Here is a 115,343-nt window from a genome sequence, read left to right as displayed (position 1 = left end):
CGGTGACGGGGCGTGGGGGACGACCGTCTCCCGACGGGATGCCGCCTGCCCCTCCGGACGCGCTGCGGCCCGGACGAACGCGAGTTCCGCCGGACGGGTGACATCCTGCCCGACGCCGGCCGGGTCGGCAGGGACGGGCGCGAGCCGGACGTCCGTCGTCTAAGCCGACCGGGGGCCCTCCCCGTCGGCCGCCCGTCTCGACGACCTCGACCGTCCGTGTCGACGCCCCCGAGAACCAGAACGCCTGAGCGGCTCCTCGCGGTGGCGGGATTTGGCCCGCCACCACGTCAGGGACACCTCACGGACGTGTCCGCCTGTGACGGTCGGAGAAGTTGGCTATACAACTTTGCCCCGAGGAGTGACCATGCCCGCCCTGTCCAGCCACCCGATCGCCGATCTGCCGGTGACCTGGCTCCGCGACAACTGCCCGTGCGCGCAGTGCCGTGATCCGCGCTCCGGGCAGAAGCTGTTCCAGATCGACTCCCTGCCCGACGGGCTGCGGGTCGCGACGGTGGCCGTCGCCGAGACCGACGGGCAGCCCACCGTCGAGGTGGTCTGAGCCCCCGACGGGCACCGCTCGAGCGTCCCCTCGGGAGGCAGCTTCGCACCGGTGGCGTACTCGCCTGCGATGATCGCCTCGCGGAGCTCGGCCGCGACCTTGCGGTAGCGCAGTTCGCCGTCCGGGCTGCCGTGCTCCTGCCGCACCGTCTCTCCTGGGCCGCTCATGATCGTGCAGACCGGGTGCCCAGCCTGCGTCAGACCCTACCCGCCGGGTGGGACGGCCGCGGGCGGCGGCCGACGACCGCCCCACCCCCGCGAAGGCAGCCGACCGCGGGACCGGCTGGACGGGTACGGAATTGTTCTGGCCCCTCACGCGCTGATGGAAGTGCGAGAGCATGCGATGCCGGCGGTGTGCGAGCCGGGCGGCGACAGTGGCCGAGGCCACAGAGATCGGAGGGACCGAAATGGCAGGGCAGACGCAGAGGGCCGTGCTGGCGGGCGGATGCTTCTGGGGGATGCAGGACTTGATCCGCCGGCTCCCGGGCGTGACGGCGACCCGCGTGGGATACACCGGGGGTGATGTACCGCACGCGACGTACCGTGACCACGGGACCCACGCGGAGGCCATCGAGATCCTTTTCGATCCCGAGAAGACCGACTTCCGCACGCTCCTGGAGTTCTTCTTCCAGATCCACGACCCGAGCACCAGGAACCGCCAGGGCAACGACATCGGCCTCAGCTACCGCTCGGCGATCTACTACGTGGATGACGAGCAGAAGCGGATCGCCGAGGACACCATCGCTGATGTGGACGCCTCCGGACTGTGGCCGGGCAAGGTCGTCACCGAGGTCGAGCCGGTCGGCCCCTTCTGGGAGGCCGAGCCCGAGCACCAGGACTACCTGGAGCGTTACCCCGACGGATACACCTGCCACTTCCCGCGCCCGGGATGGCGGCTGCCCGCTCGCACGGAGGGCTGACCGCTCGGCCACAGATCCCCGGAGTCCGGTTGCGGGGTGGACGGCGAAAGGTAGCCTGAAAAGCACCAGTACCGCCTGAGTCTTGGAGGTATGCGATGTTTCTCCGACTGCTGCGACGTCGTGTGCCGCGCGGACTTGTCCTTCTGGGCAACGGCCGTCTGATCCGGGGCTTCAGCGGCGGCCACTACGACGGTCACGGATACATGTCCTGACACCGTCCACAAGGGAGGGCGTGCGGTGGCGGAGGACGTCGATGCGCTGGTGGCCATGACGCGGATCCTGTCACCGCACTGCCGTGTCACGAGGATGTCCGGCGGAGCGCTGATCGCGGACTGGAAGCGGACGCGTTTTCTTGGAATGGCGACGGCGGACCTCCGGAAATTCGCTGACGGCAGCTCTGAGGAACGCGCCGACCTCGTCACCGGTCTTGTTCGGGCCGGGTGCGCGACGGCCCGCCAAAAGGGGTACTCGGACGCCGAGGTCGGGCTCTGGCTGCGCGCGGTGCATCTGCTCATCCGGACCATGGGATTCGGACGCGTCCTTCGGCTGCTGTCCGTGGCAGCCCCGGACTACGTACGTGCGGACACTCCTTCCGAGCGGGATGTCGCACGACTCAAGCGAGCAGTCGAATCACACGGCCGGAGAAGCTGGTTCGTCAACGACGACTGCAAGGCCGAGGCCGTGACGGCTTTCGTCCTGCTGCGGCGGCGTGGCCTTAAGGCCGTGCTTCACGTCGGTGTACGCGAGCATCCGTTCGCCCTGCACGCCTGGACGTCTTCGGCAGACCGGTGCATCCCCGACGCCGATCCGCGCGGACACGCGTTCACGCCCGTCCTCTCGATCGACGGGGGAGGACGGTGACGTGGAAGCACTGCGCCTCGAGTGGGCCGGGGGCTCGGCGAAACTCTCGGTGGCGGGGCCCATGGCGCGACAGGGGCTCGTGACGACGGTCTCCTCACGGGCCGGCACGGCGGCGGTCGTCGGCTGGGTCGGCTCGGTCGAAGGCCGCGTTGCCGGCGCGCGGGGCCTCCTCGACGACTTCAGCCGACCGGGAGCCGCACCGTGCCTGCCGACCGGCGATTACGCGGCTGTCCTGGTGTGCCGCGACCGCATCCTGCTGATGCGGGACGAGCAGGCGCGCATCCCTCTGTTCTTCAGGGAGTCCGGCGGCCGGGTGAGCGCGGTGAGCACCTCGGCGCGCCGCCTGGGCGTCGGAGCAGAGCCGGAACCTCGCTACTTCTGCCGGTATCTGACCGGGAACATGGTTCAACAGCACACGGGACTCACCCCTTTCACCGGAGTGCATCGGGTTCTCGGCGGCGAGGTGGTGGAGCTTTCGATCACCGGGCAGATGCTCGGCCGGGTAGCGCTCCCCGTCCGCCGGGCCCACGCCCAGTGGGTGCCGGTGGCGGAAGACCTACGCCTCGGCGACGCCGCCAAGGACCTGCGCCTCGCGCTCGAGAACGCCGTCGGACGCCGTATGGGCAGGATGACGGCGTGTCATGTCTCCGGCGGCACCGACTCCACCAGCATCGCGTTGCTTGCGGCGCGTCTGGTGGCCGCGGGACTGGGCCGCTCCGGGGACCTTGTCCTGATCGCCGGGCGCTTCGGCAGGGGGGAACTGGCCGGAGAGCAGCCCTACCTGGACGAGGCGATGAAGGAGATCCGCCGTCATGCGGCCGCAGCCCGCCCGGTGATCGTCGATGTCGAGGACGTGGCCGACTTCGACGACTTCCAGGACCACGCGGGAGACGCGGACGAGCCTTATGCGCACGCCTTCCGCGCCCCGTTCTGGAGCAGGCTTCATGCCGCCGCGGCGGAACTGGGCTGCGACACTCTCCTGACCGGCTGCGGGGCGGACCCGATCGTGGACGCCAACCCGTTTCACCTGCACAGGCTGGCCCGCACAGGACAGCTGCGGCAGATGACGAAGCAGGCACGCGCCTGGGCCGCGGGCGGCGGGCAAGGCGTGTGGGACGTCGTCTGCGCCCATGTCGTGCGGCCGGCTCTTCCCCTGGCGACCGAACGGATCGCAGCGCTCGTCCGCCACCGCGGAACGGTGCTCGGCGGCCTCGGGAACTTCACCCGTCCCCGATGGCTGCGACCCGCATTCGCGCGCGTCCACGGCTACCGGGAGGCCAGCATCGCGGAGAGCCGCTTCATGTTCGGGCGCAAACCGGAACGCTCCCTCTACGACGCGGCCAACTACCTCGCCGCTCCCGACCCGCTGTCCTGGCGCCGGGCGGGCCGGGACGGATTCTTCCTCTCGCATCCCTTCCTCGACCCGGAGGTCGTCGCCACGATGCGCCGCCTCCCCGCCGAAGCCACGTTCCTTCCGGGCCGGCCGAAGGCCGTTCTGCGCAAGGCCATGGCAGATCTGCTCCCGCCCCGGATCCGCAGCCGGAACGTCAAGATCCCCTTCAACCAGCTCTACGCCCGCGGCCTGCGGACACACGGCGACGAACTCATCGACCTCTGCCGCTCCGCGAGACACCCGCTGATTGCGGAGATGTTCGACGTCGACACGCTGTGCCGGGCGGTGAGGGAGGCACAGCTCGGCATGGGGGACCCCTACTCATGGGATCGCCTGAACGGCTCTCTCGCCCTCGTGGCGTGGCTGGAGCGAGGGGACCGGCGGTCCCGCGCGCTCGACGCGGCCATGCCGGTCATCACCGGGACTTCTTGATGTCCCACAGCGTCCGTTCGATCGGGCCCGTGCCGACGTCGACAACACCGTACCGGCTCGCCAACTCCGGCCGGACGTCTTCCTTTTCTTCCTCGCCCTTTCGAGCGATGACTGTCGTCACGCTTGCGCCATGCGTGCCGAAACTCCAATAGACGGTTACGTAACGGGGTTCCCTCGTATACTTGTCGATCGCATTGTTTTCGTGCACCCTGCCGCGGTAGACGACAGCGTCGACGTTCTGGCTCTTCAGCCACTTGGGAACACGGCCACCACCCCAGGAGTACCCTTCGAATCGAAGCGTCGCCAGGCCGAGCCGATCCTTGCGCGCGAAGCTGGCCGAGGCGTAGAACGCGACCCGGTCGTACGGCGTGTCGATGGGCAGTTGCACAACCATTCGGGTGGAAAAGGCGTCGTTCGCCTCGACCCACCCCCCGGAGGGCATCCAGGGTTGCGCGGCCACCAACTCGCCCGGCTGGTGCACCTCCCTGCGGGAGAGCGGGTTTTTCTCCTGAAAGTTGTTCCACTGCTGGGCATCGGCTCGCCACTGCTCACGGAGCCGATCCTTGACGCTCAACGGCACCCGTTCCCCCATGGCATGGATTTCTGTGCCGAGGACGTAGAAACCCACATCACTGTGGTTCTCGAGACTGATGTCGACCGGCACGGCGAATGCCTTACGGTCCTGATTCAGCACAGGCGTCCCCATGGTCAGCTTGATGAGAGGCTTGCCCCCGCGCTGGGACGGCTGATAGAGGCTCTGGTAGCCGAAATTCGCCACCGCGATGGCCGAGGAGACGATCAGCGCCGCGGCCACCCGCTTCGGAGCCGGGATCACGACCGATGTCCGCCACACCACGTAGACGGCCCATGCCGACCCCGCCGTGAGCATGGCCAACACCGCCGTGAAGAGCGCGGATTCCCCGTTGTGCAATACGTCGATGAGGAGCATGGCGTTGGTCAGCAGTGCCGCGATCGCGCCGATCAGAGCGACCAGGCCGGAGTAGGCGAAGGTGGTCCAGAACCAGTGGTCCACGACCGCGGCAGCGCCCAACAACGTGGTGATCGAGACCACGACGAGGACGGCACCGGTGATGCGACCCGGGAACGTCAGGGCCTCACTGAGATCTTGGATGCCGAACCAACCCAGCAGGAGCGTCGTCAGGAGGAAGACCGGCAGGATCACCACCACGGCCACCCGTGACCGCCTGGTTCTCATCGTCGGTACCCGTCGCACCCGCGGATGCGAGCCGCCGCCGGACCGGGGTGGAGGCTTCACCTGATCACCTTCCGACGCCGCGAGCCGCGCGCGATGCACCGGCCGCGCCGACGATCACCGCGACCCAAGAGGACCTGACCCACCGGGTGTCTCCTTCGACCGTCGCCGGGGCGCTGCACGGGTGAAGCGCCGTCTGACGAGCCCCTGCCGGCTTCCTGCGGTACGTGTCCCGCGCTGATGTCGCGGACCATCCGATCCCCGCAGCGGCTGCAGGAGACCTGGCGCTGTGCCGAGGGCTCGAGCACCATCGTCGACGGTGATCCGTCGGATCACCATCCGGATACCTCCGTACCGCCTACACCAATGCGTTCCCTGACCGGCTCACTCCGGGGATACGCCGACCGCGTCCCATGCCTCGAGCACCGCCTTACGCTCCTGCGGCCCGTAGGCGGCGGCGGCGTCCGCCGTCAGTGCGGCGAAGGACGCGAAGTCGACGTCGCGAGGGAGTGCGCCACTGGTCAGCACGTCGTACCAGATACGGCCGGCCAGCTCCCAAGCACTGCCGCCGAGCTGCATCGCGGCGAGGTAGAAAGCGTGGTTGGGGATGCCCGAGTTGATGTGCACGCCGCCGTTGTCGGCGAAGGTCTGCACAAAGTCGTCCATATGGGCCGGCTGCGGGTCCTTGCCGAGTTCATCGTCGTCGTACGCGGTGCCGGGCGCCTTCATCGAGCGCAGAGCGACGCCCTGTACACCGGGACGCAGCAGTTCCTCTCCGATCAGCCAGTTCGCCTCCTCGGCGGTCTGACCCTTGGCGTACTGCTCGACGAGGGATCCGAATACGTCCGACAGGTGCTCGTTCAGGGCTCCGGACTGGCCGACGTATTCCAGGTTGGCGGTGTATTGGGTGACGCCGTGCGTGAGCTCGTGGCCGATGACGTCGGGCGACTGGGTGAAGTCGCCGAAGATGCGCCCGTCCCCGTCGCCGAAGACCATCTGCTCACCGTCCCAGAAGGCGTTGTCGTAGCCCCGCCGGAAGTGGACGCTGGCGTCCAGCGGGAGACCGGCCCCGTCGATGGACAAGCGGGACAGGCTCTGGAGATAGAAGTCGAAGGTGACTCCGAGGCCGTCGTAGGCATGGTTGACGGAGGTGTCCGGTACGTCGGGCTCACCCTCTCCCCGTATGCGTCTGCCGGGCAGCTCCTGCCGGTGCTGGACGTCGCAGACGGTGCGCTCGGGGTGATCGGGGAAGCGCACCGACGGCACGGCGGTCGGGCCGAGCTCGGCCGTCAGCCTCCGTTGAACGCGTTGTGCCGCGTCCAGCGCAAGGGTGCGGCGGGCAGGCTCTTGCACGGCCGGGTCCTCGGCCCGGGCCAGCCGGTTGAGCAGATGCGGTGGCACGATCGCACACGGCGTCGTGGCAACGGACCTGAGCGAGAAGCCGCGGATGTCGTCGGTCATGGGATGTGCTCCGATCGGTGGCGGGTAGCGGTAGCGCACCTCATCCGCCTGACGCTCGCGCTTTTCATCCGCCCGACGCTCGCGCTTTCCGCGGATGGCGGCACGCGTGCCGATCATGGACTTGAAGTGGTCGACGAACTGCGTGATCGTCATCTGGTCCGCGCCGCCCGCCCGGGGGGTGACCCGTAAGGACAGGAAATCCCGAGGGGAAATCCGGGAGAGAAATCCGGCTTGACCGCGCGATCCACGCGCACGCGTGCCATGTCATCAGTTTCCGCCCGCCACCAGGGGCCTGCAACTCCGCGCCCCGTGGCCGCGCGTCGTCCTCGACCGGCGCCGCGGATCGTCTCGGCTCAGCGGGAGCCCCGGCCGTTCCGGCGTGTCCGGCCTGTGGCCGGTGTACCGGCCGCGGTGCGTCGTCCGGGGGCGATCTGCTCGGCGAAGGCCTGGAGCGCGGCGGAGCTGTTCGGCGGCAGGACCGCCATCAGCCCCTGGTCCTGCGCCTCGGCCAGGGTGTCCGCCGCTTCGCTGCCCTCGGGGACATGCACCAGGCGGACGTGTCCGTCTCCGGAACCCCGCCGGTCCACCGGGGCCACGGCGCCGTGGGTGCCGTCGGGCAGGGTCACCCACAGCTGGAAGTCGTCGTACCGGACGAAGTCCGCGCCCTTGACGGGCCAGGGATAGTGGTGCTCGCCGGGCACCTTGGGAAGGATGCCCTGGTGGTTGCCGTGGCTCATGGGCACGCACGCGTTGAACAGGGAATCGGTCCACGCCTCCACGCCGTCCGCGTTCCTGATCGGGGTGCGCAGCAGGTCCTCGGCCTCCTCGTACTCCAGCTCGGCGAGGGCAGGCAGAGTCAGCGGAAAGGCATCGACGAGTTCGGCCGCCTCCTGCCGGAGCCGATCGACCTTCGCCGGTTCGGCGCAGAATTGCATGCTCCACTCGATGCCCACCCGGGCGCGGTACATCCGCCAGCCGCCCTCTCCTTTGGCCCAGAGGCTGCCTCCGTGATGCATCTCCCAGTGCTCGGAGCCGGCGGGCCGGGGCCCGTAGGGCAGTTCCGCGTCACTCATCTCGTCGAGAATCTTCCGCGCCGTCTTCTTGGCGGCGCGGAAGAACGACGACTCGAAGCGCTTGGGATGCTCGACCAGCCGTATCCTCCAAGGATGGCTCTCCGATTCGATCCCGCCGGGCTTGAGCGTGTCGGGAGTCCGGGACGATGCAAGGGAACCGACGTCGGCCATGACCGACCTCCAGAATGCCGACCGCGGTCCGCGTCCGGCCCGCGGTGCCGGGTGCCCCTGTCTTCATCGTGCGCTCGGGGGGAGGAGACTCGCACGCCCAGCCCGCCTCCGGGGTGAGAGGGCGAGTTCGCGATGTCGGCCTTCCCGGCCTTGGTCTCCGCCGCGATCACGTGGGTCAACTCGGGGTCCCGGTCCCGGCGAAGGGCACCTGGGCCGAGGGGGCCGCCTGCTGCCCGTACGGGTGCTGCCACAGACCCTGCGCCTGAAGCTTCGGCAGCACGCCCTCGCCGAACCAGTAGGCCTCCTCCAGGTGCGGATAGCCGGAGAAGACGAACTCCTCGATCCCCAACGCGGCGTACTCCTTGATCCGCTCGGCAACCTCGGTGTGACTGCCGACCAGGGCGGTCCCCGCCCCACCCCGCACCAACCCGATGCCCGCCCACAGGTTGGGGTGGATCTCCAGCCCGTCCCGGCTCCCACCCCCGTGCAGGGCCAGCATCCGCTGTTGCCCCTCCGACTCACTGCGGGCGAGGCCGGCCTGGACGGCCCGCACGGTCTCCGGGTCGAAGCCCGCCAAAAGGCGGTCGGCCTCCGCCCAGGCCTGCTCGGAGGTGTCGCGGGTGATGACGTGCAGACGGATGCCGAAGCGCAGCGTGCGCCCCTCCTGCACGGCGAGCTTCCTGATCCGGGCGATCTTCTCGGCGACCTGCGCGGGTGGCTCTCCCCAGGTGAGGTAGACGTCGACATGCCGTGCCGCGACCTCGCCCGCGATCGGCGAGGATCCGCCGAAATACACCTCGGGGATCGGATCGGGCAGGCGCGCCAGCCTCGCGTCCTCGACCCGCAGGTGCTCGCCGTGCAGATCGACGGTCTTGCCCTCCCACAGTCCCCGGACGATTTCCAGGAATTCGCCGGTACGGCGGTACCGCGCGTCCTTGTCGAGGAAGTCGCCGTAGGCCCGCTGCTCATGACTTTCGCCGCCGGTGACGACGTTGAGCAGAAGCCGGCCGCCGCTCTGCCGCTGGAAGGTGGAGGCCATCTGCGCCGCGAGCGTGGGCGCGACGAAGCCGGGGCGGAAGGCGACGAGGAACTTCAGGCGCTCGCTGTTCTCGCTGACCATCGCGGTGGTCAGCCACGCGTCCTCGCACCACGCCCCGGTCGGGGTGAGCGCTCCGACGAAGCCGAGGTCTTCGGCGGCACGGGCGATCTGGCTCAGGTAGGCGACCGTGGGCGGCCGGTCCCGGCCGGAGGCGGTGGCCGGGGTGCCGTGGCCGCCGCCGACGACGTGGCGGCTGTCTCCGTTGGTGGGCAGGAACCAGTGGAAGATGAGGGACACGCGGCGTCTCCGATCAGGAGTGCGATCAGGTTGGTTGTCAGAGGAGGCCGTGGCGGGGCGGCCTGGTGCCGTTGAGCACATGGCGGCCGATGTGCTGGACCTTCCAGCGGGCCGGGTCGTGCAGGGTGTGGGTGCGCGCGTCGCGCCAGTGGCGGTGCAGGTTCAGGGAGTCGAGCGCGGAGCGGGTGCCGGATACCTCGAAGAGGGCGTCGGCGACCTCGACGGCGGCCTGGGCGGCGGTCACTTTGGCCGTGGCCACCGCGATCGAGGCCTCAGCGGCCGAGTCGTCGGTCAGGTCGGCGCGGGCGTCGTCGACCGCGCGGGCGGCCTCGCGCAGCAGCGCTTCGGCGGCCCGTACTCGGATCGCCAGTTCGCCGAACCGCTGGATCAGCAACGGATCCTCCGCGGCACTCTCGTGCCCTTCGGCGGCGCTCTCGAACCAGGGGCGGCTCTTCGTACGGACGAACCCCACCGCCTCGGCCAGCGCCCCGGAGGCGATCCCGGCATCGATGGCCGCGTGCAGCAACTGGGCTACGGAGCCGTGGAGTTGTGGCCCCCGGAAGGTGAGGTGGTGCGGCACGACACGGTCGGCCGGGACGGGCACCGACTCCAGGCGGACGGTTCCGCTGGCGGTGGTGCGCTGGCCCATGCCGTCCCAGTCGTCCACGACCGTGAGGCCGGGCGCGTCGCGCGGGACGTACGCCACGTGCAGGGTGTCGTCCTCGGTACGGGCGAGGACCGGGATCCAGTGGGCGAACAGCGCGCCGGTGGAGTAGTGCTTGACGCCGTCGAGGACGTACGACCCGTCCGGGAGCCGGGCGAGACGGGTGCGGATGTCCTGGACGTGCTGGGTGCCCGCCTCGGACTGGGCGTTGCCGAACCGCTTGCCGGCCAGTACCTCAGCGAAGAAGAACTTCTGCTGCTCGTCGGTCCCCTGCCTGCGCAGCACGTTGATGTACACGAAGTGACTCTGCGGGATCTGGGCGAGGCTTGCGTCGGCTGCGGCCAGCAGCCGGAAGATCTCGGCGAGCGTGTCCGCACGCACGTCCGCGCCGCCGAACCGGGCGGGCACGGTCACGGCCGGCAGTCCGGAGGCGGACAGCCGCTCCAGCTCCGCGTGCGGGAGCCTGCGCCGTGCGTCCCGCTCGGCGGCGCCCTCGCGGAAGTCCGCGGCCAGCTCCGCGGCCACGGCAAGGGCCTCGGCGTCATCCGCGATGACGTGCGCGACGCTCATCCTGCGGCCGCCAGCAGCGTCGTACGGCCGCCCAGCGCGGCCGAGAACTGGTCCGTGACCTGCGCCAGGGCCTCGGCCGAGCCGGGCGCGACGGTCAGCGTGCCGTCGTCGCCCACCGTGATGTCCTTGTCGAGCGTGAACCAGCCCGGTGTGATGTGCGCAGGACCCATGGAGGCCAGCACCGGGCGCAGGGCGTAGTCGATGGCCAGGACGTGGGCGGTGGTGCCGCCGGTGGCCAGCGGGAGGACCGTCTTGCCCGCCAGGGCGTACTGCGGGAGCAGGTCGAGCAGGGACTTCAGCAGTCCGGAGTAGGCGGCCTTGTAGACAGGGGTGCCGATCACCACCCCGTCCGCCTGCTCGAACAGGGCGGTGGTGCGGATGATCGCCGGGTGAGCGAAGTCGGCCCCGAGCAGCGCCTCGGCAGGCAGGGTGCGTACGTCCAGCGCGATCACCTCGTGCCCCTGCGCGATGAGCCGCTCGTCCAGATGGCGCAGCAGCCGAGCGGTGCGGGAGGTGGCCGAGGGGCTTCCGGAGACGGACAGGACAGTGGCCATGGGAGGACCTTTCGGTTCGTCGTTTCGTGTGCGGGCCGGGGTCAGGCGTGGGCGGCGGCGGGCTCGGACGCGGCTTCCCGTGCCTCCAGTTCGCGCACCAGGGGCAGCACCCGCTTGCCGAAGTACTCGACCTCCTCCAGGTAGTGCAGGAAGCCGAGGAGGAAGAGGTCGACGCCGAGCCGCTTGTAGGCGACGATCCGCTCGGCGATCTGCTCAGGGGTGCCGATCAGACCCGTACGGAAGCCGTCGTTGTACTGGACGAGATCCTCGAAGCTCGAGTCCTGCCACATGCCCTTGCCGTCGGCGGTGGACGGACCGGCCTGCTGTACGGCGTCGCGGAAGCCGTGCACGGCCTGCGTGTCGGCCTTGGCGACGATCTCGCGGAGCGTCTCGCGGGCTTCGGCTTCGGTGTCGCGGGCGATGAGGAAGCCGTTGAGGCCGAACTTCGGCGGCGTACCTCCCGCTTGGGCGGCGGAGGCACGGACGTCGGCGATCTGCTCGGTGACGCCGTCGAAGTCCTTGCCGTTGGAGAAGTACCAGTCGGAGACGCGGCCGGCCATGGCACGGGCGGCGGTGGAGTTGCCGCCCTGGAAGATCTCCGGGTGCGGGCGCTCGGGGGTGTTCAGCGGTTTGGGCTTGAGGGAGAAGTCGCGCAACCGGTAGAAGTCCCCGGCGAGTTCGGCGTGGTCCTCGGTCCAGATCTTCCGCAGGGCGCGGATGAACTCCTCCGAGCGCCGGTAGCGTTCGTCGTGCTCCAGCCAGGGCTCGCCCAGCGCGGTGAACTCGCCCTTGAACCAGCCGCTGACGACGTTGACGGCGAAGCGGCCGTTCGACAGGTGGTCGGCGGTGGCGCCGAGCTTGGCGAGGACGCCCGGGTGCCACAGGCCGGGGTGGACGGCGGCGATGACCTTCAGCCGCTGCGTGGCGAGCAGCAGGGCCAGGCTGAAACTGGTCGACTCGTGCTGGTACTCGGCGCCGTAGCCGGCCATGTAGCGGACCTGGCTGAGCGCGTAGTCGAAGCCGTTGTTCTCGGCGAGGACGGCGAGTTCGCGGTTGTAGTCGTAGCCCCAGTCGGTGCGCTGCTCGATGGTGCTGGTGACCAGGCCGCCGCTGACGTTCGGGACCCAGTAGGCGAAGCGGACGGGGTCGGATCCGGGGTGTGCGGAGGATGCGGGCATGGGAACTCCTGGCAGGAGAATGCTGCGCGGGCAGGACGAATGAGCTCCGTGGAATTCAGGCACGCTGGAGCGGCGTATCCGGGCAGTCCGTCGTCACGACGGAAACAAGCCGGGACCGGAATTCACGGAGGGAAGTCACAGAGGGAGCGGGTGGGAGGGTTTCCCTCGGGTGCGCTCAGGCTCGACAGCGACAGAAGGCGCTGGAGACACGCGCAAGGTCGACGTGGCGTCGCCGCGTGAGGTCCTGTCGCTTCATGCACCGATCGAACCAGGAGGGAGTCCGGCCGGTCAAGAATGCCCGGTGGTGATTCCACATGGTGAGAGTCGGTATTCACGAGGTTGTGACAGGGATTCCCTTGAACCCGGTCCGGGGAAGGCGCAGTCTCCTTTTCGTGCGTATAGAACAGCTCGAATACATCGCTGCCGTCACGCGGCTCGGTTCGCTGCGGCGCGCCGCCGAGGAACTGCACCTGTCCCAGCCCGCGCTCAGCGAAACCGTACGCAATCTGGAGCGCGAGCTCGGCGTGGACCTGCTGGAGCGCAAGCGGTCCGGGGCGAAGATCAGCTACGAGGGACGCGAGCTGCTGCCGCACATCATGAGCGTGCTGGACGCGGTCGACCGGCTGCGCGGCGCGGCCGGCGACCAGCACCGCATCAGCCGCATGGTCCGGCTCGGCACGGTGAACACGGCTACCGTGCCGCTGGTCATCCCGACCGTGCGCGAGTTCCGGGCCTCGCACCCGGTCACCCAGGTGGAGTTGGTCGGCGCACAGCATGCCGACATCCACCGCGGGCTGTTGGAGGGCGCCTTCGACCTGGGACTGGTGAACTACCTGCGGGGCGACGACCTGCCGCCCGGCTTCGAGACGACGGAGTTGCTCTGCGGGCGGCCGGTGGTCTGCGTGCGTCCGGACAGCCCGCTGGCGGCCCTGGATGCGGTGGACGCGGACAGTCTCCTGGCCGAGCCGTTGATCGTGATGCGGTCCGGGTATGTGATGCACCGTTTCGTGCACCGGCTGCTGCGCGGCCGGACGCCGTCTTTCTCGTACTCCACCGACGGCGCGGAGATGGGCAAGCTGATGGTGGCCGAGGGGCTGGGGGCCACGGTGCTGCCGGACTTCAGCGTCGTCGGCGACCCGCTGGAGCGACGGGGCGCGATCACTGTGCGGCCGCTCGCGCGGGATGCGACCGACGTGCTGCTGGTGCTGCAGCGCCGCCATTCCGGCGCCGTGCCGCGGGCGGTCCGCGACCTGCACGAGCTCTTCGTGCGCAATGCCCAGGCGTACGGCGGTTCGTCGCGACGGCTGACGGAGGGATGATCCGGTGCTCATCGTCATGGGCGGCCTGCCCGGCACCGGCAAGACCACGCTCGCGCGTCTCCTGGCGGCCCGGGTCGGTGCGGTGCATCTGCGGGTCGACACGATCGAGCAGGCGATCGTCCGTTCCGGGGTGGCCCGGCACGCCGTGGGTCCCGTGGGCTACGTCGTCGGATATGCCCTGGCCGGGGAACATCTGCGGCAGGGACTGACCGTGATCACGGAATCGGTCAATCCGCTGAGTGTGACGCGTGACGCCTGGCGGGACACGGCCGCCGGGACGGGCGCGCGTGTCGTCGAGGTGGAGGTGGTGTGCTCGGATCCGGCGGAGCACCGGCGCCGTGTGACCTCGCGGTCGGCCGGCATTCCGGGTCTGCCGCTGCCAGCCTGGCAGCAGGTCGTCGACCGGGAGTACGAGCCGTGGGACCGCGAGCGCGTCGTCGTCGACACCGCGGGACGGAGCCCGCAACAGTCACTGGCTGTGCTCCTTCGCGGCCTGGCATCGGGCTGAGACAGAGGGCTTCCGCTGTCGGCGCGGAGACGAGACGGGCCGCGCCGAAGCGGTCGCGTGCAGTCGGCCGGTGAGGTCACCCCAACGTCAGCTCGGCTGCAAGGAGTGCCCCCGTCCGCGCCATTCCTCCGCGAGCAGTTCGTACGAGCGGACCCGGTCGGCATGGTCGTGGGTGATCGTCGTGATGAGCAACTCGTCCGCGCCCGTGGCCTCCTGGAGCTGTTCCAGCTGGTCGGCCACCCGGCCCGGTGAGCCGACGAACTGGGTGTCGAGGCGGTCCTGGACGAGGGACCGGTCCTCGTCGGTCCAGGTGTGGGCACGCGCTTCGTCCGGCGTCGGGAACTCGATGGCGCCCTCGGCGGTGCGGATGCTGCGCACCCACAGGCCGTAGCCGGTGGCGAGCGTGCGGGCGGTGGCGTCGTTCTCGGCGACGACGACGTCCGCCGAGACGCTGACGTACGGCTTGTCGAGGAACTGGGATGGCTGGAAGAAGGCGCGGTAACCCTCCACCGCCTCCAGGACCGTGGCCGGGCTGACGTGGTAGTTCGCCGCGAACCGCAGACCGTTGCGGCCCGCGACAGCGGCGCTCTGACCACCGCTGCTGCCCAGGATCCACACCTCCACGTCGGCGCCCTCCCCCGGCACGACGTGCGCCTCGACGCCCTCCGGGGAGCGGTAGGTGCCGGCGAGCAGGGCGAGGATGTCGTCGATCTGATCGGCGTAGTCCTGTGACTCGGCGCCCGGCAGCAGAAGCAGCCTGCGCTGCAGCGCGATGCGGGGTGAGCCGAGCAGATGCTCGAAGGAGAAGCGGGGCGGGATCAGCAGGCCGTTCGGGGTGCGGCCGTCGACGACCGGGGTCGCCGTCGGCAACGGTGCGGCCGGCTCTTTCGGCGGGCGGCCGCCCGAGCGGCCCAGGCCCAGATCGAAGCGGCCCGGGTGCAGCGCGTCGAGCAGGCCGAACTCCTCCACGGTGGACAGCGCCGTGCGGTGCCCGAGCTGCACGGCCCCGGAGCCGAGCCGGATGGTGGAGGTGGCGGATGCGGTCAGGGCCAGGACGACCGCCGGGGAGGTACCTGCCACACCCGGATTGAGGTGGTGCTCGGCGAACCAGTAGCGGGCGTATCCGAAGCGCTCGGCCTGCTGTGCGAGGTCGATGGAGTTGCGCAGGGCGTCGGCTGCCGTCGAGCCCGACGGGATCGGGACCAGGTCGAGGATGCCGAGGGGGATGTCAGACATGGGCGGACTCCTGGGTGAGCGGTGGTGCCGGAAGCACGGGTCCCCATGCGAACGGCGGGTCCGGGATCTCGTGGCGCAGCACGGGGGCGACCTTGGACTGGAACAGCTCGAGGGAGGCACGGTGCCGGGATTCCGTCAGCCCGCTCGCGTCGGCGTGCAGGTGGAGCACGGTGTGCCCGAACTGTTCGTGGTAGCGGTGCACCTTGTCGATGACCTGTTGCGGGCTGCCGATCAGGGCGGAGCTGCGTTCGGCGAAGTCCTCCAGGGTCTCGAAGACGACCGGCAGGCCGGCCTTCTTGAAGAACGCCAGGTTGGCCTCGAAGACCGGCCGGTACGCGGCCAGTGCCTCCTGCGAGGTGGACGCGACGCAGATGCCCGCGGTGCCGGCGCCGACGGCGATCCGTGCCGGGTCGTGACCGTAGTGGTCCCACTGCTGCCGGTAGTAGCGGACCAACTCGGCGTACGGCTCGATGGGGTGGGTGACGTTCGCCGAGAACAGCGGATCGCCGTAGCGGGCGGCCAGGTCGACCGACTCCTTGCTGGTGGCGCTGCCGTGCCAGACCCGGATCGGCCGCTGGTACGGCCGTGGCCACACCTCGGCTTCGGTCAGCGGGGGACGGAAGCGGGTGGCGGCGGTGACCTTGTCCTGACGCCACAGCTTGCGAAAGACCTCGTAGCTCTCGGCGTTGCGGTCCCACTGGTCCTCCGGCGTGACGTGGAACAGGTCACGCTGGGCGGCGCCGTTGCCCTTGCCGATGATCAGGTCCAGGCGCCCGTCGGACAGGTGATCCAGCGTGGCGTAGTCCTCGTATGCCCGGACCGGGTCCAGCAGGCTGAGCGTCGTGACGGCCGTGAACAGGCGGATCCGCTTCGTCAGGGCGGCCACATGGCTGAGTACGACGGTCGGGGACGAGGAGAGGAACGGCCGCTCGTGCCGCTCCCCCACACCGAAGCCGTCAAAGCCCAACTCCTCGGCCAGCAGGGCGCTGTCGAGGACCTCGCGGAAGCGGTCATGGGTCGGCTTCTGTATCCCGGTGACGGGGTCCGGGCGGTGCACGATGAGTGTGATGGCCAGGAATTTCACGAAGCCACCCGCTGGTCGCCCCGCAGGCCGTCCATGGGGGTCCCCCCGCTCGAGCGAAGCCGAGAGTGGGGGAGGGCGAGGCCGAGGTGGTGGCGCAGGGTCGTGCCCTCGTAGTCGGTGCGGAAGACGCCCCGTTCCTGCAGGAGCGGGACGACCTTGTCGGCGAAGGGGTCGAGGCCGCCGGGGGTGATGTGCGGGACGAGGATGAAGCCGTCGGAGACGTCGGCCTGCACGAAGTCGTTGATGGTGTGCGCGACGGTGGCCGCGGAGCCGACGAAGGTCTGCCGGTTGCCGGTGTTGATGACCAGGTCGCGGATGGACCACTTGTTGGCCTCGGCGAGCTGCCGCCACTCGCGGGCGACGGCGATCGGGTCCCGGTACATCCGCACCTGGGCGCGGCCCCGCGATATGTGCTCCTCACTCACCACGGGGTCGACGTCGGGCAGCGGCCCCTCCGGGTCGTACGCCGACAGGTCCCGGTTCCAGACGAACTCCAGGTGCTTGATGGCAGTGGCGCCGCTGACCTGCTGCCGGCGCACCTCGCGGGCGAGTTCGGCGGCCTCCTGGTCGGTGTCGCCGAGCACGAAGGTCGCGGCGGGGAGGATGAGGAGCTGGTCGGTGCGGCGGCCGTACCTGGCAAGCCGCGACTTGACGTCCGTGTAGAACGCCTGGCCCTCCTTCAAAGTCGCGTACCGGCTGAAGATGGCGTCGGCGCTGGCCGCGGCGAACTCACGGCCCTCCTCGGAGTCGCCGGCCTGGAAGATCACCGGGCGGCCCTGCGGGGAGCGCGGAACGTTGAACTGACCACGGATGTCGAAGTGTTTCCCCGTGTGGACGAACGAGCCCGCCTTGGCATCGCGCAGGAAGATTCCGGTCTCCTGGTCGGCGACGATCTCGTCACCGTGCCAGGAGTCGAAGAGCTCGTTCGCCGTGGCCAGGAACTCCTTGGCACGGGAGTAGCGCTCCTCCTGCGGCAGGAAGCCGCCGCGGCGGAAGTTCTCGCCGGTGAAGGCGTCCCAGGAGGTGACCACGTTCCACGCGGAACGACCGCCGGAGAGATGGTCGAGGCTGGCGAACTGGCGGGCCACCTCGTACGGCTCGTTGAACGTGGAGTTGATGGTGCCGGTCAGGCCCAGATGCTCGGTGACGGCGGCGAGCGCGGCGAGCACGGTGAAGGTGTCGGGCCGGCCGACGACGTCCAGGTCGTATATCTGACCGCCCTGTTCGCGCAGGCGCAGGCCCTCGGCCAGGAAGAGGAAGTCGAACTTGGCGCGTTCGGCGGTCTGCGCGAAGTGGACGAAGGAGCTGAACTCGATATGGCTGCCGGCGCGCGGATCGCTCCACACGGTGGTGTTGTTGACGCCGGGGAAGTGCGCGGCCAGGTGGATCTGCTTCAGCGGCTTGCTCATGGTGGGTGCGGTCCTTCCGGCTCAGGCGATCGGGGTCCCCCCGGGCTCGAGCGAAGCCGAGAGCCTGGGGGCGTAGCGGTTGGCGGGGCGGGACAGGCCCAGCAGGCCGCGCAGGGTGTCGGCCTCGTAGGCGGTGCGGAAGGCGCGCCGACGCTGGAGCTCGGGGACCAGGCCGCGGGTGATGGCCGGCAGGTCTTGCCCGGCGACGGCGGGGCGCAAGCGGAAGCCGGTCAGCCCGGCGCTGTGGAGTTCCAGGAGCAGATCGGCGAGTTGGGCGGGGGTACCGGCGAAGATGCGGGCGTCGCTGGTGTACGGCTCCCCCGCGAGGGCGTCGAGGCGTGCGCGCCGGTCCTCCGCGGCGGCCTGCTCGGCGTCCAGGAAGACCACCAGGTCACCGAAGACGTGCAGGAGTTCACCGGCCCGCCCGGCCGCCTCCTGCTCGGCGCGGATCTCGGCGACGATCGCGCGGGCCTGCTCGGCGTCGTGCGGGGTGACGTAGCCGACGTCGGCTTGGCGGGCCACCAGCCGGTACGGGACGGTCTGGTGGGCGAGAGCGGTGACCGGCGGCTGGCCCTGGGGCGGGCGTGGAGTGATGGAGGGTCCCTTGACGCTGAAGTACTTGCCCTCGAAGTCGATGTAGTGCAGTTTGTCCCGGTCGATGAAGCGGCCGGTGGCCACGTCCCGGATCTCGGCGTCGTCCTCCCAGCTGTCCCAGAGCCGGCGCACGACCTCGACGTAGTCGGCGGCCTCGTCGAACAGGTCGGTCAGCCGCTGCTGTCCGGCCGGGGTGCGCAACTCCTCCGGGCTCAGCGGCGGGAAGGTGCGGCGGCCGAAGTGGTCGGCCTCGTGCGGGCGAGCGGTGATCTGCACCCGCAGGCCGGCCCGGCCGGTGCTGACGTAGTCGAGGGTGGCGATCGCCTTGGAGATGTGGAACGGCTCCGTGTGAGTGGTGATCACGGTCGGCACCAGACCGATGTGCCGGGTGAGGGGTGCGATGCGGGACGCGATCAGTACGGCGTCCAGGCGGCCGCGGACCTGGTCGGTGCGGCCGTCCAACGCGCCGATGGGGGTCCCCCCGGTCGAGCGAAGCCGAGACTGGGGGAGCGAGGACTGCAGGCCGAGTCCGTCCTCGAAGGTGACGAAGTCGAGCAGGCCGCGCTCGGCCTCGGCGACCAGGTCGGCCCAGTATCCGGCGGTGAACAGGTCCCGGGGACGGGCGACCTGCTCACGCCAGGAGGCGGGGTGCCAGCCGGTGCCGTCGAGGGCGACGGCAAGGTGCAGCGAAGGAGAAGTGGACACGGATGGATGCCTTCCTGAAGGTCCGTACGAGATCGCCGGCCCACGGGAATCGGGGCGCACGGCGCTGGGCGACCGCAGGGAGATGGGGGTCCCCCGGCCGAAGGCTGGGGGAGGGTCAGGAGCTACAGAGGGAGCCGGCCACGCGCTGCAGGTCGATGTGGGGCCGGGAGTGGAGGCGGACGGCGCGGCGTACACGCGTCACGTGTCGCACCTCCGTCCGAACGGTCCGGGCAGTCGCCTTCTGCAAGCACAACGGCACAGCTATGCCGTTTCTTCCAGAACGGCGGCGCCGGTGTGCCGTACGAGCGAGAAGACCGTACGTCGGCGCAGGGTGAAGCCGATCGACTCGTACAGCCGGATCGCGTTCGCGTTGGTGGCCACGGCGTGCAGAAAGGGGCGTTCACCGCGTTCCTTGATGCCGGCGGCGACCGCGCGGACGAGGCGGGTGGCCAGGCCCCGGCCGCGGTGGTCCGGATCGGTGCACACGGCGCTGATCTCCGTCCAGCCGGGCGGGTGCAGCCGCTCGCCGGCCAGGGCGATCAGCCGGCCCTGGTGGCGGATGCCGAGGTAGGTGCCCATTTCGACGGTGCGGGGCAGATAGGGCCCCGGCTGGGTGCGGGCGACCAGGTCGAGGATTTCGGGCACGTCGTCGGGGCCGAGCCGTACGGCCTCCCTGTCGGGCTCCGCGCGCACACCGGTGTCCAGGAGCTGGACGCCGTGTCCGGTGCGCACGATCTCCCAGCCCTCCGGAACCTCCGTGACGCCCCGCACCGAGGCGGTGCCGCCAGGGCCGACGAGCGCGGCGAGGTCGGCCCAGGCGCGCGGGTCGTCCTCGTCGGAAACGGCGTGGAAGGGGGCCACGTCCTCGTGGTAGCGGGCGGCATGGCCTATGCGTTGGGCGAAGTGGGCGTGGGGGCCGGTGAGCGCGGCCCAGGCGGGATTGTCCAGGATGTGCGAGGGGCCGGCGTCGAGGGTGGTGACGGACATGGCGTGGCGGTCTCCGTGGGCGGCTCGGGTGTCCGGCGCGCGGGGACTCCACCGCGGGCGGAGGTGGAGTCCCCGGCACCCGGTGGTCAGGAGTTGTCGAGCGGCAGTCCGGGCGGGTTGACCTCGGACTTGGCGACGGCGTCGTGGGAGAGGTTCCAGGCGGCGAGCCACTTGGCGTACTGGCCGTTCTCGATCAGGTGGTTGATCGCGTCGGTGAGGGGCTTGGCCAGGCCGCTGCCCTTCTTCGCGGTGGCCGCGATCAGCCCCTGGAGGCTCGCGCCGGCACCGGAGTACTGGCCCGCGATCCTGGTCGCGTCGGGGGTGCTCGCGGTCTGGGTGACGTGGTAGGAGAGGTTGGGGCTGGGGCCCAGGTAGGCGTCGATCTTGCCGCTGTTCAGGGCCAGGTAGAGGCTGTTGTTGTCCTGGAAGTACTTGACGGTGAGCTGCTTGCCCTCGCTCTGGAGCTTCTTCTGCCACTCCAGCAGGATCCGCTCCTGGTTGGTGCCCGCGCCGACCGAGACGGTCTTGCCCGCGAGGGCCTGGTAGTCGCCGTCGAAGGTCCACTTCGAGGACTTGAGCGTTTCGAAGGCGAGGTCGTCCTTGCGGTAGGAGGCGAACTCGTACTTACGCTTGCGCTCCTCGGTGTCGGTGATGTTCGAAAAGCCGACGTTCACCTTGCCGCTGTCGATGCCGACGAAGAGGTTCTCCCAGGTGAACCGCTTGACCTCGGGTTCGAGGCCGAGGACGGCCGCGACGAGTCTGCCCAGGTCGGCCTCGGAGCCGGTGAGGGTCTTCTGGTCGCTGCCCACGAAGCCCAGCGGCGGGGAGCCGGAGGGCAGGGTGCCGGAGCCGATCACCAGCTTGCCGCTCTTCTTGATCGCGTCGGGCAGCTGGGCGCTGATGGACTTGACCTCTGAGACCTTCAGGGTGGTCTCCTTGGCGGCACCGTTGGACAGCCGGCCGACGGTGACCGTGCCGGCGGTGTCGCCCGTCGCGGTGGCGGCGTCGCTGTCGCCACCGCAGGCGGCGAGCCCGGTGGCGAGGGTGGCGACGGCGGTCGCCGCGGTGATGCCGCGTATCAGGCTGCGTCGGGTGAAGTGGGCAGACATCGCTGTTCCTTGTCGCTGGAGGTGATGAGGGCGGGGTGAGGGAAGTCGAGGGGTGCGTCGCGTCAGAGCACCTTGCCGAGGAAGTCCCGGGTCCGCTCGTGCCGGGGATTGTCGAGGACCTCGGAGGGCGGGCCCTGTTCGATGATCTTTCCGCCGTCGATGAAGACGACCCGGTCGGCGATCTCGCGGGCGAAGCCGATCTCGTGGGTGACGATGACGAGAGTGGTGCCGCTGGTCGCCAGGTCCTTGATGACGGCAAGGACCTCACCGACGAGTTCGGGGTCCAGGGCGGAGGTCGGCTCGTCGAAGAGAATGACTCCGGGGCGCAACGCGAGAGCGCGGGCGATGGCGACACGCTGCTGCTGGCCACCGGAGAGCTGGCGTGGATAGGCGCCGGTCTTGTCGGCGAGGCCGACCCGGCCGAGGAGTTCGCGCGCGAGTTCCAGGGCCTCGGGCTTGCCGAGCTTCCTGGTGGCGACCGGCGCGGCGGCCACGTTGTCGAGGACGGTCAGGTGCGGGAAGAGGTTGAAGTTCTGGAAGACGAAGCCGATCCGGGCGCGCTGGGTGAGGATGGCCCTCTCGCTCAGCTCCTTCAGCCTCCCCCAGCCTTCGGCCGGGGGGACCCCCCTCTCCCTTCGGTCGCCTTGCCGCTTCACGCCGATCAGTTCGCCGTTGATGCTGACGTAGCCGATCTCGGGCTTCTCCAGATGGTTGATGACCCGCAGCAGGGTGGACTTCCCGGAGCCGGACGGCCCGAGGATGACGGTGACCTCGCCGGGGCGGACGGTCAGGTCGATGCCGTTCAACACCGGGTGGGTGCCGTACCACTTGTGCACGTCGTGCACCTCGACGGTGGCGGGCTCGACGCCGGCCAGGGCTTCGAGGGTCTCGGCGGTCATACGGCGGCCTCCCGGCGGATGCGGACCCGCAGGTCGGTGAGACCGGTGCGGAGCCTCTGCAGCGGTGTCGGCGGCAGGGTGCGGGTGGCACCGCGGGCGTAGTACCGCTCGACGTAGAACTGGATGACGGAGACGACGCTGGTCAGGACGAGGTACCAGACGGTGACGACAAGCAGCAGCGGCACGATGTCGCCGGGGTAGGTGGAGCCCATGGACTGGGCGGTGCCGAACAGGTCGAGCAGGGAGACGTAGAAGACCAGCGAGGTGCCCTTGATCAGGCCGATGAGCTGGTTGACGTAGTTCGGGACGATCGAACGCAGCGCCTGCGGAAAGACGATCTTCCGGAACTGGTAGCTCTTCGGCAGACCGAGCGCGGAGGCTGCCTCGTGCTGGCCCTGGTCGACGGAGAGGATGCCGCCGCGCACGACCTCGGCGGCGTAGGCGGCCTCGTTGAGGCTGAGGCCGACGACGGCGACGGCCATGTCGGTGGCGAGCCGGGACTCGTCGAAGGTGAAGAAGGCCGGGCCGAAGGGGACACCGATACTCAGCGTCTTGTACAGGGCGCTGAGGTTGTAGAGGAAGATCAGCACCACGATGAGCGGTATGGAGCGCAGCGCCCAGACGTAGGTCCAGCTGACCGCGCGCAGCACTGGGCTCTTCGACAGCCGGGCCAGGGCCAGCAGGATGCCGCCGAGGAGGCCCAGCACCGCGCTGTAGGCGGTGACTTCGAGGGTGATGAGGAGTCCGTCGAGGATGTTCGGCCGCAGGAACCAGTAGCCGAAGCGGTCCCATTGGTAGAAGGGGTTGGAGACCAGTCCGTGGACGAACTGGGCGGCCAGGACCAGGACTGCCGCTGTGGCGATCCAGCGTCCTGGACTCCGTAGCGGCAGGACTCGCTGGGCAGTGAGGGCTTGCCGACGTTCGTCGGCGGTCGGCGCTTCCGGGAGGGTGACGGTGGCGCCAGGGGGTTCACTCATGGTGGGCTCCGGCTGGGTGGGAACACCCCGGAAGCGCGGCGGCGTGCGGGGGCGCGGACGACGGCGAGGTACCGGGGGCGTGGAGGACGACGGCACACCGCGCGGGCGGTGTCGGTCAGGAGATGCGGGGGCTGCGGTGAGGTGTCAGCCCCGGCAGCGGGCGCTGCCCGGTGCGGTACACAGTGCGCTGTTCACGCGGAGCAGATCGACGGCGCGATCGGCGACGAGGGGGTTCGGGTACGGCTGTACGCAGCCCTGCGGGCGGCGTGTCGCCGTCCTGGGAGCTGCGTACATGGCGTCACCGTCACTGTTCCGGCCCTGTGGGCCTCGCGCTTACCGATACGTCATCGGTCCGGTCGTCACCTGGGGCACCCCACCGCGGTGCGAGGGTTGCCGGTCAGCCAGCCAGGGCTTGTCGCTGACACTCATGACCGTTCTGGGCACGTAGTCAAGACAATGGCCCGAACGAATGTCAACTCCGGTCCACCAGGTGGAACTGGCCCCGGGCCGGGAGTGCTGGCCTCAGGCCTTGCAGTCGAGCTGATGCCCCGGCACGCCAGCGCTCGCCCCGGGCAATCGCTTCCGCCCGGCGAGGGTCGTCGGCGTAGCGGAAGATCCGGCCGGCGAACACGACCACTCGTTCCTTGTCGCCGACCCGGTAGTCGGCGTACCGGCCTCCCTCCGGGGAGAGACCGTCTGCCAGCGCCTCGGCCAGCGGGGCGTCATCCTCGGCGTCACTCTCGGGCATCGATGTCAGGACCTAATGGGCTGAGTGTGCCGCCCAGTCCAGGATCTGGACGGCCGCTCCGGCTGCCTCCAGGCCCCGGCACCGGGCGTGGTGACGGCGTTCGATGCCGTCGAGGTCGAGGTGGGCACCGAAGGCCGGGTGAGCGGCCAGGCGGCGGGCGTAGGCCCACAGCACCGGGTGGTCGGCGATGCGCTGGACCGCGGCGGCGTCGAGGTGGTTGCGGTGCACGGTGTCGAGCTGGACCAGGGCCACCCACAACTCGACGTCTGCCACGGTGACTTCGTCACGGATCACGTACGTACGTCCGACGAGCCAGCGCTCCAGCGCGCCCAGCGTCTCCAGCAGCGTCCCGAGTGCCGCGTCGCGCTCCGCCTGCCCGCCGTCGGCCGAACCGGCACGCTGAGCCGCCTCGTCCATGCTCTGCGCGCACATCCGCTCGACGGCCTCGATCTCCGACTCGGCGCCGCACGGGTAGAGCGAGAGGCCGTCGGTGCCGAAGCGGCGGGCCAGATCACGCATGATGTCCGGGGCGTGAGTGCTCACGATCCGTCCGGACCAGTCGTCGCTGAGGACCGGAGCGACGGCCGGACCGATGTACCGGTGGGCACTCGCCTCGTACAGCGGGCGCAGAGCCGAGTGACCATCCTCGGGACAGTCGGGCACGGCCGGCAGGAAAGTCGCCGGACATACGGTGTCCAGACCGAGCAAACTGTGTACGACGGCGATGCGGAGGCCGTCGGGAGAGGCCGTCGACAGATAGAGGCGGTAGCGGCCCGGAACGGCGTAGTGGCCGCTGCGCGCGTCCCTGCCGATTCGGCCGCGGAATGCGGGCACGGGCTGGGCGGTGACGCGGGCGGCCTGCGGTGTGACGGTCATGACTCTCCCGGGGAGCGGGCGCGGACGTACGCGCGGCGGAAACGACGTCGGCCGAGGGAGCAGGGCTCACCGGTGCGCACCGGAGGGGACTACACCTCAGGGCGCCCCCTCAAGGGAAACGGGGACGCCGTCGGCGCGGGACGGGCCCGGCTCAGCCCTGGAGCCTGATCGCGCTGCAGACGCGCTCCAGGTCGATGTGGCGGCGGGAGGTGAGGAGGAGAGGCGGGCGGCTCACTCGGACAGCGGCCGGATCAAAGCGCCTCATGCTTCCCTACCCGTTCACTAGGATTCCCCGATTGAGTGTCGATCCGACACGACACCGACGTCAAGAGGTCCGTCCCGCATCGCGGATGCCTGGGTGGACGGCAGCCCCGCCCGACGCCGCGTTCACACCGATCTACGTCTTGTACAGGCCCTCGCCAGCAGCGCGGGCGGACTCCCGCCGCTCCGGGAAGTGGATGCGGCGGGAGTCGCGATCGGGTCAGCCAGGGGAAGCTGGTCGGACCCGGAAAGCCGGTCAGTCATGGAACTGGTTCGCGGGAACCGCAAGCCCGTAGTGCTCCCGCAGGGTCGTGCCCTCGTACTCCTCGCGGAACAGGCCCTTGCCGCGCAGGATCGGCAGCACGTGCTCGGCGAAGGCCGCCAGACCCGACGGCAGGGCGGGCGCCATGATGTTGAACCCGTCTGCCGCGGCGCCCTCGAACCAGGCGATGATCGTGTCCGCGACCTGCTCGGGTGTGCCGACGAACTCGAAGTGGCCGCGTCCGCCCCCGAGCCGGGAAATGATCTGCCGGACCGTCAGCTTCTCGCGCACCGCGAGGTCGATGATCAGGTCGGAGCGGCTCTGCGAGCCTTCCAGCTTCGGCCTGGCGAGGATGAAGTCCGGCAGTGGCTCGTCGAGCCGGAAGACGGACGGAGCCGTTTCAAACACGGCGGCCAGCTGGCGCAGTCCGTACTCCGGGACGCGCAGCTCGTCGAACTGCCGTGCAAGCGCCCGGGCCTCCTCTTCGGTCGACCCGATGTACGGGACGATGCCCGGCAGAACGATCACGCCGTCGGGATCCCGCCCCGCGGCTCTGGTCCGTGCCTTGATGTCGGCGTAGAAGGCGGCGGCGCGCTCGTACGTCGTGTGCGCGGTGAAGATCGCCTCGGCGTGGCGGGCCGCGAAGTCCTTGCCGTCCTCGGAGGAGCCGGCCTGGACGAGCAGCGGATAGCCCTGCGGTGGACGCTGGACGTTGAGCGGGCCGGCCACCTTGAAGTACCTGCCCTGGTGGCCGAGCCGGTGCAGGCGGGCGGGGTCGGCGTAGCGTCCGGTGGTCTTGTCCGCGATGACGGCCTCGGACTCCCAGCTGTCCCACAGCGCCTCGGCGACCGTCAGGAACTCGTCGGCGCGGGCGTAGCGTTCGGCGTGGCCGGGGCGGTCGTCGAGGCCGAAGTTGGCGGCCTCGTCGGCCCCTGCCGAGGTGACGATGTTCCAGCCGGCGCGGCCGCCGCTGACGTGGTCGACGGACGCGAGCCTGCGGGCGAGGTTGTACGGCTCGTTGTACGTCGACGAGACGGTGGCGATGAGGCCGATCCTGTTGGTGGCCTGGGACAGCGCAGTCAGCAGCGTCAGCGGCTCCAGCTGGCCCGGCGGCCGGAACTCGCCGGTGCCGATGAGGGCGGGGCCGTCCGCGAGGAACAGCGAGTCGAACTTGGCGCTCTCGGCGAGCTGTGCCAGCTCGATCCAGTGCCGCAGGTCGAAGTCGGCCCGGGGGTTGCTGTGCGGGAGCCGCCAGGCCGCCTCGTGGTGGCCCGCTTCCATGAGGAAGGCGTTGAGGTGGAGCTGCCGTCCGGCGCTCATGAGGTGACCTTCAGCTTGGAGCTGTCGTAACCGGCCGGCAGCAGGTTGTCGGTGATCGACTTGGCGTCCACCTTCTTGGTGATCTGCCCCGCCTCCAGGAAGGCGTCGGCGAGCTTCTGCTCCAGCTCTATGTCCGACTGCTCCACGGGGGTCACCCGGTTGGAGTAGGCGGCCAGGGATGCCTTGGCGTCGTCCAGCGGGATGCCCTGCTCCCTCGAGAGCGCCTGCGCGTACTTGTCGGGGTTCTTGACCGCCCAGGCGAATTCCCGCGACAGCCTCTTCAGGACGTCCGTGAGAGCGGCACGCTTGGTCCTGTCCTTCAGCGAGGTGTCACTGGCGACGTAGTAGCTGCTCGTCTGGTCGATCGGCGGGAGACCCTTCACCAGGATCCGCGCGCCGTTCTTGACCGCGATCGCGGACTGCGGGTTCCAGATCGACCAGGCGTCCACCTTGCCGGTGTTGAACGCCGTGGCGGCGGCCGCCGGGTCGAGGAAGACCAGCTTCGCGTCCCTGGGGGTGAGGCCGACGCTCTTCAGCGCGTTCAGGCCCAGTCCGTGGGCCGAACTGCCCTGCGGAACGGCGATCTTCTTGCCCTTCAGGTCAGCGGCTGTCTTCAGCGTCGAACCCTTGGGCACGATGATGTTCTCCACCGCCTGGCCGGGCGTGAGCGACCGGTTGACGGCGACGACCTTGAAGCCGTACTCCTTCGCGGCACCGGTGATCGGCGGTACGTCACCCACGCTGCCGAGGTCGATGTCGCCCGAGGCGGCGGCCTGCACGAGCGGGGGGCCATAGGTGAAGCGGGCGAACTTCACCTTGTAGGGCGCGTTGTCGAACACGCCGGTGATCTTCGCCAGTTCCTGGCTGCCGTCACCGCCGTTGTCGCCGACGGTGAAGGTGTACTTGCTCCACTCGGGGTGCTTGGCGTCGCTCGCGTCAACGGCGTTGCTCAGCGGCGCGGTGCTGTCCGAGTCCGATCCGCAGGCGGTGAGGGTGGTCGCCAGGGCGAGCGAGCCGACGGCGCCGATGAGTCTGCTGGTTCTCTTTCGCATGGGTTGTCGCGCTTTCTGTGCTGGATGAGGGTTTTTCCGGGGAAGGTCAGTGCTGGCCGGCGAGGCCGAGGTCGCCCAGGAGACGGGCGCGTAGTTCCTCGCGTGCGACGCTCGCCTCACGGTCCGCGGCGCCGAGGTGCACCTCGTGCGACGCGCCGATGCGGCCGTTGCTCATGACGACGATGCGGTCCGCGAGGGCGATCGCCTCGTCGACGTCGTGGGTGACGAGCAGCATGGCGGCGTGGTGCTTCGTCCGCAGGGCGCGCACGAGGTCGTGCATGCGCAGCCGTGTGATGGCGTCGAGCGCCGCGAACGGCTCGTCGAGCAGCACGAGTTCGGGCTCGGAGACCAGCGCCCGCGCGAGCGACACCCGCTGCGCCTCGCCGCCGGAGAGCTCCTTGGGCCAGGCCTTCTCACGGCCCGAGAGACCGACCTCGGCGAGCACCTCGCGGGCCCGCTGCTCCGCGTCGGGCCCGTGCAGGCCGAGTGTGACGTTGCGCAGCACCCGCTGCCACGGCAGCAGCCGGTCCGCCTGGAAGACGATCGCGCGCCGTGCCGGGACCTCCACGCGTCCGCCGTCGGGCCGGTCCAGTCCGGCGAGCAGCCGCAGCAGGGTGCTCTTGCCGCAGCCCGAGGGGCCGAGCAGGATCACCAACTCCTCGTCGGCGATGGCGAGGTCGAGGTGGTCGAGCACGACCCGGTCACCGAACCGACGGACCACCTGCTCGACGACGACCCCGGTCTGCCGCCGGGGCTCTGTTGCGATCGTGCTGCTCATGACGCCTCATAACTGGGTCGCCACCGCAGCAGCACCCGCTCGAGAGCCCGGACGAACTGGTCGGCGAGCAGACCGAGGAGCGAGTAGATCACCAGCCCCACGAAGACCTGGTTGGTCTGGAGATACGTCTGCCCCTGAGTGATGAGGAAGCCGAGTCCCTTGTCGGCGTTGATCGTTTCGGCTGCGACGAGGCCCAGGACGCTGTACGCGAGCGAGAACCGCAGGCCGACCAGGAATCCGGGCAGGGCTCCCGGCACCAGCACCCGCGTCACCAGGCGCCAGGTACCCGCGCCCGTCGTCCGCGCCATCTCGATCAGGCGCTGGTCGACGCCCCGGATCGCGGCGAACAAATTGAGATACATCGGCACGCCGGCCCCGAAGGAGATCAGCAGCACCTTCGTGAGCTCGTCGATGCCGAACCACACGATCATCAGCGGCAGCACGGCGAGCAACGGGATCGTGTTGAGTACCTGTACGAGGCCGTTGAACAGGTACTCGCCGCTGCGCAGCAGGCCGCCGAGCACGCCGGTGACGATGCCCACCGTCAGACCGATCGCGAGGCCGATGCCGGCCCGCTGCAGCGAGACGGCCAGGTCCGGGCCGAGGACGCCCTGCTGCCACAGATCGGCGGCGGACTTCACGATCGACGTCGGCGCCGGAGCGTACGTCTTCGAGACCACTGCGCTCCGGGCGAGTACCTCCCAGGCAAGGAGGATCGCGACCGGGGTCGTGTAGACGCCCAGTGGCCAGCGCAGGCGCTCGCGGAGTGTGCTGAGCGGCGTCCGGCGGCGGGCGTCGCGCGGCAGGAACACCTCGCGTTCCCGCGCGCCCGTCGTCCCGGCGTCCGAGCGCTCGGTGACGGCCGGCGCCTTGAGGCTGAGCTCGGTCATGCCGCCACCGCCAGCACGCTGCTGTAGTGCGAGGCGTCGCCGACGAGCTGCTCGCTGCGTCGCCCGTCGACGCCGGTTGGCACCTCTCCCGCGACCGTCACCCGGTTGAGGCGGCGCGGGTGATCGTCGTAGTTGTCCACCCCGTAGTGCTGGGTGATCCGGTTGTCGAAGATCAGCAGCTGGTTCGGGGACCAGGTCCAGCGCAGGATGTTCTCCGGACGCGTCACGTACGACTGGAGGATGCGGAGCAGATCGGCCGAGTCGGTGCTCGACAGGCCGACGATCCGCTTGGCGAATCCTCCGATGAACAGGCCGCGTTCGCCGGTCAGCGGGTGCACCCGCACGACCGGGTGCTCCGCCTCGTAGGGCGTCGAGACGAAGATGCGGTCGTACTCCTGCCGCTGCGCGGTCGAGACTGCGGGGCGCGCGTAGTCGTACTGGTTGGTGTGCACGACGCGCAACGTGTCGGCGAGAGCGCGCAGCGATTCGGGCAGGTCGCGGTACGCCGCGGCAGCGTTGGCGATGAGCGTCTCGCCGCCGTACGGCGGGATCACGACGGGCCGGAGCGTGGTGAGCTGCGGAGGGTTGACCACGAAGGTGACGTCCGCGTGCCACTCGTTGGCCTTGGACGTCTCACTGTCGACGGCGAGCACGTTCGTCGTGTCGTCGGCGGCCGGCACGTTCGGGTGGGCGGTCGTCAGCTCGCCGAACCACCCGGCCACCCGCTCCTGGCCGGCGTTGTCGAGCTGCACGCCGTCGAACACGATCGCTTTGTGCTCGTTGAGAGCCTCTCGGAGCGTGGTGACCGTCGAGAGGTCGGGGGGCGCCGTGAGGTCGACGCCCTCGATGACCGCGCCGATGCGGCCGGTGAGCTTACTGATGGACAGAGACATGAGGGGTCCCTCCCGGACAGGCGGGCACACCAAGGGGTGCTGGGGATCGGAGAGCTGAGTGAAAGGGCTGGTACTGCGCGGGACTGACCGGGCGCACACCGAAGTCCAGGTCGACCGGAGGAAGAATGAGTGGTCGCAGGGCAGCCGCTGCAGCCGCGTTCTCAGCGACCGCGTCGGCGTGCGCGATCGGACTCCCGCCTCATACGAGAAGGGCAGGAGACAGAGAGCCCTCAGGAAGTGGATACGACGGTCCCGGAGGGAGGCATCGCAGCGCGGGCGGTTTCACACCGCCTCAGTTCGGCGCGCAGCGACTGCGACACCGACTGCTGCCGGGAACCGATCGCCCGGTCAGCGACAACAAAACGCGCTGGAGACGTGCGCCAGATCGATGTGGCGCCGCCGAGTCAGGTCCACGCGCGGGTTCATGGAACGGGAGTTCAGCAGACACCCGCCGCGTCGGTCAATGCTTTCCCGGACAGGTCTTGCATCGCGGACAGGGAGAACCTCTCCGCCTCTTCGGGACGCGTCGACGCGACGGAAAACGCCGTGCACTCCCCCGGGTCGGCGATGATCCAGGATGTACGCGCACGCCGCGCCACACCCCACGTGTGCCTGAGGACGCTCGCGAGTGCCGGTCGAGGGAGGGGCGGCTGCGCCGCCCGAGCGCCGGGTTCCTCCCGGGTCACGTCGGCACGTCGCATGCTTCGGCACTCTTGGCGCCGCGAGGCCGGTTCGCCCAGCCGCTCGCACCATGTCCCGCTCTTCATACGAGAGGTCGGCCTGCGAGGCCTACGCTTGACAAGCCCGGCCCTCATGGGTGGGAAAACACACTCTCTGAGCACTCTTCGAGGCTGCGAGGGTTGGTCATGCTCACCTGCTGTTTCTGCCCGTTCCCGGCCGCTGTTGGTCATGCGTTGGTCGTGTGACCAACCCTTCCCCGAGGCGTCCGTCCTCGGGGCTGCCGTCAGCCGTCCCCGACTGCGACCAGGGGTCCCCGCCGCCTGCGGCCGCGGCTGCCACCGCCGCTCAGCTGGTCCCCACCGGCCGCCGCCGGATCCTCCGCCTCGCCCACCACTGGCCATGGAGCGGTGTGATCACCGAGGCCCTGACTCGGCTCGAAGCCCTGCCGAACCCCGGCTGACCGCACGTTCCCTTCCCTGCGAGCAGCACCACCCCGCCGGAGCCGTGGATACCGGCGCACACCCGACGCGAGCAGCCGGGCCCTCACCCTGCCCACCATCAGCCCAGCACACCGAAACGGCCCGCCAATCGCACTGACGAGCCGTCATGAAAACCGAGGTTGAAAGGTGTTCACAAGGCTCCGGTGATCTTGAAAGCAGCCCAGAACAGCGGGTTCTCTGCGGCCTGTTGATCCAGGTGGCTTCGCCAGTCCGGAAGTACCGAGTCGATGGCCGACTCGGCGGAGAGCAACGGCCCTCCATGGGAGGGCACTTGCCAGTGACTCGCCCGGAGGTATCGAGTGGTGTCGGCGAAAGCGGTGTGAGGGTTCACGCCGGCTCCGAGATAGGCGTGGAGTACGGCAGAGAAGACGACGCCTTGCAGATCCGTGATCTCCCACAGTGTGGAAACGACCGCCTTGGCTCCTCGGGCCAGGAACGCGGACTCGAGACTGCGCAGGGTCTGCACGGTACGACCGGTCCCTTCGTGCGTGCCGGTTCTGCAAGCGTTCAAGACGACCAGGTCGACGCTGCTGAAGGTGCCTTCGGCGAGGATTCTGCTCGTGGTCAACGTGGCCGCTCCCAGCGAACTGCCTTGCAGCACGAGTCCAGCAGCCCAGCGGTTGAGATGTGTCAGGCCGTGCGACGCCACATGGACGATCCGCGCCCTGGACATCGCTTCCAGAGCACGGTCGGGGGTCGCCTCCTCTTGCGTGAGGACCTCCGCATGGTGGTGGAGGTCAGCGATCAGGTCAGCCTCGCAGAGCGGTCCGCCGATCGACTCGAAGCCGGGCACGCCATCACCGCTGTGTGCCACCACAAGGACCTCGACCGCGGCTGGCTGCCGCTGGGACCTGTCGATGGCCGTTGCGAGGCGAGCTGTGGGAGCGTAAGCCACGTGATCAAAAAGGTCGCTCAGTGTCACGGTCCGCGGGGCATGAAGCGTCGCGGCATGGAGCGGCAGTAGTTCCAGCGGGGCCGCGGGACTGAGCATCAACCGACGACAATCATAAGGTGCGACCATTTTGGCGATCGCCTCAGCTATTTCAGTGCAGCCAGCGAGGGCTTGTTCCAGGACGCGATACCACAAACGTCCGGGAGCATCCTGGGGTAGCTTTGCCCATCCCCTTACGAACTCAGGGGAGCGCCCGAGAGAAACTTCCTCACATGAAACCAGGTCGAAGTGCGCGCGGCCCGCACGAGTCCTGCATGCGGCAAGCTGGAGCATCCCAAACTGGTTGATCAGGTGCACGAAAACCGTGCGTTCATCCAGCAGAGGCATGTCGGCTTCGCCGATAAAATCCGTTTGCAACCTCCCTCGAGCCGCGGTCGCCCTGAGGAGTTCCAAAGTGCGCTGCCGTTCTTCGAGAGCGTCCTTCAGCTCCACTTCGGCCTCATGCACGCCTTCTCCATCTAGCAGGCGCAAGGCCTGCCGCGCACGCGTCCCGGCGAGGCGGCGCGCGGCGGACATGAAGTGTCGGAACTCAGTGGTGTCGGAGGCGAGAGCGAGTTCGTCCTGAATATCCTCGCTTTTCGCGTTCTCACAGCTCTGGAAAGCCGCCTCAGCGGCCTGGTCAACGCCTTCGAGGGCCATCCTCTGCTTTATGTTCTGTGTCTCGTCGCCAATGAGTCGACGGAGCGCCGTGATCGCGGCGTCCTTGCACCGGACGAGCAACTCTGCCGGTAGTCCTAGCCAGATGCTGCCCACAGCCCTCACTTCACCGTCGCCCACAAGCCGGACGACGCTGAGGCGGGTGTACCCGACGGTCGCAAGATGCAGGAGTTCCCAGGCATGTTCCACCCAGGCGAGGGAGTAGGTGTACGGAGCGCGCACAGGAGGGCCCGGGTCGCCGGGAGGCAGGGGAAACTGCAACCAAATCCTGATGCCGTCGCCGTAGTCTTCGACTTGGAACCCGTATCGCGCTCCCGTCTTCATCAACACTCGCACGGATGCCAGATGAGCGTCCGTCTCAGCCGTGGCCAGCCAGACTGGGTGAGGACCCACCCGCGTATGAAGCAAGCGGGTTCCACAAGTGACGATTTCTTCGACCACCCAATCGGGTACCGAAGCGCTCAGATCGCTCGGATTCGGCTCCCACAAGAGAGCATCGTCTCCCATCAGTGGGGCTTTATAAAAACCCTTTCCCTCAACGAGACACTCTTCCGCATACTGATCGTCCCCCGTCCCGGAAGTCATCAGTGCGAGCTCGTATGCCGTCAGGTGAGACATGACCTCGAACATCTGGGCGTCCCATGCCTCAAGGTCTTCACGCAGCCCCGCGAGGAATTCCGCCGAAGGTTCCCTGATGCGATCTACCGCGTCCTCCAGATCCTTGCGGCGATGCAGGCGCTTCGCGACCTCCGCGAGATCAGGTCTGTCAGTCAGCCCCGGTCTGGCTCGCAGGACGTCTTCCGTCCGATTGATCTTGATCCAGCCACCGGAGACAAGGGCTTGCAGACACGCACTCGCCCTTCCGGTGGCTGATTCGTGAAGGAGGTCCGGCGGCAACGAGGCGTAGGGATCCGCGACATTGCGGAGGAAGGTTTCCAGGACCTGGTTCGGGAGGCACCATACGCTCGTCAGTTCCTCGCGTACCGTCTCCGTGGATTGGGTCGAAAGTCGGCGTCCAGCCCACAATTCGATCAGTAGCACATGGAACCCGGAGACGTCCCACCACCGTTCCCACGGCACACCTCGCTTTCGAACCGTGCGCAGAACAGGCATGACGAGGTCTCTGACAACCACGGGACCGGGCACCCTGGAATCGACAAGAGCGCTCGATCGGAGGTGGTCACTGATGGCCTGCGGAGAGCTGCCCGTGATGTCTTCCGCAGCGATGCGAGCCAGCAGGGCGGCGAGCGCCGGCGGCTCGTCCGCGACCCATGAGGGGAACATGTCGTAACGGCTCGGGTCGGGCCCCAGTTCGCGGCAGACCCGAGCCGTGAGGCTGTCGACCCAGGTGGAACGCATCCGGAACAGGTTGTCTCGCATCAGGCGCCCCCAGCTTCGCAACGATGCACAAGTGCCACGGCAGTAAGTCTGTGGCACCTGCAAGTTGCCGCGATACTAGAGGACTTCCAGCCACCAGATCCGCTGCAGAAGCTCGCTGCCCGAGCCATCCGGAAGGACACACGCCGATGCCGCACGCTCCCTCGACAGTCGCTCAAGTAGTGATCGTGCTTTTCCTGGTCCTGCCCGGCGTGAGCTACCAGTTCGTCCGCGAACGAGCGCGCGGCCTGGCTCCGGTCCACAAAGACCTGGGTGAACGCGTACTCCGAGCGGTGACGGCGGGCATCGCTCTCGACACCGTCTACGTCTTGCTCGCAGGCCCTTGGTTGGTGCACCGGGTCTACGACCGTCGCAACGGCTGGCTGACGGGTGCGGCAGAGAATCCTCGTGTCGCGGCTCTGGCGGCGGCAACCCTGTTGATAGCCGTTCCGGCTGTCGCCGCGTGGCTCACGTCCTGGCTGGGGTCGCGAGGCAGCGGGTCGACCTATGACCCGACCCCCACGGCATGGGACTGGATCTTCCGACGTCGGAGCCACTGCCTGGTGCGAGCGCGGCTGAAGAGCGGCCGTTGGATCGGCGGGTACTACGGCGAAGACTCCTACACGTCGAGCTACCCGCAAGCCCCGGACCTGTATCTGCAGACCGCTTGGGCCGTGTCCGCCGCCGGAGTGTTCGAACGCCCGCTGGAGGATTCCGGCGGGCTCTATATTCGGATGGATGATGTGGAGTGCCTCGACTTCATCGAAGTAGCTCCCGCGACTGCAGACGGAGACGCGACCAGTGACCGAAATACGACCGCGGTTGGACCCCAACGGGAAGAGGGGCTACAGGCCCGTCGGCAGACGGCCGGAGCCGACCCAGGCTCCGCCCACGCCCCCTCCGACCACTGAGCCGGAAACGGTTGCGTCCGACGAGGAGTGACCCGGCAGGCACCCGCGGCACGGACGTCGCCCGTCCTTGCCCGCACGGAGTGGACCAACGTGCCGATGAACCCCTGCCCCGGCAGCCTGTACCGATTGTGAGGACCCACTTGCACATCGCGCCCCTCAGCCCCGAAGACCCCTCCCAGCTGGGCGGCTACGAGCTGCTCGGGCGGATCGGGCAGGGCGGTATGGGGCAGGTGTACCTGGGGGAGTCGCCGGGCGGGGAGCCGGCCGCGGTGAAGGTGATCAAGCCGTCCGTCGTGGACTCCGAGACCCGGCTCAGGTTCGCTCAGGAGGTGGAGATCCTCAAGGCCGTCTGGGGAGCTCGCATCGCCGCCCTCCTGGACGCCGACCCGGACGCGGATCCGCCGTGGCTGGCGACCGAGTACGTCGAGGGGCTGGACCTCAGCAGGCATGTGAGCAGGCACGGTCCGCTCGACGCCCTGCTCACCGCCTCGCTGGGCGCGACGCTCGCGGAGGCGCTGGCGACGGTTCACAAGCAGGGGCTGCTCCACCGTGATCTGAAGCCCGCCAACGTGCTGCTCGGCCCCAACGGGCCCAAGGTGATCGACTTCGGGCTCGCGGTGTTCGCGGAGTCCAGCGTGTCGCTGACCGCGGCCAACACGGTCGTCGGCACCCCCTCCTACATGCCTCCGGAGCAGGCGAACGGCGAGAAGCCGCTGACACCCGCGGTCGACGTGTACGCGTTGGGTGCCGTGCTGCTGTTCGCGGCCTCGGGGCATGCTCCCTACCGGGCCGACAACATCCATCTCCTGTTCCACCAGGTCGTCGATCCGGCGACCGCGCCCGACCTCTCGGGAACGCCGGAGGAGCTGGTGCCGCTGCTGACGGCCATGCTCGCCCACCGTGCCGAGGACCGGCCGACGCTCGACGACGTCGTACGGCGGTGCCGGACCCTGATCGAGGCGCGGGGGTTCAAGGTCGCCCAGGCACGGCGCCGGCTCACGAACCACACGGCCGCCCCGGCGCATGTACTCGACGACCTGCTCGCGGTGGATCGTCCGGCCGGGGCGGGACCGGCAGCGCCGGACCGGGCGTGGACGGCCCGTGTCCCGGCCGATGCCGAGCCGAGTCGACTGGAGCCGGAGACGCCGGCGACCGAGTCGGCCCGCCAGAGGCCGGGCGGATCGCGGCCCACCCATGGGGATTCCGCGGTGCCCGCCCCGCCGACGCCTCCCGCCCAGGTGCCGTCCTCCACGGATCCGCGCCTCATCCTCGCCCGCGTCGAGACCTCCACGCCCCCGCCCGCCGACGGCACACCCGCCCCCACCGCGGTGGGGCGAGAACCGACGGAGCGGGCCACGGAGCCGGACGGCGCACGGTCCCCGGTACGCCCGGCGGGCCGAGGCCGTGTGAGCAGTGGGGACAGCAGCGTCCGACGGCGCTCGCTGCGGCATTCCGCCCAGGCCCGGACCACCGCGCAGCGGCTGCGCGAGGCATACGCGGCCAGTACACCCTTCTGACCCGTACGCCCGCGCGACCAGCGATAATGGGCGGGCTCTGAAGGGGGGCCTGACCATGCACGACCGAACCGCCTCAGGAGGCCACGGGTGACCGCCGTCCAGACCAGCGCGGAGCAGAGTGGCGTCCCGACCGGCCAGGACCAGTACCCGGCCGGTGCCCAGGTGGTCGTGCGGGACGAGGAGTGGCTGGTCAGAAGCTCCATGCCGACGGCCGAGGACGGCACCCGGATCGAGGTGGTCGGGGTGTCGGAGTTCGTCCGCGACCAGGAGGCCGTGTTCTTCTCCGCCCTGGACCGCATCGAGCTGCTCGACCCGCGCGAGACGTCTCTCGTCATGGACGACTCCCCGAACTACCGCCGCTCCCGGCTGTTCCTGGAGGCGGTCCTGCGCCGCACCGCGCTCCCCCAGTCGGAGCGCCGGCTCGCCCTCGCGGACTCGTTCCTGATGGACCCGCTGCCGTACCAGCGGCGCCCCGCCGAGCTGGCCCTGTCCGGCGGGAATCTCCGCCCGCGGTTGCTGATCGCGGACGTGGTGGGTCTCGGCAAGACCCTGGAGATCGGTCTGACGCTGGCCGAGCTGATCCGTCGCGGCCGGGGCGAGCGCATCCTGGTCGTCACCCCGCAGCATGTGCTGGAGCAGTTCCAGCACGAGCTGTGGACACGGTTCGCGATCCCGCTGGTGCGGCTGGACTCGGTCGGCATCGAGCGGATCCAGCGGGAGATCCCGGCCGGCCGCAACCCCTTCACCTCGTTCAAGCGGGTCATCGTCTCCATCGACACCCTGAAGAACACCGACCAGTACCAGCACCATCTGGAGCAGATCCGCTGGGACGCGGTCGTCATCGACGAGTCGCACAACCTGATCAACCGCGGTTCGCTGCGCAACCAGCTCGCACGCACCCTCGCACCCCGCACCGACGCCCTGATCCTGGCCTCCGCGACCCCGCACAACGGCGACGCGAAGTCGTTCGCCGAACTGATCGGCCTCCTCGACCCGGTGGCGATCCGGGACCCGGAGAACTACCGCGCTGCCGACATCGAGCACCTCTTCATCCGCCGCACCAAGATCAGCCCCGAGGTGCGGGAGCAGATGAAGGGCCAGTGGGCGGACCGCGGCCCCTCCCATTCCGTGCACTGTCCCGCAACTCCCGCCGAGGAGAAGATCTTCGAGGAGCTGGCCGCCGTCTGGCTGCCCGGGGACGGCGGCACCTCGGTGAGCTCGGTGCCCCTCTTCCCGTACACGCTGCTGAAGTCGTTCCTGTCCTCCCACGCCGCGCTGCGGGCGACGGTCTCCGCGCGGACCAGGACGCTGGAGAAGAAGGACGACCGGCGAGGCACCGAGGCCGAGCTGGCCGCCCTGGGCCGGTTGTCGGAGCTGGCCGCCGGCCTGACCGAGGCCGACTCCGCGAAGTTCGCCGCACTCGTACGGCAGCTGCGCGAGGAGATCGGCGTCGGACCCGGGTCGGACGAGCGGGTCGTGGTCTTCTCCGAGCGCGTGCAGACACTGGAGTGGCTGGCCGAGGTGCTGCCCGCGGCACTGGGGTTCAAGGGACGGGCCGCCCGTGACTGCGTCCGGATCATGCACGGCGGCCTCTCCGACGAGCAGCAGATGGCCTGTGTCGAGGAGTTCGGCCTGGCCGACACGCCCGTACGGGTCCTGCTGACCGGCGACGTGGCCTCCGAGGGCGTCAACCTGCACCGCCAGTGCCACCAGCTGGTGCACTACGACGTGCCGTGGTCGCTGATCCGTATCGAGCAGCGCAACGGCCGTATCGACCGCTACGGGCAGGCCCGTCCCCCGGAGTTCCGCGCGCTGATCCTGACCAGCGAGGTCGAGGGCGCCAAGGACGACACCGTGGTCGCGGAGCGGCTGCTGGAACGCGAGGACCAGGCCCACCGGTCGCTGGGCACCGCGGAGGCGGTGACCGGCCTGTACCGGGCGGAGGCGGAGGAGAAGTCCCTCATCCAGGACCTGCTGCGCGGCCGGACCGTGGACGAGTCCCTGGACGCCCGCCGCTCCGGCACGGACGGTGAGGACGCGGGCCTGGACGACTTCCTCGCGGACTTCTTCGGCCCGGTCGGCGAGGACGCCTCACAGGCGGACGGCGCGGAGCCGGACGGCTCGACCGCGACGAGTGGCCCCGGTACGGAGCCGTCGGCGGGCCGGGCCGCCGCGAGCCCCGTCGTCCCCCGCCTCTTCGACTCGACCGCCCACTTCCTGGACGAGGCCCTGCGCGAGGTGTACCCGGACGCCCGCGACCGGCTGGACCTGGACCGCGACCAGCAGTCGGGCCTGCTCTCGTTCCGCCCTCCGACGGAGCTCGTCCACCGTCTCAAGGCGCTCCCCATGGACTATCTGCGCGAACAGCGGCTGCGCGAGCGCCTGCTCGTGACGTTCAACCGCCGCCTCGCCGAGCACTCCCTCCAGCGGGCCCGGGAGTCGTCCACGTCGAGCTGGCCGGAGATCTCCCTGCTGACGGACCTGCACCCGGTCGTCGAGTGGCTCACCGACAAGGTCCTCGTCGGCATGGGCCGCCAGGAGGCCCCGATGATCACGGCGAACGTGGCCGAGCCCGTCTACCTCGTGCAGGGCGTCTACTCGAACAAGCTGGGCAGGCCCACGGTCGTGAAGTGGATGGGGGTCACCTGGCTGGAGGCCACCGGCAAGGGGCTGGTCGACGACGACATGGTGTCGCTGCTGCGCCGCTGCGGTGTCGGCCCCACCATGGCGAACAAGCTCCGCTACCGCGAGCCCGCGCCGCTGCGCGCGGCTCTCCCCCATGTGCTGGACACGGCCGAGGCGTTCCTCAACACCCACCGCGACGCCTGGGACGAACCGCTGCGCGAGCCCATCGAGCAGTACAAACGACGGCTCGGCACCTGGCGGCAGCCCACCCTCGCCGGGGAACGCACGAAGGAACGCCTGGCCGATCTCGCCGACTCCCTGCTGACGACGGGCAGGCCGCTGCTGCGGGTCCTCGCGGTTCTCGTGCCGGACCCGGACCGCAAGAAGGACGACGGCGGGCCGCCGCTCGTCTCCCTCACCGTCCCGTCCGCGCCCGCCGCCCCGTGACCCATGGTCTGTGACCTTCTGAGAGAAGCCCTGTCATGACGTACGACTCCCTGGTCAACCGCGGCGACTACTTCTCGGCCCACTATCTGGCCGAGGTACTGCCCAAGGACCTCAAGTCGGGCCTGCTGCAGGCGTGGAAGGAACGCGAGGAGGCCGCGAAGCCGCCCGCCGGGGACGAGCGGGGCACGGAGGACGAAGCCCTCACCCTGGCGGCGCCCGGCGGCGGTGAACTGCCGGTGACGCCCCGCGCCGGGCTCCGGGCGCTGCGCCGGGACTACTTCCGGGCCCGGTCCTCCTTCGCCCTCCCCGAGGACGAGGACGGCATCCCCGTAGTACGGGAACTCGACGAGGAGAAGGCGACCTACGGCGACCCGAAGTGGCGGGAGCGCGTACGGGCACTGAACGCCGAGGTACTGCGTGCCCTGGGGTACGACGCCAAGCCTCGCACCCTCACGGTCGTACGCGCGGGGCAGACCTACGAGGTCCCGGTCGCCCACGCCGAGAAGGGGCTGCTCGCGCTCGACTGCGGGTGGGCGGCCGAACCGGACGCCGCGGTCGACCCGAAGGGTCGGGGCCGATTGCTGGAGCCGGTGCCGCTCGACGGTACGGCTCCCGTGGAGACCGGCGACAAGCTGGCCAAGTTCCTGTTCGCCTGCGAGGAGCCGCCCCGGTACATCCTGCTGCTCGGCGGCGGAGTGATCATCCTCGCCGACCGTGCGGTGTGGGGCGAGGGCCGCTACCTCGGTGTCTCCCTGGACACCGCGCTCCAGCGCAACGACACCAGGGCGGGCGGCGAACTCGACACGGTGGCCGCGCTGTTCGGCGCCGACTCGCTGCGCACCCCGGAGGAGGGCGGCGAGAACCCGCTCTCCGAACTCGTCGGCAAGTCGGCCAAGCACGCGGTGGGGGTCTCCAGCGAGCTGCGCGACGGCCTGCGCAAGAGCGTCGAGCTGATCGCGGGCGAGGTGCTGGACCGGCTGCGCGAGCAGGGCGTGCGCCCGGAGGACATCGGCGAACTACCTGAGTTGGGGAGGCAGTTGACCCGCGAGTCGCTGCGCTACCTCTACCGGATCCTGTTCCTCCTGTACGCCGAGGCCCGCCCCGAGCTCGGCATCCTGCCGGCCGACTACCCCGAGTACCAGCAGGGGTACGGGCTCGGCCGGCTCGGCGAGCTGATCGCCGACCGGGAACCGATCAGCGACACCGCGCGCAACGGCTTCTACCTGTACGAGTCCCTGGACCTGCTCTTCGGCAAGGTCCAGGACGGCTACCGCCCGCGCCGCACCCACGGCGTCGACGCCAAGACCAGCGAGGACGTCGGCCTGCGGTTCGAGCCGCTGCACAGCAAGCTGTTCGAGCGGGACGCCATCCGGCTGATCGGCGCGAACAGCCTCCTCGATCCACGCCACGACTCCGACGAGGCCCTGGCCCGGGGCGAGTCCGTCCGCTACCTCGACACCCGCCTGCGCAACGCCACGCTCCACCAGGTGCTGCACAGCCTGATGATCACCCAGGGCAAGCGGGGCGAGCGCGGCGGCTTCATCTCGTACGCCCAGCTCGGCATCAACCAGCTCGGCGCGGTGTACGAGGGCCTGATGTCGTACAGCGGCTTCATCGCGGGCGAGGAGCTGTACGAGGTCGCGAAGGGCGGCGACCCGAAGGACGGCTCCTGGCTGGTCCCCAAGTCGAAGATCGACGAGTACCCGGACTCGGTGTTCGTACGACGCCGGGACCGGCACACGGGCGAGGACAGGCGGGTGAGCTACGCCCCGGGTTCGTTCGTGTACCGCCTCTCCGGCCGCGACCGGCAGACCTCCGCCTCGTACTACACGCCGGAGTCCCTGACGAAGGTGACCGTGCAGCTCGCCCTCCAGCAGCTGCTCACCGACGAGACCGAGGCGAAGGACCTGCTGAACTGGCGGATCTGCGAGCCGGCCCTCGGCTCCGGCGCGTTCCTCAACGAGGCGATCAACCAGGTCGCCGCCGAGTATCTGCGGCGCAGGCAGAGCGAGTTGGGCCGGTCGATCGACACCGAGCAGTACGCCGTCGAGCTCCAGAAGGCGAAGGCGTACATCGCGCTGCACAACTCGTACGGCGTCGACCTCAACGAGACGGCTGTGGAGCTGGCCGAGGTCTCACTGTGGCTCAACACCATGCACCCCGGTATGGAGGCCCCCTGGTTCGGCCTGCACCTGCGGCGCGGCAACTCGCTGATCGGCGGGCGGCGGGAGGTGTACCCGGCCGACCGTCTGAAGAAGGGCGGCTGGCTGGGAACCACTCCCGAGCGGTTCCCGCTGGCGGACGCGGTGGCGGGTGAGCGGCTGCCGGAAGGCGCGGTGCACCACTTCCTGCTGCCCGCGAAGGAGTGGGGAGCGGTCGCGGCCGAGAAGGAGGCGAAGGCGCTCGCGCCGGATGCGGCGAAGGCGCTGGGCACCTGGCGGAAGGCGATCACGAAGTCGCCTACGGCGAAGCAGACGGCCCGGCTCCAGGGGCTGGCCCGGCGGGCCGAGTACCTGTGGGGGCTGGTCGTACGGCGGCTGGAGCTGTCGGAACGGGACATCTCCCGGCGGATCGAGGTGTGGGGCGCGGAGGGCGACTGGCTGCGGCGGCCGGAGGTCGCGGTGCAGCGGGACGAGGTGCTGGCCGACCTCGAGGCCGAGGACACCCCGTACTGGCGGCTGAAGACGCTCATGAACACGTGGTGCGCGCTGTGGTTCTGGCCCGTGCAGAGCGCTGCGCTGCTGGACGGTACGGACGAGAAGTACGCGCGGGCCGAGGCGTTGGCGGAGCGGGCGGCGCAGTTCGAGGCGGCGGGCGTTTCTGCGGCCGGTGAGGACGACTCCGGGGTCCTGCTGGCCTGGGAGGCGGACGCCCTGCCGGGGTTCGCGGCCGAGCCCCAGCAGATGACGCTGACCCGGGATTCGGTGTCGCGCCGCCGCACCGGGCGCCGCGCGGAGCAGGTCAAGGGGCAGCGCCGGGAGGTGATTCCGCTGGCCTCGCTGGACGACTGGCTGGACTTCGCGGAGGCGTTGCTGGGTACGCAGGACGTTCCGGGTGAGTCGCTGGTGTCGACGTTCGAGACGCTGGACGACCTGTCGGTGTACGAGGACGAGCTGCCCGAGTGGATGGGCATGGACCGGTTCCAGTGGCTGGAGAACCGGTTCCTTTGGGCGGGCGTCGCGAAGGATGTGGCCAAGGCTCAGGGGTTCTTCCACTGGGAGCTGGAGTTCGCGCAGGTGTTTGCGCGGGGTGGGTTTGAGTTGCAGGTGGGGAATCCGCCTTGGGTTCGGCCGCGGTGGCATGAGGATGTTGTTCTGGCCGAACTGGAGCCTTGGTTCGTATTGGCAGAAAAGCCGAGTGCGGCAGAGTGGCGGCTCCGCAAGGAAGACGTACTGGCCACTCGTTCACACAGTCGAGATTTCCTTCTCAGCGAGCTGGCTACTCATGCAGGGGGCGTCGCTACGCTAGGAAGTCTGGCCACGTATCCGCTCCTTCTCGGAACCCAAGGCGACCTTTACCGGGCCTTCATGGGCGTGGTGTGGCAGCACATCGCGTCGGGCGGCAGCGCTGGCATGATCCATCCCGACACGCACTTTGCTGGCGTCCGTGAAGGAACCATCCGAGCCGCCGCCTATCGGCACCTTCGAGTCCATGCACACTTCGTGAACTCAGCGAACTGGGCGTTTGAAGACCTTGACCGTGGTTGGGAATTCGGACTGCACATCTATGGAGCAGCACAGGAGCCTGATTTCCTACACCTCAGCGAGCTCCGTGATGCAGAAATCTTGCCCGATTCGCTAACTCATGACGGACAAGGACCAGCCCCTGGTATCAAGCACAACGGCTTGTGGGACATCCGCCCGCACCGGGAGCGCGTCGTACATGTCACACCAGACTTGCTGGCGAGTTGGCATGCTTTGACGGGCTCGACCGGTGGAGCGTCACAGACTCCCCTGCTGTACCCAGTCCTTATCGGCGAACAAGGAGCCATCGAGGCCCTGGCTGCCTATCCCAACAGCCTGGCCGACTACCACCCAATGATCTCAAGGGGGTACGACGAGGCCGGAGCCAAGAGGGAAGCCTTGATTCGTTGGGCAAACCAGGCGGTCCCTGAACTCGGGGATGTCATTCTCCAAGGACCGCACTTCGCATCAGCGCTTCCCTTCTCAAAAGAACCGAGGGTCCCCTGCCGGAGCAATAGAGACTGGGATCTGCTCGCCCCGACGCAACTGCCCGAGAGATACGTCCCCGTGACCAACTATGTTCGGGCCGCCGATGAGGTGACGTACCTCGCGGCCCAGGACTCATGGTCCGGAAAGCCGTTCACTGCATTCTTTCGGTTGGCCTGGCGGAGGATGATCCCTTTCAACACCAGCCGCAGCCTGCAAGCCGCTCTCATTCCGCCCGGTCCTGCTCACATCCACACCGTGCAGTCCATGGCCCTGACCGACAATCGCCTTACCGCTCTCAATGCGGGTTTCTGGGCAACGCTGCCTCTCGACTACCTACTTCGCATCACCGGCCGCTCCGACCTCCAGACCGGCGAGGCCCGCAAAATGCCCGCCCCCGACCCAACGCATCCCCTCGCCGCCGCCCTCCTCCTACGCACCCTCCGCCTAAACGCCCTCACCACCCACTACGCCCCCCTCTGGAAGGAGCTGTTCGACCCGCGCTGGGCAGGCTACGAAGACTGGGTCAACCCCCACTGGCCTCACCTCCCGTCCCTCGCCGGGGGCCTCAAGCCGACCTGGCAGTACAGCACCCCACTCCGCACCGAGCACGAGCGCCGCGCTGCGCTCGTCGAACTCGACGCCCTCGTCGCCGTCTGGCTCGGAATCACCGCCGACCAACTCGCCGCGATCTTCAAGTCTCGCTATCCGCAGCTGTACGACTACGAGTCGGCGACCTACTTCGACGCTAACGGCCGAAAGATCGCGGGCGACTTCAACACATACGGCCACGGCCAGACCAAGCAGGACTACGTCGATCTCCTCGCCCACTTGGAAGACCCGGAGCACACTCCGCCCCCGGAGGGCTACCAGGCCCCCTTCTACAAGGCCGACCGGGAGGCTGAGATGAGGGCCGCACACGCACACTTCCAGGCCCGGCTGGACGCGGAGATCGCCGCCGGGCGCTGGACGCCGCCCATCCGCGAAGCGGTACAGGCATAGCTGGCGGCCCCTGCCGGACACAGCTCTGCCCCTGGCACATGACCAGGGGCAGAGCCCTACCTGACGGCGAAGCCGACAAACGCGGTCCAAGCCTCAGCATCGACGGCAAGGCCCGGTCGGCTCGTGTCCTTGGAGTCCCGCACGTGGATGGCGTGAGCGGAAGTAGCCACCTCAACGCACTGGCCGCCCTCACCACTGCTATAGCTGCTCGTGCGCCACGCAGTAACTTCAGCACCGTCGACGTTCATGTCTCTCCAAGCAGTTTCTCGATGAGTGTCAGCGACTCGCGCGGGGTGAGAGCCTGAGCTCTGAGCAGACCGTACTGCTCCTCCAGTTCTCGGACAGTCCCCCGGTCGGTGTAGAGGCGGCTGTGCTTGTACGCCTCGACGTAGGCGATCCTCCGCGCATCCTGCGTCTCGATCAAGGTGAAGGGACCGGCCAAACCGGCGTGCTCGTCCCGCTTGTTCGGCATCACCTGAATCTCGACGTTGCGTCGTTCGCCGCACAAGAGGAGCTGCTCCAGCTGACCGCGAATCACAGGCTCACCGCCCACAGGGCGCGTCAGCACCGACTCCTCGATGACGAAGCTGATGGTCGGCATCGGGCTGCGGGTGAAGATCTCCTGCCTGGCGAGACGCGCGACAATCCGCTCCTCAATCGTCTCGTCACTCAGCAGAGGGCGCCGCATCGTGAACACGGCCCGCGCGTACTCCTCCGTCTGCAAGAGCCCATTGATGAGGTGCGTGTCATACACGTGAAGCTCAACCGCCTCTCCCTCCAACCGCGCCGCATCCCGAAAGAACGCCGGATACTGCGCCCGAGCAACCTCCTCCTTCATCTCCTGAAGGACCCCACCCGCGTCCAGCACCTCGTCCGCCCGGTCGATGAACTTCGGCGGCGGCACCCGGCGCCCCTGTTCGTACGCGGCGATGGTCGACGCCGAGTAGCCCAGCATCGAACCGAACTCGGCCCGTTCCATCCCCGCCCGTACCCGGAACCGCTTCAACTGGCGCCCGAAGACGCGAAGGATGCCCGAGCCGGCCCCCGCCTCCCGCTCTTCCTCCTCCACGCCGGACTCCTCCTCGGCCGGTCCCGCCGATTCACTCACGTCCCTCACCACCTCCCCGACCAACGCAGCCCCCGCGCCGACCGTCACGCTCCGCCCCGCTTACACCCACACACCGGCCACGTACAGCGACCGCCCGTATGCGCGCCGTATCTCGTCAAGGTAAAACCACCACGTCAGCGTGGACCACGTGAACAACGAAACTTCCCCCGCACCGGGGGTCACTCGCCCCTGCCCCCTCCGCGAATTCGAGATGCGGTTCACGTCCTCCACACGAGGAGCCCGCCTCGCCCGCCGCCTCGTCTCGCACCGGCTGGACTCATGGGGGCACCCGTACACCAGTCACGCCAACGAGACGCTGACGCTGGTCACTTCCGAGCTGGTCACCAACGCCGTACGGCACGGGCACGTCTCCGGTCGGGACTTCCACGTACGGCTGACCGAGACCGCCGGCAGCCCGCGCACCCTGCGCGTCGAGGTCACCGACACCCGTACCGAACGCGTACCACCGCTCGCGCCCGAGGAGCCGCCCGGTGACGAGGAATCGGGGCGTGGCCTGCTCATCGTGGCGCGGCTCGCGTCGCGTTGGGCGGTCGCGCCGCGCGTCGACGGGCCCGGCAAGACCGTCTGGGCGGAGCTGTGGCTGCCCGCAGAGACAACCGCACCGCCGCCGGTCAGCCGCTTTCCCGCCAAGGCCTGACGAGTTTTCGGAAACTCGGGCGTCCGTTGTCAGTCCCCCCGGCTATCGTCGTCCGCCCATGCCTCCGCCAGGAGCACGGCAGACCACAGGGGGACCCGCTGTGACCACCACGCCCGAGGAACGGACCGGGTACCGGATCGCCATCGTCGACGAGGACCCGCTGCGTGCCCGCAAGGAGGCGCGTGAGCTGCTCGCCGCGATCACCATTGCCGACCCCGGCGCCGCCCTGGACGTTCCCCGGCAGCGCACCGCGGCCGGCGGGACGGACAAGGGCGGCCTCTCGGTCGACACCATCGGGGTGCTGATCGGCGCCGGTTCGCTGGTCGCGTCGGGGGTGCAGATCTGGTTGGCGCGTGTGCCGCAGCGGACGATCGTCGTCCAGCGGCCGGACGGCGCGACCCTGCGCATCACCGGGAAGGAGGCCCGCGAGGACGACGAGCGGATCGAACGCTTCCTCGCGGGCGGTGGTGAGGCCACTCCCCGCGCGCACGACGAGAACCTTGGCGGCACTCCCACGGCGGGCTGAGCCCGCATGACCGACAACGACCGGTTCGCCATGCTCGTCGGCGTGTCCACGTATGACAGCGACGCCTACCGCGACCTGCCACCCGTGCGCGCCGACCTGCACTACATGCGGGCGGTGCTGCAGAACACCGAGATCGGGATGTACAACGACTGCGCGATGGTCCCCGAACCGGCGCGCGCGGAGATGCTGCACGCCATCGAGACGTTCCTGGAGGCGCGGCAGCCCAGCGAGACCGCCCTGCTCTACTTCAGCGGGCACGGGGAGTTCTGCGAGGACGACAACCAGCTGTACTTCCTGACCCGGGACACCGACCCGGACGATCTGCCGGGCACAGCAGTACCCGCGGAATTCCTCGAGCGCATGCTTCAGTCGTGCCGGGCCGCCTCGAAGCTGGTGCTGCTGGACTGCTGCTCCAGCGGATCCGTCGTGCAGGGGTGGACCTCGAAGGGGTCCGGGGAGGAGCCCGCACGGCCCGCGCCGAGCACCCTGCTGCGGCCGACGGGCGTGTACTTCATCACCGCCTCCGACGCCCTCCAGTCCGCGTCCGCGATGGCGCCGCGCGGGTCGAGCCTCGGTACGTCCCGGTTCACCGGGGAGATCGTGGAGGGCCTGCGCAACGGGCGGATCAAGGGCGGCGGCTGGATCACACCGGACGACCTGTTCGACTATCTCACCGCGCAGATGGCGCGCGACGGCGTACCTGAGGAGCAGCGCCCCACCAAGTCCACGATCAGGGCCACGCGCAGCCTGCCCTTCGCCCGATCGGTGGCGCGCCCGGTGCACATCCCGGCGCTGCCCCGCGACGCGGCCGAGGCCGGCCGGCGCTCCCCCGCCCTGCTGAAGGCACGGGAACTGGCCGCGCTGGACGCCCGGGACGGCGTCGACTGGCAGCGGCTGCTGCGGTACTACGCGCACTGCCTCACCGCGCAGGCGGCGGCCGGCATGCGACCCGACCGGGACAGCGGGCGCGACTCGAAGTACTTCCTGCTGGGCCAGGGCGAGGAGACCATCCAGTCCGGGCGGGGCTCCACCTTTCCCGCTCCGGGGAAGCTGCCCAGGCCGCAGGGCAGGCCGGCCGGTGCGGACGGCCGTGACGCGGGGGCGCAGCAGGAGTACTGGTACGGCTATCCGGCGATCACGCTGCCGGTGCGGGACGGCGGGGGCCGGGGGCGCCGTACGGCGGTGGAACTGGCGCCGCTGCTCATCCAGCAGATGGAACTCGCGCCGGACGATCAGGGCCGGGACGTGCTCCGGCCCAGTGGTGTGCCGTCCCTGCACACCGGTGTCGTAGCGGAGTTGCTGGACGCGGGTGACGCGGCCGACCTCGTCGCGCGCTGGCAGCCGTCCTGGCAAGAGGGCAACGACGCGCAGATGCTGCTCGCCGTACGGGAGTTGCTGGAGCAGCTGGGGCTGCCGGAACTGGAGCCGCTCGACCCGTCGGCGCTCAGCGAGCGGACGGTGATGCAGGCGCTGCGGCCCGGCGCGCACAACGCGGCCGTCCTGCTGGTGCCCTCGGGTGTGGAGGCCATCGCCACCCAGGCCCTGGTGGACAACCTGCTGCAGATGTCGACGCGGACCGGTCGGATCCCCGGCACCGCCCTGGACGCGCTGCTGAGTGGTGGCGAGGGCGGTGCGCACGGCGCTTGGACCGACGTGGTGGCCCCTGGGCCGTGCAACGAGAGTCAGGAGTCGGTGATCTCCTCGGCGATGACGCGGCCCTTGACGGTGGCGACCGGGCCGCCCGGGACGGGCAAGAGCGAGGTCGTCACCGCCGTCGTCACCACCTGTGTCGCCGCCGGGCAGTCCGTGCTGGTCGCCTCGACGAACAACGAGGCTGTGAACGTCGTGGCCGAACGCTGCGACGACATCGCTCCGGGACTGCTGATGCGGACCGGCAACGCCGAGGCGCTGGAGCGGGAGGCGGCCAAGCTGGAACGGCTGCTCGGCGAGGTCGCCGAAGCCCCGCGACGGGGATCGGCCACCGTGGGCGGGCAGTTGCGGAGCGCCCGCAAGACCGCCGACGGGCTGCGGGCGGAGGCCGCGCACCGTGTCGGTGAGGAGGTGCGGCTGCTGGAGCTGCTCCGGGAGCGGGCGGAGCGGGCGGCCGCGCTGGAGTTGCCGCTGCCGCTCCTGGAAGGCGTCTGGGCGGCGGACGAGGACGGTGTGGCCGCGCTGGGGCGCTGGGAAGACAGGGCGCGGAAGGTGGCCGGGGCCCGTTGGTGGCTGCTCGGCCCGTGGCGTCGGGGGCGGGCGCTGGCCGCGCTGGTCTCGGCGGTGGCCGATGCCCCGGAGGGAGAGCGTCCGGACCGGCCGTCGTGGCCGGGGTGGGCGACCGGGCGGCCGGTGCGGGGCGAGCTGCTGGAGTCGCTGGCGGACGCGGTGGCCGTGGAGCGGGAGGTGCGGGAGCTCGTACCCCGGCACACGGGATGGGACGAGGACGGGCTGAGGCGGTCACGGCTGGAGGCCGCGGACACGCTGTCCGAACTGTCGGCGGAGCTGTCGCGGGCGGTGTCCACCGAGACGCTGACGAGGGCACGCGGGCTCATGGGACAGCGGCTCCAGGCGCTCCGGGGCCGCTCGGGCTACCAGCGGAGCCAGAAGAACCTGATGACGCACATCAAGGGGTGGGCCGTGAGCACCCATTCGGTGCGGCAGCTCGAACTCGCCCCGAAGCTGTTCGACCTCGTCGTCATCGACGAGGCCAGCCAGTGCTCCATCCCCTCGGTGCTGCCGCTGCTCTTCCGGGCGCGCCGGGCACTGGTCATCGGCGACCCGATGCAGCTGGGGCACATCCCCGGCGTGTCACCGCAGCAGGAACAGCAGGCGCGGGTCAGGGCCGGGCTGAGCGCGGCACAGCTGGAGGACCACCGGCTCACGTACCACGTGTACTCCTCGTACCACGCGGCCGAGCAGCACGGCGACTCCGCGCTGCTCCTCGACGAGCACTACCGGTGCCACCCGCGGATCGCCGACATCGTCAACGGCTACTGCTACGCGGGCCGGTTGCAGGTACTTACCGACGTACGGCGGCAGGTCCCGGCGCTCGACCCGGTGGGGGCGGCCGATCCGGCGCCGGTGCTGGGCTGGGTCGACGTACCGCACGGTGAGTCGGCGCGCGGCGGCGACGGGCGGTCCTGGCGCAACGCGGTCGAGGGGGAGGCCGTACGGCGGGTGGTGGACGAGCTGCTCGCGGGGCTGCCGCAGGACGCGACGGTGGGGGTGGTCACGCCGTTCCGGGCGCAGAAGGAGGCACTGGCGCGCGTGTGGCGCGACGACGACCGGGTCCGGGTCGGCACGGTGCACGCCTTCCAGGGCGGTCAGCGCGACGTGATGGTGCTGAGCCCGGTGGCCACCCACAACACGCCGCCGAGGACGACGCACTGGGTCGCGAGCCAGGTCAACCTGTGGAACGTGGCGGTCACCCGGGCCAAGTCACAGCTGATCACCGTGGGCGGTCACGCCTTCTGGCAGGGGCAGAGCGGTCTGCCGACCCTGCTCGCGGGACGCTCGGTGCCGCTGGGAGCGGACGCCGGCGAGGACGGCGGGCCGGTGTCCACGGCATCCTCGGTGCCCGGGTTCCGGGAGGAGCTGGCCGACCGGCTCCAGCAGTACCTCACCGAACGCGGCATCTCCGATCTGGAGCGGGCGGCGGTGGTCGGCGGGCACCCGGTGGATCTGCTGTTCACCGAGGCCGGGGAGAACACGGCGGTGCTGATCGACACCGGCCCGCACAACGGTGGCGACCCGGCACGGCACCTGCGGCTGACCCACGCGCGGGGTGACCTGCTGACCGGGCTGCCGTCCGGGGGCTACGGGGCGAAGGCGTGCCCGGTGGGCCGGACGGTACGGGTTCCGGCATGGCGGATCCTGGCGGGCGGGGAGGCGCTGGCGCCACTGTTCGACTGAACGTGCCGCTGCCGCCGGTTCAGCTGAAGGGCAGGCACCGGACGACGTAGGTCGGACGAACCTCCGGACTGCGGCGTCCATCTCCGTCGGCGCCACGGCAGGCAGCGGCGGAAGGTTCCACACGGGCATGAGTGCGGCCCGGACGTCCGGCCGCAGACGGCGATATGCCTCGGCCGCATGCGGCCGAGCCGGAAGAACGGGAACGTAGAGCGGTTCGGACATCGCGGCTCCCCCTCGGCACTGCCCGCGCACATCCCGCCCCGTCAGGGTCCTGGGCCGCGGGGCGTTTGGAAAGAGAGCCCTTTCGGTCCGGATGGCTGAAGTGTGCAAGTACCTGGTGGAGCTGTGACGCAAGTTGTACTCTTCGTGAAGCTCGGCGGTCGGACGCACCAAGTAGACGGCCCACGTGGAGAACTGAGAGGCAGTCATCAGCCTGCCTCAGAGCCGTCCGCCGTGCGCCGACCAGTTCGATGACCGGGCGGTTGCCGCCCGGCTGTTCCACGATGGGCACGAGGCTTGAACCACCGCATACTCGGTCTGACGGTGCGCAACTTCCGCACACTGACCGACACGAAGCTGCCGCTCGGGCCTCTGACCGTCATGGTCGGCCCGAACGCGGCGGGCAAGTCGAATGTTCTGCAGGCGCTGGGATTCCTGGGCGACGTCTCCCACGGCGGAATCGAAAAGGCGCTCGAAAAACACGGGGGGTTCGACGTCCTGGCCTTCCGCGGAGGCCGGAAGCCGGTGTCACGGATCACGGTCGGGGTCGAGGGCATCTGGTCCGAGTTCGCGTCGGAGGAGAGCCCGGACCGCTACGAGTTAAGTGTTTCCCGCCCCCGACTGCCCGAAGGGGCCAAGGCCCGCCACGCCACGTACCGGCGGGAGCGGTTCGCCCAGCACCCGGTGGACGGCGTGGAGACCTCGGTCGAGCTGACGAGTGGTTCGCTGACGGTCAGCAGCCCACTGGTCCGGCCGTCGAAGCGGGAGGCCGTCGGACGGATGGCATCCGCCCTCCACGAGGACCATGCACTGCCGTTCGCGGAAACCGCCCCCGAGCGCCGGGCCGTGCGCGAGATCGGTCGGCATCTTTACGAGATCCGGGTGTTCGACCCCGATGTACGGGCCGCCCGGAAGCCTGCGCCGGTCACCGAGCGGGGCCGGTACCTGGAGAGCGACGCGTCCAACCTGGCCGACTTCCTCCTGAGCCTCAGGGAGGACAGGGATGCCTGGACGTACCTCCTGGAGGACGTCAGGACCGTGGTCCCGCAGATCCGGGACATCCACCTGGAACTCATCCCGGGGTCCCCGCTGGTGCAGGTGGAGCTGGAGGAAGAAGGCCTTCGCGGTCGCACCCGCCTGAACGAGGCGTCCTGGGGAACCGTCCGCATCCTGTGCATGCTGGCGATCTTCCACGATCCGGCGCCTCCGCTGCTGACGTGCATCGAGGAGATCGACCACGGAATCCACCCGCATGCCCTGAGCCTGCTCGCGGGCAGGCTCCGCGAGGCCAGCGTCCGCGGCCAGTTCCTGGTCACCACCCACTCGCCGGCCCTCGTCAACGAGCTGGAGGCCGAGGAACTCGTCGTGTGCGAGCGGCTGCCGAGTGGTGCCTCCCGCATCCCGGCCCGCCGGCCGGAGGACACACAGCGGGTCATCGAAAAGTCCGAGTACGAGCCGATGGGTGATCTCTGGTTCGCGGGAGCCCTCGGAGGTGGACTGTGAGCGCGAGAACCGCCCGGGGGCGCCGGCGCTCGGTCGTCGTGGTGGCCGGCGAGGGGAACTACGACCGTGAAGTGCTCCGGCACCTGGTCCCGGAGCTGCACCCGGGCGACTGCCCCGACGTGATCAACATGAAGAAGCCCATACGTCTGGCTCGCGCCCAGGCGAAACTCTCTCCTCGGCTCGAAGAGATCAAGAGGTTCGCCCTGGGCGTCGCGGACACGGCGAAGCTGGCCGGGGTGGTCATCCACGTCGACCTCGACGGGGTCGCCGACGAGAGCTACGACAAGCTCCGCAGGCGCATCACCGAGGAGATGCGCGCCACGTTCAAGGACTGCCCCTCGGCCCTGGCTCTGGCGGCCTACGAGATCGAGGCCTGGCTGATGCTGTTTCCCGAGGCCTTCCCGAAGGTCAGGCCGGGCTGGCGGCTGCGGGAAGCCGACTGCCGCCGTGACCTCGCCCGGCTGGAGAAGGCGAAGGAGCATCTCGTCAAGTACCTGGGCAAGCCCCTGTACCGGGAGTCCGACGCTCCCGGGATCATGCAGGCCGCGGTCCGGGGCGGGCACGTCACCGCTCGTCCCGCCGGCAACAACCGGACGTTCCGCGACTTCGCCGGCGACATGTCGCTCTGGAAGAACACCGCCTAGCCAGGTCAGACCCGGTTCACCACCGTATGGGGCCTGTCAGCCACCCCCTATACGGTGGTACCGATCACCAGGGCACCGACCTTGCAAGGGGGACCGTCGTGAAGCCCACCCTGGCCGCCGCGCAGCTCCGCGGCAGTCTGACGCAGTACCTCACGACGACGTACGCCCTGGCCGACGAGGACACCCGCAGCGCGCTCGAGCGCTTTCTCGGACACCCCGAGACCGGCATCTTCCGCGGGCCCTACCTGCGGATCAGGACGCCGTTCCACGTCGCCGACGACGGGTGGGAGCGGGATCTGGAGTGGTCGGCCGGGTTCCCCGGGTTCGCTCCGTGGCGGCACCAGGCGAAGGCCTGGGCGCGGCTGTCCACGCTGCACGGGCCGGCCAGGCCCACGCTGGTGACCACGGGCACCGGATCCGGCAAGACGGAGTCCTTCCTGATCCCCGTACTGGACCACTGCCGACGGCAGAAGGCCGAGGGGCGGGCCGGGGTCAAGGCCGTGCTGCTGTACCCGATGAACGCGCTCGCCACCGACCAGGCCGGGCGCATCGGGGAGTATCTGGCGCGGCCGGAGCTGGCCCGGGTCACGGCGGGCCTCTACATCGGCGACCGGCCCGACACCGACTTCCGGCGGGTGATGACGCGACGCGAGGAGATGCGTCTCTCGCCGCCCGACGTACTGATCACCAACTACAAGATGCTCGACCTGCTGCTGCAGCGCGGCGAGGACCGCGGCCTGTGGGAGGGTGCCGAGCCCGCCTACGTCGTGCTGGACGAGTTCCACACGTACGACGGGGCGCAGGGCACCGACGTGGCCATGCTGCTGCGCCGGCTGGCCGCCGCCACCGGCGCGTCCCGGCCCGGCAGACCACTGGGGTCGATCTGCCCGGTGGCGACCTCGGCGACGCTCGGCGAGGGAGCGCCGGACAAGGAGGCCGGGGGCATCCTCGACGTCGCGGCGCGCGTGTTCGGGATGCCGTTCCCGGCGGACGCGGTCGTCGGCGAGGAGCGGATGACCGCCGACGAGTTCACCGGCACCGTCGACTACGAGCTGCCGGAACCCCCGACGCCGCAGGAGGTCGTGACGGTGTCCGGCGGGCCGGACGTGGAGGCCCGGCCCGACCTGCTGGACCTGGACGCGCTCGCCACCCGGATGCTGGGGCGTTCCGGGCTGGACGCCTTCCGCATCGGGCGGCTGCTGAAACGGCACGACTTCACCCACGGTGTGCTGTCCCTGCTCAGCGGGGAGCCGCTGGGCGAGTGGGCGCTGCGGGACCGGCTGGCCCGGTTCGGCTACTCCTGGGGCCGCACCGCCCGGGAGAACCCGCGGCTGGTGCTCCAGGCGCTCTCCCGGTTCGTGGCACTGCTGTCGGCCGCCCGCGACCCGGACTCGGACGAGCGCAGGCCCCGGCCGCTGCTGCACGTCGAGGCGCACCTGTGGGTGCGGCCGGTGACGCGGGTGCTGCGCGGGGTCGGCCGCACCCCCGAGTTCCGCTGGTACGAGGACGACCGCACCGCCGCCCGCCGAGCCGCGCTCAACGCCGCGCCGCCCGGCGACGAGGACCCGGAGGCCTCCTCCGGCAGCTGGCCGTCGCCCCCCACGAGCAGACAGCCGCAGCCGCTGCCGGGCACCGACAGCGCGCCGCGCCCCGCCCAGGTGCACCTGCCCGCCGTGTACTGCCGCAACTGCGGGCGCTCCGGCTGGGCCGCCCTGTCCCCCGAGGCCGACCCACAGCGGCTGGTGATGGCCCAGGACCGGATCTGGCGGGCCGGTGTGGGCAGGGACAGGCGACGTATCCGCTACTTCGTCTCCGCCACCGGCCGCGAGCGACGGCAGGCCCTCGACGCGCTGACCGGGGCACGGCCCTCGGACGGCGGCGTCGACCCGCTGTCGGTGGTCGTACTGGACGGCGGGCAGGGCACGTACCGGCTGCCCGCCGCCGGGGACGACGGCGAGCTCGTCGACGCCTGGTTCGCACTGGCCGTGCTCGACAAGAAGACCGCCGACCAGGCCGCCAAGGACGACCGGTGCCCGGCCTGCCACACCGACAACAGCATCCGCTTCCTGGGCACGGCCCAGGCGGCCCTCGCCTCGGCGACGGTCACCCAGCTCTTCACCGGCGGCGACATCGCGCTCGTACCGGAGGAGCGCAAGACGCTGCTGTTCAACGACTCCACGCAGGACGCGGCACACCGGGCGGGCTACGTCGCCAACGCCTCGTTCAAGTTCTCGCTGCGCTCGCTGCTCGCCCACAACCTGGACGAGTCGGGGGCACCGACCGCGCTGAACGACCTGATCGGCCATGTCCTCGACTCGGTCGACGACCCGGAGGCACTGGCCGCCGTGGTGCCGCCCGATCTGCACGACGAGCCGGGCGTCGACCGGCTGCTGTCCGGCCGCGGCACCGGTGACGCGCGGACCTGGCGGCTGATCGGCGAACGGCTGGCGTTCGCGACGGTGATGGAGTTCGGGCTGCGCAGCCGTATGGGCCGCACGCTGGAACTGACCCGGACCGCCGCCGCCGAGGTCGCCGTGACGGAACCGGACCGGGTCACCGAACTGGCGCGGGACCTGCACCTGTCGCTGCCCGGTCAGCTGCTGGCGGTCGGCGGACTGCCGACACCCGAACGGTATCTCGCGTATGTCCGGGGCCTGCTGGAGCGGCTGCGGCTGCGCGGCGCGGTGCGCCACCACTGGCTCGACACCTGGATGAAGGAAGCCGGCAGCAACCGCTACCTCATCTCCGGGCGCAGGCCCGACGGCATGCCCGCGTTCCCCGAAGGGGTCGCCCCGCCGCGGTTCCTGCTGGACGGGCAGAAGGACCGGTCCGAATTCGACTCGATCACCGGACGCCTGGGCTGGTACCAGGACTGGACGCGCAGATGCCTGGACCTGGACGCCACGGGGGCCACCGAGTACCTGCGCAGACTGCTGCCCGCCCTCGCCGACGCGGGCGTCCTCGCGGTGCGGACCAGCCGCGACCGCCAGACCCGCGTGTACGGACTGCAGCCCGGCCACATCGAGGTGCGGCTGCTCGACGACACCGTCGTCAACAAGGCGTTCGTCGCTTGCGAGGACTGCCGCTGGCAGCAGGTCGTGCCGCCCGAGCGGCGCACCCGCTGGTACGGGCACCCGTGCCCCCGGTACCGGTGCAAGGGCCGCCTGACCGCGCCCCAGCCCGGCCCGCCCGGCGCCGAGGCCGAGGTGTCCCGCTTCGGCTCGTTCACGCAGCAGCGGGACTACACCGGCGACTACTACCGCCGTCTCTACCTGACGGGCGGCACGTTCCGCGTGGTGACCGCCGAGCACACGGGCATGCTCAGCCGCCCCGAACGGGAGCGCGTCGAGCGCTCCTTCAAGGCGGGTACGCACTACACCGACCCCAATGTGCTGTCGTGCACCCCGACGCTGGAACTCGGCATCGACATCGGCGAGTTGTCCGCCGTCCTGCTGGGCTCCCTGCCGGCCGGTCCCGCCAACTACGTGCAGCGGGCCGGACGCGCCGGGCGCCGCACGGGCAACGCGCTGGTGGTCGCGTTCGGCGGACGCAAGGCACGCGATCTCTACTACCTGGACGAGCCCCGCGAGATGATCGCCGGGACCATCCTGCCGCCGGGCTGCTACCTCTCGGCGGTGGAGATCCTGCGCCGCCAGTACACGGCACGGCTGCTGGACCTGGCGGCCCGCGGCGAGCTGAGGACCTCCGACGGCGAGGTACTCGCTCCCCTGCCCCGGCTGTCCTCCGCCCTGTTCGGCACCAGCGGCTGGTGCCAGGACCTCGCGGACGCGGCCCAGACGCACGGCGCGGCCCTGGTGGAGGATTTCCTGGCGCTGTTCCCCGACGGCAGCGGCGGGCGGGACGCCGACGGTGCGGGCGTCTCCGAGTACGCGGCCGGGGAACTCCGCTCGTACGCGACCGGCGGCATCGTACGGGCGCTGCAGGAGGCCGAAGAGGACTGGACGGGACGGCGCGAGGAACTGCGCCGCAGGATCGCCGCGATCGACGAGGCCGCGGGGCACCTGGCCCGGTCCGACGACACCCAGGACCGGGAACGGCGCGAACTGCTGGCCGAGCGGCGAGCTGCCGGGGACCTGCTGCGGGACCTGAGCCAGTCCAGCGCCCACGCCACCCTCGTGGACCTCGGGCTGCTGCCCAACTACAGCCTGACGGACACCACCACGCGGCTGGAAGCGACGCTGTACTGGACTCAGACCCCGGGCGAGGAGGACCGCGCCCACGGGGCGGAAACCGATCAGGGCGCCGTCCGGAAGGTTTATCGCAGTGAGACCCGGGACTACGAGCGGTCCCGCAAACTGGCCCTCACCGAACTCGCCCCCGGCAACAGCTTCTACGTCAACGGCTACCGGCACGTGGTGCGGGCCCTCGACGTCGGCAGCCCCGAGCGGCGCGCCTGGTCGGTGTGGCGGCTCTGTCCCGCCTGCGGATACGTCCGCACCGAGGCGCAGAACGCGGAGCACAACACCGACCCGTGCCCGCGCTGCCACGGGCGGGAGATCGCCGACGCCGGCTGCGTCCAGCGCGTGCTGCGGCCCAGGCGGGTCCTGTCCCGCGACAAGCGCGACGACGCCAGGGTGCGCGACGACCGCGACGAACGGGACCGCAAGCGTTACACGGTGCTCACCACCGTGGACATCGACCCCGACCGCCTGGCGCCCGGTTCATGGCGGCACGACACCGCCGTGTTCGGTGTGGACTTCACCCGCCACGCCACCATCCGGACGCTGAACCTGGGGCTGGACCGCGAGGACGGCAGCAGCACGGTGCCGCTCGCCGGGTACGACGTGCGGCTCAACCCGTTCCATGTCTGCACCGAGTGCGGCGGCGCGACGGCCGACGGCCGCCCGGTGGTGGAGGTGTCGCAGCACGCGCTCACCGAGTCGGGGGCGGCGAGCACCCCGGCAGCCGCGCACCATCAGTTGTGGTGCCCGCGCCGCCGGGTCCGAGGGTCCGGCGCGGGCGGACAGCAGGGCAGAGGCCAGGACGTGCCGCTGCTCCTCGCCCACGAACTGACCACCGAGGCCGTGCGCATCCTGCTGCCCGCGTCCGTGGCACGCGTCAAGGAGCGGCTCGCGTCGTTCACCGCCGCCCTGTTCGCGGGGATCGCGGCCCGCTACGGCGGCGATCCCGACCACATCGACATCGCCGAGGCGACCATGCCCGATCAGGCGGGTGACCTGGAGTCGGACTGGCCGAGGCGCTTCCTCGTCGTCTACGACCGGCTGCCGGGCGGCACGGGCTACCTGCACCGGCTGGCGTCGGCCGACGGATTCCGTGAGGTGCTGCTCAGGGCGCGCGATGTCATCGAGGGCTGCGCATGCCGCGAGAAAGGGCTCGACGGCTGCCACCAGTGTCTGCTGCGGCGCGTGCCGGCCGCCGACTACGACAAGGTGAGCCGAAACGAAGTCCGCCAGATGCTGGACGAGTTGCTGGGCCCCGACGGTGAAGGCTGGCGGACCTCCCCGGTGGCCACGACGCGGCATATCCCGCTCCAGCGGCAGGCCGAGAGCGACCTGGAGATCCTCTTCATCGACACCCTCCAGGACTGGGCGAAGTCGGCTGAGTCGAGGGCGGCGGCGGACACGTACACCACTTCCGCCGGTACGTACGCCCTCGATCTGCGGCTCACGGCCGACGACGGGACCACCGTGAGCTGGCGCGTCTCCCAGCAGCGCGCCTTGGACGGCACCCGGCCGGACATACTCCTCGAACGGCTGGACACCCCGGGCCCACGCGTCGCCCTGTACCTCGACGGCTACGCGTACCACGCCACCCGTGAGCACAACCGGCTGGCGGACGACGCCACGAAACGCACCCGGCTCCGGGCGGACGGCCTTCGTGTCTTCCAGCTGACCTACCACGACGTCAAGGAGTGGCGTCAGCGGATCCAGGACACCGGATACGCGGGGGGCGGTCCGGCCGACCCGGTGTGGGTGCCGTACGGCACGGGCGGACAGCAGCGCGCACGCGACTACTACGACCGCGTGGGCCGGGGCCTGCCCGGTGAACTCGCCGAGACGGTGTGGGTCAACCCGGCCCGGCTGCTGCTGGCCTATCTGCGCTCTCCCGACCCGGAGCGCTGGCGGCGACGGGCGGAAGCGGCTGCCGCCGGGCTCAGCGGGGCGGAGGGGGTGCGTGCCGCCGCGTTCCCCGGCGAGGGCATCGGCGTCGGTATCCGTGAAGCGCTGCGCGGCGGCAGGGCCGCCGGGGCCGCCGGTCCCGTGCGGTTGCTGTCCGGCCCCGACGCGTCGGGCTGTCGTCTGGTGCTGGCCGCGGACGGCAGACGCACCCCGCCCGTATGGACGGGACTCACCGTCCTGGACGACGGCGAAGCGGCGCTCGCCGACGAGCCGACCCACAAACGGCGCTGGCGTGCCTGGCTCTACTGGAGCAACGTGCTGCAGTTCCTGGAGCACGGCGGTGGCGACAGCGCCCAGCTGACGTCGAGCATGATCGACGGCTTCGCCCCCGAGGTGCTCACCGTGACCGGCGGGGAAGGCTGGCTGACCTCGACTCGCACCCCCGTGCCTTCCCAGGCTGAAGAGCTCGCCTCCGTCGGGGTCGTCGCCGCGCCCTCGGTGCCTGCCGTGGGAGGCGGCGAGGCAGCCCCTGCGAGGCCCACGGCCGGCCGGTCCGCCGACGACGCCGGGCCGGGGCGGGATCCCGGCTGGGACCGGGTCATCGAGTACCTCGACCCGGAGGAGCCAGGGCTCGCCGAACTCGCCGGAGCGCTGGCCGACGCGGCGGTGCCGGCGCCTAGGGACGGCTACGAACTGGACGGTCACGGCTGGCAGGCCGAACTGGCGTGGCCCGACGTCCGGATCGGAGTGGTCCTCGCACCTCGTACGGACACAGACGAGCCCGACTACGAGGCACAGGACCGGGACAGGGCCTTCGCGGCGGCGGGCTGGACAGTCCGCTCCGCCGCCGAATGGGACCCGGTGGCGATGACCGCCCGGCTCACCGAACGACAGTACGACAGCGGCACCACCAGCGACGGGGAGCGGAAGCGATGAACACCTCGGGCGTCACACTGCGCCTGCTCGACAAGGCCGACAAGGAGATCCTCAAACTCCCCCGCACGGTCAAGGGCGCGTTCTTCGACTTCCAGCACAGGTTCCGGAGCAACCCGCACACCACCGGGCTCAAACTCCAGCAGCTCAAGGGCGACAGCAGGCTCTGGTCGGCGCGGGTCAACGACGAGTACCGGGCGCTGCTGCTGCGGCTCGCCGACAACGACTGGCTGATCGTCTCGGTCAAGCACCGCAAGGACGTCTACAACCGGCTGTCCTACGGCGTCAACCAGGTCACCGGCGGCATCGAGTACGTCGACCTGGAGGTGGTCGAGGACAGCGTCCTGCGTCGGCTCCCCGCTCCGGCCCCACAGGCCCCGGCGCCCGCCGAACCGGCCACGTCCACGCAGCCGGAACCGGCCCGGTCGCTGTTCGACGGCTGGTCGGACCAGCAGTTGACGGACCTCGGTGTCGCCGAACCGCTGCTGCCCGTCATCCGTACCCTCACCACCGAGGACCAACTGCTCGGACTCGTCGAGTACGCGCCGCAGCTCACCGGTGAAGTACTGCTCGCACTGTTCGACGGGGCGTCCTACGACGACGTGCTCGACCAGGTGACCAAGCCGGTGGCCTCCACCGAACCGGTCGATCCGGACGACTTCGAGACCGCCGCACAGCGGCCGGCGACGGTCGTCACCACCACGGACGACGCCCTGCGGGAAGCATTGGAGAGCGGCGACTTCGGCCGCTGGAAGGTCTTCCTCCACCCCACCCAGGCCCGGCTGGTCGAACGGCGCTACAACGGTCCCGCCCGGGTGGGCGGCGGGCCCGGGACCGGCAAGACCATCGTCGCCCTGCACCGGGTGCGGCATCTCGTGCGGCAGCTGCCCCCGGGACGGGACAAACCGGTCCTCCTGACCACGTACAACAAGAACCTCGCAGCCGACCTGCGCTCCCGGCTGCTGGAACTGGGTGGCGAGGAACTGCTGAGCCGGGTCGAGGTGAGCCACGTCGACCAACTGGCGCTGCGCATCGTCCGCGAGGCCGAACCGGGCAACGGGAAACAGGCCATCGACGACAGCCAGGCGGTGCGCGAATGGCGCGGGCTGCTGGACGAACTGGGAGAGGAGAAGTGGGACCCGGAGTTCCTGCACGACGAGTGGACCCAGGTCATCCTCGGCCAGGCCGTCGGTACCCGCACCGACTACTTCCGCGCCCGGCGTGCCGGACGCGGCCGGAACATCGGTCGCGGTGAGCGCGCCGAGATCTGGCAGCTCGCGGAGCGGTTCTCGCAGCGGCTCGACCGGCTCGGGCGGCAGACCTGGGACCAGGTGGCGGAGCGTGCCGCACGGCTCGAGCTGGGCCGCGAGCAGCGGATCCTCAACATCGCCCGGCAGCGTGAGGAGGCGGGCGGCCGTGACAACGTCCACCTTCAGGACGGCTCAGGAGGATGGCTGCGCTACCGGTACCGGCACATCGTCGTGGACGAGGCCCAGGATCTTCGGCCCGCCCACTGGAAGATGCTGCGTGCGATGACCGCTCGCGGCGCCGACGATCTGTTCCTGGTCGGCGACACCCACCAGCGCATCTACAAGAACCAGGTGACGCTGGGCAGCCTGGGCGTCAACATCCGCGGCCGGTCCTCGAAGCTGAGCCTCAGCTACCGCACGACGCGGCAGATCCTGCGCTCCGCCCTCGGTGTGCTTGGCGAGACGACGTACGACGACCTCGACGGCAGCGAGGAGAACCTGGCCGGCTACCGGTCGGTGCTCAGCGGGAGGCTTCCTGCCGGGCACGCGTTCCCGGACTGGGCCGCAGAGCGGGAGGGCGTGGCCGCGCTCATCAAGGGGTGGGACGCCGGCTCTGACACGGGCATTCCCCACGAGCAGATCGCGATCTGCGTACCGACCAACCAGATGGCGGCCGAGGTGGCCTACACGCTCAAACTGAACGGCATCGACTCGGTGGAAATCCGTTCCGACGGCCCGCACGGCTCCTCCGGCGTGCACATCGGCACGATGTTCCGGTTCAAGGGCCTGGAGTACCAGCGAATGATCATCGCGGGCGTGTCTGACGGACTCGTGCCGCGCGAGGCCGTCACCAGGCTGCGTGACACGGATCCGGTCCGCTACCGGCACGAGATGCAGCGGGCTCGCTCCCTGCTGTTCGTGGCAGCCACACGAGCGCGTGACAGTGTGGACGTGTTCTGGCACGGCAAGCCGAGCCCGTTCCTCGACGAATCGTGGGCCGGCCCTGCCTCTGCCGCCAATCCCATTGCGCTGCGACTGGCGAAAGAGCACCCTACCCAGGACTCAACCCTCCGACCGGGGGGCTTCACACGGTTTCGCCGGTAAGCCACGTGGTGCCACACCCGCTGCGGCGCCGGCCCTGCGCCGGCTCTTCGAAGCCGTCCAGACGACCCGCAGGGAACGCGCCCGCGCGTCAGCAGCGGCAAGAGCGCCCGGGCCGGAAGGGTGGGCGGGCCTACGCCCTGCGAGGGCGGGTGCGGTGCGCGCTGTGCGGACGGCAAATGCAGCCGATGCGATCCGTGACCGTTCTGCCACCGCTGCGAGTTCAAGGAACAGGAGGCGGCGCTCCACCCCGGGCTCGACCACCCCGGCACCGTCAACCTGCGTGCCGGCTCTGGATCAGTGGAGCGCCGGCGTCTTCGCACACCGGGCCGGCTCACCGCAAAACTCGACGCACTCCCCCGCCGTCGCTCGCAAGAGGGCCCCGCAGCTCGCCGCAGAACAGATCCGGTCGACTACTGAGGGGCTGGGAGGCGGTGAGTACTCCTGCTCCAGGTCTGCCCCGCAGGCCGCTGTCTGGTCGCTGCGCCGGGTGCAGTGCGGCCGGACGGAGCAGCGATGGGGGCGCCACGGCCGCGGCGCCGATGAGCCATCAACGCAGACGGTGAGGGTAGGCGGTAGTGACCCCAACCGTACGCAACGAAAGTGGTGCCCTGCCATGGCCGAGACACAGGACGTCGTCGAGCTCATCCTTCAGGACCACCGGCGCATGGAGGACCTCTTCCGCCTGATGCGCAGCGTCGAAGCCGACCGGTCCGCCGCGCTGTCGGAGTTCGCGGACCTGCTGATCGCCCACGCGCTGGCCGAGGAGGCCAAGGTCTATCCCGCCCTGAAGAGGTACAAGAACATCGACGACGACGAGGTCGAGCACGGCGAGCACGAGCACGACGAGGGCAACAAGGCCCTCCTGGACCTCCTGGAGGTGGAGGAGGTCGGCTCCGAGGAGTGGGACTCCAAGCTGGAGGAACTGGTGCAGGCCGTCACCCACCACGCCGACGAGGAAGAGCGCACCATCCTCAACGGTGCGCGCGAGAACGTGGCGACGGAGCGGCGTGAGGAACTGGGAGCGGCGTTTTGGGAGGAGCGCGAGCGTCAGCTGAAGGCCGGCTGCGGCTCGGTCGACAACGTGCGCCGCATCGTCAATTCCTGACCTCGCCCATTGCCGGGCGTCCTGCGCCGGGGTCTGGGCCCGGGCCGGCATCCGGCTGCACGGGCCCCGGCCCGGCACGCCGCCTCCAGCTGCCGCGAACGCCCGCATGCGGCGCGGCGACGTGGGCACTCGGTGATCAGTCCCGATGTCGGGAGTCGCGAGAGGAGATGTGCGTGCACAAGAAGAAGTGGATCACTGGTGACGCGCGTGAGGAGCTCGCCGAAGTCCTGGCCAGGGAGTACGAGGAGGGACGCTCGATCCGTGCCATAGCGCAGGCCCATGGCCGGTCATACGGCTTCGTCCATCGTGTGCTCACCGAAGCGGGCGTACCGCTGCGGCCGAGAGGAGGCGATGTGTCGGCCGGACGCGGTGGAAACGGTGCGGACGGTGATCCGGCCCGGGCACATGACGTGCCGGGGGTATCTCCCGGGTTTTGAGTGCGACGCCGCCTGGCGAGTGCTCGTTTCCCGCGGGTACGCGGCACCGGGGTTGCCTGCCCGCTCAGCAGGACGTACCGCCTCTCCTGCACAGCGGTCTGCGGGGCTGGTCGGCGAACGCGATGTCGTCGGGGGGCGCGGTCGGCCTGGCCGAAAGCGCGGGCCGCCACGCGTGCCTGGTGCCGTTCTGGCGACAGCCCCGCGGGGCGGCACGTTCAGAAGCCGGCTCCCGTGTCGGACGCGTACTCCTGCACCGCCCGCACGAAGATGTCGTTCTCCTCCCGCACCCCTACGGTCACCCGTACTCCCTCGTTTCCGAAGCACCGGACCAGCACACCACGGTCCGCGCAGAACCCGGCGAAGTCCGCCGACCGGTCGCCCAGCGGAAGCCATAGGAAGTTCGCCTGGGAGGCAGGGACGGACAGGCCCGCCGACAGCAGCCGGTCCCGTAGGTGCTCCCGCTCTGCCGCCACGGCCCGGCAGCGCTCGCTCACTTCGGCGGTGTGGTCCAGCGCGGCCGCCGCCGCAGCCTGGGCCAACCGACTGACCGCGAAGGGCACCGCCACCTTGTTGACCGCCGAGACGACGGCCGGCGAGCCGACGCAGTAGCCGGCCCGGATGCCGGCGAGCCCGTAGGCCTTGGAGAAGGTGCGCAGGACCGCCACGTTCTCGCGTTCACGAGCGAGCAGCAGGCCATCGGGTACGTCAGGGTCCGTCACGAACTCCCGGTACGCCTCGTCCAGCACCACGAGCACGTCGTCCGGGATTCGCTCCATGAAGTCCCGCAGTTCGCGGGCGTCGACCGCGGTGCCTGTCGGATTGTTGGGGTTGCAGACGAAGACCACGCGGGTCGCCGGGGAGACGGCATCCGCCATGGCGGCCAGGTCGTGCCGATGCCCGGAGTCCAGCGCCACGGTACGGGCGTGGACTCCGGCGACCCGTGCGAAGACGGGATACGCCTCGAACGACCGCCAGGCGCACAGTACTTCGTCGCCCGGAGCGCAGTAGGCCTGGATGAGCTGCTGGCAGAGGCTCACCGAGCCGCAGCCGATCGCGACCCATGACTCAGGGACCTCCAGCTCGGCGGTCAGCCGCGCCACCAGGCCCTCGGAGAACCACTGCGGGTACCGGTGTCCCTGGGTGGCGGCCCGGGCGACCGCCTCGACGACCGCGGGCAGCGGAGGGAGGGAACTCTCGTTCGAGTTGAGCAGGACGGCGCCGGGTGGCTGACCGGGGATGATGTAGTCGGGGATGCCGGCCAGATCGGCCCGGGTGGGCACACCCATGGGACAACCTTTCTTTCGGTATGTGTCGGGACGTGCGCGGGGAGAACGACGGCCGCTTCAGCGCGCGATTGCGCCGGGCCCGGCGAGCCGGAAGACACCCTCCTGCAGGCCTTGGATCCGCCGGTGGTCGGCGAGCAGGTCCTCGTAGCGGTCCCCGACCAGGAAGACTCGCAGCGGGCTGGAGAGCAGATCGGTCGTCGGCCGCATCCGGTCGCCGGGGCCGAGCCGGGGCACGGCCAGCCGGACCGTGCGGAGGGCGGCGATCCGGGCCAGGACGTCCTCGTCGATCGCCTCGACGATCCCCTCCCGGGTGGTCTGTCCGTGCACGACGAGGGCTTCGCGGTGCTTGCGGTACATCGTGCGCCCCGCGAACCGGCGCCGGAAATCCTCGGGCCGTACGCAGGCCAGGGCGAGCAGGTCCGCCTGGTTGCCGTCCATGCAGGTGTCGTGGACGGCGGGCACCATGTCTCCGTTGAGCCGGGCTCCGACCTCTACCAGGGCGGGCCCCGCGGGGGTCAGCACGACCTCGGCGTGGGCGGCGCCGAAGCGGATGTCGAGAGCGTCGAGGACGCGGTCCACGTAGTCGACGAGGACGGGCACCTCGGGGCTGTCCGGGTCGAGCAGGATGTCCTTGTCGTAGATCCGCTTGGGGCCGGTCTCCGTCTTCTCGTACCGCCACACCCCGCACACGTGACGCCCGCCGCCAAGGCCCCGAACGATGTCCACGATGTACTCGGGGCCGCGCAGGAAGGACTGCGCGAGGACCTCGGTGTTCCGGCGCTCGAAGATGTCGTGGGTGCCGAGCACCGCGGCCACGGCCGTGCGGATCTCCTCGGCGCTGCGGCAGATGGAGACACCATCGGTGGAGGCCGAGCTGAGCGGCTTGACCACCACCGGGTAGCCGGCCCCGCGTTCCGCCCAGGCGACGATCTCGGCGGCGTCCGCGGACTTCAGCTGCCGGGCGCAGCGGAGCCCGGCGGCTCGCAGCGCCTCGATCATCCGGTACTTGTCACGGCGCACGGCGGAGGTCGCGGCCGGGTTGCCGGGCAGGCCCAGCCGCTCGGCGACGGCGTCGGCCGGGGGAACGCCGGTCTCCTGGCCGGGCAGGACCCCGACGGGGGCGTAGGCAGCGAGTTCCTTGGCGGTGCGGTCCCAGTCGCCGGTGCTGTGCACCACGTTGGCGAGGTAGGGCCCGAGGTCCGGGGGTGGTACGGAGGCGAGGAACTCCGGGGTGGACTGCAGGTGGACGACGTCGGCGCCGAGCCGCTGGAACGCGGCGGGCAGGAACTTGCCGATCGAGTAGCCGTCGACGACGACGCCGACGGGACGGCTCGGGGCGGGGTGGCTCATGGGGAGGTCGGGTCCTTCCGTGCGCGGCCGGTCAGGCGGCGACGCTGATGCGGTGCACGGTCCGGCCGACGCCTTCCGGAAGATCGGTCGCCCGGTGGTAGGTGGTCGCGGTCTTCCAGATCAGCAGGTCGTCGGGCGTCCAGCGGTGCTCGTAGACGTGCGCGGGGTCCTGCACCAGGGAGTCGACCAGACCGAAGAACTCCTCGTTGCCGTTGGCGTCGAGACCGCCGACCGAGTCCATGTACTCGCGGGCGGCGTACAGGAAGCGTCGGCCGGTGAAGGCGTCGCGGCGGACGACGGGATGCTCGACCGCCGGGTACTCGTGGGCGACCAGGGCCCGCATCTCCGCGATGGACAGGCCCACGTGGCGGGGCTCGATGCGCTGCTGCCTGGTCAGGGTGTGCAGTCCGGTGAGCCCCTCCAGGCGGGTCTTCCATTCCTCGGGCAGCCGCTCGTAGACGTCGGCGGCGGAGCTGAAGAGGGTGTGGCCGTGCTCCTCGGGCACGTTGACCCCGTGCAGCACCGTGTACTCGGCGGGACGCGCGTTGTACGACGAGTCCTGGTGCCAGAAGTTTCCCACCCGCGGGACGCCGATGGGCTTGTTCCTCCGGCGCTCGTTGGAGGAGACGAGGATCTCGGCGAACTCCGGGTGGCGCCAGTCGCTCAGCACGAAGGGGACGGGGGTGCCGAGGCGAGCGGCGAGAGCGATGTGCTGCTCGGGTGTCAGCCGGATACCGCGCAGCACCACCAGGTCCCGCTGGTGGACGGAGTCGACGACGTCCGCGAAGAGTTCCTCGCTGCGCAGGTCCTCGTGGGTGACTCCGGAGTACTCGACGCCGATGAACGGGGTCAGATCGCGTCGGTGCATGAGGGTTCCTCCTTGTACCAGGTGAAGGGGCTGCTGCGGGCAACCGTGAGCAGAAGCCAGGCGACGCACAGAGTGCCGCCCGCGACGGCCCACGGGATGCCGGGGGCGGACGGCCGGGCGAGCAGCAGGGACAGGTGGGGGGCCAGGATGAAGGCGATGTTGACGCCGGTGGAGTAGAGGCTGAGATTGCGGTCCGCCGAGGCCTCGCTGGACAGTTCGCTGACGTAGCCGAGGAGCCCCGGGAACACGACGATCTCCCCGGCGGTCCACACGAGCGTGGACAGGACGAGCGACGGACCCGATCCGGACAGCGCCATCAGCAGGAAACCGGTGCCCGCGAGGCCGTAGCCGAGGAGCAGGGTGGGCAGGTGTCCCGTCCTGGCCATGAGCACGTTGAGGGGGACCTCGAACAGGACGATGCCCGCCGCGTTGACGGCGAAGACGACGCCCGCCCAGTACCCGGGCAGCCCCAGTCCGACGATGACGTAGGTGGAGACGAAGACGGAGGGCAGCGAGTAGGCCAGCTGGACGGGCAGCGAGAGCCCGAAGATCGTCCAGAACCGTGCCCGTTCGTACGGGGTGCGGCGGACGACGCCGGTCCGCGGGACGTTTCGCCGCCGCGGATGAACGGTGGGTGCTCCGGCGGAGCGTGCCGCGAGGTGTCCGGCCGCGGCCAGGGCGCAGCCGGCGTTCGCCCAGAACACCAGTCGGGGCTCGACGGCGAAGAGCAGCCCGCCGGCGACGGGTCCGGCGGCCATGCCGAGGTTGATGGCGAGCCGGTAGCAGGAGAAGGCGACCTTGCGCCCCTCGGGACCGGCGGCGGCAACGGTCGCCGAGTACGCGGCCGGTGTGACGATCTCGTACGCGAAACCCCATACCGTGACGGAGGCGATCAGCGGCACCAGGCCGTGCACGAAGGGGAACAGGGCGAGGACCGCCGCGTTGAGGACCAGACCGCCCACCATGAGCGTACGGGTGGTCACCCTGCCGAGCAGGACGCTCGCCGACAGGTCGGCGGCGAGGGCGCCCACGGCGAAGCAGACGAGGACGGTGCCAGTCGTGCCCTTGCCCAGCCCCTCGTGCAGCAGCAGGTGGGCGGCGAGGAACGGGTAGGCCATCGTGCCCGTACGGAAGATCAGGGTGGTGAAGAACAGAGTGCGCAGCTGCGCGGGGAGCCCCGCGACGGTGCGGACGGTACGGGTGATCACGCGGTGCGCCCGCCCGCCGGACGCCGGGCGAGCAAAGCGCCCGGATTGAACAGGCCCGCGGGGTCGAGGGCGTCCTTCAGCTGCCGGTGGACCCGCATCGAGACGGGGCCCAGTTCCCGTTCCAGCCACTCGGTCTTGAGCTTGCCGATGCCGTGCTCGCCGGTGACGGTGCCGCCGAGGGACAGGGCGAGGGCCAGGATGGCGTCGAAGGCACCACGGGCACGGATGTACTCCTCCGCCGACGCCCCGTCGTACAGGACGGTGGGGTGCATATTGCCGTCGCCCGCATGGCCGACGACGGCCACGGTCAGGCCGGCCCGAACCCCGATCTCCTCGGAGCCGGCCATGAGTTCGGCGATCCGGGTACGGGGCACCGCCACGTCCTCGGTCATGCAGGCGCCCCGGGCCTCCAAGGCGGGAAGGGACACCCGGCGGGCCCTGAGCAGCAGACCGCCCTCGGCCGGGTCCCTGGTGGCGTGCGTCCAGGTGGCGCCCGACTCCTTGAACTGGCGCTCCATGGCGTGCAGTTCGGCGGCGGCGGACTCGCCGCCGGCGTCCGACTGACACAGCAGCAGGGCGCTGCCGTCGCCCGCGCCGAGGTCCGCCCGCAGGTACTCGGCTGAGGCCCGCAGGGAGGTGGCGTCCATGATCTCCATCAGGGAGGGCACCAGACCCGCCCGGACCACGCGGTTGACGGCGTCCCCAGCCCGCTCCACGGAGTCGAAGGCGGCGACGATCGTGCCGGGCGCGGCGGGCAGCGGACGCAGCTTCAGCGTCGCGCCGGTGATGACCCCGAGGGTGCCCTCGCTGCCGACGAACAACCGGGTCAGGTCGTAACCGGCCACGCCCTTGACGGTCCTGCGGCCCGTGGTGAGCAACGACCCGTCGGCCAGCACCACTTCGAGCCCGAGGACGGCGTCGCTGGTCACGCCGTACTTGCCGCAGCACAGCCCGCCGGCGTCCGTGGCGAGGTTGCCGCCGAGCGTGCACCATTCGAGACTGGAGGGGTCGGGCGGGTAGAAGAGGCCGTGTTCCGCGGCGGCGTCCCGGAGCGTCCGGTTGATCACCCCCGGCTGGACGACGACCAGCCGGTTGTCCGCGTCGAGTTCGAGGATGCGGTTCATCCGGGTGGTGACCAGGACGACGCAGCCGTCCACCGCGTTGGCGCCGCCGGTCAGACCGCTGCCCGCACCGCGCGGGACGACGGGCACGCCCGCCTCGGCGCAGGCGCGGACGCAGGCCTGCACCTCGGCGGTGTCCGCGGGCAGCACCACGGCGCAGGGGCGGCCCGCCGGGGCCAGCGGCATCATGTCGCGGGCGTAGCCCTCGGTCGCGTCCGGGTCGGTGAGGACGGCAGCGCGGCCCAGCGCGTCCCGCAGCCGGCTGGTCAGGCTCACGCGGTGCCGTCCTCGTCCTCCACGAGGATCGCGCGGGCCGGGCACAGGTCCGCCGCCTCGTGGACGGCGTCCGAGAGCGCCGGGTCCGGACCGTTGTCGAGCAGCACGACGATGCCGTCGGTCTCGTCCTGGTCGAAGACCTCGGGTGCCGACAGGACGCAGTGCCCGGCTCCTACACATCGCTCGGCTTCGAGGGTGATCTTCACGGTGCTTGGCTCCTTGGCGGTCAAGAGGGCGGGCGGGCGACCCGGGGACGCGGGATTCACCAGGTCACGGGCAGTTCATGGACGCCGTAGACGGCCATGTCCGACTTGAAGCGGATCTCGTCGACGGGCACCGCGACCCGCAGGTTCGGCAGTCGGCGGGCAACGGCGTGGTAGGTCTCCTGGAGTTCGACCTTCGCCAGCGACTGCCCCAGGCACTGGTGGGGGCCGTAGCCGAAGGCGAGGTGGCCGTGGGCGCGTGCGCCGGGGTCGAAGTCCTCGCCGGAGGGGAAACGCGAGGGATCCCGGTTGGCCACGTTGATCGCCGCGATGACGCCCTCTCCCGCCTTCACGAGGCGGCCGTTGACGTCGACGTCCTCGGTGGCCATCCGGCGGATGCCGCGCTGGACGATGGTGAGGTGGCGCAGCAGCTCCTCCACTGTATCGGCGAGTTGCCGGGGGTCCCCGGGGGTGCGCAGGGCGGCGAAGCGGCGAGGGTGGCGCAGCAGGGTGAGGAGGCCGAGCGAGATCATGTTGGCCGTCGTGTCGTGCCCCGCCGTGAGCAGCAGCAGGGCCATCGCGCTCAGGGTGCGGCGGCTCATCGCTCCGGTGCGTACATGTCGGACCACCATGCGCCCGATGAAGTCGTCCCCGGGGTCCTTTTCCCGTACGGCCACGAGGGATTCGAGATAGTCCTGGAGTTCCTGACGGGCCGCCGCGGCGGTCTCGGTGGTGCCCGAGATGGCGTTCATGGTGTGGGTGAGCGAGCGAAACAGCTCCCGGTCCTCCGGGGGAACCCCGAGGAACTCGCAGATCACCGAGAGGGCGACGGGCAGCGCGAGATCGGCCACGAGGTCGGCGTGGCCCGGCCCGTCCAGCATGCGGTCGAGGCAGCCCGCGACGACGCCGCGCACCGCCGGGCGCCAGGACTCGGCCCGCCGGACGGTGAACTCGCCAAGCACCAGGCGGCGCAGCGCGTCGTGCTCGGGGTTGTCCATGATGAGCAGCGTCGGTTCGACAGCCGTCTCGGCGGCCGCGACGGCGCTGGAGAGCGGATAGCCGGGGCGCCTCTTGTCCGCGCTGAACCGGGGGTCGCTCAGCACCAGCCGGGCATCCTCGTAGCGGGTGAACAGCCAGGGACGGACCCCGTTCCAGATCGGGACCCGGGGCACCTCCGGCTGGTCGCGCAGCCGGGTGACCTCCTCGGGCGGGGCGAACGGGCACTGGCGGGCCATGGGATAGAGCACTTCCGTCATTCGCTCGTCTCTCCGGTCGGGGCCAGGTACCGCCACCAGCGGTCGATCACGGCGTCGTCCCAGTCGGTTGGGGTGATGCCGTGGGTGCGCAGGGCGGCGAGAGTGGCTTCATTGCGGTAGTGGGCCGGTTCGGGCGGGCCAGGTGTGTCGCACAGCTCGCGCAGGTGCTCCCGGTAGGCCAGGGCGGGCAGTTCGGTTCCCTGGGCCACCGCGTCATCCAGCCGCTCGAGCCAGGTGCGCAGACCGACCGGGAGGGTGCGGGAGCCGGTGCGCCGGTCATAGCCGGCGAGGAAGACGCCGAGCCCGGTACGGCGCGGGTGGTGCAGATGGTGGACCGTGCCCGGCGGGGCATCGGCGAGGGCCAGCGCCACCAGTGCGCGGGCCATCACGTCGACGGGCAGGGCGTCGGAGGCGAGGCCCGGGTGGTCGGGATAGCAGCCGAGAGCGGCCGAACTCACCAGGAGCCGGGTGAGCATGTCGTCGCGGCTGAGTGCGCCGGTCGTCGCGCTACCGCCCGCGCGGCCCAGCCGGTACGTCCGGGCGTCGGCCCCCCGGGCGACGGCCTGGCGGACCAGGTGTTCGGCCGCCCACTTGGCCGCGGCATAGCCGCGTCCGCGCGGATGGCGTTCGTGCTCGGCCGCAGTGGACTCGCTGAGGGTGCGCGGGCGGCCGTCCGGGGTGTCCTCATGCAGGACGGCGAGCGTGGAGACGTGGTGGAAGCGGGCGGGCGGGCCCTCGGCGGCGATCCTCAGCAGCTCCTGGGTTCCGCCGACATTGGCCGCAGCGAGGTGCTGGTAGCCGGAGAGGTGGTGGACCTCCGCGCCCAGGTGCAGGACGGTGGCCGCGGCGCGCGCCGCATCCAACCCGGCCGTTGCGGTCAGTCCGAGCTCCGGCAGGGTGAGGTCGCCGGGCAGCGGCACGATCCGGGGATCGGCGGCGTCCAGGGCGAGCGCGTGCCGCCGGGCCGCCTGCGCCAGCCGGGCGCGGGCCGCTTCGGGCGTCGCGGCACGTACGAGGCATAGCACCGGTCCCCTGGTACGGTCCAGCAGCTCGCGCAGGACGTGGATGCCGATGAACCCGGTGGCACCGGTGAGCAGGACGGAGTCCGTACGGCGCGGGGCGGCGGCGGGTCTGGCGAAGGTGATGCCGGCATCGAGCACGACGTCCTCGGGGCGCACGGTGGCCGTTTCGGTGCCGGCGTCGGCGCGGGCGAGCCTGCGCGCGGTGGCCCTGACCGTCGGCTCGGCGAGGAAATCCCGCACGGATATGCGCATTTCATACTGTCGCTCGATCTCACCGAGCAGCCGGATGACGCGCAGCGAGTGCCCGCCGAGCGCGAAGAAGTCGTCCGACAGCCCGATGGACGGGCCACTGCCGAGGACCTGCCGCCACAGGGCCAGCAGCCCCTGCTCCAGCGGGCTCGCGGCGTGTCCGGTCTCCTCGGCTGGGCCGTGGTTGCGCGCGTGGGCCGCGAGGCGGGTGGCCAGCGCGGTCCGGTCGGCCTTGCCATGGCTGCTGGTGGGGATGTGCCTGACCGGGACGATGAGCCTTGGCACCATGTGGGCGGGCAGGTGGCGGACGAGATGGGCGCGCGCCTCCTGCTCGTCGGCGGTGCCCACGTACGCGACGCCGAGGTCGGCGTCGGGTCCCTCGCCGACCAGCACCGAGACGGCCTCGCCGATCCGCTCGTGGCCAGTCAGCGTCGCCTCGATCTCACCGAGTTCGATCCGGAAGCCGCGCAGTTTGATCTGCCCGTCGAGCCGGCCCAGGTAGTCCAGGGTCCCGTCGGGCAACCGGCGCACCCGGTCCCCGGTGCGGTACAGGCGCCGATCGCCGAGGACGGGCAGCGTGGTGAACAGATCGCCAGTGCGTTCGGGGTTGTCCCAGTAGCCGATGGCGACTCCCGCGCCGCCGAGCCAGAGTTCCCCGGGAACGCCCGTGGCGGCGAGCCGGCCGTGGCGGTCGATCACATGCGTGGTGGTTCCCGCCAGCGCCCGGCCGATGGGGATCCTGCCGTGGTCCTCGTTTGGGCGGGCCTCGTGGGTGGTGGCGAGGATCGCCGCCTCGGTGGGGCCGTAGCCGTTGATGACGACGCGGCTTCGGGCGTAATGGCGGGTGTCGTGCGGGTCGGCGGGTTCGCCGGCCACGACCAGCACCCGTACCGAGGCCAGGTCGGGGCGGCCCAGCGCGCGGAGCAGCGAGGGGACCATGACTATCACGCTCACCCCGTTGTCGCGCAGTGCCCGGGTGAGTGCGGCGGCGTCACCGCGGGTGGCGTCACCGCAGTACACCAGTGTGCCGCCGGAGACGAGGGGCATGAACTGCTCGTAGACCGCCACGTCGAAGCCGGGCGAGGTGAGCTGCAGCCAGACGTCGTCCGGCGTGAACGGGTGGCGGGCCAGACTGGCCTGCAGGGTGTTGACGGCCGAGCGGTGGGAGACGACGACGCCGCGCGGCCGCCCGGTGCTGCCGGAGGTGTAGATGATGTAGGCGGGGTCGGCGCCGCGGGCCGCCTCTCGCGCGGGCGGCGTCTCGTCCGAGGGGCGCACGAGCCGGTCGATGTCCAGGACCGGCAGCAGACCGTCGGTTTCCTGGCCGGGGCGGAAAAGCCGGTCGGAGAGGTCCTTGGCGGTCACCACCATCCGGGCCCGGGCGTCGGCGAGAACGTACCGCAGCCGCTCGGCCGGATAGGCCGGATCGAGCGGGACGTAGGCCGCGCCGGTCTTGAGCACGCCGAGGACGGCCACGATCAGCAGGGGGTTGCGCTCCAGGCACAGGGCGACGCGCTCACCAGGCCGCGCCCCGTGGGCGAGGAGCCGGGCGGCCACGTCGTCGGAGAGCCGGTCGAGTTCACGGTAGGTGAGGGCGGTGTCCTCTCCGACCACGGCAGTCTTGCCGGGATGGCCGGCGGCCGTGCGGGCGAACAACGAGGTCAGGGTGGCGGCCGGGCGGCCCGGCGGCCGCTCGCTCTCCGGGGCGGCCAGAAGCCGTCCCCGCTCACCGGGTTCGAGCAGCTCGATGTCGCGCACAACGGTGCCGGGACCGGCTTCGGCGAGCCGGCCCAGCACGGCGACGAGCTGGCCGGCGAGCCGCTCGACGCTGTCCCGGCGGTAGAGGTCGGTGCTGAACTCCACCTGGAGCGCGAGACCCTGCGGCGACTCCCGGAAGGTGAAGGTCAGCTCGAACTTGGCGGTTTCGTCCTCGGCCGGCGCCCAGGGCTCGCCAGACGCGTCGCCCAGCCGGAGCGGGCGGGGCGGGTGCTGCCGGTGGTTGACGACCGCGCGGAAGGGGCTGGTCCCGCGTGAGACACCCGCGGCGCCGAGTTCCCGGCACACCGTCTGGAACGGTACGTGCTGGTGGGCGTGCGCGGCGGCACAGCTCTCCCGGACCCGCCGGAACAGGGTGGTGACCGGTGTGTCCGCGGTGGCCTCGACCCGGATCGGCAGCAGGTTGACGAAGTAGCCGACGAGGTCCTCGGTGCCGGCCCGCCCGCGGCCCGTCGTCAGGCTGCCGAGGCACAGCGTGTCGCGTTCGGCGTGGGTGGCGAGCACCGTGTACACACCGGCCAGGCAGAACATGAAGCGGCTGATGCCGTGACGGCGGGCGGCCTCGGCGTACCGGGCGCTCTCGGCGGCGTCGATGCGCAGCGTGACCCGGTCACCGGCCCCGCTGAGTACGGCCGGCCGGGGATGATCGGTGACCAGGTCGGGGGCGGCCGCGCCGCCTTGCAGGGCGTCGCGCCAGAAGTCCAGCGCGGCGTGCCGGCGTTCCGGAAGCCGGTCCAGGGTCTCGCGTACGTGGTCGGCGAACGTCAGCCGCAGCGGCGCAAGGTGCGCGTCCGGGTCGTCGTAGAGAGCCGACAGCTCGGTGAAGAAGAGGTCGAGGGACCAGTCGTCGGCGATGACGTGGTGGATGTCGAAGTGCACGACGGTGGCGGACCCGTCGAGGGTGACGACCAGGGTGCGCACGAGCGGGGACGCGTCGTCGGCCGCCGCCCGGGCGGCGACGAGCGCGCGGATCCGGTGATGCCGCTCCGCCGGCGGCATCCGGGTCATGTCATGGTGGTCAACGGCAGCGCCGGGATCCGCGTCCGGTGCCTGCCACCAGCCGCCGGCGTCCTGCCGTACGACGGTGCGCAGGGCCGTCTGCCGCTGCCCGAGCCGGGTGAGCGCGCGGCGCAGCCGGAGTACGTCGACCTGCCCCCGCACCAGGAAGGTGCGGGAGATGACGTACCGCTGCCCCGGCGCGACCTGCTGCTCGAACCAGATGCCCTCCTGCCCGGGCAGCAGCGGAACCCGGGCGGGCGTGTCCCGCTGCCGCTCGGCGGCAGGTGCCGTGCCGGCGCAGTCGGGGTGCCGCTCCGCGGGGGGTGCCGTTCCGGTCCGGTCGGCAGCGGCGGCGTCGAGGAGTGCGGCGAGCCCGCGCACCGTGGCCGCCCGGAACAGGTCCCCGACCGACAGGGCCACGCCGGTGGCGCTCTCCAGGCGAGCCAGTACGACCATGGCGGTGAGCGAGTCGCCACCCGCGGTGAGGAAGTCGGTGTCGGAGCCGACCGGGGCGCCGAGCGCGTCCTGCCACAGGTCCGCTACGAGGCGTTCGACGGGCGTGTCCGGGAGGTCGCGCCCGGCCGTGCCGTACGTCCGCCCGGCCAGTCGAGCGAGGGCGGGGCGGTCGGTCTTGCCGTTCGGGGTGACCGGCAGCTGTGCGAGCAGCGTGACGGTGGCCGGGACCTGCGGCGACGGCAGGAGTGACGCCACGTGGGCGACGAGGTCCGCCTCGGTGGCGGGTTCCCGCAGGACGACGAACGCCGCGAGCCTGCGCCGTTCGCCGGTGCCGTGGGCCACCACGGCGGCCGCGCGGACCGCGGGAAGGCCGAGCAGGGCCCGTTCCGTCTCGGCCGGTTCCACCCGGTGGCCCCGGATCTTCACCTGGTCGTCGGTGCGGCCGAGGAAGGCGAGGTTGCCGTCCGGCAGCAGGCGGACCCGGTCGCCGGTGAGGTAGGCGGTGCGGCCGGGACGGCCGGGCTCGGGGATGAAGCGATCGGCGGTGAGGTCGGGCCGGCCGAGGTAGCCGCGGGCCACGCCCGGCCCGCCGACGCAGAGTTCGCCCTCCTCGCCGGGGGCGACGGGGTGCCGGTCGCGGCCGACCACGTGGACGGTGGCGTCGGCGAAGGGACGGCCGATCGGCACGTCCGGCCAGTCGTCGGCGTAGGGGTTTTCCGCGTCGAGCACCAGCCAGCAGGCGTAGACGGTGGTCTCCGTGGGCCCGTAGCCGTTGACGACCCGGCAGCCGGGGAGCTCGCGCAGTGCCGCGCGCACGGCGTCGGCCGAGGCACGGTCACCACCCGACACGCACAGCCGCAGTCCGCACAGTGCGTCGGTGATGTACTCCATGGCGAGTCCGAACATCGGTGCGGCGAGCCGCAGCACGGTCACGCCGTGCCGCCGTACCTCCCGGCCGATCTCGTGGACGCCGGGCCGGGCGGCTTCGGGCAGGACGAGTGTGGCCCCGTTCAGCAGGGCGCCCCAGATCTCGAAGACCGACGGGTCCACATGGAGGGGGGCGAGCTGGAGCACCGTGTCGTCGGGCCGGAACCCCGCCTCCGGGGCCCGGGCGAGCGACAGGACGCTGCAGTGTTCCACCTGCACGCCCTTGGGCCGCCCCGTGGTGCCCGAGGTGGCGATGACATAGGCGAGCGTGTCCGGGCCGCCCGGCGCGACGGCGAGCGGTTCCGGTGCGGGCAGCTCCTCGTCGACGGTCAGGATCCGCACCCCCGGCAGCAGCGTGCGCAGCCGGTCGGCCTCGGTGTGCGCCACCCACAGGGTGCGCAGCCCGAAGTCCTCCACCAGGCCGCACAGCCGAGCATCGGGCGCGTCCGGGTCCAGAGGCACATAGGCGCATCCGGCGAGGACCGCGCCGAGGACCGTGGCGACAGTCCCCGCGGACCGCGGAGCGCGGATGCCGACCGGTTCGCCGGCCGCTCCGACACGCCCGAGCCGGGCCGCGACGGACGCGGCCCAGCCGGCCAGGTGGCGGTACGTCAGGCGCAGGTCACCGTGGACGAGCGCGGTGTGCTCGGGGCGAGTGCGTACGACGTCGGCGAAGGCGTCGCCGAGGGTGTGGGCCATGGCTGCGTTCATGTGCTCTGCCTCAGTGCTCCCGGCCGAGGGCCTCGACCACGCTGGCGGTGTCGTAGAGGTCCAGGTAGCGGGAGATCAGACCGTCGCGCACGGTGAAGACGTTCATCCACTGGGCTTCGTAGCGTCGGTCGTTGGCCAGCACCCGGGTCCGGCTGACGCCCAGGACGACGACCCGGTCACCCGCGTCCAGGTAGTCGTACGGCACGCACTCCTGCACCTGGATCAGGTCACGGACGATGACGAAGAACTGCCGGAATCCCTCGACGCCCCGGTAGGTGCCCGCCCAGGGCAGGGACTTGGGGCCGTGGTAGACCCACTCGAAGTCGTCGGTGAGGAGGGCCTCGATGTCCGCCAGCCGTCCCTCGTCGAAGAGCTGGAAGAAGCGGCGGACGACGTCGACGTTCTGCTGGCTCATGCGGTGCTCCTTGCGGTGGTCGGGGTGCGCACGAGGGCGCGTGCCCGCTCTTTGAGGTGGAAGAGGCCCACCTGGGCGAGGAGGCGGTACGGGGAGGTGCGCGAGAGTTCCCGGGCCGCGCGCATCACCTGGCGGATCTCGTCCTCGGTGGCGACGAGCGGCAGCAGGAAGACGTCGTAGACGACGAAGGCCCTGGCCCGGGTGATCCACCAGATCATCAGGGCGAAGGTCATCCACTCGCCCTCGGGCTCGATGATGCGGCGCAGCGGTCCGGGCACGCGGGGCTCGAAGCGGCCCAGCAGGCCCTCGGCGAAGCGGCGCCCGACGACGCCGGCGGGGCCGGTGTCCATGGCGGCGATCCCCTCGTCCACCAGGGCGGACAGGGCCGCCACCCGTCGGTCCAGGTGCAGCGCGTCGACCTGGGCGACGGCCTGCAGCGAGAAGTGGGCGCCGAGCTGGTGGGCGTGCTCGGTGCGCAGCTCCTCGACGAGCTGCGGGCTGGCGCGGCGGGCGGCCTCGTGGACGGCGTCGGACACCAGGGCGGCCCCGGTGGGGAAGCAGCCGTAGCTGAGCGCCTTCGACAGGCTCATCAGGTCGATCTCGGGCAGCCTGCCCTGGTGAGCGAATCGGGTGCCGCAGCGGTAGTACGAGGTGAGGACCTCGTCGACGCCGACCAGGTACCCATGCCGCTCGCGGCCCTCGGAGACGGTCTCGAGCAGCGGGGAGGGGATGGGCGCGTAGGAATCGGAGCTGCCGTGGACAAGTTCGATCCAGACCAGGCCGACCTCTCCGGTGGCGGCCTCCTTGCGGAACTCCTCGGCGGCGTGCGGCGTGTACGGGTCGATGTAGCGGATGTCCTCGTACAGCGGCCCGAACGGGGCCCGGGTCCGCTCGGCCGCGGTGGCCAGCAGGGACACCAGGGTCTTGCCGCCGTAGTTGTGCTTGAAGACCACGATCCGGCGCCGCTCGGGGCGGGCCAGCCGGGCCAGGATGAGCGCGCTCTCCACCGCGGAGGCGCCACTGACGGCGGGAAAGGTATGGGGCAGCCCGGTGTCCCGGGCCAGGACGCGCTGGAGTTCGGCGACGTAGTCGCGCTCCGTGTCGTGTCTGCGGACGACGTCGGTGAGCGCGTCGACGGGATTGTGGCCGCCCACTCCGAGACCCGCCCCGCACAGCCCGTCGACGAGATCCAGGTGGCGGCCCGAGTCCAGCTGAACGGTGAGCCGCGAGCCCTTGGCGCGTACGACGTGGAGGGCGCCGCGCAGCTTCCGGTGCATCCGGACGGTCATCGGGTTGACGTGCCGGGCGTACAGATCGAGGGTGCGCTGCCAGTCGCGGGCGGTGGCCGCCAGGACGCGGTGCACGGGGTGCCCTTCGTGCCAGCGGCCCAGCAACCGGGCCTTGACCGCGCGCATGGCGACGGTGTTGCCCCCGTAGGTGTTGGAGTGCAGGAATCCGGTCGAGGGGGTTGACCAGGGCGCGAACAGGTCGGGGCTGCCCGCGAAGGCGCCGAAGGGCACCTCGTAGCCGGTGAGCGACTCGCCGAGGACGAAGAGGTCGGGCCGCAGGGCGCGAACGGTGTCGGACGGCGGGGCCAGCGGGTCGACGTCCGACAGGTCCAGGGCGATGCGCGTGCCGCGGCCCCGGAGGTCGCGGACGAGCGCGGCCAGATCGGCCAGGTCGTCCGCGCCGAGTCGCTCCGTGCCGCGCAACACCAGGGCACAGTGGTCGGCACCGGCGGCCGCCGTGCGCAGGGCGGCGATGGTGGGGTGGCTGTGGAGCCCGGGGGCGAGCGCTCGTTCGGGACCATCGCCGAGCGGGTCGGCGCGGCGGGTGAGGGTGCCGTCGGGGTCGAGCACGAGTACGCGTCCGCGGTGCCCGGCCCCGGAACCGGCCGCGCGGTGGCGCAGCAGTTTGACCGCTCCGTGGAGGGCCTCGTACCGCGAGTTGGCGAAGAAGCAGCGGTAGGCGGCGGGCTTCTCGGGCTCACCGAGTTCGCGCAGGAACTCGCTGACGAGGTGGCCCACGTGGGCGGAGTCGACGGTCACGAACCAGGAGGGCATCGCGAAGATCGGATGCTCCTGTTCGATGAGGTCGGAGAGGGTGGCGAGGGTGTCGCGGCCCGCTGGGCGGAACAGGGTGGTGGCCGTGGCGGATGCGACGTCGTGGTTCTGGGACAAGGCGACACCTGGGCTCGAAGCGGGTTCGGGCGTGTTCGTTGATCCACGGGCGGGCGGCGGGAGAGCGAGGTCAGGTGCGCTCCCCCGCCGCCCGCGTTCTCAGGAGGCCGTCACGCGCAGCGCGTCGGCCTGCTCGCCGCCCCAGCTCAGGGTGACGGCGGCGGTGGCGGGTGCCGTGGGCGTCGCCAGCCAGCCCAGGAGTGTGTCGCCCTGGGAGACGGCCAGCGCCGCGGTCCCCGCGGGCAGCTCGACGGCCCAGTCGCCGTCGGCGCCGGTGACCCGGTCGTCCGCGCCGGTGGGGTTGAAGACGCCGATGAAGCGCGTGCCGTCGGGGGCCGTCCGGGTGATGGCAACGGCCCGCCGGTGGGCGGACGTCCAGCGGGGGGCGTCCGTGACCAGCCCGGCGACGAAGCCGGCGACGGCGCCGTGGGCGGCGACGCCCGCGGCGACCGTGAGTTCGCCGGGTGCGGTGCTCGCGCCGGGGTGGCCCGCGCGGAGCACACCGAGAGTTTCGGCGGCGTCCTGGGCGGTCCGCTGCGGGACCTCGTCGAGCCAGCGCAGGCCGACCAGACAGTGGGTGTCGCGTAGCTGTTCGTGGACGGCCTCGGTGAGTTCCCGAAGGACGGTCCTGCCCTCCCGCTGCCACGCGCCCGCCTCCGCCAGGGCGCGGTCGACGAGCAGGTCCGCGTCGCGGTCGAGTCGGCTGCCGGCCAGGGCGGCGCCATGGCGTTCCAGGAACCGGGCGAGCAGTCGCAGGCTCTCGCTGGTCGGGTTGTGGTCGCCGGCCTCCGTGAGGGGCGCTCCGGGGCAGTACGGCGGGGCGTGCAGGGCGGGGTCGACGCCTTCGGAGCGCAGCCCGTCCGGGTCCATGTCGATCAGCTCGCCCCAGGTGCCCGCCGCGCAGGCGGTGTAGACGCTGACGGTGGTGGATCCGAGCGTCAGGGCCAGCAGGGCGTTGAACAGAGGCGTGCGCGGACCGGCGAAGGTGTCGTCGTCCCAGGTGAAGCCCCAGTTGGCCTCGAGCACATCGGTGTCGCCGAGCAGGATCTCGCCGAGGTGCGTGGCGAAGGCCTCCGGGCTCTGCGCCGGGTTGCCCACCCACTCGGTGTGGCCGATCAGGTGCCGGGAGCCCTTGAGGGCGCGGTGGCGGGCGGCCCAGGCGTCGATGGTGGCGTCCGGTCCCGTGGCGCGGGCCAGGGGTACGTTGGCCACACGGGCGGGGCCCGCGGGGAACAGGTCGGAGATCCAGTCCCACAGGCCGGCGATGGCCTCGCCGGACCAGCGCGCCCACAACAGCCGCAGTCCACTGGGCCAGTCGGCGAGGTCGTCGCCGGTGCGCGCGGCCTCGTCGGCCAGTCCGCGGGCGGACAGCCAGCGGGCGAACTCCTCGCGGGCCGCCGGGGAGGCGTCCTGGGCGTCGATGGCGATGTGCACGTCGCCGGACATGCCCTCGTTGCCGAGCTGGAGCGCGACGACGGGACCCCGGGGGGCGGCCGTGGGGGACACGACCTGCTCGGCCACCGCCTGCAGCCAGGCGGCGACCTCCTCCTTGACGGCCGGGTCGTGGAGGCTGGGCAACGGCTTGGCCTGGGAGGTGAGCAGGTCGCCGTTCAGCCCCCGGTAGGGCGTGTGGCCCGGGCCGCACAACCGGTCGGGGAGCCCGCCGAGCTGTACTTCCGCGTGGATGAAGGGGCCGGGCTTGACCAGGACGGCCAGACCGGCCTCGGCGGCGAGGCCGATCAGCCCGACGACGTCGCGCTGGGGGTCGGTCTTGCCGTGGAAGTCGAACGCGCGCTGTTCGCCGTCACCCGTCTCGTGGAACCGCCAGGGCAGGTAGAACGAGACGACGTCGACGCCAAGGGACCGCAACTCCCTCAGGTTCCCGCCCCAGTTGCCCGGGTCGGCCCGGTAGTAGGGGTACTCGCCGATGACGACGGGGCGGTCGGTGCCGGGTATCAGGGCCGTGTTCAACCGGGTGTTCACGAGGTGCTCCCGTCGTGGTCCGGGACGAGGACGACCTTCAGGGCGGCGTAGTCGGCGCCAGGTACGGCGGCGAGGGCCTTGAAGGCCTCGGCGTGATCTTCCAGCGGGAAGCGGTGGGTGATCAGCCGTTCCAGCGGGATTGAGCGGGCCAGCTCCACTGCCTTGGGGAAGATCATGCTGTTGTAGTCGCCGGCACCGATGATCTGCAGTCCGCGCTGGAGGATCTCCAGCGGGCGCACGGCCGCGGTGGCGTTGCTGTTGAATCCCATGACGACGACCCGGCCGCGCTGGACGGCGTAACCGAGGCTCTGCTCGAGGAGGTTGCCCACGGAGTCGACGACCAGGTGCGCGCGGTGGGTGAGCTCCACGTCGTCCGGGGCGTGGACGCTGATCCGGCCCTCGAACTCGGGGGCGGCGAAGATCTCCCGGTCGAGTGACTGGCGGACCGGGTCGGGCTCGACGACCAGGACCCGGGCGCCGTAGCGGGCGGCGGCCATGGCGGTGACGGCGCCCATCGGCCCGCCACCGACGATCACCGCGATCTCGCCGGGCTGCAGCCGGCCGGCCTCGATGTTGTTGAGGGCGCAGGCGAGCGGTTCGACGACGACCGCCCGGTCGAAGCTCATCCCGTCGGGAATCGCGTGGCAGAACAGCTCGGGCAGGCGCATGAACTCGGCGAAGGAGCCGTCGTAGTCGAGCCCGACCTCGGTTCCGGCCTTGTTGCTGCAGAAGTTCCAGTGCCCCTCAAGGCAGGTGGCGCAGCTACCGCAGTACAGGGTCGGGTTGACGATGATCCGGTCACCGGGTGCGAAGCGGGTCACGCCGGGGCCCGTGGCCTCGACGACACCGACGGCCTCGTGTCCCATCACGACCCCCGGCTCGGCGGGGAACTTGCCGACGAGCACACTGCGGTCGGTGCCGCAGATACCGCTCTGGACGATGCGGATGACGACGTCGGTCGCCTCGCGCGGTTCTGGCCTTGGCCGGTCGACCAGCTCCAAAGAGCGGTCCTCGGTCAGCGTGAGCGCCTTCATGCGTCCCCCTCGGCGGCCGCGCCACGGCCCAGTTCCCAGCGGATGGAGTCGAGCAGTTGCTTGTGCAGTTCGGGCGTCGCCGCGGCGATGCACGATTTCTGGTTGAGCGGCCGGAGGTCGACCAGCGAGGTCGGCCCCAGGTCGTCGCCGTAGGCGTCGGTGATCACGACACCGGCCTGCCGGGCGAGGTAGACCGCCGCGGCGATGTCGTACGGGAACAGGTGCAGGATCGAGCCGCGTCCGACGCGCAGGAACTCGGCCTCGGTGTCGGGGTGGTCGCGCAGGATCCGGTTGCCGATGTCGACGTAAGCGTCGAGCTGGCCGGTGATGATGCGGGAGATGGAGAAGCTGGCGCTGTTGAAGACGAACACGCCGCCGGTGTTGGCCGACTGGTCCACGAGGTGGGAGTAGGCCGCTTCCATCAGGTGCATGGGGTGGCCGTTGAACTCGATGGACCAGAACATCTTCGCGAGGTCCGTGGTCCGGCTCAGCCGCGGTACGGCGGTGGGGTGGCCGCCGCTGGAGAGACCCTCCGTGTCGTCACCGTAGATCCAGGCGCCGCTCTTGATCTCCAGCAGGCAGGCGGCTGTGACGTCGGCGAGGGTCGGCTTCCCGTCGCCGTAGGGGGCGGCCGCGATGGAGACAATGCCCATCTCCAGGCCGGCCGAGGTGGGGCGGGTGCCGTCGATGGGGTCGACGACCAGCAGGTACTGCGGGTCGGGGGCGAGTTCGACGAAGGCGCCATCCTCGGTATAGACGGCGACTGGCACCTCGGCGTGGTCGCGCAGATAGTCCAGGACGGCCTTCTCGGCCACCTCGTCGACGTCGAACTGGGCATCGCCGCCCGGGGAGTCACCGTGCACCTGGCGGGCCAGGCCCCGCTGGCCGTAGGCCAGCAGCTCGGCGCGGACGTGTTCACCGAGACCCTTGAGCAGCTTCTTCACTGGGCCAGCTCCGCCATGAACAGATTCTCCAGCTTGTCGCATATCTCCTGCGCCTGATCCATCGTCAGGATCAGCGGAGGACGGATCTTCAGAACGTTTCCGTAGCCGTAGCGCGAGGTGCGCAGGATCAGGCCGTGCTCCATGGCCGCGCTCGCCAGGTGGTTGGTGAGCTTGACGGCCGGCTTGCCGTCGGGCTCACACATCTCGAAGCCGATCATCAGACCGACACCGCGGACATCGCCGATGGCCGGGTAGCGCAGCTGCATATGGCGCAGCCGCTCCAGAATGTAATCACCAGTGTTCCTGACATTCGCAAGGAATGCGGGCTGCCGGACGATATCGAGAGTGACGTTCGCGGCGGCGGCGGCAAGCAGGTTGGAGCCGTAGGTGAACGAGTGGTGATGCGCGGGAAGTCCGGAAAGGCGGTCGTTCGTGAGAATCGCGGCCACCTGCGCGCCGGAACCACCGAGACCCTTCGCCGTGGTGATGGCGTCCGGCTCGACATCGAAATGCTGGGCCGCGAACATGTGGCCGGTGCGGCCAATGCCTGTCTGGATTTCGTCGAAGATGAGAGCGATATCCTGCTCGTCGCAGAAGGCCCGGAGCCTCTGCATGTATCCGTCCGGGGGCACGATGTTTCCACCGTTTCCGGAGATCGGCTCGATCAGGACGGCCGCGACCCGGCCGCTGCTCGCGTACTCGATGAAGTCGTCCATGCGGTCGACGCACATCAGGCCGCACGTTTCCTTCTGCTGCCCGTAGAAGCAACGGAAGCAGTACGGGTCGGGAACCTGCATGCTGCCCGGAAGAAGCGGGAAGGGCTCGCGCCGGAACGCGTTGCCTGACATCGATGCCATCATCATCGTCTGTCCCACGTGGCTGCGGAACAGCGTGATGACCTCGGTCTTTCCGGTGGCGTGCTGCGCCATCTTGATGGCGCCCTCGTTGGCGGACGACCCGCCGGAGACCTTGGGGTGGACCCGGGTCAGATTGGCCGGCGAGGTCTCCACAAGCCGCTGCACGAGTCCGTTGACCGGGTCGCTCTGGTACGAGGACGTGAGATGGACCACCTTGTCGAGCTGGTCCTTCATCGCCGCGATCACGGCCGGGTGGGAGTACCCAAGGCTGAGGTTGAACGTGGCCGAGGCGCAGTCGAGGTACTGCCTGCCGTCGGAGTCGTACAGATAGACACCTTCACCTCGTTCCATCTTGAGCGCGCTGACGGGGTAATAGAGATGATCGGTCACTGTTTTGGTATCCATCGTTTCCCTCCGGGCAGACACACATCAAATGTCTGTTCAATCTCAAGCCGAGGAATTGTGCCGGCAGAGTCCGGCTACTGAACACAGCCGCACCATATGGAACGCGGCAAAAGGAGGTGGGACAGAGGGAAATCCGCTCGGGATTCGCTCAACGTGCCCACAACAAGAAGATCATATAGGGCCGCCCAGTGGCAAGGAGGGGAGAAAATCGGCCACCGATTCTCACCGCGGGAAGCGATTTCCTAACCCGGAAAAGCCAGAACGGCGGCGGATACGGCGATCGAGCGGCGCACCGCGGCCGAGGCCCGGCGCAGCGCATGGCCGGAATGCGGCGCACTGCGCTCCAATGCCGCCATGGCCTCGTCTGCCTGACGGGTCATCGTGTCGGGCGGGACCGATGGCCGCACCAAGTGGCCGCACCGGCCGGCGGCCAGCAGCACCGCGACCGCCAGGGCCGAGGCGTCCGAGACGTCGGGCCGTTCGGCGGCGCGGGCCACTCGCGCCCTCGCCTCGCCGACCCGCCGGCGCAGCGCACCGGGGGCGGCGGCGTGGGCACACTCCTCCTCGACGTGCCGCAGCGCGTCGGGGCCGAGCAACTCCATCCAGACCCAGGGTGCCCGTGCCCGACCGGCCCTGCTGACGCGGCCGAGCAGCTGGTCCTGCACCCCGCCACCCGTCGGGCCGCCGCCACACGGCACGACGCGATCGTCGGACAGCTCCAGTCGGCCCTCGCGGGCGAGTTCGAACAGCGCCGCTCCGACCACCGCGCGTCCGGCCTCGCTCCGGGACGACCAGGGCCAGCCCCCGTCGTCTCCCGGCCCGCACAGGGCCAGCAGGAGAGGGGTCGACGTCACCCGTCCGCTCCCTCCTCCAGGGCCGCGGCGAGGGCGCCGACGCCTGTGAACACATGGCCGTGCATGCCGACCTCACGGGCCGCCCGGACGTTGTCGGAGCGGTCGTCCACGAAGAGGATCTCCTGGGCGGACAGCCCAAGTTCACGGCTGCACCACTCGTAGGCCGCCGGTTCCGGTTTGGCGCTGCCGATCCGGCAGGACAGTCCGACCACGCTGAAGTGTCCGAGCCAGTCCTGGGTGGCCTCGTAGTGGGCGGCGAGCTCCTCGGGGATGTTGGAGAGAAGTCCGAGCCGCAGCCCCCGGCGGGCCACCTCGGCCAGGAAGTCCACACTCTCCTGGTCGATCTCGCTCCAGCTGGCCAGGTCGGCGGCGATCAGGTCGTCGACCTGGCCGCCGGTAAGCGACATGCCGAGCCGTTCACCCACGCCCTTCCAGTAGGCGGGGCCCTGGACATCACCGCGGTCGTACGGCGGGCGCAGTGACCAGTAGGCGTCCCAGAACCGTTCTCCGCTCACACCAGCTGTTCGTTCGATCAGAGCTTGCGACTGCGGAGACTGCACACGTGCCAGGACTCCGAACATATCGAAGAGGACGGCCTTCACGCCTGCACCTCCGAAGGGCTGGCGGCCCCAGCGGGGCCGGGGCTCGATGTGGGCAGCCCGTCGGGATCTGGGGCGTTCTTGCGCAGCCAGAGGCTGAGCAGCAGGCAGACGCCGGCCAGGGCCAGCAGGACAAGTGGGAGCGCCTTGACGGCCAGGCTGTCGATGACCACGCCGAGCAGCGGCGGGAAGGCGACGCCGCCGATCATCGATGCGGCCATCACATAGGCGCCGGCCGCGGCGACGCTCGGCACCGCCCGGTTCAGCCAGGGCAGGCAGGTGGGGAAGATCGGCGCGATGGCAAGGCCCACTCCGAAGTAGGCGTAGGGCGCCACCGAGGGAAGGGTCGCGAGCAGCAGGAATCCCGCCATGCCCATGCAGCACACTGTCAGGATCGCGGGTGCCGAGAAGCGCAGGCAGAGCGGGACCACGACGAAGCGGCCGATGGTCATGGCCGCCCAGTAGGCCGAGGTGGCCGTGGCGGCGGCGGCAGCGCCGTAGCCGACGGTCTCCAGGTGGGTGGGCTCCCATCCGCCGACCCCGGTCTCGATCGCCACGTGGAGCACGTAGATGCCGATGAACGCGGCGATGATCGGCGCGACACGCGCACCTGTGCCGGACGCCGTCTCGGTGACGGGCTCAGGATCCCGCGCGGCCACGCCGCCGAGGGTGAACAGGATGAGCACACAGACGACCGCGACGCCGACGAAGATGGCCGGATACTGCTCGGCGCCGAGCCATCCCACCAGAGCGGGCCCCGCGATGGCACCCACGCCGAAGTGGCCGTTGAGCACGTTGAGCATGGCGGTGCTGCGGCGGCCGAAAGCGCTGGCGAACAGCTGGTTGAGGCCGTAGTCGACGCCGCCGAAGCCGAGGCCGATGACAAAGGTTCCGGCGAGGGCCAGGGGCCAGTTGGGCGCGACGGCGAAGAGCACGGCTCCCAGCGCCATGAGGAGGTAGGAGGCGCCGAGCAGGACGCGGTGGCCCAGTCGCGCACAGAGCACGTGATAGACGAGCACGCCGACCACTGCGGCGGCGAAGTGTCCGCTCAGGCTGAGTCCGGCGACGCCGGGGCTGACACCGAAGTCCTTGCGCAACTGGGGGATCGCCGGACCGTACAGCGCCTGGAGGGCTCCGATCACCACGAAGGCCACGCATGACGCGACGATCGCCAGCGCGGTGAGCTGCCGTTGCGTGACCCCGGACGGATCGGGTCTGCGTGCGGTGGGCATCGAACTCCTCCAGGGATGGTTAGGCGGACATCTGACACACCAGAAAGCCCACATCACATGAGCGGCACGGCCCAATACTCCCACAGATCATGTGGTCTCGAACAGATCCTATGTTCAATCGATCAGAGCTTGTCCACACAGCCGATACCCTCGCTGACATGAACGTGATGGAGAGACACAACTTCGTGATCGAGCTGCTCATGCGGGAGAACCGCGCCACCGTCGCAGACCTCGCCCATGCGACGGGGGCGTCCGAGATGACGATCCGCCGTGACCTGGAAGTCCTGGAATCGCGCGGTGCCCTGCGCAGGGTGCGTGGGGGCGCGGTGAGCAACCTGCCGGGCGGGGTGGAGCCGCCGTACGCCATCCGCGCCATGTCGGGGATGGAGACGAAGGAGCGACTCGCGCGCACGGTTCTGTCGCTGCTGACGGACGGCGAGACGGTCGCCCTGGACACTGGTACGACCCTGGTGGCCGTGGCCAAGGCCATGGAGAACCGGCAGTTCACGGTCACCCCGCTGTCGCTGCACGCCGCCTTCGCCCTCTCGACGTACTCCGACATCCAGCTGCTGCTGCCCGGTGGCCAGATCCGGCCGGGAGAACTCTCCTTCCACGGCCACACACCCGCCGAAACCTTCAAGGAGCTGTGCTTCGACACCTTTGTCCTGGGCTGCTGCGGGGTGGACCCGGCCCACGGAGCCACCGCGTACAACCTCGACGACGTCCGGGTGAAGCGGGCGGCTATCGACGCGGCGCAACGGGTGATCTTGGTGGCCACGGCGGAGAAGCTCGGTCGCATGGCGCTCGGTCGTATCTGCTCAGTCGACGAGATCGCCCTTGTCGTCACGGACGCTGCCCCGGACAACCCGGTCGTGGAGGCGATGCGGGAGCGGGGCGTACAGGTGGTACACCCGCAGCCCTGAGCTGCCTGGAACGCTGTTCGGTATCGCGATCCACACGACCGTGCCGCCCACCCGGCCGTCGACGTCGCGGCTGCGCTGCCCGACGGAACCGGAGACCGGGGAGTCACTGCCGGGAAGCGACTGTGGTGTCACGCCGGGAAGGTCCGCAGGCGCTGCGCGAGCTGCGCGCGGTGTCTTCGGGCACGGCCTCGCTGACGAAGGTGGCGGCTCCCAGCTCACCGGCCGCCAGCCGTTTAGGCCGGTCCGGCCGGAAACGGTCGGAGATGATCTGCGCGTGCAGGTGGTTCGGATGCCGGTCTCGCCGGGCCGGTGCCTGTACCCATGTCGCTGTGTAAGGCAAGGCCTCTTCCGCGACGTCCTCGAAGCACCGCAGTACGTCGCGGTATACGCCGGCCAGTTCCGCCCGCTCAGCGGAGGCCAAGCCGGGAAGGCCGGGCATGTGCCCGCGGGCGTTGAGATGCACCTCGTACGGCCACCGGGCGGCGAACGGGGCGAAGGCCGCCCCGTGCTCCGACCGCAGCACCACACGTTCACCGGCGCGCTCCTCGGCAGCGAGCGCCTCGCAGAACAGGCAGCGCAGACGGATGCTGGGCGCGACTGCTCACCCGACCGCCTCCTGGGTGACCCAGGCCGCAAAAAATCTCGTCATGGACCTCGAGGACACCGGCTGTCGAGCCCTCTACCTGATCAGGGACCGGGACGGGAAGTTCCCCAAGCTGTTCGATGCGGTCCTCCAGGACGCTGGCATCGAGATCGTCCTCAGCGGCATCCGGATACCCCGCATGAATTCGATCACGGAGCGGTGGGTGCAAACCTGCCGCCGAGAAGTGCTGGACCGGACACTGATCTGGAACCAGCGCCATCTCCTTCACGCCCTGCGCGAGTTCGAGATTTTCTACAACGAGCACAGGCCGCACCAGGGCCTCGCGAATGCCCGTCCTCTGCGTCCGTTGCCCGAACCAATCGACGATCCGGAGCGGATCGCACGCCTCGACATACGACGACGCGCGAGGCTCGGCGGCACCCTGCACGAGTACGCGCATGCGGCTTGACCAGCGTGGATGAGGTATTCGGCAAGAGCAAGGCCAGCATTGCGGCAAGCACCGCGCAGCCCCAAACCCCCGAGCAGGCCCGAGCCCGCCAAGCTCTCAAGGAATGCGAGCGGCGTCTTGCCCGCTATCAGGCCGCCCTCGACTTGGGAGCCGCCCCAGCCGTCGTCACCCAGTGGATCAACGACGCACAACGAGACAGGGAAGCGGCACAGAAGAAGCTCGACGCACTGCCCAGCGTCAACCGGAAGAAGGAACCACCCCTCACGGCCGATCAGATCCGGGAGATTACTGAGAGACTCGGAGACATCGCTCAACGTATCCAAGCCGACGACGCTGACAAGAAGGAACCCCTCTACGACGCCCTGGGCATCACGATCACATGCGACAACGCAACAAGGACCGCGACCGTTAGGTCGAGGCCCTCGCTTGCGTTTCGTTATAAGGAGTGTCCGAGGGGCGAGTTGACGGCTGACGATACGGTCTTGGTGGCGCAAGGGAGGGTCCACCTCTGACGAGGTGTGATGCTTCATCGCCACGGCCAACGGCGTGTCACCAGGGCGGGCAGATGTATCGCCAGCAGAGGAAGAACCTCCTCGTCTCGTACTCGTCGAAGAAACTTGGCTTCTTCTGAGTGCCCAAAGAACTGAGCCAGAGGTTCTCGGCCGTTCAGTGCTGAAGAGGCTCCAGTACGCCCAGGCGTTGCAACTCCGCAATGTGTTCGGCTGCACGTCGGGGTGCTTCCCCGCCGGTGACCAGCACACCGGCTTCGATGTTGCGCCTTGCGGCGGACTCGGTCAGGTTGGCGCTGCCTAGGAAGAGGGTGTGACGATCGGCGACGGCGAGCTTGGCGTGCTGACGGGAGCGGGTCTGCTGGGCCGGGTTCCGGGCCCAGGTCCATAGCTTCACCCCGGGCGCCGACGCGAACGCGTCGGCAGGCTCCTTCCCCGAGAGAAGTCCGCCGGCGCCGGCCAGGGTCTCGACCACGACGTGCGTCTGCACGCCTCTGTCCACGGCCTCTGTCAGGGCACGTATCAGGGCGGGGTAGGGACGAGCCGCGTACGTCATGGCCAGCAGTTCGTGCTCGGCCGCGTTGATGACCTCGATGAGCACCTGGGCGGTGGCACGGACGGGTACGGCAGGTGTGGAGGGACCACTCCACACCGTGCGGACCCGGACGGTGTCCCGGGCCTTCTGCCGGGCGGCGACGTAGCCGCGCAGATAGGCAGCCGCCTCGGCCGGCGGCACCGACTCCGACTCGATGGCGTCGCACAGTCGCGCCACGGCCTCGCCGGCCGCCGGCGTGGCCAGTGCAGTCAGGATCCGTTCCCGGGAGCGTGCCTGAGCGAGCAGCCCGACCAGATCCTTGGTGCGGGAGAGCCCGAGGGCCGCCACGGCGGCCTCGGCAGCGGCCTCGAACCCAGGTCGGCTCACGGCAGCAGACCGACCGGCGTCAGCACCGGTTCCTTGTCCCCGGCCAACGGGACGAGGAAACGACGGTCCAGGAACCGGTTGCCGCGTTCGCACGTCGTCTCCGAGACGAAGAGGCAGACGTGGCACGCGGCTCCGTGGAGGAAGTCGGCCGGATCGTGCGGAAGGCGCTCGGCGCAAAGCGGATCGGCCGAGCACTGACCGGCGTCGGTCAGGGCCCGGCGCACGATCCGGTCGAACTCGCGCTCCTCGGCGAGGGAGACCAAACCACCCAAGGTGCCCTCGGAGTCGGGGACCGCGGTGTATATGAGGATGCCCGTCCTCGGATTCTTCTCGTCTCCCGCGTATATACGCTCGGCGAGCGAGGCGGAGTTGTACCCGCATTCCAGGGCGATGGTGCGGATCAGCAGGTGGGAGAGGGTGTGCAGGGCGATGTACCGTGCTCCGGGCCAGCCGTAGTAGGGGTCGAAGTCACTCGTCTTGCGGTCTGACTTCCGGTTGGCCCGGAATCGTGCGTAGGCCTCTCTGTGTGCCTCCATCTGCGCGGACTTCTCCATACGGACGGCCCACTCCGCCATCAGACCGTCCCGTACGCGCAGGAAGATACCCTCGCCGCGGACCTCACTCGCCGGCACCCAGTTGCGGACTCCGCGGGACAGTTCGACTCGCGTGGCGATCTCCGGGGATTCCGGGTCAGGCGCGTCGAGCCGGGTGAAACCGATCAGCGCCCGTGCCTCGCGCAGCCGCTCGACCTGCCTGAGGTCGGCGAACAACTCGCTCAGACGGGCCGGCACCGGGACCTGCCGCAGCGCGAAGTCGTCACTGGGAGCAGGGAGGGGTCCGGAGAGCGCGTCCCATTCTGGCCCGAAGAGGTCGGCCTGAACGTCGGGCGCGGAGGGAGCCGGTCCGGCCGTTCCCTGTTTACGCGCCGCGATGGCCGCGACCGCGGCGTCGGCGTCGAACTCCTTCAGGAAGGCGAACTTCGGCATGCGCGCCATGAAGTCGAACTGGATCCGGTCCTCGATGAGTTCGAGGTCAGGCCAGTGGTCGTCGAGGAGCTTGTCGATGTCTCCGCCCTGGACCTTGGGCAGGGCCAGCGCGCTGAGAGTCAGCGGGAACCACTGGTTGGAGGCGCCCGCCACCATCAGGACGGGCTCCTGCGCGCAGCCGTTCGACTCGAAGGTGCCCAGGTGCGGGTGCCGCCCGCGGCATGAAGGCAGGTTGCGGCGACCCCGCTCCCCCATGGCTTCCCGGATGTTGCGCTTGACGCCGCAGGCGACGCACTCGATGGTGACGTTGGCGGCCTGGTTGCCGCCGTGGTCCTTCATGCGCAGCTTCGGACGTGGGGTCTTGCCGCAGGCCTGGCCGTGGTGGACGTACGCGGTGTACGGGAACTCGTCGAGATGCCCTGCGGTGCAGACCAGGGTGAAGCGGGCGGCCACGGCGAGTGGCTTGCCCCGCTTGCAGTCGTGGACGAACTTGGCCTCGTGCGGTGTCCGTGGGTTGGAGTTGAAGAACGCGAACTCTCCGGAGTCGACGGCCGCCAGCACGTTGCACGCGGTGCAGCGCAGCCACTGCGGGAAGGGCGTGACGGGCACGCCGACTCCCTGGGCCGCCCAGCCCTTCGGATCCGTGTCGGCGCCCTCGAGCCAGGGAGCGGCCCGCAACTGCTCGACCTGTCCGCGGCCGTAGCGCTGGAGGGACCGGTTGACCGCGGCGCGGAGGCGGGGCTCGTCGATGTCGTAGTCGGTGATCCCGGAATGGCTCCAGGAATCGATACCCCGGATGAGGACCGAGAAGTTCGGCAGGTCGACGAGGGCGCCGACACCGGCGGTGAACATGAGGTGGCTGGGCCGTACGGCACCGACCCTGCGGTTGCCGGCATGGGTGCTCATCGCTGTGCCTTCCTGGCCGTGTCGGCCGTGAGGGGCCCGTACTCGTCACTGTCCACGGTGGTCACCGTGTCGGGGTCGGCGTCGGAGTCGGTCGCGGGCGTGCCGAACGTCCAGTCGGGTCCGCCACCCGAGGCTTCTTCCAGGAACGCTCCGCCGCCGGGCAGGAGCAGGTTGATCTCGTTCTCCGTCTCACGCATCGACATGCCGACGGTCAGCTCGGTCCACCGGGATCCATCGGCCCGTCTGAGCAGTCCGTTCACGACGGTCGTCTTGTGCTTCTCCTTGCGGTAGCCGAGCGCTGAGCTGCTCTCGTCGCGCTTGCGGCGCCATTCGTCCTTCAGCCGGTCCAGCCGTTCGCTCAGGTACTGGCGCGGCCGGTCGCCGCCCACCCGTTCGGCGCGTTCCAGAAGCCGCCGTTCGATGTCCTGCGCGAGCGGACCGTCGAGGTCGACGTGGTGGGCGTCGAGGTTGCGGGAGGTGTCGTAGGCCGCATGCCGCAGCGCGGCGACGTAGGTGGCGGCGACGCCCCGGTCGAGTGCGCGGCGGGTGTACGGGGTGACGGAGAGGGCCTCCACCTGACGGTAGAACGTCGCGTGGTAGTGCTCGAAGTCCTCGTAGTGCGCGAGGTCGCGGGGCCGCGACCAGTTGTAGAGGGTCACCACCAGACCTGGGCGCCTGGCGTCACGGCCGACCCGGGAGGACGCCTGGATGTACTCGGCGGTGTTCTTGGGCTGGCCGACGACCAGCATGAGGCCGAAGCGGGAGACGTCGACACCGACCTGCAGCATGGAGGTGGCGAGGACCACGTCGACGGCCTGCCGGACGGTCGGTGTCATGGAGGCGCGGGGCTCTCGCTTCTCCTTCATGGCGGCCGCGTACTCGCGGATGAAGGCGCGCCGTCGCACCGATGTGTCACGCTCGGGGTCGAACTCGATCTCCAGCCGCTTCAGGGCGGCTCCGATGTCCGCCGAGGAGATACGGGAGGTCAGCTCCTGAATGCTGAGCATCCCCGTTCTGCTCACGATGCGGTCCGAGAGCGTGTCCTGGCCCTTGCGGCTGCCGTTGGCACGCACCCGGGTGGTGATGTCGTCGTCCATGTACCTGCGCATACCGGCGAGTTCGCGGGTCGCGTTGAAGTACCCGACGAGCGTCATGTACGGGTCCGCGGGGCTGCCGTAGTCGTCGAAGAGCTGCTGTCCGGCGAGCAGCAGGATCTCCGCGACGCGGATCTCGGCGGCTTTCAGTCGCGTGCCGTGCGCGCACACTCCGAGGTAGCGACGGCCCGGGTTCTCCCGGCTCAGTTCCACCTGCCGGGAGAAGAAGGTGTCGCCGACGTCCAGCACCTGGGGCGGGAAGACGGCGACCTCGCGGCCGAAGACACCGCGCACCTGGTCGGCGGCACGCTTGGTGGTCGCGGTGGACGCGACGATCTTGGGGCCGGTCTCCTGACGTCGTCCGTGGGCGTCGGTGAAGCTCCACGTGCACAACTGGTCGACGGCGCCTTCGAAGAGTCCCACGGTGGTGCCGAGTGCCCCGGATATCAAGTGCAGCTCGTCCTGGATGATCAGGTCCGGGGGCCGCAGGCGGGTGACGGGCTGGGCGGTGACGCCGGGCAGGGCGCCCCGGGCGTTGTGCCGGCCGCCGCAGCCGGTCTTGGCGTCCAGGTCGTCGTGCCGGTACCCGTGGCGGGGGCAGAGCTCGGTGACCCTGCCGAACAGCAGGCCCGCGTAGCCGTTCCACGGGAGCTGGGCGAACTTGTCGACCGTGGCGATCAGCAGCGAGGGCGCCAGCCGGTAGATCTCCTCGTCGACGGTGAGGACCGGAATACCCTCCCCGAGCGATTCGCGACGGGAGAAGGGGCAGCAGTCCTCTCCCTCCCCGCGCGGACAGTACAGCAGGATGCGACGGCGGCCTTCGTCGTACTCCATGTTCGAGCGGGCCGTCAGTCCGCTGCCGCACCAGGGGCAGGTGAGGACCTGAAGGACGCGGGCGTGCTTGTCGCTGGCGCTCTCCTTGGCCTCCGCGATCTGTTCCTTCGCCTCGTCGAACCAGTTCGGCGAGACGGAGGTGCCCACCCAGAGTCCGATGCGGAAGGGTGTGGAGCCCCAGCGCCGGTCCCGTGCGAACTCCGCGCGGCGCAGCACCTCGCAGGCGCTCACCAGGGCGGCGGCGCGCTGGAACTGCTGGGCGGTCAGCAGCCGCAGGGTGTAGCGCATGAGCACGCCCACTCCTGCCTCGCCGCTGCGGGCCTCGGTTCCCGAGCCGATCGTCCCCTGCAGGCGTCTGAGCGCGAAGGTGTAGGCGGCCAGGCCCAGATACGCCTCGGTCTTGCCGCCGCCGGTCGGGAAGAAGAGCAGATCGACGAGGGCTGCGCGGCCGGTGCCTCGGTGCGGGTGTCCGGGCTGGGTGAGGGAGGCGATGTTCAACAACACGAAGGCGAGCTGGAACGGGCGCCAGCTGGCTGCCGCCTTGCCCTTGGCGTGGACCTCCTCCTGGGCCTCACGGTAGGAGAGGGGGTCGTTCTCGCGGCCGGCACGGGCGGCCGCGACGGCGGTGTTGCGTCGCTGCAGGGCCATGGCCCGGTTGGCGAACCGGAAGGCCGCCAGGGCCGTTTCGTCGGCCAGGAGCCGGTCGATGCCGAGGGTGATGCGGTCACAGACCTCGAGTGCCTGCTCGATCGCGACCTCGGCCGATTCCCGCAGGTCGCCGCGGAGTGAGCGGGCTGCCCGGCGCTGCTGTTCCAGCCAGGCGCCGTACCCGTCGGCCAGCGGAGCGAGGGCCGCGCCGAGATCGGACCGGCGGTCGGGCACGGCGAGCGCGGCCAGTTCGTCCATGCCCAACTCCAGCCCCTGGAGCAGGTCCTGCTCCTCGAGTGCCGGCGCGGTCGTGGCCCTCACGTCGTACTCGGGCAGCCAGACGGTGGTCAGGCGATGGGCGTTGCGTTCGCCACCACGGATGTGCGCGTGCACGGCCACGTTGCGGCCCTTGGCGTGGCTGAGGCTGTCCCGGTAGAGGAGGCGCAGCCGCCGCTCCTCGGGGTCCTCGGGCACCTTGCCGGGACCGGCCGCGTCGAGTGGATCGTCCACCGGCAGGAAGACCGCGGCCTGGTCGTCGGGGAAGGCGGTGACGTCGATCTCGGTCTGGAAGAGCCAGTGGGCGTCGCGTGCGTCCCGGCTGTCCGGCTGCCGGTTCACCAGGGCCAGCTCGACTATGCGCAGGTCATCGGCATCCGTCCGGCCAGTGTGCCGGCGTACCTGCACGTCGAGGACGACGGCTTCGCCGTCGAGTTCGACGGCCCGGTCACTCCCGCCCGTCACATCGATGTCCACCAGGTGCTCGACGGGCTCACGGGACCAGACCCTACGGGTCGTCCCCCGCTCGGTGCCCTCCTCCGACTGCGTGTACCGCCCCCAGCGGACCACGGCGCTGAGCGTGCCGACGGAGGCCGGGACAGTGAAGGACAGCCCCATGGACGACGCCCAGATGTGCCCGGCGGCCTGCGGGCTCAGCCGGTCCTGCAGGGCGCTGTCGTCACCTTCCTGCTCGTCGCCCGACTCGCCGTCCGCGCTCTGTGCCGCGGCCCGGGCGATCCGTTCCGTGGTGACGGCCTGGGGGCGGGGACCGAGCATGCCGACCAGGTAACGGTCGCGCGGACCGGAGGAGGCGCTCGGCAGGGTCTCCGTCTCGCCGTCCCAGGGGCCCAGCAGGTCCCGGCGGATGTAGGTCACGAGTGCGTCCCGGACCGCGTAAGAGTCCCCCGCCCGGAACGTCTGGGGAACTTCATCGAGCGGATGTGGGACAGCGGCCTGGGCAGGCTGGGCCGGCATGGGGTGGGTCCTTTCGGACAGGTCCGTTGGGATTCGGGCGTGCGCCGATGGTGTGACGACGTCAGAAATATAGATTGTTGACTGAGTTCACACAATGATTCCCGGACGCTCCGTCGCCCGGCATCCCGATCAGTCTTTAGTCTGGTGCTCGCCCACCGCCCGCCCGTGACCCGAGGACGCCCATGCCCCGTCTCGCCCTCTCCGACGACTTCGTCGCGGATCTGATCTCGTTGCAGAGACCGGTTCAGAAGGAGGTCAACGACGCGATCCAGATGTTCCGGGGCCTGACCGTGCCTCAACTGCACGCCAGCAAGGGAATGCACCTGGAGAAGCTCGAAGGAGCGCGCGACCCCCGGATCCGCACGATCCGGATCACCCGGTTCTACCGGGGGGTGCTCCTCGCCCCGGACGACGGAAGTGGGCTCTACACGCTGCTGCGGGTCGCACCGCACGACGAGGCGATCAACTGGGCCTGCAAGCGCGCCTACTCGGTCAACGGGGCCACCGGCGGACTGGAGGTCCGCAATGTCGAGGCGCTCGAACAGATGGAGACCTACTTCGAGACGAAGGCGGTCGAGACGCCGGAACGTCTGTTCACCCAGCACTCCGACACCGTGCTGCGCGATCTGGGCATCGACGAGCAGGTGCTGCGGCTGGCGCGGGTGTGCGTCACGGCGGACGACCTGACGGTCATGGCGCCGCCCATGATGCCCGCCGACCAGTACGAGGTGCTGGAGTACCTGGCGGCCGGCTACTCGCCCGAGGACGTCTGGGAGCAGCTGATCGCTCCACGCGGGCAGACGGTTCGCACGGCCGAGGACCGGCCGGCCGTCACGCTCAGCGAGGCGATCCTCAACACGCCCAACCGCATCGTGGAAGTCACCGGCCCCGGTGAGCTGGAACGCATCCTCACCGAGGATTTCACCCGCTGGCGCGTCTTCCTGCACCCCGCCCAGCGCCGGTACGCCTACCATCCCGGATTCAACGGACCGGCTCAGGTGACGGGCGGCCCGGGCACCGGCAAGACCGTCGTCGCGCTGCACCGGGTCCGGCATCTGCTGCGCGCCGGGCACGAGGGCGACCGGATCCTGCTCACCACCTTCACCAACGCCATGGCGGCCGCCCTGCGGGACAGCCTCGCCCTGCTGCTCGGCGACGCCGACGCCCACCTGCTCGACCGGGTCGACGTCACGACGGTGGACTCGCTGGCCGCCCGGGTGATACGTGAGGCGAGGGGCAGCTCGCCGAAGCCGTTGTCGGCTGCAGCCGAGAAGAGCGCCTGGACCCGTGCCGCCGCCCGCGAGGACCTGCCCTGGTCCGAGCGCTTCCTCTCCCAGGAGTTCCGGAGCGTCGTCCTGGCTCAGGGCCTGCGGACGCCCGAGGAGTACCTGCGCTGTGTGCGCAGGGGGCGCGGCACGCAGGTCGGGCGGGTCCAGCGGGCGCGGCTGTGGCGGGTGATGGAACGGTTCACGACGGACCTGACCGCGCGCGACTCGGCGACGTACACCATGCTGTGTGACCAGGCCGCCCGGATCCTGGCCGAGAAGGGGCCGCGCTACCGGCACGTCGTGGTGGACGAGGCACAGGACCTGCACCCGGCCCAGTGGCGGGTACTGCGCGCCTGCGTCGCCGAACAGGCCGACGACCTGTTCCTCGTGGGTGATCCTCACCAGCGCATCTACGACTCGCGGGTCTCGCTTCGCTCGCTGGGTGTCCACGTGCGTGGGCGCACGTCCCGCCTGCGCATCAACTACCGCAGTACCGAGGAGATCCTGCGCTGGTCGGCATCGCTCCTGGACGGTCAGCCGGTGGGCCGGCTCGGTGAGGACGACGACGATGAGGGCGGCCGTGACTCGCTGCACGGCTACCGGTCCGAGCTGCACGGCCGCGTTCCGGTGGCCCGGGGCCATGCCAGTCAGGACGACGAGCTGCGGGCGCTGGTGGAGCAGATCCGGGTCTGGGTGAACCAGGACGGCGTGAGGCCGTCCGAGGTGGCGGTGTGCGCCCGGTTCAACACGCTGGTCGACGCGGTCATCACGCGTCTGCGCCGGGAGGGCGTACCGGCGGTCGCGGTCAGGGACGACCCGGCCCCGGAGGTGTCGGGTGTGCGCGTGGCGACGATGCACGCGATGAAGGGACTGGAGTTCCGCTGCGTGGCCGTCGTGGGCGTGACGTCGGGCGTGCTCCCCTTCGCTCCGCAGGTGACGCCCGCCGACGAGGACCCCGTACAGCACCGTTCCGATCTGCTGGCCGAGCACTGCCTGCTCTTCGTCGCCTGCACGCGGGCGCGTGACGCACTGGCCATCTCCTGGAGCGGTCAGCGCAGCCGCCTGCTGGACCCGGTCGCCGGCTGAGACACGCGCGGCCCTGTCACCTGTGCGGTACGTGTGACAGGGCCGACGGTCGAAGGGCTCAGGCTCTTATCTCCCGGACGACGACCGTGCGCTTCTTGCCCTGGGACGCGTCGTACGAGATCTCACGTCCGGCAGGCTGCCACATCAGCGCATGGCCGAGAGGCGACGACGGAGAGACGATGTCCGCCTCCGCGGTGGGCAGTTCGGCGACCGTGTACAGGGTGTCCTCGTCGATGTCACCGTCGAACTCCAGGATCAGCAGCGCGCCGGGAATCACCACGTCCGGGACGGTGGGCTCCCGCCCGATGCCGACGGAGTCGAGGAACGTTCGCAGGTAGGTGAGACGCTTCGTGCGCCGGTCGCGCCGGTCGGCCTGGGCCTTCCTGAGGAAGACGAGCTGGGCCGCGTCCGTCCCGTCGGGTGTCTCGTCGGCTGCGTCGAGCGCCGCCTGCAACTGCTGCACCTCCCGCACGAGTCGCTGGAAGGCCGCGGCGGGGATCTGCCGGACCGGCAGTGAGCCTCGCGTGCCCGGGTCCGGTGCCACGCCGGGCTCCGCCGACAGGGCCGGGCCCTCGGAGGGTCCGGTGCCGACGCGGTTCTTTGAAGACACCACGGACGGCCTCGCCGGAGTCGGCATCACCTGCAGGGCCGGTCCGCGCAGCGACTCGCGCGGATCCACGGACGCTGGAACTGCCTCCACGGCGGCGGCTACGGTCACCGCGCCCATGCCGCCCGAGTCCTCGCTCGGCTCGCTCGCGCGCTCGGTCGCCACGCCTTCGTCGTCCGGCTCCGTCCCGCCGCGCCCGGTGTCGGCTGCGCTGCCCGACTGCTCCGTCTCCTCCCGCACCGGCTCGATGCCCAGCCGCTCCAGCTCGGCCCACAGGGGCGCCAGTGCCTGCTCACGGTCGAGGTGGAACCGGCTGCCCCGGACCCGGACGAACGTCCAGTCCACGCGTTCCAGGTCTCGCTGTCTGGCCGCCGCAGTGGAGGCGTCCTCGCCGTCGGCGAAGGCGTCACCGTCGCAGGCGACCGCGAGCCGGCGCGTACCGCCCTCCACCACCAGATCGAGGGTGTGGCGCCCCACCTTGTATCCCGGGCGGACCCGGTAACCACGAGCCGTCAGCTCCAGGTACACCTGCTGCTGGAACAGACTGTCGAACGCCTCGTGCCTGACGTCGGGCAGGACTTCACCCTCGACCGCGGCGGTGTCCTCCTCCGCGGGTCGGGTGAGGTGGTCGAGCCACCGTCGACGCAGGTCGTTCTCGTGGAACTGTTCGGCGCGCGCGCTGTGGAAGACCCATATCTGGTCCTGAGCGCGCGAGGCCGCCACGTTGATCCGCTGCTCGTAGGTCTTGCCGTTGAAGCCGCCGGGCACGGACCCGGCGCCCGTGGACGGTGAGTTGACGCAGGAGACGAACATGACGTGCCGCTCGTCGCCCTGGAAGTCCTCGGCGTCGCCGACCCGGATGCGCCGCTCCTCCCGCTGCTCGTAGTCGAGGCGGTCGGCCAGCAAGTTCTCCAGTTCTGCCAGGTGGCCCTTGCTGGCGCGGAGGCTGATGACCCCCATGGTCTTCCCGTCGTAGGCCGGGTCGGCGCAGCACCGCACGATGGCGTCGACGAGTGCCTCGGCCTCGGCGGGGTTGCACAGCCGGGAGTTGGCGCCGAGGGCTTCACCGTGCTCGACGTGCACGGTGCGCACCGGGGGCAGCCGGTCCGCACCGTACTGCCGCAGGGGCAGCAAGTCGCGGTTGTAGCAGAGGTGGTTGGAGAAGGAGATGATCTCCGGCATGCACCGGAAGTGCTCCTTGAGCATGAGCGTGCCGCGGCCCGCCGAGAGGGCTTCGGTGAGATCGAAGAAGCTGGAGTCGGGGCCGAACAGGCTGCGGACGTCCGGCTCCAGCGCGGTGAGCAGGCGGTCCCTGAGGTGGAAGTACTCGTCCTGCTTGAGGCCGACGTTGGACGGGCTGACCTGCTTGCTGTCGCCGACGACGACCATCCGGTCGGCGAGCCAGCTCAGCAGCATGGCCTCCAGGCCCGACTGGCTGGCCTCGTCGACGATGACGACGTCGAACATGCCGGGCCGGTCCATGGGCACCGTTTCGGCGACCTGGTGCAACGGCATGATCCAGGCCGGTACCGCCGTCTGCGCTTTGCGCAGGGCGGCCTGGGCGTCGCGACGGTAGCGGTGCTGGTATTTGCCCTTGATGCGCCGGGCGGCCTGCTGGTAGGCGCTCAGCGCGCGGGACTGGTCGCCGGTGAGCAGGCCGAGGCAGCGGTGCCAGGCGCGGGCGGCGGCGAGCCGGGCGAGCATGATACGGGCCTCGTCGTCCGCCTCCGTCAGCCGCTTGCGCAGGGCGCGTTCGGCCTCGGGGTCGGTCAGCCGCTCCATGCGCTCACGCCACGCGGACCAGGCCCAGGCCTCGGCGAGCGCGGGCAGCCGGGTGTCCCAGGCGGTGTCCTCGTGCGTGGCCGTGATGCGCTCGGCCAGAGCCGGGAACGCCTCGCGGACGCAGGTGAGGGCGGTGTCCTGTTCGGCCCGCAGCCTCGCGGCCTCACGCACCTCGGCCATCTCGTCGCTGAACGAACGGTAGCCGTCGGGGTTCCGATCGCTCACGGCGTCGAGGGCGCGCACGACCGCGGGCGCGGCACCGGGCCGGCCGCTCCAGACCCGCAGCAGTTCCTCGGTGTCCGCGATGATCTTGCGAGATCCTTCGGCCGCGCGCAGCGTTGTCGCCGCGCGCAGCAGGGTGCGCACGGCGTTCTCGACGGAGGCGTCGTGCCAGGTGGCGACGGCGAGCGCCGGTGACGTGGCCGCGGCGGTCAGGACGTCGGTACGCGCGGCGGCTACGGCGAGCAGCGCGTCGAGCACCTCCGCCTCCTGACGCAGCCGTGCGAGGCGCGGCCCGTGTCCGTGCCAGACGACGGCGGGAGTGCCCCACTCCGACTCCACCTGTGCCAGGCGCAGTTCGAGTCGGATGCGGGCGAGGACGACAGCCGCCGTCGGGACGTCCTCCGGAGTCCGTCCGTCGACCCGTACGGCGTCCACGAACGCGCCGACCGTCTTCGCCAGCTTGGAGCGCATGCCGAGAGGCCCGCGCAGCTTCTGGCCCTGACCGAGGCCGTCGTGCAGAGCAGTGGCCTGGGCGAGCGCCGTGGCCGGGTCGTACCGGTCCAGGCCGCTGACCATGGCCGTGCCCAGCGTGGCGAGCGAGGCGTCGACGGCGGCGAGGGCCTCGGAGACTGCGGCCCGCCGGCTGCGTGCCTGCCAGTCCTGGCCCTCGGTCACCTCTCTCAGCAGCACCGCGGCCCAGTCGCCGGCCGGAGCGGCGAGGGACGCGGCACGGGCACGGGCGGCGGAGAACGCGTCGAGCGCCGAGGACAGCCGCTGCTGTTCGGCCTCGCTCAGGCTCCGCACGGCCGCGTCGTACTCCGCGCACAGGGGATCCTGGCGCGCGGCGGCATGCGCGTCCTCGGCGGACCGCACGACCCGCACGGCCTCCTCGAAGTCACCGGGGCTCGGCAGCTCGGTGGGCCCGGGCACCTCGGCGGCCAGTGCCTGGTGGTCCGGGGTGTACGCGCGGGTGGCGTGCAGCAGGCGCAGGGCCTCGTCGGCGGTCAGGGCGGGTTGCTCCTGCGGGACGAGGCCGAGCCAGTCGTATCGTCCCTTCTCCGCGGTGAGGCGCTCGGCGATCTCCTGGAGGCTGCCGCTGTAGTCGCCGATCTCCGCCTCGAAGCGGTGGGTTTCCTGCTCGCGCAGCACCGCGAGGTCGCGCAGCATGGCCTGCTGAGCTGCGCGGGCTTTGGCGAGTCGGGACTGAAGCGCCTTGACCGCCTTCCAGGAGGCCTTCTCGTCGTAGCCGGCGTACTCGCTGAGGATCTTGTGCACGGACGCCTCCAGCTCGCGCTGGGCGGCGGCGCCGTCCTCGGTGCGGCTCACGCACAGGTCGCGCACGGACTCCGGGAGCTTGTCCCGCAGCACGCGCAGGGCACGCGGGGTGTGGCTCGTGATGAGGACCCGCTTGCCCTGGGCCAGCAGGTCCGTGACCAGATTGGCGATGGTGTGCGTCTTGCCGGTGCCGGGCGGACCCTGGACGACGACGAGCCGGTTGGCGCGCAGGCGTTCGGCGATCGTGCGCTGCTCCTCGTTGGCGGGCAGGGCGAAGTACATCTCGTCGCTGTCGGTCGCGGTCCCGCCCTCCGCCGCCGCGAGGTCGGCCGCGGTGAGCGCGCCGTCGCGGCCCGCGATGTAGCTGAGCAGTTCGGTGGGCGGGGTGCCCGCGTCGATCTGCCGGGCGATGGCCTTGAGCGCGTCCATGGTCGAGCGGCGGCTGCGTTCACGCAGGACGAGTGCGGGGGTGAGTCCCACCTGCGGAACGTCGAGGCTGCGCGGCTTGGCGCGCTCCACGGTCGGTGCGTAGCCGCCGGCACTGTGCGCGGCGTTGACCCAGCTGCGCAGGGCGGTGTGCACGGCGTCGAGGTGTTCGGGGTCCGTCACGTCCGAGGCGTCTTCCAGTACCTCGACGATCTTCTCCCGCACGGGACCCGGCACGTGCTGGGCGCCTTCGAGCATGCCCTCTTCGAGTTCCAGTCCGGTGCCGGTCGGATCGGGGGCGGCGGTGAGCGTGCCGGTGGACGGATCGAGCCGGAGGGTGGCCCGGTGGGTGACGAGGTGTCGTTCCACCCGCTGCCCCGCGAGCGTCTGCCAGGTCAGACGGCCGAGACCGAGCACGAGCTCGTAGGCCTCACCGAGGTTGGCGGCGTCCTCGTGCATCTTGTGCAGCCGGTCGTACAGCCTGACGACGGGGTCGATCGCGCGGCGCCGCTCCGCCCACGCAAGCCATTCCTGTTCCCAGGCGGCGTACAGCTTCTCGATCTTCTCCCGCTGGGGGTGCTCGTCCAACTCGTGGTAGGTCTTGTCGAGCGGGATGCCCTGCGACCAGTCGGGGAACTCCGGTTCGATGCGCCGGCGCAGGTGTGGGGCGCGGGTCTGCTTGAAGTCTCGGATGCGGTTCTCGTCCACCCAGGGGGCGAGCAGAGCCTTGGGGTGCGGCGCGTCCTCGCGCTCGGGGCGGGTGACGGTCAGCCAGGCCGGCTCGTCGGTGCCGAGCATGCCGTCGATCATCACCTCGACACCGTCGTCGTCGGGCAGTTCGTCGAACCACACGGTGCCGGCCGCTCCGTCCAGCGTGCGCACGGGGCGCGTCTTCGATTCCTCCGCCTCGGCGAGGAAGCGGAAGATCTGCCGCACGCGTGCGGCGTCGAGCTCGTCGCCGGAGAGTTGAGGCGCGGGTGACGGCGTGACCCGGCGTCCCGGGCCGGCCGGCTGGGCGGGGACGGCGTCGAGCGCGGCGCGGGCGCTGTGCTGCTGCCCGGGTCGGCCGATGGGGACGCCGAGGCCGCCGCCGGGCTCGGTGTGGGTGCCGCTGTCTCGGGACAAGGACGCGGCGCCGGTGCCGAGGGCGGCCGGCACGGCGTTCGCGGCCGTGGTGAAGGTGACGCTCTCCCGGTCGTGCGCATTCCCGAAACGGACCTCGATGTCCAGGTCGTCGGCGGTTCCGGCCGGGATGCTGTAGGCCCACGTGGCGGAGAGCCTGCGTCCCGTGCGCAGGGTGCCCTCAAGCTCGTCGTCGAGCACGTCACCGCCGTGGTCGTGCACCTGACGGGCCGTCTTGCCGTACGGGCCGCCTCGCACCAGCAGGCTGATGCCGTCCACGGCGACGGGCCGCCCCGTGCCGTTGCTCAGGTGCAGGGTGCAGCGCACCAGGTCGTCACCCGGCCGGTACCCGTGGCTGTCGTCGGCGTCGGCCAGTACGTACGGCACGACATCGTCCACCCGTACGTACAGGCCGTCGTCGTATTGGTAGACGGAACCCACCGGCCGCAGACCGCCACCCGGCACACTCTCATCCTGACTCACACGCCCCACCCCACTGTGTGCTGAGGGCCAGCTCATGACCCGTTCCGTGACATCTCGCCCAGCCGCCTCAAGCCCCCAGAAGGCGCCCCCCGGCGCGCGGACTTGAGTGTGAACTGAGCACACGCGGCGAGCGTAGCAGCAAGCCTTGACAGCACACGCCACCTTGAGGCCCGTCGGGCCGCAAGCTCGACAGCGAGTGATCAAGCAGCGATTTCAGCGCGCCCCGGCGTCACGATAGACCTCCACATCGACGATGGAAAGTCATTGACTGAGTTCACAGTTACACGGCAGGATTTCGAAGGCGTCGCCCGTGCGTTGGGCGTGACATAAGTTCCCGGAGGAGGGCAATCGCGCCATGGACATGCAAGTGGTCGACGTCTCGCCCCAGTTGGCGGCACAGTGGCTGACCCGCAACACCAACAACCGGCCGCTCAGCAAGGGCACGGTGCAACAACTGGCCGGCCAGATCCAGCGCGGCGAGTGGCAGTTGACTCACCAAGGCATCGCCTTTGACGAGGACGGTGTCCTGATCGATGGGCAGCACCGCCTGGCGGCCATAGCCAAGGCGGGAGTCACCGTGCAGCTGACCGTCGCGCGCGGCGTGCCGCGCACGGCGTTCACCGTGATGGACACAGGCCGCAAGCGCACCGGCCGCGACGCGCTCGCCCTCGCGGGTGAGGCCAACGCGACCCACCTGGCGGCCGCCCTGCGAGGACTGCACCTTTACCGGACCGCACCGAACTCCGCGTGGAGCGGCGGATCGTCGGTCACGAGCAACGACCAGCTCCTGGATGTGCTCGGCAAGCACCCCGGTGTCCGCGACGCCCTGCAGCACGGCATCGCCATGAACCGCGGATGCCGCATCACCGTCACGGCCACGACGATCGGCTGGTACGTCACCACCGAGGCCCGGCCCGACATCGACCAGTCCGCCTGGGAGGAGGGAGTCGTCACCGGCGCGCGTCTGGAGCCGGGCGACCCGCGTCTCACGCTGCGCAACACCATGCTCAACCTGGCCCTGGGCAACGCACACCGGCGCCGCGACGACTCACGTGAGCACCTGCTCTACTACCTCAAGGCGTGGAACGCGTGGGTGGAGGGCCGCAGCATCAAGCTGCTGCGCCGCTCCCCCAACGAGACCATGCCCCGCGTCTCCAGTCGCTCGGCCCTGACATCGGCGGACAACAGCGCCTGAACAGGCATAGATTCGGCGGACAGCCGCCCCTGGCGCGAGAAACACCGGGACATGGATAGGCCGGGCCTGTGGCACTCGGCAGGGGGACACATGGGAAAGGAGGCGCATGCGCGCCCAGGAGATCACCTTCCTCAAGCTCGTCCAAGGGGACAAGCAGTTCCAGGTCCCGCTCTACCAGCGCACGTACAGCTGGGGCAGGGAACAGCTCCAGCGGCTGTGGGAGGACGTCGGGGAGCTCGTCGAACAGCATCTGGCCGGTGAGGCGGCGGCGCCGCACTTCCTGGGTTCCGTGGTGCTCGCGCCGGGCCAGATCCAGGCGGGCGGGGTGCAGAGATGGCTGGTGGTGGACGGGCAGCAGCGGCTGACCACTCTGATGCTGGCCTTCACGGCGCTGCGTGACCATCTGAAGGAGACGGGTGACGCGCGCGGCGTGGACCGGGTGCACCGCCAGATACTGGTCAACGAGTTCCACGAGGGTGCGGACCACTACCGTCTGCTTCCCACGCAGGCGGACCGCGAGGCGTACACCGCCTGCGTCCAGTCCCGGGCCGAGGCCGGCGGCAGCGACAACGTCGGGGCCGCCTACCGGTTCTTCCGCGGCGCGCTCGCCGAGGGTCATGAGGCGGGCGACGAGCGGTGGACCGCCACGGTCGAGACGGCTCTCAAGGATCTGCTGTCCATCGTGGAGATCACCGCCGAGTCCGGTGACAACGTCTACCGGATCTTCGAGTCGATCAACAACACGGGTGTCGGGCTCAGCCAGAGCGACCTGCTGCGCAACTACGTCTTCATGCTGCTGCCCAAGCGAGGCGAACGGATCTACCAGGAGCTGTGGCTGCCCATGCAGCAGAGCCTGGGCCCGAAGAACCTCGAACTGCTGGTCTGGCTCGACCTGGTGGTGCGCGGCCACTACAAGACCAAGCAGAGCGAGATCTACCGGGAACAGCAGAAACGACTCCAGCCGCTGGCCGGCGACGAGGACGCGCTGCAGCGCGAGATCGAGCAGCTGGCCGAGCGCGCCGGGAGGTTCCTCCGCATCGTCGAGCCCGCCCGTGAGCAGTCCCCCGCCCTGCGCGCGGTCCTGGAGCGCCTGGCCTCCTGGGGTGGCCAGACGCACTACCCGCTCGCACTGCACCTGCTGGACCTGCTCGCGGCCGGCCGGACGACTCCGGACGACGCGGCGCAGGCGCTCGGCTACGTCGAGTCCTACCTGGTGCGGCGCCTGATCTGCCAGACGCCGACGACCGGCCTCAACCGCATCTTCATGGAGGCCCCGAAGGAGCTGGAGACCGACCGGCCCGCCGCCGAGGCGGTACGGCGGTTCCTCTCCGGCCGTCGCCGTCGCTGGCCGAGCGACGAGGAACTGCGCGAGGCGATCCGCACCAAGCCGTTCTACTGGAGCGGCCGTCCTCCGCAGCGCAGTTACATCCTTCGCCGTCTGGAGGAGAGCTACCGTCCCTCCGAGCCGGTGGACTTCGCCAAGGCGTCCCTCAGCGTGGAGCACGTCCTGCCGCAGCGACCCGCTCCGGCGTGGTTCGACCTCCTCTCCGAGGAGACGGAACCGAACCAGACTCCGCAGGAACTGCACGACCTGCTGGTGCACACCCTCGGCAACCTCACGCTGACCGGCGACAACGGCAAGCTGTCCAACCACCCCTTCGAGCGCAAGCAGCAGATCCTCGACTCCAGCGCCCTGCGCATGAACCTCGAGATCGCCTCGGCTCAGCGCTGGGGCAGGGCGGAGATCCTGGCGCGTGCCGACCGCCTGTCCGAGCGCGCGGTGGACCTGTGGCCCGGGCCGATCGGCGGGGTGAAGCCGGCCGGTGAGGAGTCCCCGGGCTGGGCCGAGCTGCGGGCCGCGCTGGTGGCGATGCCGAGCGGCACGTGGACCACGTACGGCGACGTCGCCGAGCTGATCGGCAGCCACCCGGTGGCCGTCGGAGCGTACCTGGGCGGCAACTCGACGGTGATCGGCGCCTACCGGGTGCTCACCTCGGAAGGCAAGATCTCCCCTTCCTTCCGCTGGGCGGACGGCGACGACCGGCAGCCGCCGCAGGAGCTGCTGACGAGCGAGGGCGTGCGCTTCGACACCTGGGGCCGGGCGCACCGCTCGCAACGCCTGACCGCGGCGGAGCTGGCGACGCTGCTGGGCAAGGACGTGACACAGCCCGCCGCGCACGATGCGCTCCCCGAGGGGGAGGACGCGGCGGCGGCCGAGCGCTTCCGCGCCCAGTTGCGGGAGCACTGGCCGGACGCGCACCCCGGTGTCATGGGGGCGCTCGACTTCTGGCGCCGGCAGGGCGGTTACGTCAACTATGGCCGTCATGACGAGACCAGTTGCTTCCCGATGCTGGACGCAGGGACGAGCCGCAGCCCCCATCTGCTCTGGCCGGTCGCGATCTACCCGGTGAGCGGCACGGTCGAGGTGGTCTTCCAGCACCTGAAGTCCCGCACGCCCTTCGACGACACCGAACAGCGCCGGGAACTGCTGAACCGCCTGAACAAGATCGACGGCGTCGACCTGCCCGAGGCGAAGCTGGAGCTGCGCCCGTCCTTCCCGGTGACGGTCTTCGCCGAGCACGGTGACGAGATCTGCGAGGTGCTGGACTGGTTCGTGGGGGTGGTGGCGCTGGATCTGGCGCGGCGGGACTGACTGTGGTCGGGCACACCGATAGGGGGATCATCCGTGCGGTTAATGAACGACCTTGCGCTGGCCCGCAACGACGGGGCGCGCGTGGAGAAGACAGGCACAACCTGTTCGGGCGTGCTCTCCCGGGCGAGCGCCATCGAATGGGAGCTGCGGCTGCCCGGACAGCCCGTGCTGACGGTGCATGACAACCACTGGGCGAACGGCGAGCGGGATGTCGTGCTCTACAAGCCCACCGTTGTCCCGGAGATGCCCGCAGCCCTCTCCAACCTGCACAACAGGCTACGCTCGGGGATCTACACCACCGAGAAGCGTGGGGAACTACGCATCATGGTGTTCCCCACCTATGTGGACAGGCAGGACAGGCCGCGGGTCAAGAAGTCGCTCACGACAGCGGATCTCGCCGACCAAGTGGGGCTGACCCGGCTCCGGGAGCTGACCGCCCGGGAGGGCGTCAGCCTGGGGCCCGCCTTCGACCGCCCGAACCTGCCTCTGGTGGACCTCGACGATCCGCAGCACGAGAAGCCACTGCAGCACGCCTTGTTCTTTCCCGCAGCAGACGACGAGACACCTGTGGTGGCCTTCACGTGCTTCAAGATCGTGCCCGTACTGCGGCACATCGACTGGCTGTCGCCGGACGACGACTGAGGGAGGGATGCCTGTGCCGGACGGAGCATGCAGGGGTACGGTGCATGGACTCAAGGGCCACACGGTCTGCTTCACGGGCCGGGTTCTCGTCGACGGCGTGTGGACGGTCAGAGCCACCTGCGCCAAGAGAGCCGGGCAGCGAGGTGCGGTCACCAAGACCGACTTCTCGCGGAAGGTCACCCTCGTGGTCTACGGCGATCTGGCCAGCAAGGTCGTGACCGATGACCGTCGCGCCTACAGCAGTACGCTCGTGGACGCCGAGGCCGAGCGCAGCCGGGGGCGGCATGTCTGTGTCGTGGACGCGGACGGCTTCTCCAAGTTACTCAAGGGACGTCCCGCGCCGTGCCTGGAGCTGAGAAAGGCGCGTGCCGGACGCGTACGTCCCGTCGCAGCCGATACGACCGAGGGCGGTGGCGTTCTCGGCGCCCCTCTGCGCGTACGGCGCACGGGCCGACGCCTGTCTGGTGATCTGGCGCTGGACCTCAGCACTCTCGACAAGGCGACGACCGCACACGAAGCGACAGTCGGTGCGCTCATCGCACACCTGTCGCGCCAGGGCGTCGAAGCACGTGCCCACGCTCCCGGCGCCCCCCAGTTCGACGCCGGATGGTCTCGCGGTGAAGAGGTGTTCGTCGCCGAGGTCAAGAGCCTGACCGGAGCACGTGAGGAACAGCAGATCCGCCTGGGCATCGGACAAGTCCTCGACTACGCACACCAATTGCGGAGCATGCACCCCAATACCGTTCTACATCCGGTTCTGGTCCTCGAGAGGCCCCCGTCCTTGGCCCGTTGGGCCGCACTGGCCGGAAGTGTCGGTCTGCGGCTCGCCTGGGCACCCGCCTTCGCCGGCCTCTGACCGGCCGAGAACCCCACTATCGTCTGGTTGACGATAAAGAGGTCAGTGTGCCAAGCTGACGCCCCATCAATCCCGATTCCCTTCTGCGCCTGCCGCGTGCCGCGTGCCGCCGACCGTATGGAGTCCCATGTCCAGCACACACATACCGAACCCCAGCCTGGACGCCCGGGGCACCGATCGTGCCGCCGGGGTGCTGCTCGGCGCGGCCGTGGGCGACGCACTCGGCGTGCCGTACGAGTTCCAGGCGACGCTGCGCGCAGACCAGCAGCCGCAGATGATCGGTGGCGGGCTGGGACCGTACGAGCCCGGCGAGTACTCCGACGACACCCAGATGCAGGCCTGCATCGCCGAGGTGGCGGCGACCGGCGCGGATCTGCGTAGCCCCCAGTCCCTCGACGCGATCGCCCGCAACTTCCAGCGCTGGCTGAGCGAGGGGGCCTCTGATGTCGGCTCCCAGACCAGAACCGTTCTGAACGCAGTCGCCGGAGGGTCCGAGAGACCTGGTGCGGCGATGGCGGAGGCCGCCCGTCGTTTCAGCGCCGGCAACGACCGCAGTGCCGGCAACGGCTCGCTGATGCGCACCGGGATCGTCGCCCTGGCCCACCTCGCTGATGCCGCGGCGATGGCCGAGGCTGCCGTCGCCGTCAGCGCGCTCACCCACCCGGACCCCGACTGCGCCGACGCCTGTGTGCTGTGGTGCTCGGGTATCCGCACCGCGGTGCTCGACGGGACGTTCGACGGCGTCCGCGCCGGCCTGGACCTCCTCCCCGCGGAGCGCCGGGGCGTGTGGGCGCAACGGCTGGACGAAGCGGAGGCCCACCCACCGCACCACTTCTCCCACAACGGCTGGGTGATCCATGCTCTGCAGGCCGCCTGGTCGGCCATCACCCGCACCGGGGTTCCCGAGCTGAACCCCGCCGAGGGAAGCTTCCCCGCGCAGCACCTACGTCTCGCCCTGGAAGCGGCGATCCGGGCCGGCACCGACACGGACACCGTCGCGGCGATCGCCGGCGCCCTCCTCGGCGCGCGCTGGGGCTGTTCCGCCGTCCCGCTGGAGTGGCAGCGGGACGTGCACGGCTGGCCCGGCCTCACCGGGGCCGACCTGGTCCGGCTGGCCGTGCTCACCGCCCGCGGCGGCAGTGACGACGCCGCTGGCTGGCCATCCGCCGCGCGCATGCCCGTCTCGTCCTCCACCCCCCACGGCTTCACCGTCGCCCACCCGCACGACGCCGGGGTGGTGCTGGGCAATCTGGCCCTGGCCCAGGGTACGGAGGCGGTCCCGGTTGACGCCGTGGTCTCTCTGTGCCGCATCGGCTCCGACCCGATCCTGGCCGGCGCCGACGTCGAGCACCTGCGCGTCTGGCTGGTGGACAGCCAGGGAGAGAACGCCAACCTCCACTACGTGCTGGACCAGGCCGCCCGTCAGGTGCTGCGACTGCGTCAGGAGGGCAAGCGGGTCCTGCTCCACTGCGTTGCCGGACAGAGCCGCACACCGGCCGTCGCCGCGCTCTACAGCCATCTGGCCACCGGCACCGATCCCAAGACCGCGCTGTCGGACTTGCGCGAGGTGCTGGTGCACGGCTGGCAGCTGTCGGCGCATCCCGAGCTGCACGACGCGGTGCTCGACCTGGCCGCGGGCAGCCGCTCCGGCGGTGGCTCTGCGCGGATCCGGGAGGAGGACCGGACCACCGGCCACGAGGGGATGGAGGGCACGGTCGGAGAGCGGAAGTGGGCCAGGGAATTCCTGAAGGAGAAGAACGCGATGTCCCGAGTGCGCGGGTTGCTGCTCGGTCTGGCTCTGGGGGACACGCTGGGCGCCGCTCGGGGCAAGTTGCCGGCCGACGGCACGCTGCGGGCAGGAGTTAGCACCCAGCTGGCCTGCTTCACCACCGAGGGCGTGATCCGTGCCTTCGTGCGCGGCAAGCACAAGGGGATATGCGCTCCGAAGGGAGTGGTGTGGCACGCCTACTGCCGGTGGGCGGCCTTGCAGGGGCTGCAGGCGAAGCGGTGGTCCTGGCCCGACGACAAGCCCGACGGCTGGCTCGCCCAGGTTCCCGTGCTGGCCGAGCGGCGCGGTTCGGCACCGGCGACGGTGGCCGCCCTGGCCAAGACGGAGCACGGCATGGTGGAGAGGCCCACGGCCAGCCGCGGCTGCCACGCCCTCACCCGTACCCTGCCTGTCGCTGTGGCCGTCGCCGGTACCGACCGGGCGTACTGGGCAGGACAGGCCCGCCAGTTCGCCACCCTCACCCACGGCGACCCGGTCGCGCACTCCGCGGCGGCCCACGCTGCCGTGCTGGCCAGCTACTGCCTGACCTCGGCCGGCGAGCGACCGCAGGTGCGGCAGGCGTTGAGGGACGGCGTCCGCGCCCTCACCCGCACCGACGCCCTGACCGACAGTGAACTCGAGCAGCTCGAAGCGGCACTCTCGCAGGCAGACGATCACCCCGCGGACCCTGGACGGCTCGCGCGGCTCGCACCGGACGCCACGGCGCCCTCGGCACTGCTCGGCGGCCTGTATGTCGCCGCTTCCTTCCCCGACCGAGCCGAGGTGAGCGCCGCGCTGCGCTTCGCCGCCGGGGCGCCGGACGGCGACTCGGTCGCCTGCGTGGCCGGGGCGCTGCTCGGAGCGCTGCATGGCGCGGAGGCGCTGCCCGTCGAGCTGATCAGCCGCCACGAACTGGCCTGGGTCCTCGACACCCTTGCCCGCGACCTCGTCGCCCAGCTCGCCGACTCCCCCAGCGGCGGCGAGTACACCGCCGGCTGGGACCCGCACTGGTGGGACCGCTATCCCGGGTGGTGACCAGCGGCAGCGGTCCCGTCGGCGGCCCTCTGGCCGTCAGATGGCAGGAGAGCGGCAGCCGCGGTGCGCAGCAGGCGGACGAGTTCGGGTGTGTCGGCCGCGGGGTCGTGCGCGTACAGGAGGTTGCTGGCGAGCATGGCGCGTTCCGCGGTCGTGCCCTGCTGGAAGTCCGCCGAGACGGCCAGCCGGGCCGCCCAGGCCGGAACGGCGGCCTTCCACTGCTCCCGCTGCCGCTCGATGAGGAGTTCGGTCCGCCTGGCCCGCGCCTTGGTGAGGGCGCGCCGGATGTAGACGGACTGCACGGGGCAGTCGGGGCCGAACATGCTGCGGGCGAGGTCCGCGCCCCGACCGTCCTGGGCTGAGGGCGTCCGAGCCGCCAGGTACTGCTCGTCGTTCAGCAGGGCCTCGCGCAGCTGCTTTCCCCACCGCTTGAGGTGGGGAAAGGAAGCCCGCTCTTCCCGCACGGCCCTGATGTCCTGCTCCCACGCCTTCAGTCGGCGGTCCAGTTCCTCCGCCCAGTCGGCCTGGACCAGGTAACGATGCACCTCTTCGCCAGAGCGGAACACCGCTGTGAAGCCGCTCAGTTGATGATCGCGCCGCGCCGCTTCCGTCCGCGCACGCTTCAGACCGCGCAGACCGGGATGCCTCAGGTCGCGTGCTCCGTCGAGGCGCCTGGCCCAGCCGCCGTGATACCGCTCGATCACGACGTGGTTGGGCTGTTGGGCAGCTGCCTCCTGCAGGAACGTTTCGAGGTCGTTCCAGTCGACGATCGAGGTGCGAGCACCTTCCGGGGCCGGGTCCGGAAGGCTTGGGCAGGGTGCCGCGATGACGTCGACGCCGGGCCGGTCGCGGCCTGCACGAACAGCCGCCGGATCGTCCAGCAGACCGTGCAGCCCCGCGAGCAGCAGTTCGAGCTTCTCCGCCACCGACCGCTGGTCCTCGAGCCATTCCAGGGCGCGATCGC

77 protein-coding genes, 2 pseudogenes and 1 riboswitch (1 of these 80 only partly in view) are annotated in these 115,343 nt (G+C 70.4%); of the genes and pseudogenes, 29 read left to right on the top strand and 50 right to left on the bottom strand.

Going from position 1 to position 115,343, the window contains the following annotated elements; genetic code table 11:
- The first annotated feature begins 364 nt into the window (after window positions 1-364).
- The 4 genes from ABZ876_RS17740 to ABZ876_RS17725 all read left to right on the top strand — a co-directional run bounded on the left by ABZ876_RS17740 (window position 365) and on the right by ABZ876_RS17725 (window position 4,164).
- Window positions 365-559, top strand: a complete 195-nt coding sequence (locus ABZ876_RS17740; RefSeq protein ID WP_361781300.1) for a gamma-butyrobetaine hydroxylase-like domain-containing protein — start codon at window positions 365-367, stop codon at window positions 557-559.
- Between the two features lie 406 nt (window positions 560-965).
- Complete coding sequence (gene msrA, locus ABZ876_RS17735; protein ID WP_361781297.1) at window positions 966-1,478, top strand: peptide-methionine (S)-S-oxide reductase MsrA; 513 nt, start codon at window positions 966-968, stop codon at window positions 1,476-1,478.
- 237 nt (window positions 1,479-1,715) lie between these two features.
- Window positions 1,716-2,339 (top strand): lasso peptide biosynthesis B2 protein, encoded by a 624-nt coding sequence (locus ABZ876_RS17730; protein ID WP_361781294.1) that lies wholly within the window; start codon window positions 1,716-1,718, stop codon window positions 2,337-2,339.
- Window position 2,340: 1 nt separating this feature from the next.
- Complete coding sequence (locus tag ABZ876_RS17725; protein ID WP_361781291.1) at window positions 2,341-4,164, top strand: asparagine synthase-related protein; 1,824 nt, start codon at window positions 2,341-2,343, stop codon at window positions 4,162-4,164.
- On the opposite strand, the gene ABZ876_RS17720 is transcribed toward ABZ876_RS17725, so the two are convergent.
- From ABZ876_RS17720 to ABZ876_RS17685, 8 genes are all read right to left on the bottom strand, one after another.
- Window positions 4,148-5,359, bottom strand: a complete 1,212-nt coding sequence (locus ABZ876_RS17720; protein WP_361781288.1) for a hypothetical protein — start codon at window positions 5,357-5,359, stop codon at window positions 4,148-4,150. The two genes, ABZ876_RS17725 and ABZ876_RS17720, sit on opposite strands and share 17 nt — an antisense overlap.
- 402 nt (window positions 5,360-5,761) lie before the next feature.
- The gene (locus ABZ876_RS17715; protein WP_361781347.1) at window positions 5,762-6,838 is read right to left on the bottom strand and encodes a M4 family metallopeptidase; all 1,077 of its coding nucleotides are present in this window, start codon (window positions 6,836-6,838) and stop codon (window positions 5,762-5,764) included.
- Window positions 6,839-7,191: 353 nt separating this feature from the next.
- Window positions 7,192-8,082 carry a DUF6424 family protein gene (locus tag ABZ876_RS17710; RefSeq protein ID WP_361781285.1) on the bottom strand — a complete coding sequence of 297 codons (891 nt, stop codon included), beginning with the start codon at window positions 8,080-8,082 and terminating at the stop codon, window positions 7,192-7,194.
- Between the two features lie 175 nt (window positions 8,083-8,257).
- On the bottom strand, window positions 8,258-9,418 hold the full coding sequence (locus ABZ876_RS17705) for an LLM class flavin-dependent oxidoreductase (protein WP_361781282.1): 1,161 nt from the start codon (window positions 9,416-9,418) through the stop codon (window positions 8,258-8,260).
- Between the two features lie 37 nt (window positions 9,419-9,455).
- Entirely contained in the window at window positions 9,456-10,652 is a 1,197-nt protein-coding gene (locus ABZ876_RS17700; RefSeq protein ID WP_361781279.1) for an SfnB family sulfur acquisition oxidoreductase, read from the bottom strand.
- Window positions 10,649-11,206, bottom strand: coding sequence for an NADPH-dependent FMN reductase (gene ssuE, locus ABZ876_RS17695; protein WP_361781276.1), 558 nt, complete (start codon window positions 11,204-11,206; stop codon window positions 10,649-10,651). The genes ABZ876_RS17700 and ssuE overlap by 4 nt, the downstream gene beginning before the upstream one ends.
- 41 nt (window positions 11,207-11,247) lie before the next feature.
- Complete coding sequence (gene sfnG, locus ABZ876_RS17690) at window positions 11,248-12,384, bottom strand: dimethylsulfone monooxygenase SfnG (RefSeq protein WP_361781273.1); 1,137 nt, start codon at window positions 12,382-12,384, stop codon at window positions 11,248-11,250.
- 175 nt (window positions 12,385-12,559) lie between these two features.
- A complete protein-coding gene (locus ABZ876_RS17685; RefSeq protein WP_361690182.1) occupies window positions 12,560-12,640 on the bottom strand; it encodes a putative leader peptide in 81 nt (26 codons plus the stop codon).
- A gap of 136 nt (window positions 12,641-12,776) precedes the next feature.
- Here ABZ876_RS17685 and ABZ876_RS17680 point away from each other — a divergent pair, with 136 nt between their 5' ends.
- Both ABZ876_RS17680 and ABZ876_RS17675 read left to right on the top strand, forming a co-directional pair.
- The gene (locus ABZ876_RS17680) at window positions 12,777-13,703 is read left to right on the top strand and encodes a LysR family transcriptional regulator (RefSeq protein ID WP_361781270.1); all 927 of its coding nucleotides are present in this window, start codon (window positions 12,777-12,779) and stop codon (window positions 13,701-13,703) included.
- Between the two features lie 4 nt (window positions 13,704-13,707).
- Window positions 13,708-14,211 (top strand): AAA family ATPase, encoded by a 504-nt coding sequence (locus ABZ876_RS17675; protein WP_361781267.1) that lies wholly within the window; start codon window positions 13,708-13,710, stop codon window positions 14,209-14,211.
- A gap of 87 nt (window positions 14,212-14,298) precedes the next feature.
- On the opposite strand, the gene ABZ876_RS17670 is transcribed toward ABZ876_RS17675, so the two are convergent.
- The 16 genes from ABZ876_RS17670 to ABZ876_RS17595 form a co-directional block, all read right to left on the bottom strand.
- The gene (locus tag ABZ876_RS17670) at window positions 14,299-15,447 is read right to left on the bottom strand and encodes an LLM class flavin-dependent oxidoreductase (protein WP_361781264.1); all 1,149 of its coding nucleotides are present in this window, start codon (window positions 15,445-15,447) and stop codon (window positions 14,299-14,301) included.
- Complete coding sequence (locus ABZ876_RS17665; RefSeq protein ID WP_361781261.1) at window positions 15,440-16,531, bottom strand: LLM class flavin-dependent oxidoreductase; 1,092 nt, start codon at window positions 16,529-16,531, stop codon at window positions 15,440-15,442. Before ABZ876_RS17665 ends, ABZ876_RS17670 begins: the two co-directional genes overlap by 8 nt.
- Window positions 16,528-17,940 carry an NtaA/DmoA family FMN-dependent monooxygenase gene (locus ABZ876_RS17660; protein WP_361781258.1) on the bottom strand — a complete coding sequence of 471 codons (1,413 nt, stop codon included), beginning with the start codon at window positions 17,938-17,940 and terminating at the stop codon, window positions 16,528-16,530. Before ABZ876_RS17660 ends, ABZ876_RS17665 begins: the two co-directional genes overlap by 4 nt.
- A gap of 21 nt (window positions 17,941-17,961) precedes the next feature.
- Window positions 17,962-19,239 carry an LLM class flavin-dependent oxidoreductase gene (locus ABZ876_RS17655; protein ID WP_361781256.1) on the bottom strand — a complete coding sequence of 426 codons (1,278 nt, stop codon included), beginning with the start codon at window positions 19,237-19,239 and terminating at the stop codon, window positions 17,962-17,964.
- A gap of 115 nt (window positions 19,240-19,354) precedes the next feature.
- On the bottom strand, window positions 19,355-19,441 hold the full coding sequence (locus ABZ876_RS17650; protein ID WP_361781344.1) for a putative leader peptide: 87 nt from the start codon (window positions 19,439-19,441) through the stop codon (window positions 19,355-19,357).
- 59 nt (window positions 19,442-19,500) lie between these two features.
- Window positions 19,501-20,226, bottom strand: coding sequence for a GNAT family N-acetyltransferase (locus tag ABZ876_RS17645; protein WP_361781253.1), 726 nt, complete (start codon window positions 20,224-20,226; stop codon window positions 19,501-19,503).
- A gap of 86 nt (window positions 20,227-20,312) precedes the next feature.
- Window positions 20,313-21,335 carry a transporter substrate-binding domain-containing protein gene (locus tag ABZ876_RS17640; protein ID WP_361781250.1) on the bottom strand — a complete coding sequence of 341 codons (1,023 nt, stop codon included), beginning with the start codon at window positions 21,333-21,335 and terminating at the stop codon, window positions 20,313-20,315.
- Window positions 21,336-21,397: 62 nt separating this feature from the next.
- A complete protein-coding gene (locus ABZ876_RS17635) occupies window positions 21,398-22,234 on the bottom strand; it encodes an amino acid ABC transporter ATP-binding protein (protein ID WP_361781247.1) in 837 nt (278 codons plus the stop codon).
- On the bottom strand, window positions 22,231-23,211 hold the full coding sequence (locus tag ABZ876_RS17630) for an amino acid ABC transporter permease (protein WP_361781244.1): 981 nt from the start codon (window positions 23,209-23,211) through the stop codon (window positions 22,231-22,233). Before ABZ876_RS17630 ends, ABZ876_RS17635 begins: the two co-directional genes overlap by 4 nt.
- A gap of 324 nt (window positions 23,212-23,535) precedes the next feature.
- A riboswitch (SAM riboswitch) is annotated at window positions 23,536-23,644 on the bottom strand.
- A gap of 39 nt (window positions 23,645-23,683) precedes the next feature.
- Window positions 23,684-23,959, bottom strand: coding sequence for a hypothetical protein (locus ABZ876_RS17625; protein WP_361781241.1), 276 nt, complete (start codon window positions 23,957-23,959; stop codon window positions 23,684-23,686).
- 12 nt (window positions 23,960-23,971) lie between these two features.
- Window positions 23,972-24,835 (bottom strand): glutathione S-transferase C-terminal domain-containing protein, encoded by an 864-nt coding sequence (locus tag ABZ876_RS17620; protein ID WP_361781238.1) that lies wholly within the window; start codon window positions 24,833-24,835, stop codon window positions 23,972-23,974.
- A gap of 517 nt (window positions 24,836-25,352) precedes the next feature.
- Entirely contained in the window at window positions 25,353-26,678 is a 1,326-nt protein-coding gene (locus ABZ876_RS17615) for an LLM class flavin-dependent oxidoreductase (protein WP_361781235.1), read from the bottom strand.
- Window positions 26,675-27,730, bottom strand: coding sequence for an aliphatic sulfonate ABC transporter substrate-binding protein (locus ABZ876_RS17610; RefSeq protein WP_361781232.1), 1,056 nt, complete (start codon window positions 27,728-27,730; stop codon window positions 26,675-26,677). Before ABZ876_RS17610 ends, ABZ876_RS17615 begins: the two co-directional genes overlap by 4 nt.
- Window positions 27,731-27,776: 46 nt before the next feature.
- Window positions 27,777-28,508: an ABC transporter ATP-binding protein gene (locus ABZ876_RS17605; protein ID WP_361781229.1), complete on the bottom strand. Its 732-nt coding sequence runs from the start codon at window positions 28,506-28,508 to the stop codon at window positions 27,777-27,779.
- Window positions 28,505-29,398, bottom strand: a complete 894-nt coding sequence (locus tag ABZ876_RS17600) for an ABC transporter permease (protein ID WP_361781226.1) — start codon at window positions 29,396-29,398, stop codon at window positions 28,505-28,507. Before ABZ876_RS17600 ends, ABZ876_RS17605 begins: the two co-directional genes overlap by 4 nt.
- On the bottom strand, window positions 29,395-30,291 hold the full coding sequence (locus tag ABZ876_RS17595; protein ID WP_361781223.1) for a TauD/TfdA family dioxygenase: 897 nt from the start codon (window positions 30,289-30,291) through the stop codon (window positions 29,395-29,397). Before ABZ876_RS17595 ends, ABZ876_RS17600 begins: the two co-directional genes overlap by 4 nt.
- Before the next feature lie 922 nt (window positions 30,292-31,213).
- Between ABZ876_RS17595 and ABZ876_RS17590 the strand changes: the two genes are divergently transcribed.
- Complete coding sequence (locus ABZ876_RS17590; RefSeq protein ID WP_361781353.1) at window positions 31,214-31,432, top strand: hypothetical protein; 219 nt, start codon at window positions 31,214-31,216, stop codon at window positions 31,430-31,432.
- Between the two features lie 170 nt (window positions 31,433-31,602).
- Here the strand turns inward: ABZ876_RS17590 and ABZ876_RS17585 are convergent, their stop codons facing one another.
- Entirely contained in the window at window positions 31,603-34,461 is a 2,859-nt protein-coding gene (locus ABZ876_RS17585) for a CHAT domain-containing protein (RefSeq protein ID WP_361781220.1), read from the bottom strand.
- A 146-nt stretch (window positions 34,462-34,607) separates the two neighbouring features.
- Here ABZ876_RS17585 and ABZ876_RS17580 point away from each other — a divergent pair, with 146 nt between their 5' ends.
- The 4 genes from ABZ876_RS17580 (at window position 34,608) to ABZ876_RS17565 (ending at window position 45,129) form a co-directional block, all read left to right on the top strand.
- Window positions 34,608-35,369, top strand: a complete 762-nt coding sequence (locus ABZ876_RS17580; protein WP_361781217.1) for a DUF6338 family protein — start codon at window positions 34,608-34,610, stop codon at window positions 35,367-35,369.
- Window positions 35,370-35,509: 140 nt separating this feature from the next.
- On the top strand, window positions 35,510-36,886 hold the full coding sequence (locus ABZ876_RS17575) for a protein kinase (protein WP_361781214.1): 1,377 nt from the start codon (window positions 35,510-35,512) through the stop codon (window positions 36,884-36,886).
- An 87-nt stretch (window positions 36,887-36,973) separates the two neighbouring features.
- The gene (locus ABZ876_RS17570; RefSeq protein ID WP_361781211.1) at window positions 36,974-39,958 is read left to right on the top strand and encodes a DEAD/DEAH box helicase; all 2,985 of its coding nucleotides are present in this window, start codon (window positions 36,974-36,976) and stop codon (window positions 39,956-39,958) included.
- 35 nt (window positions 39,959-39,993) lie between these two features.
- Window positions 39,994-45,129 (top strand): class I SAM-dependent DNA methyltransferase, encoded by a 5,136-nt coding sequence (locus ABZ876_RS17565; protein ID WP_361781208.1) that lies wholly within the window; start codon window positions 39,994-39,996, stop codon window positions 45,127-45,129.
- A 56-nt stretch (window positions 45,130-45,185) separates the two neighbouring features.
- Here the strand turns inward: ABZ876_RS17565 and ABZ876_RS17560 are convergent, their stop codons facing one another.
- Entirely contained in the window at window positions 45,186-45,377 is a 192-nt protein-coding gene (locus ABZ876_RS17560) for a DUF397 domain-containing protein (protein WP_361781205.1), read from the bottom strand.
- A complete protein-coding gene (locus ABZ876_RS17555; RefSeq protein WP_361781341.1) occupies window positions 45,374-46,198 on the bottom strand; it encodes a helix-turn-helix transcriptional regulator in 825 nt (274 codons plus the stop codon). The genes ABZ876_RS17560 and ABZ876_RS17555 overlap by 4 nt, the downstream gene beginning before the upstream one ends.
- Window positions 46,199-46,385: 187 nt before the next feature.
- Between ABZ876_RS17555 and ABZ876_RS17550 the strand changes: the two genes are divergently transcribed.
- From ABZ876_RS17550 to ABZ876_RS17510, 9 genes and pseudogenes are all read left to right on the top strand, one after another.
- Window positions 46,386-46,895 carry an ATP-binding protein gene (locus ABZ876_RS17550; protein ID WP_361781202.1) on the top strand — a complete coding sequence of 170 codons (510 nt, stop codon included), beginning with the start codon at window positions 46,386-46,388 and terminating at the stop codon, window positions 46,893-46,895.
- A gap of 100 nt (window positions 46,896-46,995) precedes the next feature.
- Entirely contained in the window at window positions 46,996-47,421 is a 426-nt protein-coding gene (locus ABZ876_RS17545) for a hypothetical protein (RefSeq protein ID WP_361781199.1), read from the top strand.
- Between the two features lie 6 nt (window positions 47,422-47,427).
- Window positions 47,428-51,327 carry an AAA domain-containing protein gene (locus ABZ876_RS17540; RefSeq protein WP_361781196.1) on the top strand — a complete coding sequence of 1,300 codons (3,900 nt, stop codon included), beginning with the start codon at window positions 47,428-47,430 and terminating at the stop codon, window positions 51,325-51,327.
- A gap of 516 nt (window positions 51,328-51,843) precedes the next feature.
- Complete coding sequence (locus ABZ876_RS17535; RefSeq protein ID WP_361781193.1) at window positions 51,844-53,049, top strand: AAA family ATPase; 1,206 nt, start codon at window positions 51,844-51,846, stop codon at window positions 53,047-53,049.
- Window positions 53,046-53,693 carry a hypothetical protein gene (locus tag ABZ876_RS17530; RefSeq protein WP_361781190.1) on the top strand — a complete coding sequence of 216 codons (648 nt, stop codon included), beginning with the start codon at window positions 53,046-53,048 and terminating at the stop codon, window positions 53,691-53,693. Before ABZ876_RS17535 ends, ABZ876_RS17530 begins: the two co-directional genes overlap by 4 nt.
- 98 nt (window positions 53,694-53,791) lie before the next feature.
- Entirely contained in the window at window positions 53,792-60,730 is a 6,939-nt protein-coding gene (locus ABZ876_RS17525; RefSeq protein ID WP_361781188.1) for a DEAD/DEAH box helicase, read from the top strand.
- Window positions 60,727-62,961: pseudogene (locus tag ABZ876_RS17520) on the top strand (UvrD-helicase domain-containing protein); the annotation flags it as partial. The gene ABZ876_RS17525 and the pseudogene ABZ876_RS17520, both read left to right, overlap by 4 nt.
- A gap of 733 nt (window positions 62,962-63,694) precedes the next feature.
- On the top strand, window positions 63,695-64,186 hold the full coding sequence (locus tag ABZ876_RS17515; RefSeq protein ID WP_361781185.1) for a hemerythrin domain-containing protein: 492 nt from the start codon (window positions 63,695-63,697) through the stop codon (window positions 64,184-64,186).
- A 167-nt stretch (window positions 64,187-64,353) separates the two neighbouring features.
- Window positions 64,354-64,623 (top strand): helix-turn-helix domain-containing protein, encoded by a 270-nt coding sequence (locus tag ABZ876_RS17510; protein WP_361781182.1) that lies wholly within the window; start codon window positions 64,354-64,356, stop codon window positions 64,621-64,623.
- Window positions 64,624-64,838: 215 nt separating this feature from the next.
- Here the strand turns inward: ABZ876_RS17510 and hisC are convergent, their stop codons facing one another.
- From hisC to ABZ876_RS17425, 17 genes are all read right to left on the bottom strand, one after another.
- On the bottom strand, window positions 64,839-65,909 hold the full coding sequence (hisC, locus tag ABZ876_RS17505; protein WP_361781179.1) for a histidinol-phosphate transaminase: 1,071 nt from the start codon (window positions 65,907-65,909) through the stop codon (window positions 64,839-64,841).
- A 57-nt stretch (window positions 65,910-65,966) separates the two neighbouring features.
- Window positions 65,967-67,259 carry an ATP-grasp domain-containing protein gene (locus ABZ876_RS17500; protein ID WP_361781176.1) on the bottom strand — a complete coding sequence of 431 codons (1,293 nt, stop codon included), beginning with the start codon at window positions 67,257-67,259 and terminating at the stop codon, window positions 65,967-65,969.
- Window positions 67,260-67,290: 31 nt separating this feature from the next.
- The gene (locus ABZ876_RS17495) at window positions 67,291-68,127 is read right to left on the bottom strand and encodes a TauD/TfdA family dioxygenase (protein ID WP_361781173.1); all 837 of its coding nucleotides are present in this window, start codon (window positions 68,125-68,127) and stop codon (window positions 67,291-67,293) included.
- On the bottom strand, window positions 68,109-69,335 hold the full coding sequence (locus ABZ876_RS17490; protein WP_361781170.1) for an MFS transporter: 1,227 nt from the start codon (window positions 69,333-69,335) through the stop codon (window positions 68,109-68,111). The genes ABZ876_RS17495 and ABZ876_RS17490 overlap by 19 nt, the downstream gene beginning before the upstream one ends.
- Window positions 69,332-70,732 (bottom strand): FAD-linked oxidase C-terminal domain-containing protein, encoded by a 1,401-nt coding sequence (locus tag ABZ876_RS17485; RefSeq protein WP_361781167.1) that lies wholly within the window; start codon window positions 70,730-70,732, stop codon window positions 69,332-69,334. Before ABZ876_RS17485 ends, ABZ876_RS17490 begins: the two co-directional genes overlap by 4 nt.
- On the bottom strand, window positions 70,729-70,938 hold the full coding sequence (locus ABZ876_RS17480) for a ferredoxin (protein WP_361781164.1): 210 nt from the start codon (window positions 70,936-70,938) through the stop codon (window positions 70,729-70,731). The genes ABZ876_RS17485 and ABZ876_RS17480 overlap by 4 nt, the downstream gene beginning before the upstream one ends.
- 56 nt (window positions 70,939-70,994) lie before the next feature.
- On the bottom strand, window positions 70,995-72,191 hold the full coding sequence (locus tag ABZ876_RS17475; RefSeq protein ID WP_361781161.1) for a cytochrome P450: 1,197 nt from the start codon (window positions 72,189-72,191) through the stop codon (window positions 70,995-70,997).
- The gene (locus ABZ876_RS17470; protein WP_361781158.1) at window positions 72,188-78,331 is read right to left on the bottom strand and encodes an amino acid adenylation domain-containing protein; all 6,144 of its coding nucleotides are present in this window, start codon (window positions 78,329-78,331) and stop codon (window positions 72,188-72,190) included. Before ABZ876_RS17470 ends, ABZ876_RS17475 begins: the two co-directional genes overlap by 4 nt.
- A gap of 10 nt (window positions 78,332-78,341) precedes the next feature.
- The gene (locus ABZ876_RS17465; protein ID WP_361781155.1) at window positions 78,342-78,746 is read right to left on the bottom strand and encodes a nuclear transport factor 2 family protein; all 405 of its coding nucleotides are present in this window, start codon (window positions 78,744-78,746) and stop codon (window positions 78,342-78,344) included.
- A complete protein-coding gene (locus ABZ876_RS17460; protein ID WP_361781152.1) occupies window positions 78,743-80,926 on the bottom strand; it encodes an aminotransferase class III-fold pyridoxal phosphate-dependent enzyme in 2,184 nt (727 codons plus the stop codon). The genes ABZ876_RS17465 and ABZ876_RS17460 overlap by 4 nt, the downstream gene beginning before the upstream one ends.
- Before the next feature lie 99 nt (window positions 80,927-81,025).
- Complete coding sequence (locus ABZ876_RS17455; protein WP_361781149.1) at window positions 81,026-82,909, bottom strand: beta-galactosidase; 1,884 nt, start codon at window positions 82,907-82,909, stop codon at window positions 81,026-81,028.
- Window positions 82,906-83,943, bottom strand: a complete 1,038-nt coding sequence (locus ABZ876_RS17450) for an alcohol dehydrogenase catalytic domain-containing protein (RefSeq protein WP_361781146.1) — start codon at window positions 83,941-83,943, stop codon at window positions 82,906-82,908. Before ABZ876_RS17450 ends, ABZ876_RS17455 begins: the two co-directional genes overlap by 4 nt.
- Window positions 83,940-84,887: an inositol monophosphatase family protein gene (locus ABZ876_RS17445; RefSeq protein WP_361781143.1), complete on the bottom strand. Its 948-nt coding sequence runs from the start codon at window positions 84,885-84,887 to the stop codon at window positions 83,940-83,942. Before ABZ876_RS17445 ends, ABZ876_RS17450 begins: the two co-directional genes overlap by 4 nt.
- The gene (locus ABZ876_RS17440) at window positions 84,884-86,149 is read right to left on the bottom strand and encodes an aspartate aminotransferase family protein (protein WP_361781140.1); all 1,266 of its coding nucleotides are present in this window, start codon (window positions 86,147-86,149) and stop codon (window positions 84,884-84,886) included. Before ABZ876_RS17440 ends, ABZ876_RS17445 begins: the two co-directional genes overlap by 4 nt.
- A 242-nt stretch (window positions 86,150-86,391) precedes the next feature.
- Window positions 86,392-87,003 carry a GPP34 family phosphoprotein gene (locus ABZ876_RS17435; protein ID WP_361781137.1) on the bottom strand — a complete coding sequence of 204 codons (612 nt, stop codon included), beginning with the start codon at window positions 87,001-87,003 and terminating at the stop codon, window positions 86,392-86,394.
- On the bottom strand, window positions 87,000-87,584 hold the full coding sequence (locus ABZ876_RS17430; protein ID WP_361781338.1) for an HAD family phosphatase: 585 nt from the start codon (window positions 87,582-87,584) through the stop codon (window positions 87,000-87,002). Before ABZ876_RS17430 ends, ABZ876_RS17435 begins: the two co-directional genes overlap by 4 nt.
- Window positions 87,585-87,601: 17 nt before the next feature.
- Window positions 87,602-88,834, bottom strand: a complete 1,233-nt coding sequence (locus tag ABZ876_RS17425) for an MFS transporter (RefSeq protein ID WP_361781134.1) — start codon at window positions 88,832-88,834, stop codon at window positions 87,602-87,604.
- 158 nt (window positions 88,835-88,992) lie between these two features.
- Between ABZ876_RS17425 and ABZ876_RS17420 the strand changes: the two genes are divergently transcribed.
- Window positions 88,993-89,757 carry a DeoR/GlpR family DNA-binding transcription regulator gene (locus ABZ876_RS17420; protein ID WP_361781131.1) on the top strand — a complete coding sequence of 255 codons (765 nt, stop codon included), beginning with the start codon at window positions 88,993-88,995 and terminating at the stop codon, window positions 89,755-89,757.
- A gap of 103 nt (window positions 89,758-89,860) precedes the next feature.
- Here ABZ876_RS17420 and ABZ876_RS17415 read toward each other — a convergent pair whose 3' ends face one another.
- Window positions 89,861-90,283, bottom strand: a complete 423-nt coding sequence (locus tag ABZ876_RS17415) for a hypothetical protein (RefSeq protein WP_361781128.1) — start codon at window positions 90,281-90,283, stop codon at window positions 89,861-89,863.
- Window positions 90,284-90,320: 37 nt separating this feature from the next.
- On the opposite strand from ABZ876_RS17415, the pseudogene ABZ876_RS17410 reads away from it, so the two are divergent.
- Window positions 90,321-90,809: pseudogene (locus ABZ876_RS17410) on the top strand (integrase core domain-containing protein); the annotation flags it as partial.
- A gap of 5 nt (window positions 90,810-90,814) precedes the next feature.
- A complete protein-coding gene (locus tag ABZ876_RS17405) occupies window positions 90,815-91,321 on the top strand; it encodes a hypothetical protein (RefSeq protein WP_361781125.1) in 507 nt (168 codons plus the stop codon).
- Window positions 91,322-91,475: 154 nt separating this feature from the next.
- Here ABZ876_RS17405 and drmC read toward each other — a convergent pair whose 3' ends face one another.
- Genes drmC through drmA form a run of 3 tightly spaced genes read right to left on the bottom strand, consistent with a single transcriptional unit; the run spans window position 91,476 to window position 97,959 of the window.
- Window positions 91,476-92,240, bottom strand: a complete 765-nt coding sequence (drmC, locus tag ABZ876_RS17400) for a DISARM system phospholipase D-like protein DrmC (RefSeq protein ID WP_361781122.1) — start codon at window positions 92,238-92,240, stop codon at window positions 91,476-91,478.
- Entirely contained in the window at window positions 92,237-94,132 is a 1,896-nt protein-coding gene (locus ABZ876_RS17395; protein ID WP_361781119.1) for a DUF1998 domain-containing protein, read from the bottom strand. The genes drmC and ABZ876_RS17395 overlap by 4 nt, the downstream gene beginning before the upstream one ends.
- Window positions 94,129-97,959: a DISARM system helicase DrmA gene (gene drmA / locus ABZ876_RS17390; RefSeq protein ID WP_361781116.1), complete on the bottom strand. Its 3,831-nt coding sequence runs from the start codon at window positions 97,957-97,959 to the stop codon at window positions 94,129-94,131. The genes ABZ876_RS17395 and drmA overlap by 4 nt, the downstream gene beginning before the upstream one ends.
- 182 nt (window positions 97,960-98,141) lie before the next feature.
- On the opposite strand from drmA, the gene ABZ876_RS17385 reads away from it, so the two are divergent.
- Entirely contained in the window at window positions 98,142-100,313 is a 2,172-nt protein-coding gene (locus ABZ876_RS17385) for a UvrD-helicase domain-containing protein (protein ID WP_361781113.1), read from the top strand.
- Between the two features lie 58 nt (window positions 100,314-100,371).
- On the opposite strand, the gene ABZ876_RS17380 is transcribed toward ABZ876_RS17385, so the two are convergent.
- Window positions 100,372-106,230: an AAA domain-containing protein gene (locus ABZ876_RS17380; protein ID WP_361781111.1), complete on the bottom strand. Its 5,859-nt coding sequence runs from the start codon at window positions 106,228-106,230 to the stop codon at window positions 100,372-100,374.
- Between the two features lie 355 nt (window positions 106,231-106,585).
- Here ABZ876_RS17380 and ABZ876_RS17375 point away from each other — a divergent pair, with 355 nt between their 5' ends.
- The 5 genes from ABZ876_RS17375 to ABZ876_RS17355 all read left to right on the top strand — a co-directional run bounded on the left by ABZ876_RS17375 (window position 106,586) and on the right by ABZ876_RS17355 (window position 114,379).
- Window positions 106,586-107,425: a hypothetical protein gene (locus ABZ876_RS17375; RefSeq protein WP_361781108.1), complete on the top strand. Its 840-nt coding sequence runs from the start codon at window positions 106,586-106,588 to the stop codon at window positions 107,423-107,425.
- Between the two features lie 106 nt (window positions 107,426-107,531).
- Entirely contained in the window at window positions 107,532-110,078 is a 2,547-nt protein-coding gene (locus ABZ876_RS17370; protein WP_361781105.1) for a DUF262 domain-containing protein, read from the top strand.
- Between the two features lie 42 nt (window positions 110,079-110,120).
- Window positions 110,121-110,720 carry a hypothetical protein gene (locus ABZ876_RS17365; RefSeq protein ID WP_361781102.1) on the top strand — a complete coding sequence of 200 codons (600 nt, stop codon included), beginning with the start codon at window positions 110,121-110,123 and terminating at the stop codon, window positions 110,718-110,720.
- 40 nt (window positions 110,721-110,760) lie between these two features.
- Window positions 110,761-111,576, top strand: coding sequence for a hypothetical protein (locus tag ABZ876_RS17360; protein WP_361781099.1), 816 nt, complete (start codon window positions 110,761-110,763; stop codon window positions 111,574-111,576).
- 127 nt (window positions 111,577-111,703) lie between these two features.
- On the top strand, window positions 111,704-114,379 hold the full coding sequence (locus ABZ876_RS17355; RefSeq protein WP_361781096.1) for an ADP-ribosylglycohydrolase family protein: 2,676 nt from the start codon (window positions 111,704-111,706) through the stop codon (window positions 114,377-114,379).
- Here ABZ876_RS17355 and ABZ876_RS17350 read toward each other — a convergent pair.
- Window positions 114,364-115,343, bottom strand: the 3' portion of a protein-coding gene (locus tag ABZ876_RS17350; protein ID WP_361781093.1) for a hypothetical protein. Its footprint extends 568 nt past the window's final position; the window shows 980 of its 1,548 coding nt (coding positions 569-1,548); its start codon lies beyond the right edge, outside the window; it ends in the stop codon at window positions 114,364-114,366. The two genes, ABZ876_RS17355 and ABZ876_RS17350, sit on opposite strands and share 16 nt — an antisense overlap.

The sequence above is a fragment of the Streptomyces sp. NPDC046931 genome, from assembly GCF_040644655.1.
Lineage (GTDB): Bacteria > Actinomycetota > Actinomycetes > Streptomycetales > Streptomycetaceae > Streptomyces.
This window is presented reverse-complemented; position numbering and strand designations above follow the sequence as displayed.

What these genes read in the sequence shown, in the direction of transcription:
- ABZ876_RS17425 (WP_361781134.1), bottom strand. Translation starts at nt 88,834, where the DNA reads ATGCCCACCGCACGCAGACCCGATCCGTCCGGGGTCACGCAACGGCAG.
- ABZ876_RS17635 (WP_361781247.1), bottom strand. Translation starts at nt 22,234, where the DNA reads ATGACCGCCGAGACCCTCGAAGCCCTGGCCGGCGTCGAGCCCGCCACC.
- ABZ876_RS17470 (WP_361781158.1), bottom strand. Translation starts at nt 78,331, where the DNA reads ATGAACGCAGCCATGGCCCACACCCTCGGCGACGCCTTCGCCGACGTC.
- ABZ876_RS17365 (WP_361781102.1), top strand. Translation starts at nt 110,121, where the DNA reads ATGAACGACCTTGCGCTGGCCCGCAACGACGGGGCGCGCGTGGAGAAG.
- ABZ876_RS17510 (WP_361781182.1), top strand. Translation starts at nt 64,354, where the DNA reads ATGTGCGTGCACAAGAAGAAGTGGATCACTGGTGACGCGCGTGAGGAG.
- ABZ876_RS17355 (WP_361781096.1), top strand. Translation starts at nt 111,704, where the DNA reads ATGTCCAGCACACACATACCGAACCCCAGCCTGGACGCCCGGGGCACC.
- ABZ876_RS17715 (WP_361781347.1), bottom strand. Translation starts at nt 6,838, where the DNA reads ATGACCGACGACATCCGCGGCTTCTCGCTCAGGTCCGTTGCCACGACG.
- ABZ876_RS17395 (WP_361781119.1), bottom strand. Translation starts at nt 94,132, where the DNA reads ATGAGCACCCATGCCGGCAACCGCAGGGTCGGTGCCGTACGGCCCAGC.
- ABZ876_RS17660 (WP_361781258.1), bottom strand. Translation starts at nt 17,940, where the DNA reads ATGAGCAAGCCGCTGAAGCAGATCCACCTGGCCGCGCACTTCCCCGGC.
- ABZ876_RS17430 (WP_361781338.1), bottom strand. Translation starts at nt 87,584, where the DNA reads ATGTTCGGAGTCCTGGCACGTGTGCAGTCTCCGCAGTCGCAAGCTCTG.
- ABZ876_RS17560 (WP_361781205.1), bottom strand. Translation starts at nt 45,377, where the DNA reads ATGAACGTCGACGGTGCTGAAGTTACTGCGTGGCGCACGAGCAGCTAT.
- ABZ876_RS17450 (WP_361781146.1), bottom strand. Translation starts at nt 83,943, where the DNA reads ATGAAGGCGCTCACGCTGACCGAGGACCGCTCTTTGGAGCTGGTCGAC.
- ABZ876_RS17565 (WP_361781208.1), top strand. Translation starts at nt 39,994, where the DNA reads ATGACGTACGACTCCCTGGTCAACCGCGGCGACTACTTCTCGGCCCAC.
- ABZ876_RS17670 (WP_361781264.1), bottom strand. Translation starts at nt 15,447, where the DNA reads ATGTCTGACATCCCCCTCGGCATCCTCGACCTGGTCCCGATCCCGTCG.
- drmA (WP_361781116.1), bottom strand. Translation starts at nt 97,959, where the DNA reads ATGCCGGCCCAGCCTGCCCAGGCCGCTGTCCCACATCCGCTCGATGAA.
- ABZ876_RS17625 (WP_361781241.1), bottom strand. Translation starts at nt 23,959, where the DNA reads ATGCCCGAGAGTGACGCCGAGGATGACGCCCCGCTGGCCGAGGCGCTG.
- ABZ876_RS17440 (WP_361781140.1), bottom strand. Translation starts at nt 86,149, where the DNA reads ATGGATACCAAAACAGTGACCGATCATCTCTATTACCCCGTCAGCGCG.
- ABZ876_RS17585 (WP_361781220.1), bottom strand. Translation starts at nt 34,461, where the DNA reads ATGCGAGACAACCTGTTCCGGATGCGTTCCACCTGGGTCGACAGCCTC.
- ABZ876_RS17495 (WP_361781173.1), bottom strand. Translation starts at nt 68,127, where the DNA reads ATGCACCGACGCGATCTGACCCCGTTCATCGGCGTCGAGTACTCCGGA.
- ABZ876_RS17420 (WP_361781131.1), top strand. Translation starts at nt 88,993, where the DNA reads ATGAACGTGATGGAGAGACACAACTTCGTGATCGAGCTGCTCATGCGG.
- ABZ876_RS17465 (WP_361781155.1), bottom strand. Translation starts at nt 78,746, where the DNA reads ATGAGCCAGCAGAACGTCGACGTCGTCCGCCGCTTCTTCCAGCTCTTC.
- ABZ876_RS17515 (WP_361781185.1), top strand. Translation starts at nt 63,695, where the DNA reads ATGGCCGAGACACAGGACGTCGTCGAGCTCATCCTTCAGGACCACCGG.
- ABZ876_RS17710 (WP_361781285.1), bottom strand. Translation starts at nt 8,082, where the DNA reads ATGGCCGACGTCGGTTCCCTTGCATCGTCCCGGACTCCCGACACGCTC.
- ABZ876_RS17595 (WP_361781223.1), bottom strand. Translation starts at nt 30,291, where the DNA reads ATGTCTCTGTCCATCAGTAAGCTCACCGGCCGCATCGGCGCGGTCATC.
- ABZ876_RS17580 (WP_361781217.1), top strand. Translation starts at nt 34,608, where the DNA reads ATGCCGCACGCTCCCTCGACAGTCGCTCAAGTAGTGATCGTGCTTTTC.
- ABZ876_RS17375 (WP_361781108.1), top strand. Translation starts at nt 106,586, where the DNA reads ATGGACATGCAAGTGGTCGACGTCTCGCCCCAGTTGGCGGCACAGTGG.
- msrA (WP_361781297.1), top strand. Translation starts at nt 966, where the DNA reads ATGGCAGGGCAGACGCAGAGGGCCGTGCTGGCGGGCGGATGCTTCTGG.
- ssuE (WP_361781276.1), bottom strand. Translation starts at nt 11,206, where the DNA reads ATGGCCACTGTCCTGTCCGTCTCCGGAAGCCCCTCGGCCACCTCCCGC.
- ABZ876_RS17685 (WP_361690182.1), bottom strand. Translation starts at nt 12,640, where the DNA reads ATGAAGCGACAGGACCTCACGCGGCGACGCCACGTCGACCTTGCGCGT.
- ABZ876_RS17370 (WP_361781105.1), top strand. Translation starts at nt 107,532, where the DNA reads ATGCGCGCCCAGGAGATCACCTTCCTCAAGCTCGTCCAAGGGGACAAG.
- ABZ876_RS17540 (WP_361781196.1), top strand. Translation starts at nt 47,428, where the DNA reads ATGACCGACAACGACCGGTTCGCCATGCTCGTCGGCGTGTCCACGTAT.
- ABZ876_RS17600 (WP_361781226.1), bottom strand. Translation starts at nt 29,398, where the DNA reads ATGACCGAGCTCAGCCTCAAGGCGCCGGCCGTCACCGAGCGCTCGGAC.
- ABZ876_RS17610 (WP_361781232.1), bottom strand. Translation starts at nt 27,730, where the DNA reads ATGCGAAAGAGAACCAGCAGACTCATCGGCGCCGTCGGCTCGCTCGCC.
- hisC (WP_361781179.1), bottom strand. Translation starts at nt 65,909, where the DNA reads ATGGGTGTGCCCACCCGGGCCGATCTGGCCGGCATCCCCGACTACATC.
- ABZ876_RS17620 (WP_361781238.1), bottom strand. Translation starts at nt 24,835, where the DNA reads ATGACCGTCACACCGCAGGCCGCCCGCGTCACCGCCCAGCCCGTGCCC.
- ABZ876_RS17385 (WP_361781113.1), top strand. Translation starts at nt 98,142, where the DNA reads ATGCCCCGTCTCGCCCTCTCCGACGACTTCGTCGCGGATCTGATCTCG.
- ABZ876_RS17700 (WP_361781279.1), bottom strand. Translation starts at nt 10,652, where the DNA reads ATGAGCGTCGCGCACGTCATCGCGGATGACGCCGAGGCCCTTGCCGTG.
- sfnG (WP_361781273.1), bottom strand. Translation starts at nt 12,384, where the DNA reads ATGCCCGCATCCTCCGCACACCCCGGATCCGACCCCGTCCGCTTCGCC.
- ABZ876_RS17615 (WP_361781235.1), bottom strand. Translation starts at nt 26,678, where the DNA reads ATGAGCGCCGGACGGCAGCTCCACCTCAACGCCTTCCTCATGGAAGCG.
- ABZ876_RS17640 (WP_361781250.1), bottom strand. Translation starts at nt 21,335, where the DNA reads ATGTCTGCCCACTTCACCCGACGCAGCCTGATACGCGGCATCACCGCG.
- ABZ876_RS17740 (WP_361781300.1), top strand. Translation starts at nt 365, where the DNA reads ATGCCCGCCCTGTCCAGCCACCCGATCGCCGATCTGCCGGTGACCTGG.
- ABZ876_RS17645 (WP_361781253.1), bottom strand. Translation starts at nt 20,226, where the DNA reads ATGTCCGTCACCACCCTCGACGCCGGCCCCTCGCACATCCTGGACAAT.
- ABZ876_RS17630 (WP_361781244.1), bottom strand. Translation starts at nt 23,211, where the DNA reads ATGAGTGAACCCCCTGGCGCCACCGTCACCCTCCCGGAAGCGCCGACC.
- ABZ876_RS17500 (WP_361781176.1), bottom strand. Translation starts at nt 67,259, where the DNA reads ATGAGCCACCCCGCCCCGAGCCGTCCCGTCGGCGTCGTCGTCGACGGC.
- ABZ876_RS17605 (WP_361781229.1), bottom strand. Translation starts at nt 28,508, where the DNA reads ATGAGCAGCACGATCGCAACAGAGCCCCGGCGGCAGACCGGGGTCGTC.
- ABZ876_RS17475 (WP_361781161.1), bottom strand. Translation starts at nt 72,191, where the DNA reads ATGACGGAAGTGCTCTATCCCATGGCCCGCCAGTGCCCGTTCGCCCCG.